The following is a 115,001-nucleotide window of genomic DNA, read 5'->3' as shown; positions in this document are numbered from 1 at the left end:
GTCGGATTTCCAGCCGTCGTAAACATCCTGATACGCCATGTTGATCTCCTCCGTGAATCCTCTTGCAATGTGTTAGGCACCGTCGTTTCAGTGAACAAGCCGCTCAAATGACGGCGCGTCAGTTTATCGCGATTGATTTGCAGATTTTGTAGACTTCTTCTGCAAATTTTTGCAAATCCTTTAGGTAAATCGGTGATTTTGATACCAGAATGGCGTGTTTGCAAATGTGCAAACTTCAGCCGACCCACACCGATAGCGCCAACAGAATCAACCTTATTCCCCGATAGACACCAAAAGGCGCGTGCGTAACTTTCCCTCGTCCCAACTAGCCATAATGGGCCACCGGGGTCCCGGCAATCGCGGCCATGTTCAGCAATCCTCGTGCTGTGATTGAAGGTGTTACGATATGTGCTTTGTTGCCCATCCCCATTAGGATCGGGCCGACTTCAAGACCATCAGCCTTCATTTTTAGGATATTTCGCACACCGCTGGCTGCATCAGCATGCGCGAAAATCAGAACGTTTGCGGCCCCTTCCAAACGAGAATTGGGAAAGATGCGGTCCCGCAATTCAGGATCCAAAGCCAAATCAAGGTTCATTTCACCTTCGTAAACAAAGTCGCGCGGTGCGGCATCTAGAATTTTTATTGCTTCCCGAAGACGCTTTCCCGAGCCTTCAGTCTGGTTTCCGAATTGCGATTGCGAGCAGAACGCGATCTTGGGTTTGATGCCAAATCGACGGACGTGTCTGGCGGCACCGATTGTGATTTCGGCTAGTTCTTCTGGGCTTGGCAGCTGTCGCACATGTGTGTCGGCAATGAACAAGGGGCCATCCTCAAGGATCATTAACGAAAGTGCGCCGTGTGGATACAGGTTTGCATTACCCAGCACTTGTTCGACGTAGTTCAGATGCCAGCGGTATTCTCCGAAAGTTCCACAGATCAAACTGTCAGCTTCGCCACGATGAACCATGATTGCTCCAATGGCCGTGTTGTTCGTTCGCAGGATCGCTTTTGCCAAGTCAGGAGTCACGCCCCGACGCTGCATAATTTGGTGATAGGAACTCCAATAGTCGTAGTATCGCGGGTCGTCATGAGGGTTTACGATTTGAAAGTCCTGACCTGGCCGCACCGTTAACCCAAGTCGTTCGCAACGCGCATCTATCACGTCCGGTCGCCCAATGAGGATTGGTGTTTCGGTAGTTTCCTCCAAAATGGCTTGAGCAGCACGCAGAACCCGTTCGTCTTCACCTTCGGCAAATACGATCCGGCGCGACGCAACAGCTGCTGCTTCAAATACCGGACGCATTAGAAAGGCAGACTTGAACACACTTTGGTTCAATCGCTCTTTATAGGCTTCGATATCTGCAATAGGGCGTTTTGCGACACCGCTGTCCATCGCGGCTTGGGCAACCGATGAAGAAACCACCCCCACCAGACGCGGATCAAACGGTTTTGGGATCAGGTAATCCGGGCCAAATGTCAGTTGCTCTCCTTTGTAGGCCGCCGCCGCCTCGGCGCTGGTTGTCGCGCGTGCCATTTCTGCAATTCCGTCGACGCAAGCAATTTGCATTGCGTCGTTGATTTCGGTTGCGCCTACATCCAAAGCTCCGCGGAAAATGAAAGGAAAACAAAGAACGTTGTTGACTTGATTGGGAAAATCGCTTCGGCCCGTGGCGATTATGGCATCAGGCGCGACTTCCCGAGCAGTCTTTGGCAGGATTTCCGGCGTTGGGTTTGCCAAGGCAAAAATGATGGGCTGGTTTGCCATCTTCTTAACCATGTCGGGCTTCAGAACATTCGGACCACTCAGACCAAGGAAAAGGTCTGCACTGTCAATCACATCGTCCAAAGAGCGTAAATCCGAATCCTGGGCAAATTGATCCTTGTGCGGGTTCATGTCTTCGGTCCGGCCATTGTAGACCAATCCGTGAATGTCACACAGCCAGATATTCTCTCGCTTGACGCCGAGTTTTACCAACATGTTCAGGCAGGCAATACCCGCAGCACCTCCGCCGGTTGAAACGACCTTAATGTCCTCGAACGCCTTGCCTGCAACGTGCAAAGCGTTTTTGGCTGCGGCCCCGACCACAATGGCGGTGCCGTGTTGATCGTCGTGAAAGACAGGAATGTTCATTCTTTCCCGACAAAGTTTTTCAACTATAAAGCAATCCGGCGCTTTTATGTCTTCGAGATTGATGGCTCCGAATGTCGGTTCCAACGCGCATACGATATCGGCTAATTTCTCAGGGTCGTGCTGGTCCACTTCGATGTCGAAACAGTCGATTCCGGCGAACTTTTTGAACAGGACCGCTTTGCCCTCCATTACAGGTTTTGATGCCAATGCACCGATGTCGCCCAGACCCAGAACCGCAGTCCCGTTCGACACCACAGCGACAAGGTTACCGCGAGCCGTGTATTTTTCCGCATTTGTTGCGTCAGCCTTTATTTCCAAACTGGCCTCAGCGACACCGGGCGAGTATGCACGGGCCAGGTCACGGCCGTTGGCCATTGGTTTCGTGGCCTTGATCTCAAGCTTGCCGGGTTTTGGAAAAGCATGATATTCAAGCGCGGCCTGCCGCAGGCTGGGTGTTTCAGACATCGGCGATTCAGCTCCCTAAGAAATTTGATTTAAGGCTAAATTATTTGTGTTGGCTTGGCTACGCTCGGTCGTTTTGCAACACTTTTGTAACGCTTGATTTCTGCTGGTTGAAAAATGTCGTCAAATTCTTACATTTCGCCAACTTCGAATAAATAACATCGTCGAGCACCGAAAGACCTCTATGAGCTATAAAGACGAATTTACGGTCAAGCCGGCGATTTCGGCTGGTCCAATGCCATTTGTTCCCGCTCGAATCGTGGCTTTTGCAGTATTGTTGTTTGTAATTGTTTTTTTGACGGCCATTAGCATTTGGCCACATCAGGCTTCGACCTTGAATCAGGAAGGCGGATTGATCGAGACCGCCTCTGCGGCTGCACTTTTAGCGGCTGGGTTTGCGGCGCTTTGGAGATATCCCGGATTGGGCCGTCTTTACATAGGGCTGGTTTGCCTTCTGTTGGCTGAACGCGAATTGGAAGCGGACATTTACGCTCATGACAGTCTGGCTTTCTGGGCACTTAGTGGATTGGACAATCTACTTGATTTAACCATTATCCGTCTGGCGTTAGCCGTGATCGTGATCGGCGGTCTGTTCTGGCACGGGTTGCCGAACGCATGGCGCGCATTCAAGCAAAAAGCTCCTTTTCTGATTATCTTTGTATTGGCGGGCTCAGCGGCGGTCGTCGCACAGCTTATCGAAGAAATGTCAGGTATGTTGAGCGCGGGCCTGTCAGAAACCATGCTTGTTCGCCTTTTTGTTCTGGAAGAAACGCTTGAGATGTTCTTTTCAATTGGCATTTTGGCCGCCGTTCTGATCGGATGGCCAAAAACCGAAATTGACGAGACATCATATGACATCGCGCCAGAACCACAGTCAGACTAAAGCGGAAATACGCCTTCCAACGCAGGAATTGCGAGACGACATTCCCTTTTTCACCAAGGTTTTGGGCATGCGGATGGATATGATCTATCCGGCTGATGATCCGCGGGTTGCGGTGTTTTCCGGGCACGGGCTGCGCGTGCGAATTGAAAAGGATGCCCCAGAGCCACCTGGCACCCTGCGTATTCTCACCGATCGTCCGGATGAATTTGCCGATGGCCAACGCGCTTTGGTCGCGCCTAATGGCACAAGGGTGGAAATTGAAGAACTCGATCCACCCATGGTTATGCCGGAAACAGTGCATTCCTTTGTCGTGCGACGACTTAAGGATCAGGCTCCCTGGATAATTGGGCGGGCAGGCATGCACTATCGTGACCTTGTTCCAGATAGGCTGGGCGGGTCTATCATTGCCAGCCACATTCGCATTCCAGATGGCGGACCGGTGCCTGACATGGTTCATTTCCACAAAGTCGGGTTTCAGCTGATCTTTTGCATCAACGGATGGGTTGATGTTGTGTATGAGGATCAAGGCAACAAGCTGCGGTTGACAACGGGCGACTGTTTTATCCAACCACCCGAGATCCGCCATCGTGTTCTTGAGGCCTCAGACAATGTGCAGGTCATCGAAATCGGTGTGCCTGCTGAACATGTCACTGAAATCGATCATGAGATGAGATTGCCAACGCCGCACTTCCGGCCTGAACGGGAGTGGCAGGGGCAGCGGTTTGTGTATAATCAAGCCAAAGACGCCGTCTGGCAGCAATTTCGTTTGCCGGGGTATATATGCCGCGATACGACAATTGCAGAGAACACCAAAGGCGTTGCGGGGGTTCAGGTTGTTCGCAGGGGTCAAGGCGATCCAGTTTGGACCAGCCACGACACCGACATTCATTTCACATTTGTCATGAACGGAGAGGTGACGCTCAAGGGTGAGGGGCGGGACCCTTTCAGGCTGGAACAGGGTGATGCCTTTGTCATACCACCGGGGATGTTCACGAAGCTTGACGAACCCACGGATGATGTTGAACTGCTTGAGGTGACTTTGCCGGGAACGTTTGAAACCACGTTAAAATAGCTGCAAATCTGGTAGGAATGTAGCTGTCTGGGCCTTAACTCCTCCAATTCTTTCTACTAGGTTGAAATTTTCTGACCATATGATCAAAAAATGGGGAATCGTCATGTCGCTTAAAGAAGCTGCCTTGTCTGTCCGCGAAAAGGCCTATGCGCCATATTCGAATTTCAAGGTTGGCGCGGCTTTGCGGTCGACCTCTGGTGAAATTTTTTCAGGCTGCAATGTTGAAAACGTGGCCTATCCAGAAGGCACTTGCGCAGAGGCAGGCGCAATTGCTGCAATGGTCGCAGCCGGTGAGCAAAAGCTGGCCGAAGTTTACGTGGTCGCCTCAAGCCCTCAACCGGTACCGCCTTGCGGGGGATGCAGACAAAAGCTGGCCGAGTTTGGTAACCGGGATGTCAAAGTGACTCTGGCAACTGTCGAAGGCGATGAGTTTGAAACTACGATCGGCCAGCTTTTACCGGGAGCATTCGACGCTTCGCATATGGAGGATAGCTGACGCAATGGACGCGCGTTCGATCATCGCAAAGCTGCGTCGTGAAGAAGTACCCAGCAGCGAGGAACTTTATTGGTTTGCGCAAGGGCTGGCTGATGGCAGCGTCAGCGATGCGCAAGCCGGGGCATTTGCAATGGCAGTTTGCATGGGTGGGTTGGGGTCTAAAGGGCGTGCCGATCTGACCATTGCGATGCGCGACAGCGGCGATGTTCTAAGCTGGGACGTGGATGGCCCTGTAATCGACAAACATTCGACCGGTGGAGTTGGTGATTGTGTCAGCCTTTTACTAGCTCCGGCTTTGGCCGAATGCGGTGCATATGTTCCGATGATCTCGGGCAGGGGTTTGGGTCACACAGGCGGTACGCTTGATAAGCTGGAAGCAATCCCCGGTGTAAGCACCCAAATTGGACAGGATCGACTGCAGCAAGTGTTGCGTGACACTGGCGCGGCAATTGTAGGTGCAACTGGCCAAATAGCCCCAGCAGATAGGCGATTGTACGCAGTGCGCGATGTAACTGCCACGGTTGAGAGCCTGGATTTAATCACGGCATCCATTTTGTCAAAAAAACTAGCGGTCAGCCCTGACGCTCTTGTACTGGATGTCAAGGCAGGCAGCGGCGCTTTTATGAAAACCGTTGAGGCCGCCCGCGATCTCGCCAAAGCGTTGACCGAGACTGCCAATGCCGCGGGATGTCGAACCAGCGCTGTTATAACAGATATGTCGCAGCCTCTTGCTCCAGCTTTGGGTAACGCGCTGGAAGTGGCCGAAGTTATGAAAGTTCTCACTAGCGGCAATATTTCACCTTTGGTTGAGATTTCAGCCGAACTTGGCGGCGTACTGCTAGTGGATGCAGGCCTGTGTGACACATTGGAAGAAGGTCGCACACGAATTGCCAAAATCATACGCGACGGTAAGGCCGCTGAGCGATTTGGCCGCATGATGGCTGCGGTGGGTGGCCCTGTCCAGTTTGTCGACAACTGGGCCCGCTTTTTACCCGAAGCGAATGTGATCCAAGAGGTTTCTGCGCCTTGTGGTGGATACATTGCGGCGTTTGACGGCGAAGCTCTGGGTCTCACCGTTGTTTCGTTGGGCGGAGGACGTCAGGTTGAAAGTGATATCATAGACCCAGCAGTTGGGATATCGGGACTGCTTCGACTCGGATGCCGGGTGGCCAAGGGCGAACCCATTGCCGTCGTCCACGCCGCCCGCGAGGATGTAGCCCGTCGGGCAGAAGCAGGTATTTTAGCTTCCGTTACAATATCTGACACTCCTGTTGAGGTACCCGATCTTGTCCATGAAAGGATTACTGCATGACACGTGCATTCCTTTTGGTCATGGACTCGGTTGGGATTGGTGGCGCAGAGGATGCCGACGTTTTTTTTAACGGTGAAATCCCAGACGCAGGCGCCAACACCGTAGCCCATATTGCCCAGGCTTGCGCGGACGGTCACGCCGAAGACGGACGCTCTGGTCCGCTCTTCCTTCCCAATCTTGACGGGTTGGGGCTGGGCGCGGCTGTGCGATTGGCCTCAAACGCGTCCACGCCGGGGTTGAACGGTAAACCTATCGGAAAATGGGGATGCGCGCGCGAGCATTCTCGGGGCAAGGACACGCCTTCTGGTCACTGGGAACTTGCGGGGTTGCCGGTGCCGTGGGATTGGCATTACTTCCCTGACACCGTCCCGGCATTTCCTGCTGATCTAAGCCAAGCGGCCGCGTCGGCGGCCGGTGCGGACGGTATCTTGGGCAATTGCCATGCCTCAGGTACGGCAATCATTGCCGAACTGGGGGCCGAACACATGCAGTCGGGACGGCCGATCTGTTATACATCAGCAGACAGTGTTTTTCAGATTGCTGCGCATGAAGAGACATTTGGACTAGATCGGTTGCTGGAGATGTGTCGTACGCTTGCTCCACGCCTGCACGAAATGAAAGTCGGACGTGTTATCGCACGTCCCTTTGTCGGAACTCCCGATTTGGGGTTTACGCGCACCACGAACCGGAAGGATTTCGCGATATTGCCTCCTGCGCCTGTTCTTACAAACTGGGTGCAGGATGCGGGACGGCACGTCTACGCATTAGGTAAGATTGGCGATATCTTTTCGATGCAAGGGATTGATGAGCTTTACAAAGGTTCAGACGCTGAATTGATGCAGCATTTGTCCAAGCTGACAGATGAAGCTGCGGAAGGGAGCCTGACTTTTGCAAACTTTGTTGAGTTTGACAGCTTATATGGTCACCGCCGCGATATCAGCGGATATGCACGTGCGTTGGAGTGGTTTGATCGCGAAATTGGATTGATCCTAAACAAGCTTTACCCAAATGACCTGTTGCTGTTGACTGCGGACCATGGCAATGACCCAAGCTGGACTGGCACCGACCATACCCGGGAACAGGTACCTGTATTGATAGCCGGGCAGGGGGGCGGCGAGATCGGGCAGGTAAATTTTGCTGACATCGCAGCCAGTGTCGCGCACCATCTGAACATCCCGGCACAGGGTCCGGGTAGGACTTTTTTATGAATGTAGCCGAGCTGCCCAAAATTGAATTGCACCTGCATCACGAGGGTGCGGCCCCGCCGGCGTTCATACGTCAGCTTGCCCATGAAAAACGTGTCGACTTGAGTGGGATATTCAAGTCAAACGGATCGTACGACTTTCGCGATTTTTCCCATTTCCTCAACGTTTACGAGGCGGCGTGCCAAGTCCTTAATTCGCCTGAGGATTTTCGCCGTCTTACTTTGGCTATATTAGAGGAAAGCGCTGAAAACGGAGTGATTTACTCGGAAACTTTCCTAAGCCCGGATTTCTGTGGCGGCGGCGACTTGTCCGCGTGGAAAGATTATTTAAGCGCCATTCAGGACGCGGCAGAAGAGGCGGAGCGTAAGTTTGAAATTACTTTGCGCGGCGTGGTGACCTGCGTTCGCCATTTCGGGCCAGAGCAATCAAAGCGCAGCGCGAATTGCGCAGCCGAAACTGCCGGAGATTGGATTACTGGTTTCGGCATGGGCGGGAACGAGTCTGTTGGTGCACAAGCAGATTACAAGTGGGCCTTTGACTGTGCACGCGAAGCTGGCCTGCAATTGACAACACACGCTGGTGAGTTTGGCGGACCAGAAAGTGTTCGGGACGCGATCCGGCATCTGGGTGTTGAACGGATTGGCCACGGTGTTCGAGCTATTGAAGATCCGGACCTGGTGCACGAGTTGATTGATCGCGGAATCACGCTCGAAGTCTGTCCAGGCTCGAACGTGGTGCTTGGGCTGTATCCCGAGTTCGACTCGCACCCAATTGCGAAGTTGCGCGATGCCGGAGTAAAGGTAACCGTTTCAACAGACGACCCGCCGTTTTTTCACACCACAATGCGGCGTGAATATGAGATGTTGCACCAAACCTTTGGCTGGGACACTGAAGATTTCGCTGCGTTGAATAATACCGCATTGGAAGCGGCATTTTGCGATGATGCAACCCGCGAGAAAGTAAAAAAGAGACTGGAGAAACAATGAGCGACCATCTGACTGTCGTAAATCACCCGCTGGTACAGCACAAACTGACGCTCATGCGGGACAAAGGCACTTCGACAGCGGTTTTCCGGCAATTGCTGCGTGAGATAACTTTGCTACTGGCTTATGAAGTCACACGTGAGATGCAGCTGACCACACGCCACATCGAAACGCCGATGGAAGAGATGGATGCGCCTATTCTAGCGGGTAAAAAACTGGCTCTTGTATCGATATTGCGCGCCGGAAACGGTATGCTGGATGGGGTTCTGGAATTGATCCCATCTGCCCGCGTGGGTTTCGTCGGACTATATCGCGATGAAGAGACGCTGAAACCTGTTCAATATTATTTCAAGGCCCCGGAAGGTTTAAAGGACCGTTTAGTAATCGCCGTTGATCCGATGCTGGCGACTGGCAACAGCTCTGCCGCCGCCGTCGACCTGCTGAAGGAAGCAGGTGCGGTCGACATCCGCTTTTTATGCTTGCTTGCCGCTCCGGAAGGAGTCGAAAGGATGAAAGAGGCGCATCCGGACGTGAAGATCGTCACTGCAGCGGTTGATCGCGAATTAAACTCGAAGGGTTACATCATGCCAGGGCTTGGCGATGCTGGTGACCGTATGTTCGGTACCAAATAGCGCTGATCACTGACCGCAGATGTTCTGCAGTTGGATCCAATCACGATCCGGCAATACCTGTTCCAACTCTCTGCCAGCCATCGGGTCGGCTTCAATCAAGCCAAGCACAGATTCTCCGGTAACGTCACGTGCGTAGGCATATGGAGTGGAAGGCATGGCAGCCTGTGCGAACATCGCCAGAAGATCAGTATCTGAAACGTTTGGGATCGGTTCGGTCAGGACCTGCTCGGTATAACTGTCTATGATGTCGGATGTTAACTCGCCCGTGGTCAGCAGGCGGAACGCGGCAATAGGCCCAGTACGATCCAGCAATTCGTCCAGCGGATTCTGTGCTGCCGCTTGTGCGCGGGCTGCAAGGACGTATCCAGCAGCAACAGCGGGGTCTTCGTGGTCTTCAACCAAAGCGCGGTTTAAAACCACAGTTCCGCCAGGTAAGCTAAGGGCGTCGGGCACACCGGCAGGCACAATCACAATTTGTTTGACACCCGTCCTGTTCGCCAGTTTCTGCAACGATACCATCGCTTCCCTTGAGGTGCAGGCTTTTCCCGATACACGCTCGATCCTTTTCAGGACAGCAGCGGCTATTTCTTGGTGTTTGATTTCCGGAACAACTGAAACAACATGATTTTGCAAAGCGTGAGGCAACCACAAGAACAATACAGCCAAAACGGCGAACACAACCCCGCCAACCGAAGCCCAGCGCAGGCGGCCCGGATGAGGCCGGGACCGGTCGATCGCGCGTTGTAGTCGATCGATGGCTTCCAGCATCGTGGTCTCTGACTTTGGCAGTTCAAGCGTCTCGTCCGGATCGCCATCTGGGTTGAAAATTGCCGGGAAGGAGCCCGGATTTTGGCGAACCAAGGCAGCTAGTGACCAGTGTGTCAGTGCGCGGTCGTTAAAATCCGAGATTGTCAGCGTTGCCTCGCCGATCGAAACGACGACCTCGCGTCGTTGCTCTTCGGGTGAAGAGCGCCACAAACCCGTGGCTTCGATCCGCTGGAATTGTTTAAGGGCGGTCATGTTGAAATGCTGCTCGAATTATTTTTTTCAATTCTAGCATGTTGCAATCCCTCGGCGCAAACTTGTTGCGACCGGAATAGCCCATGGGCTGGAACAACTAAGCGCGCATTGGCCAGCTGTTTAGTCAAGAACCCGACGAAGAATATGCTCTTGCACAATAAGCCGCTGGAACAGAATGAATGATTGCTTCAAATCGACTCAGAATCGGAAAATGCGGGAAATCCATTCTAGGCTTTCGTTTCCAAAAGCGGCCCAAAGTATGGGTTGAGATCAATTTTGTTTGCTAAGAAAGGTGATATTGCGCCGATTTAGGCCGTATGCCGGCTCAAATGTGGCCAAAAGAAGTCTCGCTCTCCGTTTTCATGCTAGCACTGTTTGGTCGTTATGAAGGTGCCACTAAAGGGAGCCGGCACGTGTTAAAAGTAGTGAGTTTACCTGATTCTTCTGTTCAATCGGTCAGTATTCAGCGGGCGGTCAGCCAGCGCGCAGTTTCCGCGAGACGTGGCGGATTTGTGCATGGGACTAAGATAGCAACGCCAGAAGGCTGGAAGTCGGTGGAGCACATGGCGCCGGGAGATCTTGTCCGAACATTGAACGACGGTGTACGGGAAATACGCCGGATTTCTACAGATACGGTTGCAATTCCTTCAGGTGAAACAAGAGCCGAGTGTCTGCCGGTTCATGTGCCATCTCAGGCTGTCGGCAACAAGCGGCCGGTCTGGCTTCTGCCAGAACAAGGCGTGGCAATGAAACTTAAAAAGCTTGATTCTTCCATGAGTGGCCTGTCTATCGTTCCCGCCAGATTGCTTGGCGGCAAAGGCGAACTGCGATCGCATGCTCCCGCGACAATGTTTGAAGTCACAACTTTGTTTTTCGATCAAGCTGAAGTGATAATCATCGAAGGCGGTTTGCTGGCATATTGCACGGCCTGCCGATTTCGCCGGCAAGCTGCAGTGGGACAGCCAACCTACGAGGTTCTGGGTGATGACGCCGCCGCAGAATACATTGAAGCGATGGCAAGCAATGGCAATTTTTCGGCAATTACAGACCCCTCGGTCGCACCACCGAAGGTCATCCACAAAAATTCAGTTTCCCCTATGCGCCCGACGCTAGGGGTTCGACGTTCAGGTCGCCCGGGTCGCCCAAGTGCAACTGTTCTGGTCATGCGTGCAAGACAGCAGAATTGATGGAATGTTAAGGATGCAGGCAGGTGGCTTCACACGCCTGCATCAATTTGTCAGGCAGCCTTTGTTTCTGGGTTGAACCGACCGTAAAAGCTCTGACCGTTTTCAGCCATTTCACGCAGCAACGGTGGGCAAGCGAAACGTTCACCGAATTTTTCGGTCAACTGGTCGCAGCGCTCGGCCGCATATGGGGTGCCTATAATGTCCAGCCAGCTCAGCGGTCCACCCGACCATGGGGCAAAACCCCAGCCGAGGATAGCGCCAACATCCCCTTCACGGATATCTTCCAGAACGCCTTCTTCAAGAGCGCGGACAGCTTCGAGAACCTGAGCGAACATTAAACGTTCCTGCACTTCAATCAGGTCAGGCTGGTTGTCGGCATGCGGGTACTTCGCCTGCAATCCTTTCCAGTATTCAGTGCGTTTGCCCTTGTCGTCATAGTCAAAAAAGCCGGCATTTGCCTTTCGACCAAGACGGCCTTCTGCCTCCATCCAGAAAATTAGGTCATCGGCTGGGCTTTCTTGGTATGCGTCCCCCATTGCAGCCTTGGTAGCGCGCGCAATCTTGGCCCCCAGATCAATGGAAGTTTCGTCATTCAGTTGAATTGGACCAACTGGGAAGCCAAGTTGACGCGCGGCATTGTCGACCAATACCGGGCTGACCCCTTCGGTGATCATCCGCAACCCTTCGTTGATGTAAGGAATGATGCAGCGGTTCGCATAGAAGAAACGCGCATCGTTAACGACGATTGGGGTTTTGCGGATTTGTCGCACGTAATCCAATGCCTTGGCGACCGCCCGATCCCCTGTTTCCTTGCCTTTGATGATCTCAACAAGAAACATCTTTTCAACTGGCGAGAAGAAGTGGATGCCGATGAACTGGTCCGGTCGAACGGATGCCTTAGCCAGATCGGTGATCGGCAGAGTAGAGGTGTTCGAGGCAAAGATACAATCCTCTGGTATGATCGCTTCGACCTTCTTTGTCATTTCTGCTTTAACGCCCGGATCCTCGAACACGGCTTCAATGATCAGGTCGCAGCCCTTTAGTATATCCAGATCGTGTGTTGCAGTAATGCGGGCCAACATGCCTTCTTTTTTCTCAGCTGTGGTCTTGCCGCGTTTTATGCCCTTGTCCAGGTAGTCCTCGGTATAAGCTTTGCCCTTGTCGGCGGCTTCTTGGTCGCGATCGATCAGAACGACTTCCATCCCAGCCTGCGCCGAAACCAAAGCGATACCTGCACCCATCATTCCCGCACCCAGGACACCGATCTTCTTAACCGATTGGTCTGGAACGCCCACTGGACGTACAGCACCCTTCTCCAATGCTTCTTTGTTTAAAAAGAGCGAGCGGATCATTGCACCCGATGACGGATTCATCAGCACCGAGGTGAACCATCGTGCTTCGATCTTAAGTGCGGTGTCAAAATCAACCAGCGCTCCTTCATAGACCGCGCTCAGCAATGCCTTGGCTGCTGGGAATGCTCCTTGGGTTTTACCGTTCACCATTGCGGAAGCGCCGACGAAGTTCATAAAACCTGCAGGATGGTATGGCGCACCGCCGGGCATTTTATAGCCTTTTGCATCCCAAGGTTTTACCAAATCGGCATCCTTGGCGTTCAGCACCCACTCCTTTGCGGCTGCAACCGGATCTTCTGCGATGTCATCAACGTAACCTGCACCTTTTGCCTTTTTAACATCCAACATCTTGCCTTCCAGCAACAAGGGCGCCGCTGCAATGGGGCCTACTTTGCGGACCATTCGGGTTGTTCCACCCGCGCCGGGGAAAATGCCGACCATTATCTCGGGTAGCCCATATTTTGCCTTCGGGTTTTCAGCGGCAAAGATGCGGTGCGTAGATAAAGGCAGCTCCATTCCAATGCCAGCCGCCGTACCGGGCAGGGCAGTCGCGATCGGTTTGCCACCCTTCTTTGTCTTGGGATCCATGCCCGCCAATTCAATCTTACGCAGCAGGGCGTGCATTTGCATTGTGCCTTCAAACAGTCCTTTGGCTGGGTCGTCGCCTGCCTGTTCCTTCATAACGGCCAAAAGGTTCAGGTCCATCCCGCCAGCGAACGATCCTTCCTTGCCAGAAGTGATGACGACGCCCTTTACTTCGTCATCGGCCAACGCCTGGTCGATTAGGTCACTCAACTGCGCCAAGCCGTCAAACGACATCACATTCATAGTTTTCCCCGGCACATCCCAGGTGATCAGGGCGACGCCGTCGCCGTCTTTCGTCAGAGTGAAATCAGTCATTGTCATCTCCAATCTGGTCAGCCGTCAGCGGGCTGCCGTCTTTCCGCGTGAAAGAGAATCCGTTTTCGTCATCCTTCACCATCATATCTATGTCGCTGTAATAGCCGGTCTCGGTCGGGGTCCGCGTTCCGACCACAAGAAAGGTCGCGGGCACATCGGTCTTGTTCACAAGGTGGTGGCCGTTCGGTTCCCCTGCGGGCCAAGCAGCGCAGTCACCGGGTTGCATCTGGTGTTCACCATTATCGTCAACCAGTACGCAGGTGCCGCTGAGCATGATTGCGAATTCGTCCTGCTCCATGTGGTAGTGGCGCAGTGAGGACATACCCTGCGGCTCCAAACGCACGATGTTGGCACCGTACTGAGTCAGCCCGCCCGCATCACCGACGCGCTGCACGAAACGACCAGCAGTCGCCTCGGCCAACTTGCCGGGATAGGACGAGCCGCCCTTGAAAGGGATTCGAGAAAGGTCAAGCTTTGGCATCAGACGCGCTCAATAATAGTTGCGGCGCCCATACCCGACGCGATGCACAGAGTTGCCAGACCAGTTTCCTTGTCCTGACGCTCCAGCTCATCCAATAGCGTGCCGATGATCATCGCACCGGTTGCACCCAGCGGGTGGCCCATGGCAATTGAGCCACCGTTGACGTTGACCAACTCAGGATCAACATCGAACGCCTGCTGAAAGCGTAAAACGACCGAGGCAAAGGCCTCGTTGACTTCGAAAAGGTCCAGATCGCTGATCTGCATGCCGTTATCCGCAAGGATTTTCTCGGTCACCGGAACCGGGCCGGTCAGCATGATGGTCGGGTCGGTGCCGATTTTGGCAGTCGCCTTGATACGGGCCCGGGGCTTCAGACCATATTTTTCGCCAAATTCCTTGTTGCCTATCAGGACTGCAGCTGCGCCGTCGACAATGCCAGAGCTATTACCTGCATGGTGGATGTGGTTGATCTTTTCCAGATGCGGGTACTTCAACATAGCCACCTTATCAAAGCCCGGCATTTGCTCTCCCATCATTGCGAATGAGGGATTTAATGCGCCAAGGCTTTGCATATCGGTGCCAGGGCGCATGTATTCATCGCGGTCCAAAATGGTCAGACCGTTTTGATCCTTGATGGTAATCACCGACTTTTCGAAACGGTTCTCTTCCCAAGCCTTCGCCGCGCGTTTTTGTGACTCGACCGCCAAGGCATCGGCCTGATCACGATCAAAGCCGTACTCGGTGGCGATGATATCAGCCGATATTCCCTGCGGAACGAAATATGTTTCCATCGCCAGTGAGGGGTCAACAGCGATTGCGGCTCCATCGCTACCCATGGCGACGCGCCCCATCATTTCAACTCCACCGGCAATATAGGCCTCTCCGGCGCCACCTTTGACTTGGTTTGCCGCCAGGTTCACTGCTTCCATGCCCGAAGCACAAAACCGATTGATCGCCAGGCCAGGAATGGACTGGTCCAGATCTGATGCCAGAACCGCCGAACGCGCCAGGCAGCCGCCTTGTTCCATCACTTGTGTGACGTTACCCCAGATCACGTCCTCGACAGCGTGACCTCCTAAATTATTGCGCTCTTTCATAGCGTTAAGGGTTTGTGCGGACAGGCGCACCGAAGTTACTTCGTGCAGGCTGCCATCTTTCCGACCCTTGCCGCGTGGGGTACGCAGGGCGTCATATATATATGCTTCGGTCATGGGTGTCTCCTTAAGCGCGATCCGACGGGTTGCCGGGCATCAGGTCATAGGGGTGTTTCCAGCCGGGTTGCTCAGACAATCGAGTCAACCAAGCGTCGATATTTGGCCAGTCGGCGCGATCAAAGCCGAATGGTTCGGGGTAATACAGGTATCCGCAGCAACTAAGATCCGCGTTGGTTACGCCATCGCCAACGATCCAGTCGCGGCCATCGAGGTGGGAGTCCAAAATCTGATAAGCAGCCTTCAGACGCCCTTGATTGAAGGCGATCACATCCGGGTTACGGTGTTCTTCCGGTAGAAAATTTACCAAGAATCTAGTCATTCCTGCCATCGAGCTAAGTTTGTGGTTATCCCACAGCACCCAGCGAAGTACCTCGTAGCTCTCTTCGCGGGAAGCAACGCCGAATTTTCCTGATTTCTCGGTTACGTAAGCCTGTATGGCGCCGGATTGGCTGGTTCGAAAATCGCCATCAATGAGGAAAGGTGCCTCTCCCATCTCGTTTATACTGTCTCGGAATTCCTGCTTACGTGTTTCGCCGTTGAAAAAGTCGACAAATACCGGCTCCCACTCCAATCCGGACATTTCCAGCGCCAACGCTGCCTTGTAGGAGTTTCCGCTTTCTCCGAAACAGTGCAATTTGATGGTCATGCAATCGCCCCTCCCGTGGCGCTATTTGTCTTTTACTCCGCTCACCTGATGGCGAGCGAGCTTGAGGATCAACGCTTTCGCGATTCCAGTTCGGAATTGAAGATACGTAACCTGTGGGTCAGGTTGTCTTCATCAATCACGCTGTTGAAATTCTCGAAAAGAAACGAAAGGGCCTCGCCTTCGTCCAAACCCGCTTCGCGCGAAAAACTTTTTAGTTTGCGATACCCGTCTTCGGTCATCGCAACGGGAAAGCGTCTGGTAAGGCGAAAGCGTTTCGGCATTTGGTGCCCTTCGGTGAGCCGGGTCCGGGCACGTTTGCCGGGACCCGAGGTTGAGGTCAAAAGTTTGCTGCGTCCAGCGCCATCACCGTGTCTGCACCGGTCTGAATCCGCGCCAAATGCATTGCCGTAGCGGGCAATCTGCGAGCCATGTAATAGCGACCGGTACTGATCTTGGTCTCGTAGAAATTCTTATCTGACGCGCCAGCTTCCAGAGCATCTCCGGCGGCCTTGGCCATCTTTGCCCACATCAGGCCCAAACAGACATGGCCGAACATATGCATGAAATCATAGGAACCGGAAAGAGCGTTGTTCGGGTTCTTCATACCCTCTTGCATGAAATACATTCCAGCGGCCTGCAGGTCTTTCGACGCGGATTTCAGAGGTTCAATGAAGTCCTTGTCGTAAGCTTCGTCTTTGCCGCCGTTTTCTTTGCAAAAGTTCTTGACCATTTCGAAAAAGGCCATGACGTGCTTGCCACCATCCTGCGCCAGCTTTCGGCCGACAAGATCCAGCGCCTGAACACCGTTTGCGCCTTCGTAGATCATCGCGATGCGCGCATCGCGAGTGTATTGCGACATGCCCCATTCTTCGATGTAGCCGTGACCACCATAGACCTGCTGCGCCTTAACGGTCATGTCATAGCCTTCATCGGTTAGAAAGCCTTTGATCACCGGTGTCAGCAAAGAGATCAAGCCGTCCGCGTCCTTATCGCTTGAACGATGCGCTTTATCGATCATAGTGGCGCCCCAAAGAATGAATGCACGTGCGCCCTCGGTAAAGCTTTTCTGGTCCATCAAACTGCGGCGGATATCTGGGTGTACGATCAGCGGATCGGCGGGACCGTCGGGGTTTTTTGGACCTGTCACGTCTCGACCCTGCAGGCGATCCTTGGCGTATTCCAGCGCGTTCTGAAACGCGGCCTCGGCCTGAGACAGACCCTGCATACCAACGCCCAGTCGTGCCTCGTTCATCATTGTGAACATGGCGCGCATGCCTTTGTGCTCGTCGCCCAGCAGCCAGCCGGTCGCTTCGTCATAGTTCATGACACAGGTCGAATTGCCGTGGATGCCCATCTTTTCTTCGATTTTGCCGACCGAAACACCGTTCCGCTCACCCAGCGAGCCGTCCTCGTTTACGACGAACTTGGGCACGATGAACAGAGACACGCCCTTGATGCCCTCGGGGCCACCGGGAATCTTGGCCAATACTAAGTGTATTATGTTGTCGGCCATGTCGTGATCACCCGCCGAGATGAAAATCTTCTGACCGGAAATCTTGTATGAACCGTCATCTTGCTGCTCTGCCTTGGTTCGCATCAGGCCCAGATCGGTGCCGCAATGGGGTTCGGTAAGGTTCATGGTGCCTGTCCATTCACAGCTGACCATGCTGGGCAAGTACTTGTCTTTTTGCGCATCGGACCCGTGCGCCAAAATTGCCGAAGCCGCGCCGTGGGTCAGGCCTTGGTACATCACGAACGCCTGGTTTGCGCCAGAAAACATCTCGCCCACTGCGGTGCCTATGACATAAGGCATATTCTGCCCGCCATATTCCTCTGGCATGTCAAGGCCAGTCCAGCCACCTTCCTTCATTTGCTCAAATGCATCCTTAAAGCCGGTGGGGGTGTAGACGATGCCATTTTCTAAACGACAGCCTTCGGTGTCACCCACCGTGTTCAGCGGGTGAAGAACGTTTGAGGCTACTTTTCCAGCCTCCTCCAGAACTGCGGCGGTAAAATCTGCCTCCAACTCGTCATAGCCCGGAATGTCAGATTCCGAAACTTTGAGAACATCATGCAGAATGAACTGAGTGTCCTTTGTCGGCGCGTTATATACGGGCATTTGAAGCTCCCTTAATTCAGATGTTCGGGTGGCAGGCTGGCGAGAGGATCACTCGGCCGCCTTCTTTTCCTGTTTCATCGAGGCGATAACTTTTTCGCCCCACCGCAACTGCTCTTTCAGATCGTCGATGGCCTGAGTCAGTTCTTCGCGTCGTAATTCCATGTCTGCCAGTCGCTCGCATGCTATTTCATAGGTGCGGGACATCTGGGTCAGTTGCTGATCACCTACGTGATACAAGTCCAGAAGCTGGCGAATTTCTTCTAGGCTGAAGCCAAAACGCTTGCCGCGCAGGATCAATTTCAGCCGTGCGTGGTCGCGTTTGGTGAACAGACGTTTTTGGCCTTCACGGATTGGAAATAAAAGTTCCTTGGCCTCGTAGAACCGTAAGGTGCGTGGCGTGACGTCGTATGTCGCGCACATTTCTCGGATTGTCATCAGTTCTTCGGTCATTTTTCAAACTCTCATCACTGGCGTCTGTGTCTGAATTGCGCAGTCGATGGAGAACATACAACACTTAGATGACGTTTACGTAATGCAAACGCTACGTCACTTTTGAGTTGACGTAACATCAGGTCACGTCAACCCGCGTTTTGGGTAAGATTATTCCTCTGTGTAGAGGTCGGCATTGGCGTGGGACCGATGTCAAGACCAGGCGCTTTAGAAGTGTTCGGGCGTTTCAGCGTATCGAGTTTGCGGTCTGGTCGCGTAATTCCTGCAACGCGTCCATTGCCTCGTCCAATTGTTGCCGTTGCTTTCTCAGCTCTTCCATCTGACGATCAGCCATTTCAACAAAGGTTGCCATTTGCGCTTCGTTCCCTTGATCTTCATAGATCAGTAACCACTGGCGAATTTCTTCCAGCTGAAAGCCAAATTTCCGACCGCGCATGATCAGTTTCATGCGTGCACATTCTCGTGGCCCGTAGAACCGTGATCGCCCTTCGCGATCCGGTTGCAGCAGTTCAATATACTCGTAGTAACGCAGGGTGCGTGGAGTCACTTCGAACTCTGCACACATTTCTTTGAATGACAAACGGTCGTCGGACATCCCTGGTCTCCTCCGCAGCAAACCTAGGGCGTCGTGGCTTCAAGCGCAACAGGTGGGCTTGCCCTTTGCCGGACCTGCGGCTCATAAAGGGCGTGCACAGTACGGGACGCAACACTATGGTCAATAAGACAGAATTAGCGCGCCAATTTATCGAGGCCATTCCCCATGCCAAAGCGCTGGGCCTAGATTTAACCCATATCGGCGAAGGCGAGGCTGAGATTTCCATGCCTTATAATGAACAATTGATCGGAGACCCGCGAACAGGTGTCATTCATGGCGGGGCAGTTTCGACCATGCTGGATACATGTTGCGGTGCAGCAGTCATGAGCCACCCATCGACCCCGGGTGGCACGGCTACGATTGACTTGCGCATTGACTACATGCGCGCGGCGACGCCGGGGCAGAGCATTCGGACGCGTGCAACTTGCTATCACATTACCCGCAACGTTGCTTTTGTGCGGGCAACCGCAACCGACGATGACGCTGACCGACCTGTTGCTACCGCATCGGGCGCCTTTACCGTGGAGGGTCGGTGAATGGCGCGTCCTCGTCCCGAACCCATTCAAGTGGTCAAACAACGCCGTGATGCCGCGTTAACGGCGCTGGTCGAAGGCGTGCCGTATATTCGTTTCCTCAACATCGGTTTTGACCGGCGCGGGGACGAACTGACCGGCATTTTGAATTACGATGAGAAGTTGATCGGAAATCCGTTTTTGCCTGCCTTGCATGGCGGCGTTACAGCGGCATTTCTCGAGGTGACAGCTGTAATCACCCTGAGCTGGGAAAACATGTTTCCCAAAATCGAAACTGGTGAAATCGACGCTAATGACATTGTGACTGATGAGAGGATCCGGTTTCCCAAAACAATTGATTTCACAGTTGATTACTTACGTTCGGGCTTACCGCGCGATGCGTATGCGCGGGCCTTTATCAATCGGTCTGGGCGCAGATATGCATCGGTCCGGGTCGAGGCGTGGCAGGACAACCATGCCAAGTTGTTTGCGCAGGGAACAGGACATTTCCTGATGCCGCAGGACCCAGAGACCCAGCCCCGGTGATGGAGGACGCAGCAGCGCCTATTACGCATCGGCGGGTGTTAAAGATCGCGGCGCCGATTGTTCTGTCCAACGCCACGGTTCCAATACTAGGGGCGGTTGACACAGGCGTGGTGGGACAGATGGGGCAGGCCGCGCCGATCGGAGCCGTGGGTATGGGCGCAGTAATCCTGGCGTCGATATACTGGATATTCGGTTTTTTGCGCATGGGCACGACGGGTCTGGCCGCGCAAGCCAGAGGCGCGGGTGATACTGCGGAAACCGGAGCCTTGCTGATGCGCGGCCTTCTGTTGGGTGGAGTTGCAGGTTTTTTCTTTATCATCATTCAGGTTTGGGTGTTTTTGGGCGCGTTTGCCTTATCTCCGGCCAGCCCAGAGGTGGAGATACTGACCCGTGATTACTTGCAGATACGAATCTGGGGGGCGCCGGCAACTATCGCGCTGTATGCAATTACCGGATGGTTGATCGCCATTGAGCGGACTCGGGGCGTGTTCTTACTGCAAGTCTGGATGAATGGTCTGAACATTCTTTTGGACCTTTGGTTCGTCCTTGGATTGGGTTGGGGTGTTGAAGGGGTCGCAGTTGCCACCCTGATTGCGGAATGGACAGGGCTGGCCCTCGGGCTTTGGCTTTGCGGTGACGCTTTCGGCGGTAACCAATGGCGAGATTGGCCGCGTATATTTGACGCCTCACGCCTGCGCCGCATGATGCAAGTCAATGGAGACATAATGGTGCGATCGGTGTTGTTGACCGGTGCATTCACTACGTTTTTGTTCGTTGGGTCTGATCTGGGAGACGTGAATCTCGCCGCAAATCAAGTTCTGCTTCAATTTCTTGAAATCACAGCGTTTGCATTGGACGGCTTCGCTTTTTCTGCTGAGGCGTTGGTTGGTGGAGCGGTTGGCGCAGGTGATCGCGCACGCGTCCGACAGGCGTCAATGATGGCTTCTCAGTGGGGTTTGGGTGGCGCGGTTGTCTTGGGGCTGGTGTTCTTTCTGGCCGGGCCTGCCCTGATCGATCTTATGGCGACATCTCCAGAAGTACGTGAAACGGGTCGCGAATTTCTGTTTTGGGCGGCCCTTGCACCGATCATCGGTGTGGCCAGTTGGATGTTCGATGGCATTTACATCGGCGCGACTTGGACGCGCGAGATGCGAAACGCTATGATCCAATCGGTTTCCGTTTATGTGATTGCCTTGGCGATCTTGGTTCCGGCATTTGGAAACCATGGCCTTTGGGCGGCACTTATGGTTCTGAACATTGTGCGCGGTGTTACATTGGGCTGGCGCTATCCGCGGCTTGAGGCGCAGATCGGCTAAAGCAGAGCCAGCAAGTTTTCAGGAGGGCGTCCGATGACTGCTGTATCTCCGGAAATTCCTACTGGGCGTTCGATCAAGATTGGGTTGTCAACCATGGCTCGGATCAGCTCTGCATCCGTCGTAGTTTTAGCTAGCCCGACCTCTTTAAACAGTCTTTCACCGGTGCGGACCATTCTGATGACAGGTAGGTCGAGTTTTTCTTGAACATCTCGCAACTCGTCTTCGGTCGGCGTATCTTCGAGATATTTACGAATGTTGAGGACTGCGCCTTTCTCCTCCAACAATGCCAATCCGATGCGTGACTTAGAGCAGCGCGGGTTGTGCCAATATTCGATCAAAGCCAATCCTTTCTTTTTGTTCCAACCGCATACTCCACGTTTTCAAAGCCGTCACGTTCCAACAACTTATCCAGGCCGATCGCAATTTCTGCAGCCAGTGAAATTCCGCCGAATACCATCGCAGTGTAGAACTGCACAGCCGACGCGCCCGCACATATTTTGTCGTAGGCTTGTTGTGCAGTGCTGATGCCGCCGACGCCGATCAGAGGGATATTCCCCTCAGTCAGTTCACTTAGTCTAGCCAGGACGCGGGTGGATTTTTCGAACAAAGGTGCGCCTGACAGGCCGCCGGCCTGATGTTTGTGTGCACTTTGCAACCCGTCTCGCGACAGGGTGGTGTTGGTGGCGATCACTGCGTCTACACCGGTTTCCTGGGCAACGTCCGCGATGTCTTGCAGCTCGTTATCGGTAAGGTCTGGTGCAATTTTCAGAAATATCGGCAAGGCGCGAGGCAGTTCGTCACGCGTTTCTATTACGTTATTCAGCAAGGCGCTGAGTGCGGCTTTGCCTTGCAGGTCGCGCAGTTTCTCTGTGTTAGGCGAAGACACGTTTACTGTAGCGAAATCAAGATGTTTTGCGCAATGCAACAGCACTTTGGAAAAGTCTGCGGGCCTGTCATCGCTATCCTTGTTTGCGCCTAGGTTCAAACCGATCACGGCATCTGACGGACGGTTGGCCAAACGCTGCGATATGATCTCCATCCCCTCGTTGTTGAAGCCAAATCGATTGATGGCCGCCGCATCCTCGGTCAACCGGAAAAGACGCGGTTTGGGGTTGCCTGGTTGGGGGCGGGGAGTGGCTGCCCCGACCTCGATAAATCCGAATCCCACGCGCGAAAGTGGGCCTAATGCCTCGGCATTTTTGTCAAATCCGGCGGCCAGACCCACTGGGTTGGGAAGGTCCAAGCCCGCAACCCGTGTGCAAAGGCGCGGAGACGTAACCGGGCCGGGCACAGGCGCCAGTCCGGATTTTAACGCCTTGATGGATAGCCCATGGGCCGTTTCCGGATCCAACAAATGCAGCGCGGAAAGCCCAAGTTTCTCGGTCAGTTTCATCCGAACGAAGTTCCACTCTGACTGGGCGCGCAGCGGATCAACCGCGAAGTATCCACGGCAGCTTGCCTGTGCACTACCGCTTTTTGATAGTCTGGGTCAGTTACCATCTGCAGAAAGACGTGTGCTGTAGGGTAACGGGCAATGAAAACCTCATCCCAAGACTCGTTGCCTGGGCCTATTAACGTTGTCTGAAAAGTTCCTCGCCACAGGATTGTCGCCCCCAATCGCGCGATAATCGGAGCGGTTTCTAAACCATAGCGATGATATGCCTCGGCCCCGGTCAGCCTCGCATCAGCAAGCGTATGACCTTTGGGATAAACTGCATTGGCCCGAAAACGAACAAGGTTCAGCATCTCGATTGGATGATCGCGATCGAGTGCTTTGAATGCTTCGAATTGTTTGCGCTCAGGATCAACGAAACCCGTCATTTCATTTCCTCTGGAAACACATGCGCCTGGCCTTCAAGTGGCAGGGGACGCGACCATATCACATCGGTCATTCGAATCTGGCGGTATAGATGCGGAAACAGCGCCCCGCCACGTGACGGTTCCCACTTCAGATCGCTGCCCATGGAATCTGGATCGCAGGCTAACAGCGTTAATCCCTCGACCCCCGAGAAATGCTTAGCTGCGGTTTCAGCGGCCTGCTCGGCGGTCGAGAAATGGACATATCCGTCCGAGACATCAATCGGTGCGCCGTCGGTCGCTCCATCCGCCTGCAGCTTTGCCCATTCTTCAGCCCTAAAAATCTTGTAAATAAGCATGGCCCTGTGATGCCCGGGTCAAAGCGCGGAATCAAGACGGATTTCCCCCTTTGACTCTTTACCGCTGACGTCGCACGATCTTGGCAATCAATAACAGGGAGTTTCTCAATGCTTACCAGATTTCTGGCTACAGCCGCAGTTTTCGGTCTAACCGCAGGGGTGGCGGCAGCAGATTATAAACTGACGATTCTGCACACCAATGACTTTCATGCTCGTTTCGAGCCGATCAACAAATATGACAGTGGCTGCGGAGAGGAAGACAACGCCGAGGGCAAATGCTTTGGCGGCTCGGCACGTTTGGTGACTGCGGTGAAAGAAGCGCGCGATCGTGCCGACAACTCTATTCTTGTGGATGGCGGCGACCAATTTCAAGGTTCGTTGTTCTACACATATTACAAGGGAAAGGTTGCAGCCGAGTTCATGAACAAACTTGGTTACGACGCGATGACGGTTGGCAATCACGAATTCGACGACGGGCCCGAAGTTCTTCGCGGGTTCATCGATTCAGTAGATTTTCCAGTATTGATGTCGAACGCGGACATTAAGGATGAAGAGCTGCTAACGGACAAAATAAAGAAATCGACCGTTATTGAAATTGGCGGTGAAAAGATTGGTTTGGTTGGCCTTACCCCCGAAGATACGCACGATCTGGCCTCGCCCGGTCCGAATATCACTTTTTCTGATCCTGTGCCCGCCGTTCAAGCCGAAGTCGAAAAACTGACTGCTGAGGGCGTAAATAAGATCATCGTTCTAAGTCATTCCGGCTACGGAGTTGACCAGCGCGTCGCGCAAGAGACGACTGGTGTCGATGTGATTGTGGGCGGACATTCGAACACTTACCTGTCTAACGTATCCGATAAGGCTGTTGGCCCTTACCCCACCGTTGTGAACGGTGTTCAAATTGTCCAAGCCTACGCATACGGCAAGTTCCTGGGCGAGCTTAATGTGACCTTCGACGACGATGGAAACGTCATCGAAGCAAGCGGTGAGCCTCTGATCATGGACAACACCGTGACAGAGGATCAGGCGGCGCTAGACCGAATTGCAGAGCTGGCAAAACCGCTGGAGGAAATCCGAAACAAGGTTGTGGCAAATTCGGCGGCCGCCATTGAAGGTGACCGTGCGATCTGTCGCGTTCAGGAATGCGAGATGGGCAACCTAGTGGCAGACGCGATGTTGGCACGCGTGGCCGATCAGGGCGTGCAACTGGCGATCGCCAACTCAGGTGGTTTGCGGGCGTCGATCGATCCGGGCGACGTGACTATGGGTGAGGTGCTGACTGTGCTGCCATTCCAAAACACTCTTTCGACGTTTGAAATAAGTGGTCAGGGCGTAATCGACGCACTTGAAAACGGTGTTAGCCAAGTCGAAGAAGTCAAAGGCCGCTTCCCTCAGGTCGCTGGAATGACTTTTACTTGGGATCCCGCAGTTGCCCCAAACGAAGGCCGAATTGTCGAGGTATTGGTGGCCAAAGGAGATGGCTTTGAGCCGATTGACCCGGAGGCGACTTATCTGGTTGTCACGAATAATTACGTTCGCAATGGCGGCGACGGCTACAAAATGTTCGAGGGCGACGACAAAAACGCCTATGATTTTGGCCCCGACCTTGCCGACGTAACAGCTGAATACCTAGCCGAAAACGCGCCATATCAGCCTTATTTGGATGGACGTATAAAACAGAAGTAAGTTGGCTCAACCTTTTAAGGCCGCCTGTCACGGGCGGCCTTTTTTCATTTCAATTCAAATCGTATTCTGGCCAGAGTGAACGGTCCAAATCATCCAGCATGGGCTTCAAGTGATCTTCGACTTTGCGCCAACCACCAATGGACCGGGTCGTAATTGCTCTGCGAACCTGATCGGCGCTGGCCGTTCGAACCTGTTTAGTGTTTTCTTCTGGGTGGATCATGCGTTCGGTCCAGCCTATTCCGCAAAAGGCAGCCACTTTACGGCTGTAAGCTTCGGGATTGCCAACGAGGTTTTCGTAGGAAATCGCCATGATGCGTTCACCGAAAATCCGATCCCAATGATTCATATATTGGCGATACAAGTTGGCCGAATGCGCAATCGCCCCTAGGTTCGAGGAATATCTCATGCCGAGTGCCGGAAATCGTCGTGTCCATTTGGACAGCCCAACGTCACGGGGATCGCGTAAGATATTGATAAATTTGGCGTTTGGAAAGGCGGCCGCCAAGAAACCAAGAAGTTGATAGTTGTGTGGCATCTTGTCGATGAACGCAGTTGCGCCATCTGGTAGTGGCGGCATCAAGTTGCAGTAATCCCGCGCAAAAGCTTTCGCGTCCTGTTCATTAAAGGACTTTTGATCATCAATAAAAGGTCGGGACAAATCCCCAGCCAGAGACAGCTCGCCGCAGCCGAAAACTTCATTTACTACGCTTAGCATCATTTCCATCAGCGTAGTACCCGAGCGAGGTTGCCCGACTACAAATACGGGCATCGGGGTCGAAGTTTCATCCGATTCAGGGAGCGTATTGTCGATTGGGAATAGGTTGCGAATGCGGTTCAGCTGATCTTCTTCTGCGGCGGGGTCGTAGGGGTTTACCTGATGCTGAGCGGTATTGGCGCGCGCGAACTGGGGCATTGCCGCAGCCAGACTATCCATACGGGATATCAAATGGGCCTTGGCGAACTCCAAGTCTACATCGGTGTGTGGCTGCGCGGCGATGGCCGTTTCAACATTGTTCAGCAGTTCTTGCGCTTCGTCTCGATCGGCCATCGTCGCCAATTGATGCAGGGTCTTTGCATGCTGGCTATCTGACTGCAAAACATCGTGGAGCATTTTCGTGCTGCCGTGGATATCGCCCGAATGACGCAGATCGATTGCCATTTGACAGGCGATTTCGGTATTGTCGGGGGCAAGCTTGTATGCGCGAGCATAATCAGCAGAACTTTGTGCTAAAAAACCGACGCGTCCGTAAGCGCGACCCCGGTTCAGGTATAACACCGGGTTTTCAGGTTCAGCAGTCAAACGCTGAGTCGTATAGTCGATGATCTGCCGACTATTGGTTCCTTTCATGCCGATCTCGTCAATGACCCTGGTTAGCTCGCTATTGTTTGGGAATTGCCTGAGCTTCTTTTCCGCGTAAGTCAGCGCTTGCGGAATTTGACCCGTCTGCATCAAGGCGTTTGCCAGATTTTCAGCGAATTGTGCGTCTTCAGGCTTAATTCGCGCGGCTTCGACGAAATGCGGAATCGACTGTCGATAACGTTCCATTTGTGTCAGGGCAAATCCCGCTATTGCGTGGTAATCCACATCATTAGGAAATTTCTTTGCACCAAGCTGCGCCTTTTTCACCGCCTGTGGAAATTTCCCGGACTTAAGATCACTTAACGCTTTGCTCTTTAGGGATTTCGCTGTTTGTTGTGCCATAGGGCGCATTTTCCGCGTACGTGCTGACAAGAATGGTTATCAAATCATTAACATGTGTGGAAGATTTGCAATAACACTTCCGAACGATGCGATGGCTCAGCTGTTCGCCGCACGTCCGGCCAACGATTTGCCGCATGTTCCCAATTTCAATGTGTGTCCAACGAACTTGGTGCACGTGGTGCGTTCATCGGACGGCGCGCGTCGTCTGGATGCGCTACGATGGGGGTTTCTGCCGCATTGGTACAAAACAGAAACTGCTGGGCCATTGTTGATCAATGCCCGGGCTGAGACCTTGGCCGACAAACCCGCCTTTCGCGCTGCTTGCCGCGAAAGGCGATGCCTGGTTGTTGCGACGGGTTTTTACGAATGGACTAAATCCGAGGATGGTCAAAGGTTACCATGGTACATCCACCGCCACGACAGCGGGGCCATCGCTTTTGCCGGCGTTTGGCAGGATTGGGGGCCTGAAACCGCACGGCAGAGAACCTGTGCGATCGTTACGACCGCGGCGAACAAAAAACTCGGCAATATTCACCACCGGATGCCTTTGATACTAGAGCCCGAGGATTGGGCGCTCTGGTTGGGGGAGGCCGGGAAAGGAGCTGCAAAACTTATGTGTCCGGGTGCAGAGGAAATTCTGGAATTCCATCGTGTCGGACGCGCAGTAAATTCCAACCGTGCTTCGGGACCGGGATTGATAGAACCTGTCCAAGGTGACTAACTGCAACTTTCCTTCTCGTCCTTGGCCGGATAGAGGATTGATATGGCCTTGAAGTTTTCTGACCTGTCGCAACTCTATATGCATTCATTCGATGCCGTCATCGACGTGCGCAGCCCTGCGGAATTTGCCGAAGACCACCTGCCAGAGGCTATCAATCTTCCGGTTCTTGATAACGAAGAACGGGCCGCGGTAGGAACGATCTATGTGCAGCAAAACCCGTTTCTGGCGCGCAAGGTCGGTGCAGCGATGGTCTTCCGTAACGCGGCAGCTCACATCGAAAATAGCCTCAGTCATCACGCAGGTGGATGGAAACCACTTGTTTATTGCTGGCGGGGCGGGCAACGTTCCGGTTCATTTTCATGGATGTTGCAGCAGATTGGATGGCGCGCCGAAGTCATTGAAGGTGGCTATCGAAGCTACCGACGCCTTGTAAATAAGTACCTATACCAAGACCCATTACCCCTTAGGATCGTGGCATTGGACGGAAATACAGGGACCGCCAAAACAGAACTCCTGCAATTGTTACAGACGCTTGGAATACAAGTTCTGGACCTCGAAGGGCTGGCCAACCATCGCGGATCTCTATTGGGTGAAAGACCGGGTGGGCAACCAACCCAAAAGGCCTTTGAATCTGCTCTGGCTAAGAAATTGTGTGAAATGGACAAAAATCGACCTGTCGTGGTCGAGGCAGAATCTTCTAAAATTGGCAATTTGTTGTTGCCCCCAACATTTTGGACCGCATTGTGCAACGCACCGCGTATTTTGGTTTCGGCCCCTATTGAGTTGCGCACTACTTATCTGGTCAAAACCTACGATGATATACTTTCGGACCATGAGCGCCTGCGAGATCGGTTGTCGCCATTGCGCTTCCATCGTGGTCATTCGGTTGTAGACAGTTGGCTTGCAATGATCGAGTCCAATGACAAACACGCTTTGACCCGCGCTTTGATGGAGCAGCATTATGACTTGGCATATGCCAAGTCACGCCGCTGTCAGCGTGCGGAAATAATTGCAAAGATCGAATTGGCCACACTGGATAACAATGGGCTAGCCACGGCTGCAAGCCGGGTTCAAGAAGTTCTTGTTCAACTCTGAAGCCGCAGGCCGGGGGCGCTGTTAAGGTGCCCGATAATCGCGGCCGTAAACCCAGCCCGCAGCAACTGGTCCAACAATGCTTCTGCCTCAACAGCCTTTACCGCAGCTAGCAATCCGCCTGCGGTTTGCGGATCGAACAAGATATCCGCATTACTACCTCCGGGCAGCTCGGGCGCGATCAACCTGTTTTCTGGAAATATTGTCGACCTTATGCCTTGTTCACTGAGTTCAGCGGCACCGGCCATAAACGGCACGGATTCAAGGATTATCGTGGCGCCACAGCTAGCGGCAGCGCAAATTCCCTGCAGGTGCCCAGCCAGGCCAAACCCGGTTACATCGGTCATAGCACTTGCTTGGGTCAGAATGGCAGACGCGGCACCCTGTGGTTGCGCCATCAATCCGTAGGCTTCCTCCATCCAGGTACCTTTGGCCTTACCCGCCATTTCAGCAGCCATCAGAACACCACTTCCCAACGGTTTGGTCAGGATCAAAACGTCATTGGGTTGTGCCCCAGATAAGGTAATCGGCTTTTTGTCGCACAGTCCGGTTAGGGTGAATCCGATTGTCATCTCGTCACCCAATGAGCTGTGACCGCCCACAATTTCTGCCCCTGCGTTACGAATAACGTCGGTAGCAGTTTCCATAATCTCGGACATTGTGCGGCGCTGCAGATCAGGCGACATTCGCGGAAGGATAATCGTTGCAGTCGCAGCCTGTGGTGCGGCCCCCATAGCCCATATGTCACCCAGAGCATGGACAGCAGCTATACGCGTCATCAGGACGGGATCAAGAACGAAGCCGCGCAGATGATCCGAGGTCATGACTTGGTGAACCCCTCCTGTCGTCAGTAACGCTGCATCGTCGCCGGGCAGGGGTGTTATGTCCTCTCGTTTAGGCGGTGGCAGGTTCCGAAGTGAGGTCCGCAAAGCATTTCGCCCAACCTTGGCGCCGCAACCGCCGCACATAGGTTTGTCACCCAACGCCTCACGTAGACCGGCAGCGCGTTGCCTTGGAAGGGCCAAAGCCTTCATTTGGGGTAAATCTCGGAACCGGTTCATAAAACTCTGATCGATGTGGTTTTTCCAAACCCACATCAACGGACCACTAAAAGACGTGCCAAACCGTTCGCCCAGCGCTGACTTGCCGCCAAGTGAAATCAACTTGAGGTAGTCTCTTTGCGGTCTATAACAACGCATTCGTCCTGAACCAAGAGCCGCCCGTAAGTTGTTATATAGAACCGGAGCCTCTCGTACCGCGTAAACGCCAGCCTTGGGGCGAGGGTTATGCGCTAAATGGGCACAATCGCCAGCCGCGAAAATCGCGGTGTTACTCGATTGAAGGTGCGCGTCGACGCGGATGTATCCGCTATCCAGCGCTAGTCCAGTTCGGGCCAACCAATCATAAGGTCGAGCACCTGCGGCTCCAGTGACAAAATCAGCTGGGATGCTTCGGCCATCCACGAACTTAATTCCTTGCTTTGTAACCTCTGCGATCTTCGCGTTTTCGACGACTTCAATCCCAAGCCCTTTCATGTTTTGAAGGATAGTCGCAGTGGTTTTAGGGGCAGTAGAATTCAGCACGCTTGCATGATCTATCAATGTGACGCGCGACTCTCGTCCTTTGGCGCTCAGCGCATGGGCCATGGCCATGGCCAGCTCGACCCCGGCAACGCCACCGCCAATAACGGCGACGGAAGCGGGGCCATCACCTCCCAAATACTTACCCCAATTTGCGGCAATTTGGCCAAGCGGTTTGGCCGGAACAGCGTAATCGGCGAAACCGGGTAATTCCGGCATTTCCGAAGTTATCCCGACATTTACCGAAGCCACATCAAATGCTATCGGCGGCCGGTCTGGAACGTGAACCAGTCGCTCATCGGTGTCTATGCCGTCCACAGCCCCTAACACAACGCGAGCACCGGCAAATCTGGCCAGTTGAATTAGGTCTATATCCAGCTCGGCCCTATCGTAATGGCCGGCTACGAACCCAGGCAGCATCCCTGAATAAGGTGCAGTCGGACCAGGATTTATTACTGTTACCCGAACACCGGGCAACGGGTTCATACCCCACTTTCGCAGAAACAAGGCGTGAGTATGGCCTCCGCCAATCAAGACCAAATCACGGGTCAAAGGCAGCGGAGGAGTGTGCATTGGAGTTACTTCGCGCTGTGCTCGGGCACGTCTTCGACCTGTTCAACCGCATGAGTTGCCCACAGTTCATCCTCGCCCGCATCCGGCAGATCGACGGGCTTTTCATGCCTGTGTATATGCCACTTGGCAATAAACAGGGCCGTGATCGGAGCCGTAAGGAACAAAAACAGGGTAATAAGCAACTCGTGTAAAGACAGCTGTCCTTCGATCAAACCTGAGTGAAAAATAGATGCAAGCAATACGCCGCCGACGCCCAGAGTTGTCGCCTTGGTTGGCGCGTGCAGACGGGACATTGGGTCTTTCAGTTTTATCATTCCAAACGACCCGACAAAGCCAAAGATACCTGAAACGATTAAGAAAAATGAGATGAGGATTTCGAACAGGAGCTGCATCATAGCCTCACTCGATAATGTTGCCGCGCAGCATAAACCGCGCGTAGGCCACTGTAGAAACGAAACCAAGCATTGCGATTATCATGGCAGCCTCGAAAAATATTTCTGTGCCCAACCTGAGTCCATAAAGGATTATCAAGGCGATCGTATTGATTACCATAGTGTCGAGCGCCAGAACGCGGGTGCCAACACCCTCGGCGCTGATGATCCGCCAAAGGCACAAAATGATCGCCGCGCCAAAACAAGAAAAAGCAAAGTAAGTCGCATAGGTGATCATTCGAAAATCTCCTTTAGGCGGCGTTCGTAGCGTTGTTTGATTTGATCACGAACCGCATTCGGGTCGGGGCTATCAAGACAATGAACCAAAAGGTTGTGACCTTGTGCCGACAGGTCGCAACTGACAGTGCCGGGCGTCATTGTAATTGTTCCAGCCAGTACAGTGATTGCCTCGGGCGTTCGCAATTCCAACGGGATAGACACCCAGTTAGGTTGTCGGTCAGCATTGCGTTTGAAAAGTATGATGCGGGCAACAGTGATGTTGGCAATGACAATATCCCAAAGAACGACCAGCATGTACTCTACCACCATCGGCCAGTTACGCAGTTTCGGTCTGTCCGGCCAATAGGGTTGCGTAATGAATGGAATAATAATTCCGAGGATCAAACCAAAAACCAGCGAGTTCAGCGAAGGTTTGTTCGCCAAAAGGATCCAAACCAACGTCAAAAGAAATGTCAGGTGAGGGTGGGGGAATATACGGCGGAGCAGTTTCATCACTGTTCTCCTCCCAATACAGCCGAAATGTAGTTTTCGGGCGTGAACAATTGCTCAGCCGTGTTGCTGGCGTATTGAAGCGCAGGACCCGCAAAAAGGGTCAACAGGACAAGCCCTATAACTAGTCCAAAAACGGCTGAAAAAGTCAAACCGGGCATAGGTTCGGGTGCAGGCGGATGCGGAATTTCTTCCTGATTTTCTGGGTCGGCCTCAGTGTTGTGTTGGGCGTCATGGCTTTTCCAGAAAATCAATGACCCGGCTCTGGCGAGGCCCACAATCGTCACGAAGGATCCGATTAGGATCACGGCCCATACAGCATGGGTGTTGGAAGCATCGCGCGTGGCATCAAGCACCAGCAACTTGCCAATGAAACCGGACAATGGCGGCATTCCGGCCATAGCGATGGCGCCCACAAAAAACAGCGCCGCAATCAACCCGCCTTGCGGCATTGGTGCCACGGGTCTGATCGCACCGGTCTGGCGTTGCATCACCAAATCGGCGACAAGGAACAACAAGGCGGTCGCCAGTGTCGAGTGGAAGACGTAATAAAGCGCCGCAGCGGTTGCGGCCTCATTAAACAGCGATATGGCGATCAAAAGGGTTCCCATCGACGCGATGGCACAAAAAGCAACCATGCGTGCAATATGCTGTGATCCAAGTATACCGATTGTGCCGACGGCCAGCGTCAACAACGCTGCTGGCACCAACCATTCTCCAGCTAACCCCTCCGAAACAGGGAGCTCTGGCCCAAACACGAGAGTATACACCCGAAGGATAGAATATGCGCCGACTTTGGTCATAATCGCAAAAAGAGCCGCGACTGGTAAGGGCGCGTTTGCATAGCTGGAAGGAAGCCAGAAATGCAGTGGCAGAACAGCGGCCTTGATACAGAACACCAACAGTAACAGGACTGCACCAACCCGCAAAAGCGCGGTATCTTCAGGCGGAATTTCAGCTACGCGCACCGCAAGGTCCGCCATGTTCAGGGTTCCCGTCACTGCGTATATCGTGCCCAGAGCAAACAGAAACAGGGTCGAACCCAACAGGTTATAAGCTACATATTGCACTCCCGCCTTTAGTCGGATCGCGCCGCCGCCATGTGTCATCAACCCGTAAGATGCGATCAGAAGCACTTCGAAAAAGACAAATAGGTTGAATGCGTCTCCGGTCAGGAAAGCACCGCATACGCCCATCAGCTGAAACTGGAACAGCGAGTGGAAGTGTTTTCCCCTATCATCCCAACCCGACGCTATTGCATATAAGACGATCGGCAGGGCCAGCAGTGCTGTCAGCAGGACCATCATGGCGGACATACGGTCCAATACTAAGACAATACCAAAAGGTGCGGGCCAATTTCCCAGCTCGTAGACTTGAATTACATCGCCACTTGCCTGGGCCGTGATGGTCAACGCGATTCCCAGCAGTCCCACAACCCCAGCTACGGAAAATATACGTTGGAGATCAAGGTGGTAGCGCAGGACCATAATTATAAATGGGGCCAGGATCGCGGGGAGGACGATCGGCGCAACGATCCAGTGGTTCATGCGTCATCTCCCGGCGCATCCACAACGTCCTGCGCCGTCATGTCGATGTGGTCATCTTTTGATGACAAATAGGCACTTAACGCGATCATCACGATAACGGCCGTCATTCCAAAGGATATCACGATTGCTGTAAGCACAAGCGCCTGGGGCAGTGGATCGGTGTACGGGACATCTTTGTACTTGTTTAAAACCGCTGGCGCATTGAGTGCCAGCCTGCCGGTAGCGAACAGGAATACGTTGACAGCATACGTAATGAGGGAGAGGCCTAGAATAACCGGAAAAGTCCTGCGACGAAGGATCAGGAAAATACCAGCGGCAGTCATGACGCCAACGGCAGAGGCTACAAGCGCTTCCATCAGGCCTGCTCCTTTTCATTTTCATCTTCCGGCGGATCATCCCGCAGCGGGTTGATATCCATCGGAAATTCTTGGGCCATGCCCGGTTGCCACGCAAATCGGGACAGGCTGTCCAGCGCCAACATAACGGCACCAAGAACTGCCAGGAAAACACCGGTATCGAACAAGATTGCGGTGGCCCATTCGAACTCTTCAAGAGGTGGCCAGTGGATATAACCAAAGTCGCTGGTCAGGAACGGACGTTCATTGAACCATGCCCCCAGACCGGTGGCAGCAGCAATGAGAACACCCCAACCGATAGTTCCGTGATAATAGAACCTTTGGCGCTCTATAGCCCAGGTATAGCCGCTGGCCATGTATTGCATCAGGAATGCGATCGCCACGATCAGGCCGGCGATAAAACCTCCGCCGGGCTGATTGTGGCCGCGGAAAAAGATGTAGGCACCTACCATCAAGGCAATCGGCATCATTACCCTGGTTGCAACAACCATCATCAGCGGGTGTGAGTCCCCGGATTGCGGCCAATGCGGTTTGCGGTTCAAAAGGTAGGCGCGCACGTTGGTGCTCAGAACAGCTTCGGTGAGCGCAAAAATGATGAGGGCGGCGATACCCAGTACGATGATTTCGCCAAATGTATCAAAACCCCGGAAATCTACCAAAATCACGTTAACCACATTGGTGCCCCCGCCGCCTTTGTAAGAGTTCGACAAATGGAACTCCGAAATTGTCGGAAAGGCGAAATCGCGCATCATCAGGGCATAGATCAACCCACCCGCGCCAATTCCGGCCACTACTGAGATTACGGCATCTCGCCAACGGCGCGGCGCCGTACTGTCCCATGGTGTTTCGGTAGGTAGAAAGTTCAGCGACAGCAACAGCAGGATCATCGTGACAACTTCGACCGAGATCTGGGTCAGCGCCAAATCTGGTGCCGAAAGATAGTTAAACGCCATTGACACGATTAGACCGACAACACCGATAAGAACCAGCGATAGCAGCCGGTTGCGGTGGAACCACATAATCGCCAGCGTTGCACCAACAAGGCAAATCCAACCAATAATTGGAATGGTTTGCGCAGGCAGAGGAACACGCGTCTCAACTCCGATCGTTCCACTGGAATATGCGTAAATTCCAAGCCCAACAGTAAAGATCACAAAGATGACCGCGTAGCGGCTTAAAACACCATTGTGCAGTTCGTCTGTGATCCATCGGCTTAGCTTTGTCAGCGCGAGTATGACCGCGTCAAAGATGGTCTTGGCTTCTGGGCGGGGTAGTACGTTCCACAGATGGTCTGCTCGGCGGTAGAGCGACAACAGGAAAAGACCGCCAAGAACCGCGACAATCGACATGTAAAGTGCCGGGGTAAAACCATGCCAAAGCTTCAGCGAGTAATAAGGTAGTTTTTCTCCGCCAATAACCGCACTGGAGACAACTGCAACCAGAGGTCCGACAATGGCGTTGGAGTACAGTCCGATGAGAACAACCAGAACCACAAGAAACGCAGGCGCTAGCCATAATCCGGCCGGAGGGTCATGAGGGTGATGCGGATAATCGTCCCTTTCTGGTCCCAAGAAAACATGACCGACGAACCGGAATGAGTACGCAGCGGAAAACAAGGCGGCTAAAAGGGCAAGCCCTGGCACAAGGTAGTGAGAGTTCAGCCACGTTGTGTGGACCGTTTCCTCAAGCATCATTTCTTTTGAAAGGAAGCCGTTCAATGGCGGCAAACCCGCCATGGAAAGTGCCGCGATTGTTCCGATTGTAAACGTGATTGGCATAAGGTGGCGCAATCCACCCAAACGTTTAATATCGCGCGTTCCGGTTTCGTGATCGACTATCCCGGCGGTCATAAAAAGTGCAGCCTTGAAGGTCGCGTGGTTTATTATGTGAAACACGGCTGCTACAGCTGCAAATTTGGTGCCGAAACCCAGCAGCATTGTGACCAGCCCCAAATGCGAAACGGTCGAGAACGCCAACAGCGCCTTCAAGTCATCCTTGAACAGTGCAATGACCGCCCCGATCAGCATAGTTACCAGACCTGTTGTCGCAACGATGTAAAACCAAGCATCGGTCCCAGCCAGTACTGGCCACATCCTCGCCATCAAAAACAGGCCAGCCTTCACCATAGTGGCAGAGTGCAGATAGGCCGAAACGGGGGTTGGCGCGGCCATGGCGTGCGGAAGCCAAAAATGAAACGGAAACTGTGCCGATTTGGTAAAACAACCTAAAAGGATAAGGATCAGTGCCGGAAGGTAATAGGGCGAGGACTGAACGAGTTCTTTGTTCTGCAAAATAACGCTGAGGTCGTAAGAGCCCACAATGTTACCTAGTATCAACATACCAGCAATCATCGCGAGACCACCTGAACCTGTGACGGCCAATGCCATCCGAGCACCCTGTCGACCCTCGGGCAGGTGCTTCCAATATCCGATCAGCAGGAATGAACTTAGCGATGTAAGCTCCCAGAAAATAAGCAGAAGAAGGATGTTATCGGAAAGAACGATCCCGACCATAGCACCCTGGAAAAGCAGCAGATAAGTGTAGAACTGCCCCATCGGGTCTTCGCGCGACAGGTAAAACCGCGCATACAAAATAATCAGCAGCCCGATACCAAGTATCAACAAAGCAAACAGGAAACCTAAACCGTCCAGCATGAAGTTTGCGTTGAGACCCAGCCCCGGTATCCAGTCGAACCGGGCCGTGACAATTTCACCCCGCATAACGCTTGGAATGTGGATCAAAAGTCCCATTAAGGCCAAAAAAGTCGTCAAGCCTGCTGCGGAGGCTGCCGCGTTGCGTCCCGCGCGGATCAGCAAAGCGGGAAAGACAGCTCCAAGAAATGGAAGGGCCGCGATAAGGAATAGGGACAATTGCGATACTCCGGTCTGAGCGGTCAGTCTGGTCCAAATTAGTACGGATAATTTTATGACTGTCCAGATATTGCAAATTTTTCATTGCGTTCTAAGGCAAGGCTTCAGTGCAGCGTACAAGGAAATTTTTCTGACGGGAACTTGATGCGTCTGACGCAAATCTCTGACGGCAAATGGAAACGCGATATGGTAGAGTTCGTTTTGTCGAGACAGGAGGTTATTGCGTGAAGCAATTGACAAAACGGACGCGACGATGGGTTATTCTGGGAACCGGTGCGGCAATTGCCGGTGGCATTGCAATTCGCGAATACCGTCTTACCCCGCAAGATTATCCGGGAGAACAACTCGCGGTCGCGGACGCCCACGAACGGGCCGTATCCGGTGACATTTTGTTGTTAGACATTCGGACACCAAAGGAGTGGCGGTCGACCGGAATCGGCGAGGGCGCGTATCCGCTAGATATGCGGCGCGAAGATTTTTCCCAAGTACTGACCGATCTTTTGGAGGGTGATCAAAACAAACCTGTAGCACTAATTTGTGCACGCGGGGTTCGCTCTGCACGACTCAGCAACGAACTGACCGAAGCTGGTTTCGTCAGGATTATCGACGTGCCCGAGGGCATGTTGGGGTCTGCTGCCGGGCCAGGATGGGTCCGCGCTGGATTGCCGGTCAAAAATTACGAGGAAAATGTTTGATGGCAGTAAAACCATTTTTGGTGGCTTGTATTGCTTTGTCGGCACATTCTGCGAATGCCGCGTGCGACGCAGAAAAAGGGATGTGTGAGACCGCAAATGGCGGGTATCAGATCGAACTGCCAGACGCGGAAAGTCCGCCGTTATTAGTTTTTTTGCACGGATATGGAGGAACAGGCACTGGAACGATGAAAAATCGGGGCATGGTCGAACCCCTCTTAGAAAGGGGCTATGCGGTGATGGCTCCGGAAGGTGCAATGCGCAATGGACGGCAGAGCTGGAATTTTTTTCCCGGTTGGGAAGGGCGCGACGAAACAGCATTTTTAACCGAAGTGGTTCAGGATGCCGCTGACCGTTTCGGAATAGACACCACTCGGGTCTTGTTGGGCGGATTTTCTGCGGGTGGGTTCATGGTCAATTACCTGGCTTGCCATGCACCCGGAACGTTTTCGGCCTATGTTCCCGTCTCAGGCGGGTTTTGGCGTCCGCATCCCGAAGAGTGCAATGGTCCTGTGCGATTGTTTCACACCCATGGTTGGACCGACAACGTAGTTCCATTAGAGGGGCGCATATTGGGCGGAGGCCGCTTCCATCAGGGTGATATTTTTGTGGGCCTGGAAATCTGGCGCGAGGCCAACGAATGCGCGGATACAAAGCCAAGCGGGTTTGGAACAACTGACCAGTTCATGCTCCGAAAATGGAATGGTTGCGCCGATGGTGCCGCGTTAGAGTTTGCTCTTTTCCCCGGCGGTCATAATGTACCTCAGGGATGGGCCGACATGGTGTTGGATTGGTACGAAGATTTACCCGGAAGCTGATTATTCAGCCGGGTTTAACGTTTGTTTTCCTTCGATTAGGCGCTTGAGTTCGTTTCTGTGCTGACGGGCAGATCGCGTAATAGCGGGCTCTTTGAAATCTTCGCGTGTTCCTACCATGTGGCGGGCGGCGCCCACGGAAACACCGCTGAACGCAGATAGCGGAATGGCCATCGCCAAGCTTATCGCAATTGGCGCCAACCAAACCGACACAAGGCCGGCCACGATTCCTGCGGCTAAGAACAAACCGCTGATTGTCTCCAATGCATGGCAGAACGCGAGAGTCCGCAGGCTGTAAGAACCGCCGTCGCGGATCTGCGGTGACCAACCACGCTGAATGCCCAAAACTGTCCGAAAAACAGCGATCATTTGCTGCACCATAAGGATCGGGGCGTAAAGGATTGACAGTACGACTTCGGAAGCGAAAGAAACGGCAAATCGTACCCCACTGCCGAATTCGGTGTATCGCACCCCGCTTAATGGCAAAGCGAGGACACCGAGGATTTTGGGCGCAAGAAGCATGCCGTACATCACGAGAATGATCAGAACGTGGCGTGTTTCAGACATCTCGGGCCATTGGGGAAATAATGGGTTGTCAGGACTGAAGTAATGAAGAACTGACGCATCCTTGCCTTGACCGATAACGGCCCACATGACCAACAGAGCGAACCAGAGCGGGGACATCAGGTAGCCAACGGCTCCGTGGAACATATGGAAGCGTGACACCACGCGAAACCCGGTCGAGCCCAGCAGCTTTAGGTGCTGCAGATTGCCCTGGCACCAACGACGATCACGCATTGCATGGTCGATAAGGGTAGGGGGCGTTTCTTCATATGAGCCGCGAATACGCGGTAGAAACCGAACGCCCCAACCTGCGCGCCGCAGCAATCCAGCCTCGACAAAATCGTGGCTCATAATCAGCTTTTCCTGGCCATTGATCGATCTTATCTTTGGCAGGCCGGCGCAATTCGCGAACGCCTTTGTTCGTATGATCGCATTGTGGCCCCAATAATTGCCTTCTTGTCCGCACCAACGGGCCAAACCTTCAGCAAATGCTATGCCGTAGACCCCGTTGGCAAATTGCTGCATGCGAGCAAAGACTGATTGCGCTCCGATCAGCTGTGGATAGCTCTGGATCAGACCAGCGCCGGTGTCTCGAGCCAATGAGTCAGTCAAGCGCATAATGGCGCGACCAGTCATCAGGCTGTCCGCATCCAAAACCAGCATTGCATCCCAATCTGCACCCCAACGGCTTACCCAGTCGCCAATGTTGCCAACCTTGCGGTCGGTGTTTTGTTCGCGCCGACGGTAATAAAGTTCTAGCCCAGGCGCCAATCTCGTGCGCAGTGCTTCGATACTAGCCTGTTCCTGTGCCGCGATTTCGGGGTCTCGGGTGTCCGACAGAATAAACATCGCAAAGTGATGCTGCCCGCTGCGTTCGCGCAACTCTTCCAACATGGTTCGGGCATTGCCCAGGACAAACCAAGGAACCTCATTATAAATCGGCATTAAAAGAGCTACGCGCAGCGGTTCAGGGCGGCCTTCGCGTTTAGTTATTTCCAGTCGCGACAAGGAAATCATGCCGAGCAAAACCGTGCATACGGTGAAGGAAATCCAAAAGAAGTTGAACGATATCAATGCAAGCAAGATGCCTTCGATCAGGTTTATCCCTTCGGCAGCGAACCAATCGGACATTACCCACAAAAGGGCCAGGGTCGCCGCCATTGCTGGCGAAAAGGCGAGAGCCCGCCAAAACCCTATCAATTGATTATTTGGTGCGTAAGGAACGTGAGAATCCCGAAAATCAGCGCCGAAATTCTGCGCTGGCATCGCCAGAGGTGCTTCTGGCGGCATTATCTGCAAATCGCGATTCATGCAGTCCATCTGTACAGCCAGACTTCGGATGCAGGCTGTTTGCCGACCAGTAGCTGCGCACGTAATTCTACGTGGTCCCGATCGCCAGGTTCGAACGAGAATGCAAGCCGAACACCGCCTGTGTCTGGGTTGCGTTGCAGTACCCCGTCAGAGGTTTTGGCATGGGGTGAGTTGGCAAAGATCGAGACCGCACTGAGGTCTTCAAACAGGTCGCTGGCCTCAAAATCGATTACGGCAAGACGCCCGTCGCCAAAGGTGTTTTCACCCATCGCCGTGTTGATGACTCGGGGCATTGCGGTGCGCTGAGGTTCTTGCCCCCAGACCAGCATGTAGGAAAGATCGACCTGTGATCCGGCTGCATAGGGCTGGGCAGGGCGCCAATAGGCTACGATGTTGTCATAAATCTCTTGATCCGCAGGGATTTCAACCAATGTTACGGAACCCTTGCCCCAATCACCTTTGGGTTCCACCCACAAGCTGGGTCGCTTGTGATACAGCGCCTCTAGGTCGGCATAGTCCGAAAATTTCCTTTTTCTTTGCAATAGACCGAACCCCAGCGGGTTTTGATCTACGAACGAAGAAATCTGCAGGCGCGCCGGATTGGCCAAAGGCCTCCAAATCACTTCCCCAGCACCATTCCGGATAAGCAGGCCGTCACTGTCGTGTACTGCGGGGCGAAAATCGTCGAACAGGCTGTGATTGGTCTGATCGAACAGGAACATAGATGTGCCTGGGGCGATTCCAACATGGGGCAGTTCCTCGCGTGGGAAAAGTGTCGCCTCGACATCCATAACACAATCAGAACCAGCGGAGACTTTGAAACGATATGCTCCGGTTACGCTTGGACTATCCAATAGTGCGTGGACAACCATCTCTCGCTGCCCGGGTTCGGGACGCTCCAGCCAGAAACGAATGAATTCAGGAAATTCCTCGCCGTCTGGATCTCCTGTTTTCAGGGCTAAACCCCGAGCCGACAGGCCATAGACTTCGTTCAAGCCAATGGCTCGGAAATAGCTAGCGCCCTGAAATACACAGAATTCATCGGTCTTGCCGGGGCGGTGCATTTCCGTGCGCAGGCGTAGGCCGGAGAATCCCAGGGTGTCATCGACAGGCAATTGCGGCACATCTTTGGACTTGTCGAACATGTCCAAATCGAATGCAACCGGGGAAGCCATGCCGCGTTCTACAGTCAAGACCTTTACGGTGCGTGGGAAGTAGAGGCCCGGTGTGAAGAAATCGACGTTAAACGGGGTCTCTGTCTCGTACCAAAGCGCGCGATCAAGGCGAAACCGGATTGAACGGTATTGTTGATAAGTCAGATCCTGCCACTCTTGCGGGACCATCTCGCGTTCGGCATAAGGGCGACTAGCCAGATCACGAGCCAATGCAATGACATCTCTTCGGTCAAAGGGCACTTCGCCTCCTGTGGCGAACGCTGACGGAGCCATGGCCAGAGCAGTACTAGAAGCCAGAAATGCGCGACGTGTGAAATTCATTTTTTCGATTTCCATGGGTGTGATTTGAACCACGCGGCCAGATAGGCCACGCCGATGATCATGGCAAAGCCAATCAAGTTGGCGGCGAATACGCTGGCAACATCCCGCCCAGTCTGATCCAAGCCGACGCCTATAAGTCGAGCTGCAGCCATGGAAAACACAAAGACGGCGAGAGATTGCTGCCCGACCTTGGAGATCACGGCCATAAGCCATTGCCAGATGCGCGCACCTGCACTGTGCCCAGTGGCGATCAGGCGGTGCCCATGTTCACCTGCAGCAACCCAACCCAGATAGGCCAATGAAAGGAAATGGATATAGCGGAACAAGCCAAAGTCTGTCTTGTTGCGTAATTCTTTAGTTAGCGGCCAAACATCGCGAATGCTATCCGCCACACCAGGGGCGATGCCGTCGATCCACATAAAGACTTTCCAGGAACCGAATGGCATCGACAAGATCAGAAATGCCACCGATGCCCAAATCAGCGTCTTCGAGACCGGAGGTGCGGGTATCCAACCTCGCATAAAGGCAAAACCGGTGAAGAACAGCAACTGCCAGCCGAACGGGTTGAAAAACCATTGGCGATCCGACCAAGGCTCAGCGGGTAAAGCAAGAACACCAAATTGCGCCACCAACCATACTGTGGCGGAAGTTAAGGCTACGGCCCAAAAACCAATTCGATAAAGCCCCATGAACAAAGGCATCATGGCAAGGACGACCAGGTACATTGGCAAAATGTCAAAATAGTTCGGGACATATGTCAGAGTGAACAATCCAACCATCTGGGGCATCGGGTCATTAAAAAAATGCTGCAGGTTTAGCGATGACACATAAAACTTTTCAAACAGTCCGGATTGATCCAGTGCAGCCATAGACATGGCAACAAAGAAAAACAGACAGATGTGAGCCCAGTAAACCTGCCAGATGCGAAACGCGACGCGCGCGGTGCCCAGCAACCACCCTTTGCGCATGAACGCTCCGCCAAATGCAATAGCCGAGGCCATGCCCGAACAGAAAACAAATATTTCAGTCGCATCGGAATAACCAAATCGGGCAGGAATCCATCTGGCCCAAGGGTCGTTAGGAATATGTGCGATCAGGATAATGAACATCGCGATTCCACGATAAAAATCCAGCCTTGGATCGCGCGTTCTAGCAGGGGTCGCGGCCGAAACCGAAACCTGCGCGAAATCAGAAGCGGGCGAAACGGTCGCCATACGTTTTCTGTCCTTCTTAGTCTACTTTGTCATTCTGCCGGGACGCTTTGGACGTCGCCGTTATTGCGGGCGGCTTCAATCAATTCGCGACGTGCAAGTGCATAATTGTCCTCGCCGCCTGCTCGTTTCATACGTCGGTCATCTAAAATTCGTTCTGCGTCGTCCAGACGTCCTGCACGCAGGCCGGAATCGATTGTAATCCGTTCAAAAATGTCACGTTGCGCGTGGCTCCCACCAGCCCGTTGCATTGATCCGCGTACGGCACTCAGGTATTCGAAGGCCGCTCCGTACTGCCCGTCGCCAAATGCTTCAAGCCCCTTGGCGGCACCTACGCCCGGATCAGCCATTCGGCCGGTAACGTCATCTTCTGCCGTGCTTGCGTCTTTGTGGATGCGGTGCAAAATTTTGGCTGTCGCGTCCTCTCGGTTGTCGCCGGTCAGAGCTAACAGGTAATGCAAGTCCGCAAATATCAGGCAGCCATCTTCTGTTCTTGTGGCACTCAGGTCGGCCAACTCCTCCCAGCGGTTTCCGACGTTCACACCCTCAAGCTCTAGGCGCGAAAGCAGTGAAGTGGCGTTAGAGATGTCGCGATAGTCATCTGTCTTGTCCTGGCGAATCTGTTGATCATAAAGATCAATCACCTCATCGACCTGTCCCAAGTCTAAGTGCATCAAGGCTTTGTGCCACCAGACGTGATAGCGAAAGTTGTTGCAGTGGGCCCATGCATCTTCACGTCCAGCCAGCCAATTTAGTCCCAAAGCCGCGTTGCCGGTCATGTCATGGACATGCGCCACCGCATGCAACCCCCAGGCGTCGTCCGACACCATCCATAAGGCTTGGCGTCCAGCAATTTCGGCTTTTTCGTAAGCCCCTGTTTCTTCCAGAGCAAAGGCATGGCAGCCCAGCAGATAACCGCGCCCTGCATGATCGGGCGCATAAGCGGGCATAACCCGTTCAATCGACCGTCTCATTCCGTGCGAGTCGCCCAGAACAAAGCGGATCGCGTGGCTGAGCTTCATGGCCAGCGTATCTTCGCGGTGGTTGCGCAGGATTGCTTCGAACTTTTGGACGGCTTGCACATGTTGCCCGTCTAAACACAGTTTCAAGGCTTCCATGTAAAGTTGTTCGCGCTCAGTAACAGGTTGACGTTCCGCTGCGCATTGGGCCGCCGACAACGCTTCGACCGCAACGGGCAGCATTTCGCGGCGGCCAAGCAGAACCATGAATAACCCTTTAACCGCGTGACCCAGTGCAAAATCCGGCTCAAGCTCGAGAACCTTGCCCAAATGCTGAGGTGTGACCGCAGCATGGGCCATGAACCCAAGAAGAACGCCATTCCACGCGTCGACACTCGCCGGCTGCGTCAAGGTGTTCATCTGTCCGAAAACGTCTTGCTTCATGCTTGGGTCCAATCCGATTGAGGTATCTGACACATTTCGATTTATCAGAGTGTGCAGCGGCGTCGTAACAGTATCGACCCTGCTCTCGAATTGGTGAAAGTTCGTGTATGGAAAAAGCGAATAAAACCGCCGATTCAACGACATGTTTCAGCAACTTGCTGCCGAATTAGGCAGAGTGTTTCAATCCTCAAAGGGGTTTTGAGCACTCAAAACAGCATCTGTATCGGCCCCACAAACGGGTGGGGCGCTGCGATAGGTGACAGGTGTCCGCGAAAAGTTAAGCGGATTTCCAATCAGGTTCACGGAACCTGGTTCGGCCTGCATCTTGATCTGCATTTGCCGTGCGGAGACCTGTTCTGTCGCAAAGACTTGATCAATAGATTGAACCGGTCCTACTGGCACCTTCAGTGCTTCCAGACCATAAATAACAGCGTCTGTATCTCGGCCTCGGACAGCAGTGCGCAGCACTGCGTTCAATTCCTCGCGGTGTTCCAGTCTGGACGGGTTGGTTGCGAACCGCGGGTCTACCGCAAGGTCTGGCCTTTCCAAAAACTGGCAAAACCTTTGAAACTGGCTGTCATTCCCTACCGCCAAAATAACATGACCGTCTGCGGTTTCGTAAACGTCGTAAGGCACAATGTTTGGGTGCCCGTTGCCGCGCCGTTGTGGTACATCGCCGGAGGTCAGATAATTTACCCCTTCATTGATCAACCAAGCAACTTGCGTGTCAACCAGAGCCAAATCTATTTGTTGGCCCTCGCCGGTAAGATCGCGGTGGCGCAAAGCGGCGAGAATTCCGACACATGCGTACATGCCGCACATTACGTCGGCAATCCCGACACCTACCTTCATCGGCGCACCGCTAGGGTCCCCGGTCAAGGACATGACACCGCCATAACCTTGTGCCATCAGATCGTAGCCGGGTTTTGAAGCGTTTGGACCAGTCTGCCCATATCCAGAGATTGAGCAATAGACGAGGCCGGGAAACTCTTGCGAAATAGTCTTGTAGTCTAAACCATATTTGGCCAAACCGCCCGGTTTGAAGTTTTCAATCAAAATGTCCGCGTGTGAAGCCAAGCGCCGAATTTGCGCCTGCCCCTCTGGTGTAGCAATATCCAATGCCACCGACTTTTTATTGCGGTTCGATGACATAAAGTAAGCGCTCAGGTCCGAGCGGTTGCCTGCGGCATCCTCGACATAAGGCGGCCCCCACTGACGTGTATCATCGCCCCCAGTCGCAGGGTTTTCAATTTTTATGACGCTGGCACCCAAATCTCCCAGCAATTGTGTGCAAGTAGGTCCAGCCAATATGCGAGACAGGTCCAGAACCTTAACACCTTTCAATGGGCCTTCAGATGCGGCCATCGTAACCTCCGCGGTCGATTTCAGCTGCAATCACGCTGAATTTGTCGGCTTTTATCGCTTCATCTAAGGCGGCGCGAAGTTCCGTGCGATTGCGGACGGTGTGTCCGTAGCCGCCAAATGCCCGGCCAATGGCAGCAAAGTCATGACGGTCGAAGTCCACTCCGCGATTACCCATTTGCCGTTGACGTTGCTTCAACTCGATCAAGGCTAGGCTGGCGTCAACAAAGACCAGGAATATTGGGTTCCCGCCAAGTTCGGCTGCGGTCGATAATTCTCCTGCAATCATCAGGAAACCGGCGTCACCGGAAAAGCTGATCACAGGGCGATCGGGTTCCGCTAGTTTCAGACCAATCGCCATCGGTAGAGCGCATCCCATTGTGCACAGCGCGGTGGACTGAATTAGGCCGCGCTCTTCGGCACATCGCCACATCTGGCTTAGTAATATTCGATGCGCACCGCTGTCGGCAGCGGCAAGTGTTTCTGGGGGTAATGCGGCGCGGGTTTCGGCGATCACTGCACCCGGCCCCCATTCTTCATCGATTGGAAAGTCCTTTGAAAGAGCAAGTTTAGCGGCATCAGGCTCACCATTTGGCCAAGTTTCACGGGCCGAGGTTCCCTTGGCTATGGCCTCCAGGGTAAATCCGGTATCTGCGACCAGGTTTAAACCAGCTTGATGCATGTAGTGGTCATTGGCTACGGCCGATATATCGATGACCCGTTTGTCCTCTGGGTCCCAAATCTCGCGCCAGCCGGGACGCATTTCGATAGGGTCATAGCCGATACACAGGACAAGATCAGCCTGTTCCACCAGGGGCACCAGATGTTTGTCGGCCAATGGCGACAAGCCCGCGCCGCCAAGGCACAGGGGGTGATCCTCGGGCACAATTCCTTTGGCTTTATAGGTCGTTACGAACGGGATGCCGAAATGTTCCAAAAACGCCTGAACGACACAGCGGGAGCCGTCATACATTACGTCCAGCCCAATTATAGCGATTGGTCGTTCTGCTTCTGACACCCACCGGCGGGCCTTTTCAAGGCACTCGCCTTTCGGTGAGACTGCAGCCGCTTTAGCCAAACGGCGGCGTTTAACATTTTTCACGCGGGTATCGGCAACTGAGATTGGCACATCAATATGGACGGGACCGGGACGAGGTTGATTGGCCAGGGAAACGGCCTTGTCCGTGATTACGTCGGCGCCACGGGCTGTCAAAAGAAACGTACCCTTGGTGATGGATTGGAATACCTGGCCGTGGTCCATCACTTGATGTGTGTAGGTCAGCGCTTCGTCAGCGTCGACACAACCTGTCAACACGATCATAGGCACCCTGTCCTGCATGGCGTTGGCAACGACATTGACCCCATTCATGGCTCCGGGACCTAAAGTTGCTACCAGAATGGCGGGTGCGCCATCTCGATGGTGTACTGCTTCTGCCATAAAGCCGGCTGCATTTTCGTGTTTGGCAAGATGAAAAGCGATACCAGCCTTTTCTAACGCATCCACAAGCGTCAGAACTTCTCCGCCGGGCATACCGAATGCGTGACGACATCCAGCTTCGTAAAGTCTTTGTGCCAAAAGATCCGCAGCGCGGGGCTGAAGGTCCTGCATTGGTCGTGCTCCGATCTATTCACTTCCGAGCAGATTGCGGAGCCCGGCACCGGAAGCAAGTGCATTCACGTCAGTGTGACTATTTGACTGCGATTTCCGCCACCGAAAGAAACTTTGCATCCAGTTCGGCAGCGATTTCCCCTAATGCTGCACCGCCTTCATCTGCGTAAGGTGAAAAAACAAAACTGGGAGTTTTGTATGACAGCGTCGCAGTACCATCGCCGTTTTCGGTGACATAAAACCTGATCGGGGCTTCGATCATAGCAGCGGTCGAAGTGGCGAGAATACGCACCGCATAATCGTTGTTAAATGCGCCTATCACCCGATTGCCCGGTATAGTAATGCCTCGCGCTGCTGCGGCCTTGGTCGGGCCTGCTTGGGTTACTACAATCAATCCTGTTTCTTTAATTGCAGCGACAGTGTCTTTGACCAGAGTGTCGTAGGTTTTGCTGGATGTGTGCGAATACCAACCTTGACGCGGCTGGATATCGCCCGCCCATGCCTTTGCCGCTAAAACAATCAACGTAGCCCACAGAAGTCGCTTCATCGCATGATACCCAACTGGATTTGCACAACGCTTTGATGCCAGATTTTGAACTTGCGTGCAGTCACGTTCTTGTGTGGCAAACGAAGGTCGCTATCAAGTCGCCGTACGTTTGGCCAGCAAGTATACATCCATGATCCAGCCATGGTCTGCGCGTGCCTTTGCCCGGGTTGACATAATTTCTTGACATTTTTCAGCCAACGGACCGTTGATCAGAATTTCCTCTTTCATACCGACATAGGCCCCCCACCAGATATCAAAGTCATCCATCTTCAGGGATTGAAACGAACACTCGCCATCCAGCATAACCGCCATTTTTTTTGTTGCGCTGGGCCAACCTTCTTCGCGGATACGCCTTCCTGTGGTCACCACGAACGGTTCACCGATTTCGTTGATTGGTATCGCATGGGCGGCAGTTAGCGCCTGAAGGGCGGTGATACCGGGCACCACTCGCGTTTTGGGTCGTGGATCAAGGCGCGCAGCGATCCGCAACGCACTATCGTAAAGCGACGGGTCTCCCCATATTAACAGCGCTATGTTGCGTGCATCTGGATGCAATTCAATCGCAGCCTTCCAGCGTTCAGCGATTGCATTGTGCCATTCATCCACGCCGCGTAAATATCCGTCACCCGCTTGCCGTTTCGGTATATCGAAATAAGCAATGAGCGGCGCCTTGTCTGTCGCCCGAGAAATGATTTCTTCGCGTAGACCGGCCAAATCCGACTTGTTTTCACCCTTTCTGGGGATAAGGATCAGATCGGCCCTCCGTATTGCTTGGATACCTTGAATAGTCACGTGATCAGGGTTTCCGGTACCGATACCGATGAGGGTCAGATCATACATTCCCAGGCTCCGCCAGTGGGCCATACAGGATCAAAGCTGGGGCAGTTCCGACCTCGGATTTGAGCCGTTTCGACAGTTCGCCGATCGTCGTGCGGCAAAGCGATTGCTCTGGGGTCGAGACAGCTTCGGCTATCAAAGCGGGTGTATCCAAGGGCAGACCGTGGCCATGCAAAGTTTGGACCAAAAGAGGAAAAGTACGCTTTCCCATAAACACCACAGTAGTAGCGAAAGGGTCAGCAAGGGCAGGCAGGTTAAGATCCTCTGGCAATTTGCCGCTGACATCATGCCCGGTAACAAACTGAACCCTCCGTGCCGTCAAACGACGGGTCAAAGGAATACCAGCCGCTGCGGCTGCAGCCACGGCCGATGGGATGCCTGGAATTACCTCGTATTCAATGCCGGCCTCCTGCAAAGCGACCAACTCTTCCTCCAGCCGTCCGAACAATCCGCCATCGCCCGACTTCAGGCGTACAACGCGGGCACCGGTTTTTGCATAATCGACCAAAAGGCGGCTGACATGGTTTTGTTTGGGCGAGGGGCGTCCTGCCCGTTTGCCGACACCGACCAAATCGGCGTCCTCGTGGGCATGAGCAAGGATCGGACCGCTGCTTAGGTCGTCGAATAAAACCGCGTTTGCATTTTGCATCCTGTCAACGGCTTTAAGTGTAAGCAGTTCCGGATCGCCGGGACCCGATCCGACAAAGGAAACAAAACCGCTCATCCAGATGCCTCTGCGATCAAATGAAAAAATGTTCCGGTCACGTTTCCTCGCACTGAACCCGTCTGTGGTCCCTCCGCCCCTTCGGCATCAAAGACCTTTGCCAGAGGGGCGTCAGGTTGTTCGACGATGGAAGAGTAATGGAACTCATGCCCGCGTAGTGCGGTTCCTGCAGAAAATCCGGGCATTTGTTCCAGCAACTCGGCCCGCCTATAACCAAGGTTGAATTTGCGTTTTTCATATGAGGTAACCAGTCCCAAGAGCCCAACCATGGGGTGGAGCTGGCCTTCCTTATCGATCAGACCGCGACCGAGCGCCATATAGCCTCCGCACTCCCCGTGCACAGGTTTCGTTTTTGCGTGCGCGCGCAAGCCGGTTTTAAATGTTTCCGCGGCTGCAATTCTGTCAGCGTGAAGTTCAGGATACCCCCCAGGAAGCCAAACCAGATCGCTATCCTTGGCCGGAGCCTCGTCAGCCAGCGGTGAAAACGGAAGAATTTCAGCACCTGCTGCGCGCCACCCCTCCACCAAATGTGGATAAGCAAAGGAAAATGCCGCATCTTGCGCTAATGCGATACGTTGCGCGGGCGGGCGCGGCAGCGCCGAAGACGTTTGCCGATATGGGCCTGAGGAAGCCGCGCGCTTGATTGCCTCAAGATCCACATGTTCACGTAGAAACGCCGCGTATCCAACGATGGCTTTTTCAAGATCTGGATGCTCTATGGCTTGTATCAAGCCCAGATGCCGTTCTGGAAGGGTCAGGTCGCCACGGCGCGGTAATACACCCAGAACTGGCATGCCTGCGCGCTCCATGCCCAGACGTGTCAAACGTTCGTGACGAGGGCTTGCACAACGGTTCAGGATAACCCCAGCAAAGGGTAGTTCGGGGTTGTACATCCGAAATCCCAACGCAGTTGCAGCCGCAGATTGGGCCTGACCAACGACGTCTAAAACCAAAACCACAGGCCAACCCATGCGTTGCGCCGTCTCAGCGCTGGTGCCGTGACCCGATTCACCTGTTTTTGCCACCCCATCAAATAGGCCCATCGAGCCTTCGGCCACTACAATATCTGCGCCGGTTGCTTGGGCCGCAATCGCCCCGATCAAGGACGGCCCCATTGCCCAACTGTCCAAGTTGAACGAAGCTCTTCCCGCCGCCGCACGATGAAAAGCAGGGTCGATGTAGTCCGGCCCACTTTTGAATGGCTGCACGACCATCCCGTCTTCTGCAAGTGCCCGCAAAAGGCCCAACATGACCGTTGTTTTCCCCGTGCCAGAGGACGGGGCAGATATCAGGACACCCGGGGGGTTAGTCATCTCCGTGGCTCCAACTGGACCATGGACTATCTGCGCTTTGCGGACGGTATCGACGGTCATAAGTTTTGGAATACAGGCAACTTTCGTCAAATCCTTCGCCTGCGAGAGCGGGTCCGACCATGATCAGAGCCGTGCGAGAAATGCTCTCGTCCACGGCGTCTTTTAGGGACGCTAATGTAGCGCGAATTATTCGTTCATCCGGCCAACTGGCACGATAGACAACTGCAACCGGGCAATCCGCGCCGTAGGTCGGAGTCAAATCCGCGATAACCTTGTCCAAATTCCCGATCGACAGATGGATTGCCAGCGTAGCCCCAGTGCGGGCGAAGTTGCTAAGTGTTTCTCCCTCGGGCATAGACGAAGCTCGCCCCGGCGTTCGGGTCAGTACAACCGATTGTGCCAGACCAGGCAGCGTAAGTTCGGTGCCGAGAGAGGCAGCGGCTGCAGCGAATGAAGGTACGCCGGGCGTGACGCTGACAGGAATACCCATTTCCTTTAGCCGCCGTATCTGTTCACCCATCGCGGACCAAACCGATAAATCCCCAGAGTGCAGCCTCGCAATATCATGTCCATTTGAATGTGCGTTCGCGATTTCGGCCATGATCTGATCCAAGTCCATCGGCGCAGTGTTCACGATTTTTGCATCTTCGGGGCAATGTGCCAAAATCCCTTCTGGCACCAGAGATCCAGCATAGAGACATACGGGGCATGACGCGATGATATCGCGCCCACGCAGAGTTAATAGATCGGCAGCGCCTGGTCCGGCGCCAATGAAATGAACGGTCATGTTTGTCCTCCGATGGCGATGGCGCAAGTGGCGAGCCGATCATTCGAAATATGTCTTGGGGAAACCAGACGCGCGTCGCCGCCTGCCGCGGCCAAAGCGGACGCCTCGGCAACGCTGCCGGTTCCGTAAGTCGCTTGGCTCTGGGGCGAGCAGGTTAGAGTGCGTTGTTCGGCGAGTTCTGCGGCCCGGATGTAACACAGGGGCAGGCCAGTTAACCGCACAAATTCAGTCAGTGCCTTATGGCCTTTTTTGTTCGCGACGGTTGCCAGCGCATCGATGGTGCGCCCACGCGCCGCCAATTCGTATGCGGCGCGCAGGCTGTCCGCTGTTGCGGCTGTGGAAAACCCAAGCCCTGCGACAATCATAAAGTAACGCTCCATTGCACGATTGGATGGGTGGGTTTCCAGCCACGCCGAGTTCCCAAGGCTGAAGCATGGGCCAATTCGATTCGCAGGAGATCTCCTCCCAACGCTTCGTGATAGTTTGCCAACGTTGCTTCGCTTTCAAGTGTAACTGCGTTCGCCACCAGCCTGGTTCCCGGTCGAAGGTTCGCGCTAAGCCAATCGATCAATTGATCGCTAAGTCCACCGCCAATAAAAACAGCATCAGGCAATCTAAGTTCCGACAGCACGTTGGGTGCAGCACCATGCACAACTTGCAGGCGGTCTTGACCCAGCGCGTCTGCGTTACGTCTGATGCGTTCAGCGCGATCAGCGCGTGGCTCAATCGAGGTAGCTGTAAGAGTGGGATCGCACATTAGCCATTCAATGCTGATTGACCCAGTTCCACCGCCGATGTCCCAAAGATGTTCGCCCCGCTGGGGGGCTAAGGCGGATAGGGTCAGTGCCCGAACAGGGCGCTTTGTAATCTGACCGTCAGATTCAAATATTTCGTCAGGCTTGCCAGAGGCTTTGGGAAAGGAACTGCCTTGACCCCTAACTTCTAATCCAACGCAAACCGGGTGCTCAAATGAGCCCAATAGAGCTTCGGTCAATGAAACGCTCTGCGCGCGTTCTCGCGAACCTCCGAGAGCTTCCATCACATGTAACTTACTGTCTGTGAAACCCGTTTCTGATAGGTAGGTTGCAAGCTCTGCAACTGCCGGTCCGTCGCGCAGCAGCAAAATGGTACGTAACCCCGAGGACAAATGCGGTCTCAAACGGGTCAAAGGGGCCGCGTGCAATCCAAAAGTAAGTGTGCCCTCCAGCGGCCAACCCAGCCGCGCGGCTGCCAGCGAAAAGGTCGATTGACCAGGCAACGCGACCCATTCCGCCGGGTCGATTTCGTGGGCAATGACAGATCCTGCGCCAAACCAAAAAGGATCACCTGAGGCGAGCACCACTGTGTTTCGACCTTTCAGTGCTTTCAGAACCGGAAGTCCATCGGAAAAAGGCACCGGCCATTCGATCCGCTCGGCTCCGGTTTCCGGGACCAAAGCCAGGTGCCGGGGCGGACCCATGATCACTTCGGCACGCTTCAGAACTTGACGGCTTGAACGGGGCAGGCCATCCAGTCCATCCTCTCCCAGTCCCAAAACGGTCAACCACGGAGTCTCAGACATGCCAAACCTCCTTATCCTTGGGGGCACGACCGAGGCTAACGCGCTGGCCAAAGAAATCGCGTATCAAGGTATCACTGCAACGTATTCCTATGCCGGTCGAGTCACCGAGCCGCATCCGCAACCTTTGCCTGTGCGCGTTGGGGGCTTTGGCGGAATGATGGCGCTGGAGCAATACCTCAGAGACCATTCTGTCAGCCATGTCATTGACGCGACCCATCCATTTGCCGCCCGAATGAGCAGTAACGCGATCGCGGCTTGCCACAGAGCAGAGGTTCCGCTGGCAGCGCTTACTCGACCTGCCTGGTCCCCACAGCCCGGGGATCGCTGGCAGCGCGTGCCCGACTTTGCTGGCGCGGTTGCTGCGCTGCAAGGACCAGCCAAGCGAATCTTTCTGGCTGTGGGGCGTATGCACCTTGAGGAATTTGCCGCGCTGCCTCAACATCACTATCTTCTTCGAGTCGTTGATGATGCTGAGAGCTTGCCGTTGCCGCGGCGCAAAGTGGTCGTTTCGCGCGGGCCTTTCACCGTCGAAAATGACAGGGCTTTGATTGAGTCTCACCAAAGCGATTTGGTGGTTTCCAAGAATGCGGGTGGTTCCGGAGCACGTGCCAAGCTGGACGCCGCACGTGCACTGGGTATTCCGGTGCTGATGATAGATCGTCCGATCCTGCCAAAGCGAACCGAGTTTTCGAGTGTCCCGCAAGTTTTGGAATGGCTGGCTCATTCTGGGGTGAACCTCGGTGTGTAAGCAATTGGTTTTAAATTTCTTTCGATAATTCGCGTGCGTGATGAGCCAACGATAACCACCGTTTGCATATCAGCCATTTCTGGCGTGGCGTCAGCCAGTGTCGAGAATTTGATTGTCTCGTCGCGTCGGGACACCGCCCGAGCGAAGATTATCACACGTTCTGGTTCACATTCTTCGCGTAGTATTCCCAAGGTTCTTTCAAATCCTTCGGGGCGTGATTTTGATCGTGGGTTGTAAAATCCCATGGCAAAATCTCCCTGCGCTGCAAGGCGCAGGCGTTTTTCGATCAGGGACCAGGGTTTAAGGTTGTCGCTCAGATTTATCGCGCAGAAGTCGTGGCCCAGCGGCGCACCGGCCCGTGCCGATGCGGCTAGCATCGCCGTAATTCCCGGCAGGACGTCAATTTGAATGTTTCGCCATTCATTTGGGCCGTTTTCTAACGCCTCGAACACGGCTGCTGCCATGGCGAAAACGCCTGGGTCGCCCGAGGACACCACAACCACCCGTTTGCCCTCTGCTGCCATTTTCAGGGCGTGGTTTGATCGGTCGATCTCAACGCGGTTGTCGCTGGCATGCAGGGTAAGGCCGGGTCGTTCAGCTATCCGAGCAACGTACGGGATGTAACCCACTACGTCAGTGGCTTCAGCCAATGATTGCGTAACTTCTGGTGTCACCAAAGCTTTGTCACCAGGTCCCAACCCCGCGATCTTGACCCATCCACTCATGGCCTGCGACCTTGACCGTGCACGATGATGATCGAAAAGTAAGGTGTGATACCTTCACAATTTTCCGACAGTTTGCAAACCCGCTGATTAGGCATCTGCGCGTATTCGACGATCCACGCGCGATCATAGAGCCCCGCGGATTGCAATGATCGTTTCACCTTGTCGATATTGCGCCCTATCTTCATCACAACCAGCGCATCGGTTTGCGCCATGCGTTCGGTAAGAACCTCTTCGGGCAACGTACCGACAAGCACAGTCAGTATGTCGTCACCCCAAGTGATAGGGTCGCCGGTCGCCGTCCAAGCGCCGGACATTCCGGTAATTGCTGGAACGATCTCGACTTTAGAATACTCCCGTAACCTACTGTAAAGGTGCATGAAAGAACCATAGAAAAATGGATCTCCTTCGCAAAGCACGACGACATCGTCCCCTCGATCAGTTATTGACTTTAGATGCGCTGCGCAGCTTTCGTAGAACGCAGACAGCAATTCGTTGTAGCGAGGGTCTTGGATCGGGATTTCCGTTGTGACCGGATATTCCATGGGGAATTCGACGGCATCTCTTGGGATAATACCATTCACAATGTTGCGGGCCTGACCGCTGCGACCGGGTTTGCGAAAAAACGCGACGTGCCGGGAATTGCGCAGCAAGCGATCGGCGCGGACGCTAATAAGGTCCGGGTCGCCGGGACCTAAGCCCACGCCATATATAGTGCCAGCGCTCATTCCGCGCGGCTCGCTATGGCGTTGATCGCCGCAACGGTTATTGCACTGCCACCAAGTCGGCCTTTGACAATACAAGAAGGCACAGGTTGCGCCTCCCACAATGCATCCTTAGACTCCACCGCTCCAACAAATCCAACTGGGCAGCCGATAATTGCGGCAGGCCTTGGGCAATCAGGGTCTTCAAGCATATTGAGCAGATGGAACAGTGCCGTCGGTGCGTTTCCAATGGCGACCAAAGCGCCATCAAGATGCGGGCGCCAAAGCTCCAATGCTGCAGCTGAGCGGGTGTTGCTCATATCTGCGGCCATAGGGCGGACACGCTCGTCATGCAGAGTGCAAATCACTTCGTTATTGGCAGGTAAGCGGAACCGCGTGACGCCTTCAGAAACCATCCGTGCATCGCACAAGATTGGCGCCCCGTTTTCCAATGCCGTTCGGGCGGTGACAACAAACCCGGGAGAGAAACGCACGAATTCCTCAAGCCCGACCATTCCTGCCGCGTGAATCATGCGGACAGCAACCTGCTCTTCATTTGCATCGAAACCGGCAAGGTCGGCTTCGGACCGGATGGTTGCAAAGCTTTGTTTGTAGATCGCTGCGCCGTCGGTTTCATATTCATAGGGCATCACGTCAGGTCCATAGTCATAAGCGTTTCGGATGTCAGTCCGCGTTGGCAGGGCTCATCCCCTGCACGGCCCCGTTTTACAAGATCAAATCGTCCAGAATTGCCGACCAAAACTATGTCTGCTGGTTTCTTTCGAGCACATCCTTTGGCGCATCCAGAAACATGAAGGCTGCCGGAGACGCGGGGCGCAAGGGCTCGGGCGATTGTACGCGTTTCCATTTCCGCCTGTGGACAATGAGGGGCACCGGGGCAGGCGTCGGCGGTGACAAGTGGATCGCTTTCGTGAGTGACAAATGCCGATGCCTGTTTCACTGATCCGCCTTCCAAAATAAACATTCGCCACGGGGTGACTCGAATAGCAGTGGCACCAGATGCCTCGATCAGCTCCGAGAGCTTGCTGGCAGGAAGCTGGCCGAAAGCGGCACCGTAAACTGGTCCGATTTCACTCGATCCGGGTTGGATCATAGGCCCAATCGGAACTACTTCCTTGCCTTGCCATTTCAGCGGTAGATCGCGTTCAGCAATCAGCTGAGCCATACGACGCAAGCTAGGTGTAAAGGATTGGGCGAACCAACGCGCCAAATGGATCACCTGATCAACGGCCTCATCTTCAGTAATCGAGCACCCGGTCTCGGCACCGTCAGCACGCAAAACCAGCCCGTCCAAACCTCTCTCCAATCGGATATCGGCGGAATCTGCCGCAAGTAATCTGGTTTGGCCGACATCGACTGCAAGTCCAAATTTTGCGGGCAGTTCAGGAAGTTCCGCCAGTCTTCTCATCAACTCTTCAGCAAGCGTCGTCGTCTGGTCTCCGTCTCGATACAGCGGTGAAACAAGAATATTGCGCCGGACCTCAATGCCGGGTTCGGCATCCAAAAGGTTTAATTCGGCCAGCTCTGTAAGTAATTTTTTGTGGTTTGCCTGTGCTACTCCGCGAAGCTGAAGGTTTGCACGATTGGTCAGGTCAATTGTGCCATTTCCGAACCGATCTGCAAGCTCGCAAAGCGCAATAGCCTGTCTTACATCCAAACGCGCCAGCCGAGGTCGCACTCTCACTATTAAACCATCTCCCGACATCATTGGTCGGTGCGCGCTGGGGCACCAGCCCTTTATCAGCGGCGGGCTCATCCGAGACCCTCCAAGTCAGCCCGGATAGAGTTTCGGCGCGTATCCCATAGACCAGCTTCCAACAACGCGCGGAAACGATCCTGCATTGCCAGATGCGCCTGTGGGTTAGCTTCTTTCAAAAAAGCCTCGACCTTTTCATTCCCCAACGTCGCATCGTGATAAAGGTCGAACAAATGCGGCGCGACCGTCCCTGAAAGATGCGCGAAAGACGCCATGTGATCCAACGTTGCAGCAATTTCCGCCGCGCCCCGGAATCCATGTCTTTGCATGCCGGCGATCCAACTGGGATTGGCGGCGCGGGCGTGGACAACGCGGCTGATCTCTTCGGGCAAAGTGCGCGCTCGTGGGTTTTCCGGGTTGGTGTTGTCCAGGTGGTAGAGTTGAGCGCTGCCGCCTGTAAGCTTTTTAGCAGCGGCAAAACCAGCCTCATGAGTGGCGTAGTCATTGGCAAGCAAAAGGTCGGTCTCGGTCAAATCCTGCAGGTGTACGAAACTATCTGCATTAGCGACTAATTGCGAGATACCTTCCCTGTCCTGCGCGATATGCTCGCCTTCAAACGCGAATGAGCTGGCGTCCAACCAAGCCTCACCAGCCTGTCCGAGCGCCTCATCCGTATAAGTTTCAGACAGGTGGGTCATGTCCAAGCCATAGCTACCCGGGGCGGGTCCATAGACCCGGGCAGCAGGTTCTTTCCCTGCGTAAGGGTTCCAATCAGGCGCTTCATCCCTACTTGAAAGGGCTTTCACGGCTTGACCAAAAAGAGCCGAAAGGGTCGGGAATACGTCTCGAAACAGGCCGGAAATACGTAAAGTGACGTCCAGCCGCGGGCGCTCAAGATCGGTGATTGGCAAAACTTCAATACCGGAGACCCGTTCGGACCCCTTGTCCCAGATTGGTCTTACACCTAGCAAATGAAGTGCCATGGCGAATTCCTCTCCGGCGGTACGCATAGTGGCGGAGCCCCACAAATCAACGATAAGACCCTTGGGATAATCGCCTTCTTCTTGCAGGTGTCGCCGCACCAGTTCCTCAGCCAGTTTTACACCTTGCGCATAAGCCGCGCGCGTGGGAACCGAGCGCGGATCGGTCGTGTAAAGATTGCGTCCTGTGGGTAAAACATCGGAACGGCCACGATACGGAGAGCCGGATGGACCGGCTTCTATCCGTTTGCCCGTAAGTGCATCCAACAGAGCCACTCGTTCTGCTTCAGCAGAAGGAGCGGGGTCAAAAATTCCCGTAACATCAGTGGCGCGGCCATAGATATGCAATCCGTCGCCAAACTGACTTTCCTTGATGTCACAGACAAAACGGTCGATTCGGGTAATCGCTTCGGCGGCGCACATTGTTTGATCCAACCCCAGATCGCTCTCCAGCCCTATGGCTTGGGCCTCGTCGCGGATATCGGTCTGCAATCGGTCTCGGCGTTTGGGGTCAAGGCCGTCGGCGTTTGAAAACTCGTCTAACAGAGTTTCCAACCTCACCATCCGGTCTGGAGTGCTGCTTTGCTTCATAGGCGGCGGTATGTGACCCAAAGTGACTGCACCGATTCGGCGTTTGGCCTGAGCAGCCTCACCGGGGTCGTTGACGATGAAAGGGTATATTACCGGTAGGTCACGGATTAGCGCTTCGGGCCAACATTCTGCAGAAAGTGCCACCGACTTGCCGGGAAGCCACTCCAGCGTGCCATGTGCACCTATGTGAATCAGCGCATCGGCATTCAACCCACGCCGCAACCAAAGATAAAAGGCGACATATCCGTGCCGCGGTGTCCGGGAAAGATCGTGATATTCGTTATCCCGCAACTCTGGCGTTCCGCGCTCGGGTTGAAGCGCAACAACCGCTTTGCCACGTTGCAAAGCAGTAAAATGAAACGCACCATTAAAATATGCGGAGTCGTCTTCAGGTTTGCCCCAAACAGCTTCGAGGTCACCGCGTAGTTGATCGGGAAGGTCACTCAATGCCTCCTGATATTTTGTAAGGGGCCAAGAAATCCGGGCGTTCGGCAATGCATCTGCGATTTGTTCTGCTGGTCCGGTCACATAACCGGCTGTCTTTAAATCTGACAGCATCACCTCGGCCGACGCCAATGCATCCAAGCCGACGGCATGAGCCATTTGCCAATCCTTGCCGGGGTAAGTGGATAGCACTAAAACGGGAACTTGCTCTGGTTTTGGTTTTTCGTTCAGCTTCAGCCAGCCGAAAACGCGGTCGACGATTGCTTCGATCCGTTCCGGTTCTGGCCGGTGCGCGAAGCGCGAATACTCCAAACTGGCGTCGCGTTTGCCTGGTTCTTTGAACGAGGCAATACCTGCCGAAATTCGTCCGTCTACCTCGGGCAGTACCACGTGCATGGCGAGGTCAGCAGGCGAAAGACCGCGTTCAGCTTCGGCCCAGGCCTTTCGGCGCGAAGTAGCGAGCGCAACTTGAAAAACTGGTACGTTGGCGGCGTCCAAAGGTGAGGTGCCCGAGGCGCCTCTGCCCGAAAATGACGTGGCATTTATTATGGCTGCCGGTTTTAGCGCCGAAACCGTATCACGCAGCCAATCGGCAGATGACGGCGCCTTTAATGACGGAGCGAATAAACCCAACGCTTCGAAACCGCGTGAACGCAAGCTGCGGATCAAGGCAGTCACAGGCGCTGTATCGGCTGACGTCAGATAAGCGCGGTAGAATGTCACCAGAATTCGTCTCGGGTTTTCTGAAAACGCGTTGTCGGTCGAGATTACCCCTCGATCCGGGCACCATGCTCCACATTCAGGGATGGTTTTTGCGCCCATGACCGGCCCGGCATACAGGCCCGCTGCCAGCGCCATTTGCGCCAACGCTGCCTGCGCCGCAACTTCGCCGCCGGTATCACATAAATTCGTCAACCTGCGCAGTGTGGAAATAGGCAGTGTTGAATAGCCGTCCAGTCGGGTATCTTCGCGCCCGTCTGCTGGTAATACTGCCAGCGCCAGACCCTTGGCCTGTGCCAGCGCCAAAACTTGTTGTAGGCCATACGGCCAGTAAGGAACGCCCCCTATCAATCGGACAAGTATGCCCTTGGCGCCCTCCAGCGTCTGTTCGATATAGGTGTCGACGGAAAGCGGGTGTTTCAATGCCGTTAAATTTGCCAGTCGCAGTGTCGGCATCCGACCATCAGGTCCGCCGCCACGATGCCAACCCGCCGCGAAAGCTCCCAGGTCGCTGTCAGAAAAAGATAAAACAACCAAATCTGCCGGGCTTTGGCCAAGATCGGTTGGGGTCTCTGTTTCTTCAAGCCCGTGGCTTTCGCGGAAGACGACGTGCATTTTTTACTCGGCTGGCTCGGCAACACCTACAAGAATGTTGCGAATTTCTGCTTCCTTGATGTCGTCATGTTCTCCGATAACCACCAAACGGGATCGGCGATCTTCGTCAGGTTTCCACGGGCGGTCAAATTGGTGACGCACGCGCGATCCGACTGCCTGAACCAACAAACGCATAGGTTTGCCGGTGACGGCCGCATAACCTTTGACGCGAAGGATATTCAACTCATTGGCCAGATGTTCTATCCTTGCGACCAGATCTACTGGATCGCTCTGTTCAGGAAGATCGACGATAATGCTTTCAAAATCATCGTGTTCGTGATCATCGTGACCGTCATGATGCGATGGACGGGCATCCATATCATCTTCGGCTGCGGCTTCGAGACCAAGGACCACGCGCACATCTACTGCACCTTCGGCAACCTCGACAACAGGCAGGGAGCGCGGGGCTTCGGCTGCGATGATCGCGCGCGCCTTGGCTACGCCTTCGGGACCGGCCAGATCAGGTTTGGTTAGCAGGATAATGTCGGCGCACGAAATCTGATCCTCAAACACCTCGGACAGTGGCGTTTCATGGTCAATCGAGTCGTCTGCCATGCGCTGGGCATCCACGGCTTCGACATTTGGCGCAAACCGACCTGCAGCAACTGCTTCGGCATCCGCCAATGCAATTACCCCGTCAACGGTAATTTTTGACCGGATATCCGGCCAGTCAAACGCCTTTAGCAATGGCTTGGGCAATGCCAGCCCAGAGGTTTCAATCAGGATATGATCGGGGCGCGGCTCGAGCGCCATCAGCGCTTCGATAGTCGGGATGAAGTCATCGGCCACAGTGCAGCAAATACAGCCATTGGCCAGTTCCATAATGTTTTCGGCTGGACAATCCGGAATGGCGCATGATTTCAGAATGTCACCGTCGACACCCACATCGCCAAACTCGTTCACCACAACAGCCAGACGCTTACCCTGAGGGTTCTGCATCAGATGGCGGACCAGTGTGGTCTTGCCTGAACCCAAAAAGCCAGTGATCACAGTAACGGGAAGTTTTTCTAGGTTGCTCATTCGTCAGGCTCCAATCGGTGGAATGCGGGCCGCACAGTTTTTGCGGAAATGTTCAGGACGTTCACGCCATTTGACCAAGCCGTCACCTGTGGCGAGGTACTTGGTGGCGCCATCGACAATCGTCTCAATATGATCAATTTCGTTCAGGTTCTCATAGACAAAGGTCCAACGTGTCGGTCCACCACGCAGGACGATGGAACACCCCTGATTACAATTTGAAAGGCACTCGACCGCCTTTAGTGTTACGCCAGAAGGCAAGTCGGCCTGCTTTAAAGCCCGATGGAGCACTGTTCCGGGGCGTTGGGTGTCATCCTCGATGGGAAGCCCGCGCCGACAAGTCGTGCAAACCAGCAGTTCGACTGGTGCGGTTTCTGTCACTTCTCTCATCCCCCTTCTGCGGTACGTGGGGGACGGGGTCTCATGCGGGCCACGCTGTTCGCAATGGTCCCGACACCGGAACACCCCGTCCGGTCTGGATTTCGGGCGCTGGCAGGTCTCCCGGCTTACGGATGTCAGAGGAGGCCTCTGGCAGGTGTCCCGCCTTCCCGGCCATTCGGGCCAGTGGCATTGGGCACCCTCTCCGGTCACGGTCGCGGGGGCGGCTGCGTTTGACGGTTTAACCCGCTGACGCATTCCCTTTTCATCTGCTGTTGCAGACACCAACGGATCGGACATGCGGCACCTGCAGGCGCCTTGTCAAGCGAGTCGCTTCACTGGATTGCATTGGGGGGTTAAAAACGACCTGCCAGCGTCGGTGGGCGGCACGACGTGCGCCACTGTCTCGTGCTGGCATGTCCGCAAGAGTGCGAGCATGGAGTGACGCTTTATGAAAGTTGGTTTCATCGGTCTTGGAAATGTGGGCGGAAAACTCTCGGGGTCGCTGCTGCGCAACGGCATCGATCTGACCGTGCATGACCTGAATTCGGATCTTGTCAGCGACTTCGTTGCCAAAGGAGCCAAGGCTGCAAAAGATCCGGCACAGATGATGCGTGATTGCGACGCAGTGATTACTTGCTTGCCGTCACCTGCAGCATCAGACGCGGTAATGCAAATAATGTTGCCTGAGGTCGGAAACGGTAAAATTTGGATGGAGATGTCCACAACCGACGAGGCCGAGGTCAAACGGCTTGGGGCCCTGGTTATCGACCGAGGAGGATCTGCCGTCGACTGTCCGGTTTCTGGCGGATGCCACCGAGCAGCCACGGGTAACATTTCTATCTTTGCAGGTTGCGACCGAGGTACTTTCGATCTGATTTTGCCCTTCCTAACGACAATGGGTAGACGTGTGCTGCACACTGGAGAGCTGGGGTCGGCCTCTGTATTGAAAGTTCTTACCAACTACCTCGCTACGGCGAACCTGATAACATGCGCCGAGGCATTGGTTACTGCGAAAGCTGCTGGGATGGACCTGAACACGACCTATGAGGCAATCAAGATTTCGTCGGGCACATCTTTTGTTCATGAAACCGAAAGTCAGGTCATTTTGAACGGTTCGCGTGATATCTCGTTCACGATGGATTTGGTCAAAAAAGACATTGGCCTGTTTCAGGACGTTGCCGATCGCGCGGGCGTTCCGCTTGAGATAAACCCGCTGATGATAAAAATTTTCGAAGACGGAATAGCGCGTTACGGCGACAGGGAATTATCACCCAATATCATACGACGACTGGAGGAAGCGACTGGATTGGACATCCGAGCACCCGGTTTTCCCGCCGAGATGGAAGACGATGAACCAGAAGAGCCGGGTTACGAGGTGATCCCAGCCAACCGAGGAGCAGCTGGGTAACCAACCACGAGCGATCTTAAGCAAGGTCGGGGGCATGGGCCAATTCGGATCACTGCGCTAATTCCGCCAACCACCATCCAGATTGGACAAAAACCAAGCTGTAATTTAAACACAAAATCAATAATCCGTGGGTGGTACAGGCAAGAGAGCAAAGAATGACGGATGAAACATTTCTCATCGTGACAACGATGAAGAATGAAGGGCCTTTCATGATCGATTGGGTGGCATACAACCGATCGATAGGCTTTGATGATATTCTGATCTTTACGAACGACTGCGACGATGGAACTGATGCGATTGCCGAGCGGATGCAGGAATTGGGTTGGGCCCATCACGAACGTAATCCGGTCGGTCCCAAGGAGAAACCGCAGACTGTTGCTTTTTCAAAGGCCAGAAGTCACTCCAGTTATCTTGCTTCGGATTGGATTCTAAGTCTGGACGTGGACGAATATATCAATGTTCGCGTGCCCGGAGGCGACATTCGCAGTTTTGTCGCGGCTAGCGGCGATGCAGATGCGATCTCGATGTGCTGGCGCATGTTTGGTCAAGGCGGTCAAAACGACTTTGTAAATCACCCGGTGCCCGAGACTTTTTTCCGCGCGGCACCCGAAGACAAATACCCGCATCAAAGGGCGAAAGGCTTTAAAACGCTTTTCCGAAATAATGGGAAGTTCAATAGGTTTCGCGCCCATCGCCCCCGGATCGACGCGAAACACGCGATTGATCCCGACGCTCCTTATCAAGGTGTTCTTTGGCGCGACTCCGGTGGCAATCTGTTTCCTGCTGATCAGGTCAAGTGGCGTGCATGGCGTGGCTTCAGCCACGATTATGCACGTATTCATCACTATGCAGTTCGCAGTACCGATAGCTTTCTGGTTAAGCGTGATCGTGGCCGCACAAACCACATAAGCCAAGACCAGGGTTTGGAATACTGGAAAATGATGAACCACAACCATGTGGAGGACCGTTCTATCCTTGGCCATATGCCAAAAATGCACAAAATACGCGCGGAAATCATGAACGATGCCCGACTGGCTGAATTACATGATGATGCTTGCGCTTGGCATTTGTCTAAGGCCAAGAACCTCAGGGCCAGGTCGGATTGGGCTGATTTTGTTAATGTTTTGCAAAACACTGAGGTGGAAGCCAAGCCCGTGGCGAATCCGGTAACCGCGACCGTGCGACGGGGCAAGCGCGCCAAACAGCGAGAGCGAAAAGATGGTCTTCGACGCGAACTGTTGGAGCTTATGCCAAAAGGCAAACTGAGCATCGAGATAGGCGTTTGGAAGGGCGAGTTTTCGCAGATTTTGCTGGAAGGTCTGCGGCCGTCCAAGTTGTTCCTCATCGATCCTTGGGGTGTTCAGGAAGACCCCGAAGATGGTGTTTCGCTGGCTGGCGCACGCAGCAAGAAGGACATGGATCGTATTTATGAGTCTGTGAAGAACAAATATAAGGATGAGATCGCGCGCGGCAAAATTGCTGTTATTCGGGATTTTTCTGTCCCTGCGATGGACCAGTTCAAAGATGGCAGCATCGGCTTCGCCTACGTAGATGGGGATCACTCCTACGAAGGTGTAAAAGCGGACCTAAAAGCAATTTTGCCTAAGATGCAGACTGGGGGTGTCATCATGTTGGATGACTACCACCGTAAAGGATGGTGGAAAGATGGGGTTATGCGCGCCTTTCACGAGTTTTTGGGCGAAAACGCCGCCAATTTACGCATCAAAGCGATAAAGGGTGCGCAGGTTGCCGTTCAGAAGATCTGAATTTTGATCGACCTGACCTGCGATCGGAATTGTTCGGATGCAGCTTCGTTTGGTCGCAGAAGACTTGTCCTGCCAGATTGCGATCCATACACCGGATGCCGTCCTGGTCGCCGGCTTTGCAAAAATATCCACTGTTGTTTCCGCCTCAACCGGGCTGTTACGCGTTAATCGGATTTCTGGCGGCGTAACATCCAACGAATTAAACTTCGAGATTCAGTGTGACCTCATAATGAACTAGATGGTGGCCAACACGGTGGGTGTTTCTTGGCCGGACTCGTTCGCGCCGTTTGAGATCGCTCAAGCATGTTTCAACCAGTCGCGTCCTTCGCGAGAAAAAATTTAAACACGATCCAAAACAGCAAGCCCCAGACCGTGCAAGAGCGGGCCTGCTCCAAATTACCTTTTGGCAGCCTAGCGAGTCCCCGTATCTGGTGTGGTCAAAATTAACGTTTTCAGGCGTCGCTGTCCCGAAAGATCCGATTTGGTCGGAGGCTCAATTTAAGCCATTTTAACATTTGCGGATGCGGGCGCCAGGCATACAAAAGTAGCAAATGCAACTGCTTTCGCCATTACAACGGCGCTAAAGAAATTGCACAAAAAGGAATTTATCATTTTTGGACCCAGTTAGAGTTTACTTCCCAAGACGCATACCGGCGTGGCCAGATCGTGATAACTAAATTTTTTCAATCACAGGTTGCAGGTATGAAGATAAACTTTGATTTTCAGAATATGTTTATCCGTCAGGACGAATGGAGTAACAAGATTTCCCGAGATTACTTGCTGCGGATCACTTTCGCCGTAAAAAATTCGAAATCTTCCCATGTTTGACCTGAATTGCGTCCAATCGCTGGGTAAAGTCCAATTCGATCAGATGGAATTGCAGGACTGGCAAAACTTATTTGCAGTTATGACTGCTCGACATCTTTTGTAGGCTTGTTTCAGAGTGAATTTTCAGGATTGATGGGGCCACAAAAACCCATAGAGCTGCGATATGAGGCTAAATAAGTGGCCGCTTATGTATTCCTATCGATTTGCACACCTAGTTTGCAGATCGGCATCCTGTCGAATTGGAAGCCGCGAGATTGGTAGGCTCAGTACAAGGATCGTTGGGAACAATTCCGTATGGCCGCGTCGAAACTGCGACCGAGTTGTCTAAGGCTCCAACTCTGTCGTGACTTTTTGCCGAAAATATGGCGGTAAAAAGGCTCCGGGGAAACGCATGGGAACAATTGTCCTGCACCCTTGGGTTTAACTTCAATCGTATAAACAATCTAAAATAGTTTCTTGCCACAGCGGCGTTGGGCTACGATAGTTTGATCATTGATTGATCAAAAGTTGAGTGATTTTATGGATATACCTGATTGGATGGCCGGTGTTGCTGCGGTGGCTATGGTAATTATTTCTGCTTTGGCCCTGTATTTGAAACACGGGAGAAGACCCCCGCGAGGAACATTAGGCGGTGGTGGAGACGGCGGGAACGCTTCCGTCGGACGAGACGGTACCGCTGTTGGAAGGAACGGAGGTCGAAGTGGTGGCAGCGGTTACGGAGGCAAAGGCGGTAATGCTTTCGTGACCGGATCCGGAACATCAGTCGGTGGAGACGGTGGTGATGCTGGTGTCCCGTGGCGACCTGCACTTGGTGCTAGCTCTCCTTTGGGGCGACTTGGAATGGACAGTTCGTCATATGCTTTGTTGCCCAAGGACGAACTTGGTTTGATCTCAGCTGGCCGTGGCGGAGTAGGGGGCTGCCAATACTCCGAAGTGAAAACAAATAACGGAACCATGTCGTTAATCCAGTTAACGCGCCTGGTTCAACTTTGGTCCCCTGACACCATCGATATTGTGGATCATAAAACCCCAAAAGATGGTCAGGAGTTCTGGGACATCTTACGCCAAGTGGATGTTAATTTGGCAGAAAGAGCTGAAAAGCATGTTATGTCCAGTAAGGATGCAAAAGCTAAAGGTCTACCGCCGCCGAACCCATATGAATGATGGGTTTCGGTTCAGACTGACAACCGCATTGCACCAATCGCCTTGCCTGCTTAGGACGATTGGTGCTTATTTGGCGTTCGGCTTAATCAGTTTGTTGAGCTTTTTTGTCGACGCCGAGCCGTCATACTTGCCCACGGTCTCTTTGAACCAGGTATGGTGTTGAAGAGACAACAATGATCCAAGGTTCAACAATGCCGCAAGTTGTGGCGGCGTCCCGTGCATTTCAAACGGGAAGGCAGTGCCAGCATGACGCTGGGAATGACATCAATGGACTTTGATCTGTAGGACATTTTACTTAATAGAAACAAACGCTGATCCCGCGTTCTCGCTTACGGATGGTCCGCCAAGTTGCAGCTTTTGGTGTTGCGATGCGGCATTTGTTGTACCAATAGACCAGAGCAGACAACGATCGGCTGTAAACAGGCAGTTGTTAAAATGAACAGAAAAGACGAAAATTCAGATATTATAAATAATTATGGTGATTTTCGCCTTTCGGTCGCTCCTATGATGGATGGGGCAGAATAACTATAGTAATCAAATAGTTATGGGCAATTACGTGCAGTCAGTGTGCAGTGTGTGCAGGGCGGGCCATCAGAATAGGATTTCGATATTGTTGCCGTTGACTTCGATGTAAACGGCTACTTCGTCGTGTGCATCGGCCAGAACGCGCATCAGACGTGTGCGCCATTTCTCACAATCAGATTTGCGAGGCCGACCCATCTTGACGGGTTGGGGTTCATCAGCGGCCATTGTTGATGCGGGTGTTTGTTCGTATTCGATCTGATTCAGCTCTTTGTTCATTTTTGCACGCAGCTTCAGCACGTCGGCCTTATGCTCGAAGAACACGCGAGGGACGCATACGAAGCTGGTGAGTTGGTCTGTGTGGCCTTCATTGGCGTCTATGTCGCTGACCCGAAAAGCGGTTTGGCGTGGTCTACGCACAAACGCAGATGTGCAGAACGTAAAAATGCACACCGTTGCGTTCCAGCCCAAATACTCCTACTTCAGCCCGCGATGATGAACCCAACTACCACCGAAAGAAACACATATGAACGCTCAAGATATGCTTGCGAGCCAACGATCCATCAATCGGTTTGGCGAAATTTCACATACCTTTGGCCCGTCGCGACAAGCAATTTTTTCTGGTTGCCCGATATGTAACGGGGTTTTGAGAGCAATCGCAAAACGATACATTCACGTCGGTATGAAATAATGAGTGGTGATACAATGAAGTCGTTGCTTTTGGCGGGAGTTAGCATTGCTATGACGGCTGTTTCTACGCCATCATTGGCCCAAGAGAAACAACTAACACCTGACGTTTTCAAACGGGCTTTTGTCAAAATCATCGACGAGGCTTCGGACGGGTGCTGGACAAATATCAAAGAAGCTAAAAGATACGCTGAAGACCAATTTGAGTTGGCTGGGTTCCCTGTTGACCGTGAAATGAACGAAATAACTGACCTAAATGAAGCTGAAATCGTAATTTGGCTTACTGGAAAGCGTAGGGATAATGGCATTTGCTTTGGCTCATACTCAGCCTCTGTGAACACTCCTCTACATTTCGAGGAAATAGATAAGTACTACATTGCCCGTGTCGGTGCCGGCGCATCAGCTGATTATCTCAACAACGAGAATGCAAACACCGCTGTGTTGAACGCTATCAAAGAATTTGCGGAAAGTTGGCCAAACCTGCCCCCCAGCCAATAAAAGTTTGCAAATTATCACAAACGAAGAGCGTAACTTTTCCCTACTTTCGAGGTATTGGCCTGCTGACTATTGGAGCAGCGGAAAATTAAAAACACTGCTATCTTACTGCATCGGTATAACTGCATTGTTGGTCATACCTACTAACGCATTTCCTGTGGTTTGTAAGGATACTGAGAACGCTGAGACTACTTACACGTTTGCCGAAGATTTCATTTCTGGCATAACGCGGACTTATCTTGGTGTAAATCGATTGGGGCTAGTTATGGGAAAGGTTTGATTGATGAAACGGACAATAGCGGGGGTCATATTTTTGGTTGTGACCGCTGCATATGCGTCTGATCAAGAAGTAACTTGCACTTATTTTACTAGTTCAGGTCAGAAAGAAACGTTCATATTTGGCGATGGTTGGGCGGTTCATCAGGGCCGCGGCGTTGAAACTGGAAAACCCGTGCAGCGCGATTACCAATGCTGGCACAGCCCACCTCCGTTTTCGTGCTGGGACTACTCAGATGCACCCAGATACAAAGTATTGTCTCGGGAAGAAGACAAAGTTGTTGGCGTTTACGGTAACATTGAATCGGATTTATATCCGCCTTTGGTGGTTTACTACGACGTAAAATGTGACGATTAGAGAATGTGAATGGGGATGTTATGAAAGATGGTCGCTACCAAATATTCAATGATGGCGATGACGTTGTGGTTAAGGATGAGAACGAGACCAAAAAGATACTTGCGGCTAAATCTGACTTCAAGCTGCGTGTTGAGACTACGAAGGCAAAACTCCAACCCAATCACGGCGCAATCCTTGAAGCGGCTGCTTTATCACAAATGGAATTGGATCGACGCGCAGCGGAACAACAAGAGAAAATAGCACAACGCACAACGTATTGGTCAGCCTGCGTTGCTATTGTCTCGGTCATAATCGGTGCGGTTCTTGGAGCCTTGTTGTCCTAATCAGCAACTACCTACCACCTGCCTATCCGAAAGAACGACATATGCGGAAATTCAGACAAAATATCAGCGCCGACCGTTGCTGAAGTCGCTTCTCGATTGAAGGTATACAATTTATCAAAGCGGTCCTGACGCACAGCCCGCTGAAATGGCAGTCTTGGCTTGTGACGTTCAATCCTTTGCGGCCGTTTCGGTGTTGATCCAATGATGATGTTGGCGCGTATCACCTAAGTTATTCGACGTTTTACACTCCAAATTCCCTGACTAAGTCCCGCCATTGCGCGGGACTTTTTTTGTGCGCCATCAAATCGAACTTTGGCGTCGCAGTTGGCAGAAAATCACAAGCGTAGACCGAGCCAATTTCCTATTTCGCAGCTAGTGGGGTGCTGAGTTTAGAAAACGGTTTAACGAGCGACTTGACGATGGATAAGACGAAGACTTGTAAAGTGTGCGGAGAGGATAAGCCCGCGAACGCTGAGCATTGGTACTTAGCTAAGAAAACTGGTCTGCCAGATGGCCGCGTTTGCAAACCGTGCAGGATTAGCAAGGCGACGAATTGGAACAAAGACAACCCACATCGCAGAAAAGAAATCTCGCACAAATATGACACAAGCGAACGTGGCAAAGAACTTGGTAGAAAAAACGCTAAGGCTTACTATTGGCGTAACCCTGAAAAATGTCGGGAAAAGGCGTTAGAACGCTCCGTGGTGTCATACAGAGAAAAGTATGGCGTTTGTCCCGAATACACTCGCAAGCACATTGAACGCTCGGCAGCTTATCATAAAGCCAATCCCGAGTGGGCGGCAGAACGCCAACAGGCGTATCGCAAAAGACATCCTGACCGAATTGCCGCAAGAGCGGAGCGTGATCGGGAAAAAAACAACGCCAGAATGCGCGCGTATAAAAAAGCAAATCCCGAAATCCGTGCCGCTGAGAACGCGGTACGTCGCGCCGCGAAAATGGATCGAACGCCGAACTGGCTAACCAAAGAGCAGAGAGCTGAAATGCGTCTCGCTTATGCGATGCGAACAAATTTAGAATACGAAACTGGAGAGCAGCATCACGTTGACCACATCGTTCCGCTTCAAGGCGAGAATATTTCAGGTCTACACGTACCTTGGAACCTGCGGGTAATATCTGCTTTTGAGAACGTATCCAAAGGTAACAAGTTCGAAACCGAGTGGGATGACCAAGATTGAGTGAACGCTATAGGGATCGGTAGTATGCGGGGCTTTTTTAAAGCCCGCCACGACCGTTGCGGGGTATCGTGGCGGGCTGGGTCAGCAGGGAGGCAATAGTATGGGAATAAACCCTGCTGACTTTGCTATGTTAAGGTCTTACTAATTCAATGCACGGATGATGGTGGGAAAGACGTTGTGAGAAAAACAGACGGTCAATTTTTTGCGGGTTGGCTTCGTGCCGAAGCATCTGCCGCACAAGGTCGATCCGATGCCGCCACAGGGTTTCGTAAACAGTATCCAGAACGCCTTCAGCCGCAGACCAAATCGCAGTCTGGATCACGGGTTCGCCCGCTTTCAAAATCAGAACGCCAATTTCTTCAGCGTTCACCCAAAGCGCGATGCCGAGTGCAAAAGAAGCCTTGCGTTTAATTTACACTTCCTACCCTTTGAACACACGACGTCCGGTACAAAATGGGCAGTAGCCGAGTTTTCGGTTCGGGTTTGCTAAATTGCTTGGCGAATTCTCCCATTCGTGGCGTTGATTTTCTGGACATACCCACCAGCGATATGTGGAAGAGCCGCTTTTGACGTCATCAGGAGTAACTTTGCCGTTTTTGGTTGGATGCCACATCCGAGCGATTTCGGGGTGGGTGGACGCCAACGGCGGATTTCGCTCTTCACGACAATGTGGGCAGAAGTTGTCCGGGAGATGGTGTTGCAATTTGTCGGGTGTTTGCTGCCATTCGTGGTCAGGGTTTTGCGAGCATAGCCACCAGCGTTTTATCCCTGAGCCAGCCTTTGTATTTTCTGGCGTAGCTTCACCATTTCTCTTTGGGTGCCAAACCGCGGCCATATCGGGGCGGGTCACCGCCATACAGTTTTCCGGAGTTGCTTTCCTTCCACTACAGCAAGGGCATTTCGCGTTGTAGTAGTCTCTCATCCCTATTGACGCCTCCCATTCGTGACCCTTATCGCACTGCCACCATACTTTATGACCAGAACGTGCGGTGAAGTTCGATGGAGTGAGAGGTCTGTTTCGTTTTGGATGCCATTCTGCGGCAAGCGTTGGATTCAGGCTCGCCAACGATTTCTCAGGGAGTGGCGACGGGAATAAGTCTAGATACTTGCGATACAAGTCATCGTTCAAAAAGTCAGAATGCGAGAGGTAGCGATCTTCTGCTATCTTCTCTAGTCCAACACGCAAAACCAATTCGTTCATAGTTTCCTTGCTAAGGAGCGAACCGCCAGGAACGATAATATCTTCATCTGACAATGCAGGCAGTGGCGCTTCCCTTACTCTGAACAGTTTTATGCCGCGAGCCTGAATAATCGTCTGCTTCTTCTTGTCTTTTTCCTCCTTGTCGCGGTGCCAGTAATCACCATCGTACTCTATCGCAACTGATAAACTGGGTAGGTAGACATCAACTTCGACACCGTCGATTTTATGACGCCATTCAACGTCGCCTACTAATGCATGTAACTCTGTCAGAATTCGAATTTCGTTTTTCGAGTACTGGATGCGGTTGCTGCACTTCGGACAGACAGTTCCTTGCATTGTCCTCGTGGCAATATCTGTCTTCCATTCGTGACCATTCTCACAGCGCCACCAGACCACCTTGTTTGATTTAGGCGTTACGTCTGTTGGGTTAAGTTTGTTCTTTGTAGGATGCCACTCGGCGGCAACGTCTGGATGGTTGGTCGCGAGGTTTCGCTCGGCACTGGCTCGTCTGCCCGAACAAAATGAACAACCCGTACCAACTCCGTCGTTTGGATTGGTTCGAGAATAAATTGCTGCTTGCCACTCATGACCATTTTGACAACGCCACCAAACTACATCATTGCTCCCCGACACATAGAAACTCGGCGGTTTCTCATTCTTGTCGTGATGCCATTCTTTACAAACGGTCGGGTTCTCCGTTTGGAGATTCTGATGCTCAGTAGCCTTTCGATAAGAGTCACCGCGAATTTCCTTGGAACACTCAGGGCATCCATATACCCGCATAGCCCTGTTGCTTGGGCTTTCGCGCCAAGTATGCCCCTCAGAGCATTTCCAACGAACTTTCTTGTTTGAAGTAGCCAGAACCTTTTCGGGTTGTTCTTTGTTTTCCGGATGCCACTCTCTCGCCATTTCGGGATGCAAAAACGCAAAGTTATTGTCACCACATACTTTTCTGTTTGTGCAATAAGGACAGCCGCGAAGAATGGTATTTTGCGATGAGTTTCTGTTACTGATGGGAGCCTGCCAATCGTGTCCTTTCTCGCATCGCCACCAAACTTTCGCGGAACTACGCGGGGTATAGTCCCTTGGCTTTTTTTTGTTTTTTTCGTTGTTCCACTCTTTGCACAGCGAAGGGTTTGCGACTTCCAAGTTGTTTTCAGCCGTTGCCAACTTACCCGAGCAATACGGACAACCATTACCCAGTCTTGTCCTATTGGATATTGGCGCAGACCATTCGTGTCCATTTTGGCAACGCCACCAAACTTTTTTCGAAGTTCCCTTGGTAAAGTCTTCAGGCGTCTTCGAGCCGTTCTCAGTGCGATGAAACTCTGCAGCTAACTCGGGAAAGTCGGACAAAAGCTGTTTGTCGCTCGGTAATTTTGGAAAGAGTTCAAGTTGCCGTTTCATAGCCATTCAGTCTTTGAAATCAATTGCGGAAAGTATTCGCATTTTGTGTGTAGGAACGGACATCCGTGCGAGCAAAATATCTAGATCACCCAGAGGCGTTGCCACAGTCAAAAAGACCTTCATTACCAACCCTTTTCACTCACAAGACTAATCAGCTTGAAGTCGAAATAGTCATATATCCGAGCGTTACTTGCGAAACGACGTCAATAATATGCGAATTTCTGACAATCTTCCTGGATGAGCAACGGATGGGCAGATCAGAATAAGTAATTGGCCGGCTTTCAAAAGCATCGGAGATCAAAGAATGCGAAATGAACGCAAGTTCAGCCACCGGTAGTGCAAACCACATCGGAGAGTGGGGAAATTTGGCTGGATTAGGGGGTCTGACGCGTGATCGTTTTCACCAATCACTCACGTTGGTCTCGTGTCCCCCCGCCGTAAAGCTCTAAAAAGAGCCATATTACCCCCCCCTGCGCGTCGGCAGGCGCGAGTCGATGTGAATTATAACTAATTAAATTTATTTGACAATAAAATCTCATTATCTGATAAAATTTGATATCAGTTCTGGAACGGTACGACCCCTTAGAACGGTAGATATAAGATTTTTTCATATCGGCATTTTTGAGGTTTGTTATTGAATCATTGGACCCCGCGCGGTGCGGCCCCCTCGAACTCGGTTTGGTCATACCCTCCCCACGCTTGAACGAACGCGGTCGCTTGGTCGTGCAGCAAATGTATATACATTTCACATCATCGAACCAAATCGATGCGATCACGTGAAATGTGGATGATGACGCATCGTGTGTGGTTCCTGAATGAGAGTTTCAACTGGTACCTAGTCATAAACCAAAACGAATGTGGATATGGTGTTGGCGATCAGATGTCGTGGTCGGTGTGTGTGGCTGTGGCTAGGATAACTAGGACGTTTCGCCTGACCTGATCACCATCACGCTAGGACGTGTCGCGCAGCAAACCTCTAAGTCTTGTCCTATATTGCTGGTGCTGCTGATGTGGTTCACTGGAACAGGTTCACAGACGTTTTTAGGTCTGTTCTCTACTGTTCTTTATTTCTCTTAACCGTATCCCTTTATTCTACTACTACTACTACTTATTAAGAACCAAGAACCAGTAGAGTATAAGAGCATAAGAACAAAAGAAAAAATGTGGTTCACAATCACCAACTCATTGTGAACCATTAGTGATCCGTGAACCGAAATTGTGTGTTTGGAAGCGTTACAACAAAACCATACGTTAATTTCGTACCGTCCATTAACTCTACAGCCGCATTATAATCAGCCATCGGTACTTTAATTTCGCTGGTATTTATCCACGGCTTGATAATTTGGTCCGCGTTGTAACGTTCTATAATTGACGGGCCGTCTGTAGACATAGGCTGCTTGCTATATAACTGCGTCAATCTACGGTCACCAGATAGCAGACGAACGCGCGGCTTAACTTTCTGATAGCCCAAATTTGTCAGCGCCGAACTGATTGCGCGGAAATTGGGCCGCATATGCATTCTGTCTTCCATCATCAACCAAAGAATGTCCGCGTTAATCCAGCCGTTCAAAAAACCGGGGTGACCTTCTTCAACCAAATCTAAAATCATTGCCTCATAGCTGCCCATTGATGCCTCAACAGCTTCTTCATTGCTGGATGTCTTCGGCGCACGCGTTGCGCCAATCAGCGGATGGTTGGCATCGGTGATGCGGTACGTTTTGAGATAGCCAAGGATGGATGCCATCCCCCCATTGTTTGCCCACGTCCAGAGATTGCGGAAATACTCCGCATCCATACCGTGCGCTTCGATGTCGTAGGCTGTTTGTTGCGCGGTGAAGAACACGGCAAACCGACGGTCATTCACAGATTTCAAAATGGCGTCTTTGTAATTCGTGCAGAACATAAAGACGGCCAGCACATCCATCGTGATTTTGTTTTCGTTCATATTGCGGATTTCAACGCGGTCGCCTGTGATGTACTTTTTCAGGCGGTCCAAGATTTCGCGGCGGTCGGACATATGGATTTCTTCAACGCATATCAGCAGATTTTCTGCCAGATAGCCGTTGTACTTTTCGTGCATATCTTCGGGGTTGACCCAATGCGTCAGGTTCTGGCCAACGCAATATTCCATCACTTTCATAATGAACGACTTGCCGTTGCCTTCGGTGCCTTGCAGGACGGGTGACCACATCAGCTTGCGGCCCGTGTTCTGAACGACAGCGGCCATCCACGACAGCAGAATTTCGCGGTCGCGTCGGTTGGGCAGTAGCTTTTCCAGATGGGTCAGGAACGGTTCGGGCGGTTTGTTGTCGAATGGTATGTTGGGCATCTTGAGCGTGTTCACGGCTGTGCTGCCGTCCGCACGCGTCACGATTGCGCCGAAGTCGTATTCAGGTCGAAAGCAGGTAAATTCGGCTTGCGGAAATCTCATTACACGGTTTTCAGTGAATGCCTTCCAAGCGTCGGTTGTGGTCGCCTGACCATCGCGCGACATCTGAAACACCGCCCCGCCATAAGTCGCTTTGAACTGCTTTTGGTCCAACAGACCATAGTGGGGCGAAAAGATTTTGTTGCGCTTTACGACGTAAACACAACCCGCGAACCATTGGTCACGCATGACGTCAATGTTGGTAAAGTCGCCCGCGATTTGGACCGATTGCATCTGTTGTCGGATGCGTTTTAGCTCGGCCTTCAACGTTTGCTTGCCGATGCCGAAAGTACCTGACAGGCGGTCCAGATTTGCATCCACATCCAGCGGCGACATCGTGACCAATGGGAACAGGTGTTCACGCACGTGGTCAGCCAATGGGCTTTGATAGTCATCGTCCTCTACAGATGGCAGGGCAGGGGCTGCACTGGCTGAATTGTGCTGGCCTTTGGCGTGGTCAAATCTCCGCTTCACCAAGCTGCCTTCTAGGTCGGCTGGTAACGTGCCGCCCATAGCCGTGCGCAGCCGCTTCACAAGCGAGCCGAAACCGCTGGTCATATTGTTGGGCCACATTTCCCGATGCCACGTGCGTTCGGTCGTGTGCGGGTCATAGGCTGGGGATTTCTTCGACCACGCTTCAAACAGCGGCCAACCTAATTCAACGCCAATCGCGTTGTAGAGCGGAATTCCGACGCGGATTTTCCAGCCGTCCCAATCCACGGATTCATCATTGGGCATCAGTTCCATTATGCGCGCGCAAATCTCTGGATCGGCGTGCAGTCCCATTGATGACGTTTCGGGATTGCCGCCTGTCTCGTATTCGGATTTCGCAGGCACCATTCCGACCAGTGAAGCGACGCCCAAAGTCGCATCCAAGATGCGATCCATTCCCGCTTGGTCGATAACTGGCAAGCCGTCTATCGGGGGCAGGTCGTTCGGCGCGTAACCTTCCCAATTGTAGAAGGAACCAGACGGGTGTTGGCCCAATGCTGCGGCCTGTGATGGGTTGCCACTGGACCGCACGCCAAGCACTTCAATCAGATGTCCGCCCGTCAAAGGTATCTGGCGGAATTTAATCGGATCGCCGTGGACGCGGAAAAGCCACAGGGCCTTCGGCGCTCGGCCTATCCTAATCGGCCCTTCAACGCCCGCCTGAATAAGCGCAGGTCGAATTAGGTCCATTGCGGCTTGGTCTGTAATATCGACATCAAAACCCGCCAGATTGATGCCCATTTTAAGGCCAAGTGATGCCCCTGCCAGATCGTGACCGATGACTTCAGCATCGGTGATGTCGGTGCTATTCCAAGCCCGACGGCGCATCCAATAACCGCCTGTAGACGTTGTAATAAATTTACCTGGTGTCTTGCCGAAGGCGTTTGGTTCCAGTTCCAAAGGTGGATTTACCGATCCGTCTTGATTGCGTGTTTCGGGCTTCAACGCAGCGCCGACGGGAATGAGCGGGACAAGATCACCCAAATGGTAACCGCGATTTATTGCGGTTGTCAGATGTCCCCGCGTCGATATATCTTTAGGCATCATATGTGACCTTACTTTGGTAGGTGGGTTACTGATTGGGCCGACCGCTTCGTTTGGTCGGCCCGCTTCGTTTCACCGACTAAGCTGATTGAACAACTTTTCTTCGACGTCGCCCGATAGCTTTACGGACACGAAACCGTCGTGGCGTTCGCGGGCTAAGCGGACATAAAGACGGTTCAACAAGCGGGCCAGATTAGCCGCGCTTGCAAAGTCGCCCGTGTCGTCAGAGTGCGCCATAAAATAAACGGCATCGGCCACAAGGGTTTTGGCTTTGTCGGGTTCCAAAAGCAGGGTCACGACGCACCGCCTAACAGGTCTTTGTTGGTCACCTTGCGGCGCTTGTACGCGGCGTTCTCTACACGCTCGGCTTTGATCATCGCGGCGATGTCATCAGCGTGATAGCAAATCAGGCTTCCCCACTTGTAGTGCGGGGGCATTTTCCCACGGGCGCGGTTGGCTTGGGTTGTGGTGGTTTCCTCGCCCTTGAGTTCGGAAACTTCACTCTCGGTAATCAGACCGTGTTCAAGCAACATCGCCTTGACGGTCTCGGAGTATCGGGGGCGGGGCGTCGATGCAATCAAGTCTGACAATTGCGCCTGCAACAACGGCGTCAATGTCAGAAAGGTCTCTTGGTATTCACTCATATTCGGCACCTGTGATTCGTTAAGGTGCCTTCCAATAGAAACACATTTCGTGATGAGTCACGGAACCAGTAACTCGTTCCAAAATTATTTTCGGTTAAGCCTCATACGAACCGCGTCGGGTGAAACTATCCGCCCTGTCATCTGTTCAAGATTTTGTACAGCACGTTTCGCTGCCTCGCGCTTGGACATTTTACGTCCGTCACGTTCGGCCTGTGATAGCATCGCGCGAGCGTTTTCGACAGCAAGCGTGACGTTTGGGTCAGGCGCACCCTTGGCCGCATTAACGGCCTTGCGCTGGGCAATGAGGCTACCCACGGCAACCATACCTGCAGGTATTTCCATATCGTCGGATGTCAGGAAATCGGCGCTTGCATCTACTAACGCCTGCAATTCCGTTTCACGTCCTGTGTAACGGTTAACCACTTCTTGCGGCAAATCCAGATAACGGCCCGTCAGTCCGTATACACGGACGGCGTTGGGGTCACTCATCATCAAAGCCCGAACAGGTGGCTTCGTAAACGAGGCCTTCGGGGGATTTTTCAGGAAACATAGAGTTTGCCACTGGAATCATAAGAATTCGACGCGGTTCAATTACTAAAACTTCAAGGCTTTCAAATCTTCCCCAAATATACTTACAAACTTTAAGGTTGTTTTGGCTTTGGTGTTCAAAGGGTGTGTAAAACGATGTGCAATCCGCAGAGAACGTTCCTGCGGTCCCAACTGTAATGAGTGCCTTTCCGTCTTGTTCAATTAATTTGATATGCGGACCTTCGCAGGTAACCCCCGCTGACGCATTGCCAGCCACCAGAGCGGCAACCACTATTGCTGAAATTCTCATAATTGCTTGCCCTCCAAAGCGGCGTGAACATCTTGGGCGTTCAGGTTCGTGTAGCGTTTCAGATGTTTCCAATCTTTATGCCCAGAAACAACGGCAACCAACGGCGTAGACAATCCCGCCCTGAACAGTTCGGTAATCCCCAAATGTCGCAGGTCGTGAAAGTGCAGGTCTTCAATGCCCAGCTTGTTTACGGCCCGTGTAAAGGCGGTGCTGGCGCTGGCGGCTGAATAGGGGAACAAGCGGCCTTCTGTGCGCCCCTCTGCCTGCCTACGGGCAATGTCGTATGCAACTCCGACAAGTGGAACTTCTTGGTCGTTACGCAGTTTGCGTCTTGGGTCTTTCCTCTGACGGATGATTACGGAACGTTCGTTCCAAGAAATATCTTCAATTCGAATACGGCATATTTCGCCCAAACGCATTGCACTTGAAGCCGCAAAACGAATGATTTCTGCCATTGGGATTTTCTGGCGGGGGTTGTTCTCGAAATAGTCGCACAGGGCTTTGATTTCGGCCTCAGTAGGTATGCGGTCACGTTCAACGCTACGTGTGTCTATGCGCTCGGCGCTCAGACTCTGACGGGCGTTTTTGGCAAGGTCGATATTGATGTCCAGATTTTTGACGTGCCTTGCCCACTTCAAGACAGATGACAGGTTCGACAAGTCGGCAGCAAGCGTTGCGCCCGTTACGCCATCGGATTTGCGGCTTTCTACGTAATCGCGCAACGTGACTGCGTTCAGGCTGGCGATAGTGGTATTACCAATGCGGTTTTTCATTCGGGTAAGGTTGGAGTGGACAGTTCGGCCCACGTTTACCTGTTCAAGATACGCGGTAATGACATCGCCCAAAGTCATATCTTTCGGGACACTGATTGTGCCAGTGGAACCACCGCCAGCTATGGCCCTTTCAATATCCACGGCCCAAGCGTTTGCATCGGCCTTGCGGTCGAATGTTCGGTTGCGGTAAACGCCTTGTTTACGAACTTGGGCGCGATATTTCCCAGAGGGTAAACGTGTGATAGTGGCCACGGTGTGCAATTCCTGTGCGATTAAAATCAAACCGTGTGTAAGGAATTTACAAGCCGTGTGCAATATGTGTGCAAAAACAGATGAAATCGGGTGATTTAGTGAATAATAAACCATTGAATTATAACGCTAAATTATCTGTAGCACCTATGATTGATTGGACAGACCGTCACTGTCGTTACTTTCATCGTCTGCTTAGCTCACAGACTTTGCTTTATACCGAAATGGTTACGGCTCCGGCGCTGGTGCGCGGAGGAGCGTTGCATTTGCTCGACCATAGCCCCCAAGAACATCCAGTTGCACTGCAATTGGGGGGATCCGATCCGCAGGAGCTTGCTCAGGCCGCGATACTTGGGGAGCAAGCCGGTTTTGACGAGGTCAACCTGAACTGTGGTTGCCCGTCCGACAGGGTTCAATCCGGCACTTTTGGCGCCGTTTTGATGAGAGAGCCCGGTCGCGTCGCGGACTGTGTCAGCGCCATGCGAGAAGTGGTCGATGTCGATGTCACTGTTAAGTGTAGGATCGGAGTGGACGAACAAGACCCGACCGAAGTCCTCCCCGATTTCTTAGAGCAAATCAGAGCCAGCGGTTGCCGCCGTGTCATAATTCATGCACGCAAAGCTTGGTTGCAAGGATTAAGCCCCAAGGAAAACAGGGATATTCCGCCGCTGGATTACGCCTTGGTTTACCAGATGAAGGCTGCCTTTCCGGACCTGCATATCTCGGTCAATGGTGGCATCACTTCGCTTACTCAGGCCCGGGCAATGCTGGACGCTGGTTTGGACGGGGTCATGATCGGACGCGCCGCCTATCACCACCCAGCCGAAATTCTGGCTGATGCGGATAGGCTGATTTTTCAAACAGGGCAAACCGTTGATCCTTTTGAGGTGGTAAGAAAAATGGTGCCATATGTAGAGAGACACCTTGCCAGCGGTGGGCGTTTGCACCAGATCACCCGGCATATGTTAGGTCTGTTTGCAGGTCGTCCCGGAGCGCGCAGCTGGCGCAGGATGCTGTCCGAAGGCGCAGTGCGGAAAGACGCCGGGCCCATGATAATGCTGCAGGCGCTGGAAAGCGTTTTGTCCGCTGCGCAAGAGGACGCGGCGGTTTAATGCGAACCTTAGCCAGGGTGAGGGAATAATGCCCGAGACTATGTTGCTGGCCCAGATGCTGGGCCTTTTGCTTGTGATTGGCGCTTTTGCAGGGGTTCTGGCAGGTTTGCTGGGTGTGGGCGGTGGAATTGTTCTGGTTCCAGCGTTTTTTTACGCATTTCAAACCTTGGGTTACGGCGGCCCACAGCTGATGCAACTATGTTTGGCGACATCGTTGGCAACGATTGTGGTCACGTCCGTTCGGTCCGTACTGAGTCACAATAAAAAAGGCGCGGTAGACTGGGATATTCTACGTGGTTGGGGTCCGGGAATCGCACTCGGCGCGCTTTTGGGCGTGTTGGTTGCGTCATCGTTGCGAACTGAGGTTTTGCAAGCCCTTTTTGGCGTTCTTGGAATGGTCATCGGTCTATATCTGGGGTTGGGCAGGTCCGAGTGGCGGTTGGGCGACGCGATGCCTATTGGGGTGCGCCGCATTCTGTTGTCTCCTTCTGTCGGATTTTTATCGGTGTTGATGGGCATCGGTGGCGGCAGCTTTGGCGTGCCATTGATGAGCCTTTACAACACGCCCATTCACCGCGCAGTTGCAACCGCCGCGGGCTTTGGTGTGATAATTGCGGTACCTTCAGTTCTGGGTTTTTTGTTTTTTGAAATCGCGCCAGAACATCGTCCGCCTTTTACCTTCGGAGCCGTTAATCTGATCGCTTTTGGGATTGTCATCGCGATGACTATGATAACAGCACCCTGGGGCGTAAAACTCGCTCACGCAATGAATCCTAAACCTTTGAAACGCGTCTTTGCGGTATTCTTGACGCTTGTGGCATTGAACATGTTGCGAAAGGCACTGGGTTGGTAGGCTCATTCGAGGAGAGGGGTTGGATTACTTTCCCACACGATCCGGCGTTGGAACGCTGGGTAACGCACGTCCTTCCTGCAGCACGCGCAGCAGTAACAGATCCGGCTCATGCGCAATGGCATGAGTGCGAGGGAACCTGGTTCGTCGGCGTCGACGTTTTGGAGAATGATGCGATGGGCAGAGTAGGGGGTTCCCAGCCTTTGACCGGGCAGGCGGTTGATTTCGTGACGCAGCTTTACGGCGGCATCGACCTGCACAAAGGTCAGGTCTCGGTTATTTATCCGGGGTACCCACGTCCAAGACGGGATGAGAGCGAGGCCGCTGCGCGGTATCGCGCAAAACGGGATGCGGCCCACGTGGACGGCTTGAAACCGACAGGCCCTGATCGCAGACGAATTATTGATGAACCTCACGCGTGGGTGATGGGTATTCCGCTTAGCGATGTCTCTGCAAGTGCGTCGCCGATGGTCGTCTGGGAGGGCAGCCACAAAATTCTGGGCGATGCGTTTCGAACGGCTCTGACAGGGGTGCCAAATGATGCGTTGGCCCAAACAGATGTGACCGATATATATCAGGCAACCCGGCGGGAGGTTTTCGACCGCTGTTCGCGCGTCGAGTTGCCTGCAAGCCCCGGCGAGGCTTATGTCATTCATCGCCACTGCCTGCATGGTGTTGCCCCTTGGGGGGAAAGCGCTCGAGCGGGGCCGGACGGCCGGATGATCGCCTATTTCCGCCCAGAATTGCCCGGCGGAGTGGCGCAATGGCTCGAATTCCCGTAACCTCCTGCCATTGCTCTGTTTTGGAGGATAGTTTCAATGATTACGGTCCAAACGAATTCTGACGGTACACTGATCGAAGTGGAATTGTCCGGTGAAGTTACCAGCGCGGATTACACAAACACTCTGGTTCCGGCAATTGAAGCCGCACTTGCCGATCACGACTCCGTTCGGTTATTGGCAATCGTGACGCCAGAATTCAAAGGCTACGATTTGGGTGCAGCGTGGTCTGACACCAAGCTGGGTCTCAGTCACTGGCGCGGGTTTGACCGTATTGGTGTGGTGGCCGACCAAGGATGGGTGCAAACCAGTATTCGTTTGGCTGCACCGATCTTGCCTTGTCCAGTACAGGTTTTTTCGATGGAGGAACTTGAGGCCGCACGTCGATGGATGCGTGAGTCTCTCGGTTCTATTCATGTGACCGACCTAAGTGGACCATGCGTTCAGATCAGCTTGCTAGGAAAGTTGGACCCGGATGAATACAAGCAGGCGCAATCGGATCTGGACGCGCTGCTGAGCGGCAAAGAGGGGTTTCGTTTGCTGATCGATTTGCGCGAATTTGACGGCTGGCAAGGTTTAACGGCGTTGGCCGCCCATTTCCGCTTGGCAGCAGGGCATATCGGAATGCTGGATCGCGCGGCGATTGTCGGGGATAAGGCGTGGCAAAAGTTGGCGCAACGGACAGCAAGTCATCTTCTTGGCACTCGTACGCAATATTTCCCGTCAGCTGAAATTGAAAGCGCAAAAACCTGGCTAGCCGCAGGATAACCGCACCGTAGAATGTATGATGGAAAGACTATGCGCATGGCAGTACGAGATGAGCTGGACAAACTTTTCGAAGATTACCTGATTGCTTACCGTCAAGCCGACGCTGACGGCTGTGCTGCCGTGTATTCAGTTGAGGCTCAACTCTTTTCGCCATTTGGTTCTGCGACGGGTCGCAAAGCTATCGCCGAACTTCACCGGGATTGGTTCACCGAAGGCACGGAAAATAAATCTCTCACCGTCTTGGATTCCGGTCAATCGGGAAACTTGGCTTGGTGCCTTGCTAGTTTTTCGGAAGGCGAAGCTGCTGAAAATGGTGTTTCCCTAAACGTGCTTGAAAGGCAGGCCAACGGGACTTGGCTGATCCAAATGAGTATTCTGAATGAAAGCTAGTCGCGGTGCATCCGAGCAGAGCGACCGCCACGACGTTTGGCCAACCTGGGTTTTCGGTTTGGCAGGTCCTGCATGATTTCAGCGCGTTCAGAACTTTCCATTTTAGACCAGCGCGTGATTTCCTCGATGGTACGATAGCAACCGGTGCAAATGCGTTCAGTTGGATGCACAACACAAATTTGGATACAGGGGCTTTCCACCTCATTCCTTCTCCAAACCATATTTGTCATCAATGTCATCCGATCCGTCAAAGAAAGCGCAACCTGTCCAGCGCCCCTTGCAAGATATAACCTGCCGCGACGTGGTCGATAACCTGTCCGCGACGTTTTCGTGTCGTATCCGCCTCGAGCAGTGCTTTTTCTGCCGCAACAGTACTAAGTCTTTCATCCCAAAACCCGATTGGCAAATCGGTCAAACGAGAAAGATTTCGGGCAAAAGCGCGGGTTGACTGACAGCGGGGTCCTTCTGATCCGTCCATATTTTTGGGAAGCCCCAGAACTATTCCGCCAATCTCCCGATCTGTTGCAATTTCGATAAGACGAGCTGAGTCGAGTGAGAATTTTTTGCGCCGCACCGTCTCTAGCGGGCTGGCCACTGTGCGCATGCGATCGGAAACTGCGACCCCGATGGTTTTTTCGCCAAGATCCAAACCTATCAATGCCTTCATCTGAGGTAGAGCGTCGGCAAAGTCCTGAAATTCTTCGCAGATCATTGGTCTAGACCAGCGCGTTGCGAAGCGATTTGAATCACTTCCAATGCGGCGTCGTTGCCAGAAAACACAAGCAACGCTTCATCCCGAATGTTCTTTGCGCGCTCGGTGTCGCCAAGAACGCCCAAGGCTGAGATCAGGCGGGCCCATTCCTCGGGTGTTCCACCTTCGGTGGCCAAACGGTCAGACAGCTGGTTGACCATGCCTTGAATCATTTCTTGACGTTCTTCAGGCGTAAGGTCCGCCGCAGCTTGCATGTCTTCTTGCGAGGGACCCGGCATTGCCGGAGCAGAACTTAGGTTCGGTGCGTTGAACACCCCGGCGCGGAAAGCAAGGTCGTCGATCTGACTTCGAATGGCGCTGGCCCAGGGAGCGCCCGGAGGAGCACTGCGAAGCGTATCCGCCCAAACACGATAGGCAAGGTCCGGTCGCCCGGTCTGAGCCAGCATCTGCCCCCAGTAATATCGCGCCGGACCTTGCTCGGGATCACGCTCAAGTGCCTGCTGCAACGCTTCCTCGGCTTGTGGTGAGACATAGCCTCCGGCAGCAAGGATCATCATTTCGGCCAGATCGGCATAGGCTTCGGCAGAAGCTCCACCGTCAGAAAGTTCGATGACCCTGGTCTGAGCTTCATATCCAGCCTTGAAGTTTCCGGCGTTTGTTTCGTGCTGTGCCAGCAAAGTGTGGCCTTGTATGTCGTCTGGTCGCCCTGCCACTGTCTCCCGCAGCTGGGCAAGCAGCGCGGCGTAGTTTTCATCGAGTGTCGGTGCAGCGACCGGAGTCGCCATGCTTTCAGCGTCAGCTTGGCTAGGACGGTTTGTGCGCAAATCCTGGGCCATCGCCAATCTTGCGGACAGTGGCATGTCAGGAAACCCAGCAGCCCCCATATGCCGGTAAATCACCAAGGCACCACCGACCAGCGATAAGACCAACAAAATGACAGCAATGACTGAAACTGTTCGTGGCGGCCCTTTCGCGTCTTCTGTAGTGCGTGCCTGCGCGTCGGCCGCCAATATCCTACGGGAAATTTCGGTCCGCACACGATCTGCGTCAGCCTCTGCAATCACACCTCGGGAAAGGTCACGGTCCACACTGGCCAACTGTTCGCGATACACCCTCAGATCATACGCCGCGGTTGACTCCTCTGCCCGGCGGTTACGCACAAGAGGGGCAATCAAAAACCCAGCGATAAGCAATGCTATCAGCGAAGTGATAATCCAGAATGTCATTGTCCCTCCGGAGTGGCTCATCAGACTTAGACCCCCGGGCCGGACGAAAAAAGGGGCAAAAAGCCGCGAAGCGCGATCATGTCGCAATAATGCGATATTGTGACGTTGCACGGCACAGGTAAAATGACGGTACGCGGCATATCTGCGCCCAATCACCGAAGACCGGACGGATTCGCTTATGAAACACTATTCAGCCTTTGCTGTAGCGCGTGAGGCGCTGCGATATCACACGGGATGGGAACGGGCGTGGCGTTCGCCCGAGCCGAAAAAGCGATATGATGTCATTATTGTCGGTGCTGGGGGTCACGGGCTGGCGACAGCATATTACCTGGGCAAGAACTACGGCATTCAAAATGTCGCTGTGATCGAAAAAGGCTGGTTGGGTGGCGGCAATACGGGCCGAAACACAACCATTATTCGATCGAATTATCTGCAGGATCCATCGGCGGCGCTTTATGAAAAGGCTCGAAGCCTCTACGAGGATCTGAGCCAAGAGCTGAACTATAACGTTATGTTCAGTCCGCGCGGGGTGATGATGCTGGCGCAGACTCAGCACGAAATACGCGGGTACCAGCGTACTGCCCATGCGAATGCCTTACAGGGCGTCAAGACCGAGTGGATCGGGCCGGAGCGTGTGAAAGAACTGGTGCCGATCATCAATATCGACGGCCCTCGATACCCAGTGTTGGGCGCGCTTTGGCAGGAACGTGGCGGTACTGCGCGCCATGATGCCGTTGCGTGGGGCTATGCACGTGCGTGTTCGGCGATGGGGATGGACATCATACAGCAGTGCGAAGTCACTGATGTCAGGTCGGAAAACGGCCGCGTTGTGGGTGTCGACACCACCAAAGGTGCCATCGATTGCGATAAGCTGGGGATTGTGGTTGCTGGCCATTCGGGACAATTGGCCGAAATGGCAGGTTTCCGGTTGCCGCTGGAAGCTATTGCTCTTCAGGCGCTGGTTTCAGAACCGATAAAGCCGTGCATGGATGTGGTCGTAATGGCCAATACCGTTCACGGATACATGTCTCAGTCAGACAAGGGTGAGATGGTGATCGGTGGTGGAACCGACGGCTTCAACAACTATACCCAGCGCGGCTCGTTCCATCATATCGAGGAAACTGTGCGTGCACTTGTCGAAACTTTTCCGATGATTTCGCGACTGAAGATGCTGCGTCAATGGGGCGGGATCGTCGATATGACTGGCGACCGTTCACCCATCTTGTCAAAAACCCCGCTGGGTGGTTGCTTTATAAACTGTGGTTGGGGCACTGGCGGTTTCAAGGCTATACCCGGCTCGGGCTGGGGAATGGCGCAGTTGATGGCAACCGGTCATTCGCCTTTGACAGAAGCCTTTACGCTGGACCGCTTCAAAGAAGGCCGTTTTATCGACGAAAGCGTTGCAGCAGGGGTGGCGCATTGATGAGACGTTTTGATCGCGGAACCCCAGAACGAGCATTCGATGAAGGCCATTGCGTGTTTTTGAGTGGAATGTCAGCCGGATTTGGCTGCAACCGGCTGCTGAAAGGATGAAACAATGCTAGTCCTTACTTGCCCTTATTGCGGTGTCGAAGCCGAAGAAACCGAGCTGTCCGCAGGTGGAGAGGCGCATCTGAAACGCTATGGCCCGGGTTCGTCAGATGACGAATTCCACGATTACCTGTTCATGCGTGAAAATCCCAAAGGCGTACATTTTGAACGCTGGCGCCACTCAAACGGATGTGGCAAGTGGTTTCACGCTGCACGTTGTACGCAAACGCTCGAAGTTTTTGGTACTTATTCTGCGCAAACCACCGAGCCTCCGAAAGAAGTCAAAAATGCCATCTCGGCCAAACGCCCAGGGTGGTCTTGGAGGGGACACTCCTGATGCTGCTTGTTCTTGAAAAAACTTCTTCCCAAAGCGTCTACGCATTAACCTGCGAAAGGTCCGCAGCATGAGTTCCCGTCTGGCAAAACAAGGTCGTTTGATTGACCGTTCCAAACCGGTCACGTTTTCCTTCAACGGCAATTCAATGCAGGGGTACGAGGGAGATACGCTTGCTTCGGCCCTGCTCGCGAACGATCAGATGATGGTTGGCCGTTCTTTCAAGTACCATCGTCCTCGCGGAGTTGTTGCCAGCGGTGCAGAGGAACCCAACGCTCTGGTCGGTTTGGGGCAGGGCAATAGGTTCGAGCCGAACCAGCGCGCCACAACCACAGAACTTTTCAATGGCCTGACCGCGATCTCGCAGAACCATTGGCCGAGTCTGGAATTCGACATCGGTTCGGTTAACACTGCGCTGGCCCGATTTTTGCCAGCCGGGTTCTACTATAAGATGTTCATTCATCCTAAACCGTTCTGGAAACACATCTACGAGCCGTTCATCCGCCAATCTGCGGGTCTGGGCAAAGCCCCAGACAAGGACTCTCGAGATGCGGACACTTACGAGCACTTTTACAGTTTTGCCGACGTTTTAGTGATCGGTGGTGGTATCGCAGGATTGCAGTCGGCAAAAGCCGCAGCACTGTCCGGGGCCAAGGTCATGCTGATCGAGCAGACCGCGCATTGGGGCGGGCGTACTTTGGTCGATGGTGGAACCGTTGGCGGGAAACCTGTGGATAAGTTCGTGGAGCAATTGGTTTCTGAGCTAGAAACAATGGATAACGTGACCATGCGCACACGCTGCATGGGGGCCGGAGTATACGACCACGGTTACGTATTGGGCTACGAGCGTTTGAGTGACCACAGACCCGGGACACAGGGTCCGCGCCATCGTTTGTGGCGTATACGGGCGAAACAGGTCGTCACCGCTACAGGTGCAATCGAGCGACCGTTGTCGTTTGCCGGGAATGATGTGCCGGGAGTCATGCTGGCATCCGCGATGCGCGATTATGTTGTGAACTGGGGAGTGACTCCAGGACAGCGGGTCGTGATCGCGACCAACAACGATGATGCATACCGAACAGCAATTGCCCTGAAACAGGTCGGTGTGAACGTAATCCGTGTCGTTGATACGCGTGCAACGGCGGGTCCAATGGCTGAGGAAGTCCGTCAGCTTGGGGTACGTGTCGATCCGGGTAAAGCTATTGCCAAGGTCAAAGGTGGCAAGCGCGTCAAGAATGTCCAGCTATGTAACCAGGACGGTATCGGTGGTGCTCGTGAAGAGATCGAGTGCGATGCAGTTGCGATGTCGGGTGGCTGGTCACCGGTTGTCCACCTGTGGTCCCATTGTGGAGGTAAGCTGATCTGGGATGACGCGAACGCGTATTTCCGCCCCGATCCCAAAAGACCACCCTTAGGGGCAAATGGCGACGGGTTCGTTGTTGCCGCGGGGTCGTCGAATGGGCATTTGTCGCTGGGCGAAGTGATTGCCGACGCACATGCTGCCGGAAAGGCGGCTGCCAAGGCTGCTGGCTTTAAGCCTAAAAACACCAGAGCTCCATCAGGTGAAGCGGCCGAAGAGGCACCGATGGAGGCAATCTGGTTGATGCCTGCGAATGCCGAGGTGCAGCTGCGTATGAAATCCTGGCTGGATTTTCAGAACGACGTCAAAGTGTCGGATGTTCAACTGGCAGCGCGCGAGGGATATGAAAGCGTTGAGCACACCAAGCGCTATACAACGTTGGGCATGGCCACCGATCAGGGCAAACTAAGCAATATTAATGGCTTAGCTATACTTGCTGACTCATTAGACTCCGATATTCCAAAGGTTGGAACGACAACATTTCGTCCGCCTTACACCCCGATTTCCTTAGGCGCTATTGGTGGCGAAGCGCGGGGCGAGGTTTTTCAGCCTATCCGCCGTACACCGATGCACGATTGGCATGACGCGAACGGTGCAGACTGGGAACCGGTTGGCCAATGGCGACGCCCCTATGCCTATGTCCGTCCCGGGGAATCTGTGCATGACGCAGTGAATCGAGAGGTTAAAAATACTCGCGATAATCTTGGCATTCTAGACGCTTCGACTCTGGGCAAATTGATCGTCAAAGGCCCAGACGCCGGCAAATTTCTGGACATGTTGTACACGAACATGATGTCCACGCTTAAAGTGGGTAAATGCCGCTATGGTCTGATGTGCTCGGAAAACGGGTTTTTGATAGATGATGGCGTTGTCGCTCGTATCGACGAGGACACATGGCTTTGCCACACGACGACAGGCGGGGCTGAGCGAATACACGCGCATATGGAAGAATGGCTTCAGACCGAATGGTGGGATTGGAAAGTCTATGTCGCCAATGTGACCGAACAGTATGCACAGGTTGCGGTTGTCGGTCCGAATGCCCGCAAGGTGCTTGAGAAGTTGGGTGGTATGGACGTATCGAAAGATGCCCTGCCGTTCATGGAATGGCGAGATGGCAAAATAGGTGACTTCGATTGCCGCGCCTATCGCATCTCGTTCTCCGGTGAACTCAGTTATGAAATTGCGGTACCTGCCAGCCAGGGACAAGCGTTTTGGGATGCATTGTTTGCGGCGGGGCAGAAGTTTGGTGTGATGCCTTATGGCACAGAATGTTTGCATATTCTGCGCGCCGAAAAAGGCTTCATAATGATAGGAGACGAAACAGACGGAACCGTGATCCCACAAGATCTTGGCCTGCACTGGGCGCTTTCAAAAAAGAAAGAGGATTACCTGGGCAAACGTGCCCATTCGCGTAGCCATATGACGGATCCTGATCGCTGGAAACTGGTGGGGCTTGAGACTGTGGATGGTTCTGTTATCCCCGATGGCGCATACGCAGTGGGCGAGGGCGTAAACGCCAACGGTCAACGGAACATGATCGGACGCGTAACCTCAACTTATTTCTCGGCTAATCTGGGCAAGGGTATCGCAATGGGGTTAGTCAAGAACGGACCGGACCGGATGGGCGAGATCATCGAATTTCCCGGCACTGACGACAAAATCTACAAGGTCAAAATCGTTGATCCGGTCTTCTTCGACAAAGATGGAGAGAAGCAGAATGTCTGAACCCATCAGCGCATTGAACCATGCCAGCTATGACGGCATTGCCAAGGTTGAGGAAAGCGGCCTGCAGGGGATGATTACCGTGCGTGGAAATCTGTCCGACAAAGTGTTAGCCAAGGCGGTCAAGGATGCGACCGGCCAAAAAGTGCCCGGACAGCGCGAAGCATTTGTCGAAGGCGACACAGGTGTCTGTTGGATGTCGCCCGACGAACTGCTGGTACTGGTGCCTTATGCCGAATTGAATGCAAAGTTGGCAGCAATGACAGACGCGCTGAGTGGCGTTCATGCTCTGGCAGTCAACGTCTCAGATGCGCGGGCTGTGTTTCGTGTATCCGGCAATTCGGCGCGCGAAGTTCTGGCCAAACTGGCACCGGTAGATTTGTCGCCCGAGGCCTTCCAACCGGGTCAAATCCGGCGTTCACGCTTGGCGCAGGTGGCGGCGGCTTTCTGGATGGACGACACCGATACGTTCCGAGTTGTCTGTTTTCGATCCGCTGCAGAATATGTTTTTGAGCTGTTGAAGGTCGCGGCGCAGCCCGGCAGCGAGGTTGGGGTTTACTGACCCAGCATTCTCATCATTTGTCCGGCTCAATTGGTCTAAAAAAGTTGTCTTTTTGTCGTCCAGAAGTCTCGTCAAAAAATCCAATTTTACCAAGTGGGATGTGGTCGTTATCGGTCGATACACTTGTTTCACGTTTTTAGAAGGCGCAGCGCTTCTTGGGCGGCTTCATCAAGGTGGCGGACGCATGGATTTGTAATCTCCGCCCTTGACCTCGGCCACTTGCCAAAGCATTTAACCCTTGGGAACCGAAACTTATATTTAACAGGGGGCCGAGATGGCTTTTGAACTTCCTGATCTTCCTTATGCACATGACGCGCTTGCAGCCAAAGGTATGTCCGCGGAAACGCTGGAGTATCACCACGACCTGCACCACAAGGCATATGTGGACAATGGCAACAAATTGATCGCTGAAACTGAATGGGACGGCAAGTCTTTGGAGGATATCATTGTCGGCACTTATGATGCAGATGCCGTCGCGCAAAACGGAATCTTTAACAACATTAGTCAGCTCTGGAACCACAACCAATTCTGGGAAATGATGGGCCCTGGCGGTAATGCGATGCCGGGTGAGCTGGAAGCGGCATTGGTGGAAAACTTTGGCTCGGTTGACGAATTCAAGTCACAGTTCAGTGCGGCTGGCGCTGGTCAGTTCGGTTCAGGCTGGGCGTGGCTGGTCAAGAACGCAGACGGCTCGCTGGCGGTGACTAAGACAGAAAATGGCGTGAACCCATTGTGCTTTGGTCAGACAGCACTGCTGGGTTGTGATGTGTGGGAGCATTCGTATTACATCGATTTCCGCAACAAGCGCCCGGCTTACCTGTCGAACTTCCTCGACAATCTGGTGAACTGGGAAAACGTCGCGTCGCGGATGTGATCGTTTGAACCGACGATTTTGGAAAGGCCTGCTGGCGCGAAAGCAAGCGGGCCTTTTTTTTACTTACAATTTCTTTCTTGAGCCTTCGCTACGGCTGCATGCGCGCAAATGGTACGTGCGACGACGCGGTTGGGTCGAATGTCTATGTTCTGACGCTTGAACGGTATGGGCTTTCAGGTCTTGTCCAATGTCGAGGTCAAATTGGATGATGCCAGAGTTTGGCTGGCGCGGTTGGAGGATCAACGCGCGATCCCGCGCGGGTTACGAAAATGCCGAAGGTTGCACGACTTACCGGCAACATTGGCGCAAGTTATCGATGACGCGCCTGTCATCATGATGGCCCATTAGCCCGAGATGCCCAAGCAGGTTGCCTTGACGGTCTCTGGTCACACCCATGGCGGGCAGATTCGGTTTGCGGGTTGGGCGCCGTTTGTCCCGTCCCAGTGCCGCAACCGTTACGTCTATGGCCATGTGCATGAGGATGGGCGTGACCTGATTGTCTCGGGCGGGATCGGGTGCTCCATCTTGCCGGTGCGATTCGGAGTTTCGCCTGAGATCACGGTGATCGAATTGTCCACCTGACGGGTGGAAACCTGCCGACACGTCAACTTTCATGTTGAGACCTATTGCACCGCCTCCCGCAGTACCTAGCTATAATAGGCGGAGGGAGAGAACCGCCAAATCGTTGAAAAACAACACTGTGCTGCGTGAAAGACACCATTCACGCGACCAGATGGGCTGTGCCCGCTGGATGAGGGATGAGCAAATAAATCGATACAGGAGGTCACTATGGCTGCACTTGAACAGGGAACTTGGGTCATTATCGCGGATGGGGAAAAGGCGCTGGTGATGGAGAATATCACCGACGCGCAGGACCCTAATCTGGTTGTTGTCTCCGTCGAGGAGCCCGATACGCCTCAACCCAGACCTACGGATCGTGCCGGTCGTAGGTATGACGCGGGGCCGAACCAAAAGTCGGCCGTAGAGGAGCCCGACTGGAAAACCCATGCGAAATCACTGTTTGTGCAAGATTTGGCAAATTTACTGAACCGAAAGGGTTTAAAGGGCGCGTATAAACGATTGGTTTTAGTTGCAAGTCCGCATGTACTGGGGCTTCTACGTCGTCGGCTTCACAGTAAAGTCTTGACTAAAGTTGTCGCCGAAGTCGACAAGACCATGACCAATCACCCCTTACGCAAAGTAGAAGCTTTGTTGAGCAATCGGTTGAAATCGTCTGTTCCGTGAACGGGAAAGATAAGGGCGGTTACACACTGCCCATCTATTACGTCAGTCTAAAACCTGTCGCAGGGCAGACATCGCGTCGTTAGGACTGTCGACCCAGGTAATAAAATCCAACAGTGATGCATCAGCGAAATTCCGATCGATGACTTGCTGCAGAAGAGTGCGCAATGCATCCCAGTAACCGTCTATGTTCAAGACCAGTATGGGCTTGTCGTGCAAACCCAACTGTCGCCAGGTCAGGGCCTCGAACAACTCGTCCAAAGACCCCGCTCCTCCGGGAAGCACGACGACGGCATCAGCGTTCATGATCATGACTTTCTTACGTTCATGCATCGTCTCGGTTACGATGAAACGCGTTAGGTCTGTCTTGCCGACTTCGCGTTGTAAAAGGTGAACAGGGATCACACCAAAGGTTTCTCCGCCGGTTGATTGCGCAGCGCGCGCAACTTCGCCCATTAAGCCCACGTCACCTGCGCCGTAAACCAATCTCCAACCTTCCTTGGCCAACAACTGTCCAAATTGGTTGGCAGCTTGTGAATAGGCCGGATTAGTGCCATTGCGTGACCCGCAATACACACAAACAGATTTCTGAGGCATGGAATGACTTCTCCGGGCTTGTGTCAGAGGTTTTGACCCCTGATAGCGACATTGATAGATTGGCTCAACCGTCCGATCGAATGCCCGACACTCGGGGTATTTGTGTGGCGGGGTGAAAGGAAAAGAATGAACGCCGAATCGGGAAGCGGAAGCTCTAAAACATTTATTTGGGGGCTGGTTGCGGGGCTCGTCGCTGTTTTGGTGGCAGGGGGGCTTTATCTATCGGGGATTTTCAACAGGACACCAACACAGTCACCGACAGAAACCGACGTTGCTGTTGAGCAACCGTCGGAAGAGTTGCAAACAGATGAGCCTGCGGCGTCGACAGAGGATATTCAGGCCGAAGCTCTGGAACAAAATGTCGGCACGGACCAATCGGCGGATATTTCCGAACCCGCCGTTGAATCTGAGTCTGAAGACCCCGCAACTGATGAAATCGCCTCTGCCGCTCCGGTTCTGGATCAGATTTTTGTCGAACCAGACGGGAATTCTTTGCTTTCAGGAACAGCAGATCCGGGTTCCGAAGTCGACGTCGTGCTGGATGGCGAAACTGTTCACAGCTTTACCGTGGACGAAACTGGTCAGTTCGCCGAATTTCTGTCAATTCCTTTTGATGATGATGCGAGAGGGTTGGTATTGGAAACTCAAAATGAGGATGAGCCTGTTCGTTCTGATGACTATCTGATCGCCGCTCTGCCTGAGCCTGGGCCTGAGCTGACGGATAATGCTCCCCAGGAAACCGAGGACCCCGAAACCGCCGGATTGGAGGCTTCTGACGCAGAAAGCCCTGACCCAAAAATCGAAGAATTAGAAGAGCCGCAGACAGAGTCTTCGGAGACAGCAACCTCTGTTGCTGAAACCGAAACCGACGAAGAACCTGCGGCTATCACCCCAACCACGAACCCCGACAAGCCGAGCCAACAGGTGGCTATCCTGAGGTCTGGCGAAGATGGCGTCGAACTGGTTCAGCCGCCTGCAGCAAGCGAAACACCGCCGGATCAAGTTGAACTCGACACAATTGGGTATTCAGACGAAGGCGAGGTTGAGCTGACAGGCCGCGTTCAGGATGATTCCTCGGTGCGTCTGTATTTGGACAACAATCTCGTGGCAGATTTGGATCCTTCGAACGACGGTCAGTGGCGCGGAGAAATCGAAGGTGTGGATCCCGGTGTCTATACATTGCGCGTAGACGAGGTTTCACCCGAAGGCGACGTGGTTAGCCGGATCGAGACACCTTTCCAACGTGAACCCATCGAAACGTTGAAGGCTGCCGAGGCAGCGGCCAACCCCAACTCGTCGACGGCAGCTCCGATCAGGTCCGTCACAGTTCAAAAAGGCGACACCTTGTGGGCTATTTCGCGCGAGCGTTATGGCGATGGAGTGTTGTATGTCAGGCTGTTCGATGCCAATCGCGAGTCAATCCGCGACCCAGACCTGATTTATCCCGGGCAAATCTTCACGATCCCCGAATAGAACGCTGCCTCTGGCCCAGTGCGGGCCAGGGCCAATCTCAGACCGATGTTAAGGTACGTGATGAGACGAAAGCCCGCGAATCCGCCTATTGAGACGCGAGACCAGGACGAGCGCAAGTCGGGATGGCGCACCATCCGCAAAGTTGCACCATATCTATGGCCTGATGATGAGCCGTGGGTAAAGCGGCGTGTCGTAATGGCATTGTTGATGCTTGTCTTGGCTAAGCTGATCGCTGTCTACACCCCGATTTTATATAAAGGCGCAGTTGATGGGTTAGCTGGCGAAGGTGTGCCCCCGCTGGCGTTGGGAGCGGTGGGATTGACCGTTGCCTATGGCGTAGCTCGAATGATGACCGTTGGATTCCAGCAATTGCGGGACGCACTGTTCGCACCGGTAGGGCAAAGGGCACTGCGAGCGCTGGCGCTAGAAACATTTCGGCACATCCACCAATTGTCGATGCGCTATCACGTGACCCGGCGCACTGGTGGCCTAAGCCGCATTATCGAAAGGGGCGTGAAAGGCGTAGAATTCCTGCTGCGGTTTTTACTCTTTTCCATTGGACCGCTGATTTTGGAACTTTTGATGGTAGCGGTCATCCTAATGTGGTTGTTCGACGTCTGGTATCTGGTCGTAGTCGCAGCGACAATCGCACTGTACATCTGGTTCACATTTGCGGTGACCGAATGGCGCGTAAAACTGCGTCGCGAAATGAACGATCAGGATACTGAAGCCAATCAACGAGCGATCGATAGCCTGTTGAACTTTGAAACTGTCAAGTATTTCAATGCGGAAACGCGCGAAGCTGAACGTTACGATGTGTCGATGAAGGCGTATGCTCAGGCCGCGCTAAAAACGGCTTATTCGCTGGCGTTTCTAAATTTTGGTCAATCCATGCTGATCACTGCGGGATTGATCGGTGTCATGGTTCTGGCGGCGATTGGAGTACAAAACGGGACGCTAACCGTGGGGGATTTCGTCATGGTCAATGCGTACATGATCCAAATTACGGTCCCGCTGAATTTCCTTGGCACGGTTTACCGCGAAATCCGTCAGTCATTGGTGGATATGGGGCAAATGTTCGATTTGCTCGAACAGCCATCTGAGGTAACCGACAAGCCCGGTGCGCCTGATCTTGAGGTTGCAGGAGGGCAAGTCACCCTCGACAATGTTCGTTTCGGATATGATCCGGATCGAGAGATCTTGCGTGGTGTGTCGCTGACAGTACCGGCCGGAAAAACCGTGGCTATTGTGGGTGCGACCGGTTCCGGAAAGTCCACAATTGGGCGTTTGTTGTTCCGGTTTTATGACGTGACCGGCGGCGCGTTGAAGATTGATGGGCAAGACGTGCGCGACGTTACTCAAGCCAGCCTGCATTCAGCCATAGGCGTGGTTCCCCAAGACACGGTCCTGTTCAATGATACAATCCGTTACAATATCGCTTACGGTCGGGATGGGGCCAGCCAAGCGGATGTTGAGGCCGCTGCCAGAGCAGCCCAAATACACGAATTTATCGAAGGTTTGCCCCAAGGTTATGAAACCAAAGTGGGAGAACGCGGGTTGAAGTTGTCAGGGGGCGAAAAACAGCGGGTCGGCATTGCACGAACGCTGTTGAAGAACCCTCCGATCCTGCTGCTGGATGAAGCGACATCAGCTTTGGACACAGATACGGAACAGGATATCAAGGATGCGCTTGCTCGTGCTGGCGAAGGGCGGACTGTGATAACGATCGCGCACCGTCTAAGTACAATTGCCGAGGCCGACCAGATTGTCGTCTTGGAAAAAGGCGAAATCATAGAGCAAGGCACCCATGATGCATTGCTTTTGCAAGAGGGGCGCTATGCGCAGCTTTGGAACCGACAGCAATCGGATGCCCAGGCTGCGTGATCACTGTAAATTCGCAGGTTAAGCCTTACACGGCTATGCAAGAATCCAAACAAAACGCTGTCGCAATAGACTATTCAGCGGCCTTCAATGGTGTTGAAGGAGGATGGTCTGGATTGTCTTTATCTGTTCTTTGCGACTCGAAAATTACGTCGGCGTTGTCAGTCCAGACGACTTCGGTGGATTGCATCTGGCGCGCCGTGCGGCCAATTTTCATATCTTGCGCAATTTGACTGGACCGGCCCCCGGTCAGACCGGCCAATGCCTTGGCCAGCCAGACCGAGTAGGTGACAACCCAAACCCGAAGCGCAAGAAACGATGGCGTTACGATCAGAGTCAGCACGGTTGCCGTGCCCAGGCCGAAAACAACTGCTGTCGCAAGCTGCTTCCACCAAAGCGCAGTGGGGCTGTCGATTGAATATCCACCATTGATAAAGTCCAGAGACAAACCGAACATCATTGGCGTGAGGCCCGCCATAGTTGTCAAGGTTGTTAGCAAAACGGGTCGAATTCGCGCCTCGGCCGTTCGTACAATAGCCTCGATTCTGGGCATTTGGCGGCTGTATTCCTGATAAGTGTCAATCAGAACAATGTTGTTGTTCACCACAATCCCTGCAAGCGCCACAATACCTGTCCCGGTCATGATGATCGAAAAGGGCTGTTGCATCCACATCATTCCGATCAGCACACCGGTTGTGGAAAGCACGACGGCCAAAAGAACAAGAACAGAGTTGTAGAACGAATTGAATTGCGCCAGCAGAATTACGAACATTAGCCCCAACGCACCAGCAAACGCGTTGACCAGAAAGGCGCCCGATTCTTCTTGATCTTCCTGGTCTCCGGTCCATTCCCAACTTACCGTGTTGGTAAAGGGATCGGTGTTTAACCATTCGGTCAGAACCGCGATACGTTCATTCGGGTTGATCAGACCAAACTTGGCATCTCCGCTTTCAATGGCATTTTGCAGGTCATCGACACTTTCGGCGCCTGTTAGCTGCACAAGCTCAAAAGCCTTGCCTTCTGAGCTGGTCAAAACCGTTCCGGAAGGTTCTGCCCCTTCGGCGACCTCTTTCATTACGGCCAAACGTTGTTCCGCCCCATCTGAACCTTCGATGAACACTTTGCTCAAACCGGGTTCGACATCCGCTTTTACGTCATAGTAACGTTCCTGATTGACCCGGTCGATTACCGCGAGTTTGGCCACTGGCTTACGCGTGACAAAGTTCGAAAGAGGCACCAACCCATCCTGGGTTCGCACTTTTAGAGTATCCAAAGTTGATAACACTCGGTCTTCCTCGGGCAGGCGGACCCTTATTTCGATTTCCTCATCCGTGCTGTCAGGGCGCATTTCGCCCAACAGGATGCCGCGTGTCACCAATTGTACCATTGCACCAACGGTCGCAACATCGGCGCCAAAACGCCCGGCCTTGGCGACATCGACGTCGATTTGCCAGTCGATTCCGGGAAGCGGTAGGGTGTCTTCGACTTTGATCAGGCCGGGCATTGAATCAAACACCGAGCGTGCGTTTGACGCGGCTGTGGTCAGATCTTCCCAGCTGTCGCCTTTGATACGCAGATGTACCGGTTTGGCCGACGCGGGTCCCTGTTCTAAGGCCAAAATTTCGACCACGATACCCGGTAACTTGGCAAGTTCGGAACTCAACTCTTCCAGCACGAAATCGCCATCGAATTCAGGCGCAATAACCTGCCGTTCCAAACGTCCTCCAGCGACAGGTTCCGATACGGTGGGCCGATCCTCCCATGGTATGATCTCGAACTGAACTCGCCCTACCGTATCAGCCGGGGCTTGGGCACCGCCATTGTTTTGATCCAAACCGCCTTCGCCAGCAAAGGAAAAGACATTAATAACTGCGGGATGGGCGCTGATGACCTCTTCTGCCGCCAATACCATCGCGTCTTTTTCAGCCAGAGACAGGTTTCCCCGAGCGCGCACATACGCAGTGGCTTGTTCCGGTTCGTTTTCGACGAAAAACTCAACTCCGCGAGAGTTCTGTGGGAAAAGTACAAAAGCAATGTAGAAAACCATTGTGAACACCGCAGCTATAGCGACGATCGGCATTACCGGATTTCCAACCAGAAATTTGACGAAATAACCAAAAGGGGTGTGTTCTTTTGATGTTTGAACCTTCTCGTCGACCTTACGTTCAATTCGCGCCGCGCTGAGCGTAACCGAACCTGCAAAAGCTCCAAACAAAAATAGAACCGCTCCAACAATAGAGCCGCCGGGCAACAAATAGCTGGGGTTCAGCATCTGCATCGCGCCAAGGAAAATCAAATAAAGTGAAGGCGGGACCAATGCTGCGCGTACCCACCATCGAGTACGTGCCCTTAACCATTTCGACATACGGTCGAAAGTGCGGCTAAGGCGTCCGGAAACGCCGCCCATGACCGGAAGATAGATAAGCGCGACGATTAACGACGCCGAAAGTACGAAAATAAGCGTAACGGGCAACATCCCCATGAACTCGCCAGGAACACCGGGCCAAAACAGCATGGGAAGAAAGGCACAAAGTGTAGTGGCCGTTGACGACACGATCGGCCAAAACATCCGTTGAGCGGCCTGAACGTAGGCGTGCATGGGGCCAACGCCTTCTTTGATGCGTTTGTCAGCGTATTCGACAACAACGATGGCGCCATCTACCAACATTCCGACTGCCAGAATGAGACCGAACATCACGATATTGGAAATGCTGACACCCATTACGGCAAGAAATGCAAAACAAAGGAGGAATGATGTCGGAATGGCAAATCCAACCAAAAGCGCGGCACGCGTTCCTAATGACGCAAGCACTACGATCATCACCAAAGCGATCGCAGTCAGAACAGATCCTTCCAGCTGACTGACCATTGATCCAACGATACGGCTCTGGTCGTTAGAAGTTCCGGCATCGACGGCCGCCTGCAATTCAGGTGGCCATTTAGTCTGGGCTGCCTCAATAGTCTGTTTCACCTGTTCAACTGTGTCGATCAGGTTGAATCCCTTGCGTTTGACCACTTGCAAGGCCACGGTGGCTTCGCCATTGAAGCGGGCAGTACCCGAGCGGTCTTCGAAGGTGTAATTGATTTCGGCCAACTCACCCAGAGTTACGACGCGGTCGCCGTTAACTTTGACGGGCAGTTCGTACACATCCCGTGCGGTTTTGAACGAGGACGGAATTTTAACCGAGAATGTGCCTTGCGCCGTTTCTACTTCGCCTGCCGCAATCAATTGGTTGTTGTTGCGCACGACGTCGATCAATTCGGCCGCTGTAACGTTATAGGATTCGAGTCGAAGTGGATCGATGATTACTTCCAGCAACTCGTCGCGATTACCCGCTATTCCAGCTTCAAGCACAGAATCCAATGCTTCAAGTTCATCCTGCAAGTCTTTGGCAATGCGGGCCATTGTGCGTTCAGGTACAGCGCCCGTCAAGTTCACGATGACTATCGGGAATTCCGAAAAGTTGATTTCGAACAGTGAATATTGTTCAGCGCCATCGGGAAACTCGGCCTGTGCGCTGTTCATTGCATCACGCACATCGGCGGTTATGGCTGTCTTGTCCCAGCCGAAGTCAAATTCCAGCCCGATGCCGGCATAGCCTTCAGCAGCGGTGGCGGTCATTTCCTTTAGGCCATCCAAATCCGCCAGTTCGGTTTCCATTGGTTTGACCAAAAGGTTTTCGGAATCCTCCGCCGAGATTCCAGGGAACGACACTGAAACGAACAGGGCGGGGATTTCGATGTCCGGCTCGCCTTCTTTCGGCAAGCTGACATAGGCGAACCCCCCCACAACAAGTGAGATCGCAATGAACGCCAGAACCATTCTGGCGCGGCCAGCGGCCCAACTGACGATACCCGTCATTGCGATTCTTCCATGTAAGTCGGCGCCACGGCCACACCGCTTGTCACAAATTCCTGCCCTACAACAATCACATCAGTTGTTTCTGGAAGGCCACCGATCCATACGCCTTCGGACGTGTCGCGCAGCAACTCGATCGGCATGAAATCGACGATGTTTCCCGCCCCGACTGTACGCACACCCAACTGGCCGTCATTGTTGAGTGTAAGAGCAGATTGCGGTAGCAAGTGAGCTTTGACGCCTTCCGCTGCAATCTGAATTTCTGCGGTTTGGCCGTCTCGAATCAACAGTTCGGGGTTGGGTACGGTTACTTCCACCTCAAATGTGCGAGTTGTTTCGTCTGCCGAACGACTTAAGAAAGTTACACGACCTTCAACCTGAAGCCCTGTAACCAGTTTGGCCGAGGCCAAGGACCCTACAATAATGCGATTCACTTCGGTTTCCGGAACAAAACCGACCAGTTTTATCGGATCAAGCTGTATAACAGTCGCGCACAGTGATCCGGGTTGCATCAAACTCCCTAGTTCTGCGGTATCGCTTTCCAGCAAACCTTTGAACGGAGCCTCGATGGTAAGCCTGTCCATTTCGCGACGGGCTGCGGCGACTTCAGCTACGGCTGCCTCGATACCCGCTTGAGTGGCTTCCAATCCTGCTTCAGCAGATTTCACGCCGGCTTCGGCGCTGCTCATAGCGGCCTCGCTGGAAATTCGGCGTGTTTCTGATCCAAATCCACTTTCAGATAGTCGGCTGGCTGCTTTCAGATTGATTTCGGCTTCGGCGACCAGAGCGTGAGCTTCTTCCAAACGAGCCTCAGCCTCGGGTATTCGGCTTTCTGCTTCAAGTTTTCCTGCCATCGCTTCGGCCAGACCCGCAGGACGTGTGCCGGGGTCAAGTTCGCAAAGAAGATCACCCGCTTCGACAAATGCGCCTTTGCGCATCGGTTCGGAGACCACTGTCGACGTAGTTTCTGCCAAAACTTCAACCTGACGGTTCGCTTTTGTTTGTCCCCGCAAGAGCACGGCACTGCCTATCTCGCGTGCGGTCGATCGGAGTGCGACGACTCCAACAGCGTTTTCGGCGACGACAGAACCCTGTTCAACGGAATCTTCGGCCGATGCGGATTGATCTTCGCCACGACCAGCGAACGCAAACAGTTCATCCCGTTGAAAAACCAGGAAATACAATGCGACGGTGACCAAAACCGCGTTGATCAGGGAAATCAACCGCATACAAAGCCTCTCTACCAATACCTTGGCCAAACTGAACCTTGGCGCACATGCTTTGAAATGGGGCCGAACCCCATGCATGTCCATACTGAACTGAATAGTTCGGTTCACTTTTTTAGGCAAGAGGCGCCAGTATATCACAGAATGTGTGAATTCGGGCACTTGGCTTGGCCGTGGCGGCGGGGTATGACATGGCGCCAGAAAGCTGAATACAACGCCCGGAGGCAGGATGAGCGACGCCGATAGTTTTATTGATGAAGTCACCGAAGAGGTACGACGCGACCGCATGTACCTGCTTCTGCGTCGTTGGGGATGGATCGGGGTAGTTGCTGTAGTCGCGATCGTTGGCGGCGCAGCGTTCAACGAATACCGCAAGGCCCGCGAAACCGGCCAAGCCAAGGCACTGGGCGACGCAATCCTTTCCGCGCTGGCCGAGAACGGGTCGACCGAGCGCGCTGAACGTCTAAGCCAGATTGATGCTGAATCAGCTGGCGGGGACGCGGTTCTGAACATGCTTTCATCCGCATCACAATTCGAGGCGGGTTCCGAAGCTGAGGCTGTCGAAAAGTTAAATGCTATCGCGGTTCAGGGCGATCTGCCGGAGATTTATCGCGCTATCGCCAGTTTCAAAGCGTTGTTACTGCAAACTGATTCTTTGCCGGCCGCTGATCGGCGTCAGCAATTTGAGGCCCTGGCAGCACCTGGTGCACCTTTGCGGCTGCTGGCCGAAGAGCAGCTCGCTCTTATCGAGATTTCAGAGGGAGAGATACAGGCCGCGATTGAACGCCTGCAGGCTCTTCGCCAGGACGCAGAGGCCAGCTTTGACCTTCAACAACGTGCTGGTCAGCTGATTGTGGCACTCGGCGGTGAGCCGGAACCACTTGTGGCGCAGCAAGGTTGATTCTTCGGGTCGGCAAAACGGGATGTGACAGGCTGGTGCAAGAGATCATGGCAGCAAAATATATTTCTCATTTTGGACTAGTGGTTTCTGCGCTGACCCTAATGACTCTCAGCGCCTGTCAGGAGCCTGAGGTTATTTTACCTGGCGAGCGTGAAGACATTCGTCCTGCGATAGACAATGAAACAGTTGAGACGCGGGGATCAAAACCGATCAGTTTGCCCGGGCAGTCTGCGAATGCCAGCTGGCCGCAAAGCCCAGGTACAGCTGCATTTCGGACAACAAATGCCGCTCTTCGCGCTACGCCTCAGCGGATTTGGTCAACCTCGATCGGAGCGGGCGACGCGCGCAAACAGCGCATAACTGCTGATCCGGTTGTTGCTGGGGGATTGATTTACACGCTCGATGCAGCGGCAACAGTTTCAGCTGTTACTCCTCAGGGGGCAGTCGCGTGGAGCACTAATGTTATCCCTGCCACCGAAAAAGAAATTGATGCGACCGGCGGTGGCATAGCATATGCGAACGGGGTTCTATACGTCTCGTCCGGATTTGGTCGGCTGACGGCTTTGGATGCCAAAACTGGAGTTCAGCGTTGGCAAAAGCGTTTGAATGCTACAGGCAGTGGTGCGCCATTGGTTAGCGACGGGCTGCTGTATCTTGTTGCTGGTGACGATACTGGTTGGGCAGTCAACACCAAGGATGGGCGCATTGCTTGGCAGGTTCAAGGCACTCCAAGTGTTGGCAACGTGCTTGGGGCTCCAGCTCCGGTTGTGACCTCGGACTTAGCGGTTTTCGCATTTGGGTCCGGCGATGTCGCGGCGACCTTTCGCAAAGGAGGTATCCGGCGCTGGAACGCTTCTGTTGCCGGTGGACGTCGCGGGCGCGCTGCTGCGCGTGTCGTAGACGTAACCGGAGGTCCCATGGTCTCAGGCGGCACGATCTATATCGGAAACCATTCTGGTCGCACTGTCGCCTTTGATGCCGCCACGGGTGAGCGCCGCTGGACCGCGCCTGAAGGCGCAGTTGATACGGTCTGGCCTGCAGGTAACAGCGTCTTTCTGATCAGCGATCGCAGTCAGTTGGTCCGCCTGGATGCTTCTGACGGATCGATAGTCTGGGCCCAAGACCTGCCAGGTTTTGTCAAGGACAGGCCAGGGCGTCGGGGACCAATCTTTGCCCATTACGGCCCAATTGTTGCCGGAGGCCGAGTTGTTGTCGCCTCAAATGACGGATTCTTGCGCTTTTTTAGCCCGGTCGATGGGTCGCGGGTGCACCAAGTCGAGGTTCCGAACGGCGCGACTACCGCCCCTGTCGTAGCAGGGCAAACGCTATACGTCGTTTCGACCAAGGGCGAACTGCACGCTTTCCGTTGACGGAAAGATGCGCTAAAGGGCGCTTCTTGAGTTTTGAAAGTTGAGTATCATGTCGCTGACCCTCGCAATTGTGGGGCGCCCCAATGTGGGTAAATCCACTCTGTTCAATCGCCTTGTCGGCAAACGATTGGCCTTGGTTGACGATCAACCGGGGGTAACGCGGGACCTGCGTGAAGGCGAAGGTCGGCTGGGCGATCTTCGATTTACTGTGATCGACACCGCAGGTCTTGAGGACGCGACGGACGACAGTTTGCAAGGGCGGATGCGTCGCCTGACTGAACGCGCAGTTGATATGGCAGACGTTTGCCTGTTCATGATCGATGCGCGAACCGGCCTTACTCCAACTGATGAGATGTTTGCTGAAATCCTGCGAAAACGGGCAAAACATGTGATCTTAGCAGCCAATAAGGCTGAGGGTTCCGCGGCGGAAGCTGGTGTGCTTGAAGCTTATAATTTGGGCCTCGGCGAGCCTGTACGGATGTCGGGCGAACATGGCGAAGGGATGACGGACCTATATGCGCAGCTAATGCCATTGGCCGACGCAGCAGAAGCGCAACAAACAAACGATGCGCCAGCGACCGACATAGAATTGAATGAAGAGGGCGAGGGCGAAGAGCCCATTATATCTGATGCGAAACCGCTTCAGGTGGCGGTTGTAGGGCGTCCCAATGCTGGAAAATCCACTCTGATCAACAAGATAATTGGCGAAGATCGTCTGTTGACCGGTCCCGAGGCCGGCATTACCCGAGATGCAATTAGCCTGAGGGTCGATTGGGCCGGGCCTGACGGTGACAGCACTCCAATGCGGATATTTGATACCGCTGGCATGCGCAAAAAGGCCAAGGTTCAGGAAAAACTTGAAAAGCTATCAGTCTCTGACGGCCTGAGAGCAGTGAAATTTGCCGAAGTCGTCGTAGTGCTATTGGATGCAGCCATTCCATTTGAACAGCAGGATCTGCGGATCGCTGATCTTGCCGAGCGGGAAGGCCGCGCCGTGGTTGTCGCTGTCAACAAATGGGATATTGAAGACGAAAAGCAGCAAAAACTGCGCGACTTGAAAGAATCGTTTGAACGACTGCTTCCCCAGTTGCGAGGCGCACCGCTGATTACGGTTTCAGCCAAAACAGGACGGGGGTTAGAGCGTCTTCGCGTAGCTATCTTAAAGGCACACGAAGTTTGGAACCGCCGAGTGCCAACCGCCGCCTTGAACCGTTGGTTGACGGCTATGTTGGAACAACACCCGCCTCCAGCGCCTCAAGGTCGCAGAATCAAACTGCGCTATATGACCCAGGCCAAGACGCGCCCGCCAGGATTTGTCGTTATGTGCTCGCATCCTGACAAAATGCCGGACAGCTATTCGCGTTATCTGATTAACGGCCTGCGCGAGGACTTTGACATGCCGGGGACCCCAATTCGCCTGACATTACGCGGGCAAGGTGACAAGAACCCCTACAAAGGGCGCCGAAAAAAGAACGCTGGTGCATTGGCTAAACATCTTAAGGGCAGGGCATAACCCTGCCCAATTCTTACATTTTCAAGTTGAAGGCGTGACAGCCCAGCTGCGGCGCATTAGCATTTGATTGCGAGAATTTGTTCTCGTACCATGATTTGCGGGAATTCCGCCTTAGCTTTGAATTAGATTTCGGCCGGGCATCGTGGGAGCGGTCTTGATGGATTTGAGGGAATACACGCGGCAATACGCGGTGCAGGACAACCGGTTGGCCGCGCTAAGCTATTTCGGGACTTTTGCGGTTTATTTCGCGTCGCTGGCTTTGGCGATTGTTTATGTCGAAAAATGGTATGTCATGGTCCCGGCCGGTGTAGTTTTTGCGTTTTCTGCCGTTCGACTTTATGTACTGCAGCACGACTGCGGCCACCATTCGTTGTTTGAAACGAGACAGCAGAATGAATGGGCGGGCCATGGCCTTTCACCTTTCACCTTTGCACCGTTTGAGGTGATGAAACAGAACCATAACCTGCATCATGCTGGCATTGGCAATCTCGATCACCGGGAGACTGGTGAAATCCACACAATGACCCTGCGGGAATGGAACGCGGCCGACTGGAAAACACGTTTGTTTTATCGTCTGTATAGAAACCCGTTCATTCTGGTTCCTGCTGGCGCGTTGTTTACTTATTTCATCCGCTATCGTTGGCCCAAGAATACCATGCGTTTTGGCGCTAAAGGCGTGCTTTTGCACAACGTTTCTATCGTTGTCTTCCTTGGGCTTTTATACCTTGTTTCAGGTACCACGGGGATCTTAGTCTGGCTGGTATTTTCGTTTCTGGGCGGTATGTTGGGCGTCTTTCTTGTTTATCTTCAGCATAATTTTGAAGACACTTATTGGGATCGGCGACCGGATTTGGATCCGCAATTGGCTGCCTTGCAAGGGTCATCAGCGTTGGATTTTGGCTGGTGGTTCGACAATGCCGTCGCGTGTATCACCCTACACGACATTCACCATTTCAATGCGCGCATTCCATCTTATCGGTTACGAGCTTGCCACTACAACCTACCGCCAGAATTTACGCCCCGCCGGATCAAGTTCCCCGAGGCCGTTGCTGCCTTGAACCTAAAACTATGGGATGAAGAAACGAACAGGTTGGTCCCATTCCCGGGGAAAATATCGGGTTCGCAAGTTATACAAAATGGTTGAGAATACGTTGGGCTTTGCTTAGGTAGTGCGCTCTTGTTAAAATGTATATTTAAAGTATATACATAAATCTGCAGGGAGAGAAAGAAAGGACCTCAAATGACCGCTGTTACCGAAGTGCGAGGCGTAGGACCCGCTCTGGCGCAAGCTCTGAGCGCGAATGGCTTCAAAACTGCCGAAGACTTGGCAAAGGCCAAGCCTGAAGACTTGCTGAAAGTCCCACGCATCGGTGCTTCGCGCGCTCCGATACTGATAGCTGCCGCAAAACAGGCCGCTGCGTCAAAACCCGCAGCTAAGGCTCCTGCCCGCCGTGCGCCGGCTCGCAAAACGACGACCCGGAAACCGTCGACGCGACCGACAGCTGCACGCTCGACTGCCGCCGCTAAAAAGGCGGAATCTGAGCGCAAAGCGGCCGAGGAACGCGCGGCTGCAGAGTTGGCGGCAGCAGAGGCTAAGGCCAAGAAAAAGGCCAAAGCAAAAGCCAAGGCAGAAAAAGCCGCAAAAAAGAAGTCTGAGATGGAAGCCGCCTTTAAAAAGGCCAAGGAAAAGGTCAAGAAAAAGTCCAAAAAGGACAAGAAATCAAAAAAGGATGAAAAGAAAAAGTCTGACAAAAAATCAGACAAAAAGTCCGGCAAGAAAAAAGCGAAGAAGTAGTTCTTCTCCGCGTTTTTACTCCAAAACCAGCGCGTCGCAAATGCGCTGGTTTTCTATGACAGCGAACCGTTATTCAAAAGCGTCAGCTTACCGCCGAGATAGGGCGCAAGGACGTCAGGAAGGGTGACGGTGCCGTCTGAGTTTTGACCGTTTTCCAAAACGGCAATCAAGCAACGACCGACCGCGAGGCCCGATCCATTTAGTGTATGGACGTATTCTGGCTTACCGCCTCCCTCGGGACGGAAGCGAGCATTCATGCGACGTGCTTGAAAATCTCCGGTGGTCGAAACCGAACTGATCTCGCGATAGGTACCCTGGCCGGGCAGCCAAGCTTCGATATCAAAGGTGCGGCGTGCACCAAATCCCATATCCCCAGTGCACAAAACGACCGTACGGTACGGAATACCCAATTGTTCCAGAATGCCTTCGGCACAGCGCAACATGCGCTTTTGTTCGTCATCCGATTTCTCGGGATGTGTGATAGAGACCATTTCGACCTTTTCGAACTGGTGCTGTCGCAACATTCCGGCGGTGTCCTTTCCAGCGCTGCCTGCCTCGGAACGAAAACAGACCGTATGAGCCGTCATGCGAATGGGCAAGTCGCGTTCCTCAAGAATGTCGCCTGAAACAGAGTATGTCAGGGTGACCTCTGACGTAGGGATCAACCACCAGCCGTTGGTCGTCTGATAGCTGTCTTCACCAAATTTCGGTAATTTGTCAGTGCCGTACATGGCCTCATCGCGAACCAGCACCGGCGTTTGCATTTCGGTAAGGCCGTTTTTGTCAATGTGCGTGTCCAGCATGAATTGGGCCAACGCGCGATGGACGCGTGCCACGCCTTTGGACAGGTTTACAAACCGGCTGCCGCTGGTTTTGGCAGCTGTTTCAAAGTCCATTGCCGCTGCAACTGAAGGGATTTCATAGTGCTCTTTGGGTGTGAAATCGAATGTACGCGGGGTGCCCCAGCGGTTGACCTCGACATTGTCATCTTCGTCCGCACCTTCCGGCACGTCATCAGCAGGCAAGTTGGCGATGCGCGCCAGTTGATCGACCAGCAATGCGTCGAGATCCTTGGCCTCGGTTTGCATCTGGGCAACTTCGGCCTTTTTCTCCGCGACCAACGTGCGCAGGCGTTCGAATTCGGCTTCATCACCTCGGCCTTTGGCAGCGCCAACCTCTTTACTGGCTTTGTTCTGATCGGCCTGAGCAGTTTCTGCTGCCAGTATCTTAGCCCGCCGACTTTCATCGAGCCGCAGTAGGTCTGACGACATAGGCGCATCCCCGCGGCGCGCTAAAGCGGTGTCGAATGCGGCTGGGTTTTCGCGAATTGCCCGGATGTCGTGCATTGGTTAGATCCTTGATGCGTGAATCACTGCTGCTGCTTATGCACCAAATGGTGGGCAGGGTGTAGCACCGTCACGGCAATTCTTGCTTACTTCTCAGCTTCCTCGCGGCCCTTGTGGACCAGGTGACCGTCCCACTCGTCTGTTGGAATCTTCGGTTCTTGCGGATCTGCAATATAGGATGGTGTCATGATCTGAACATTATTTTCATTGAAAACGGCTACGATATTGCGATGCAGGTCCGATTTGATTTTCGGAATAATACTGCCACGAGTAGTGTACCCGTTTATCTGATAGTTGATCGCGTAGTCGGCCAAAGCTGTCCATAACACAAACGGTTCCGGTTTGGCCTTGATCCCCTTGGTACGGTTTGCGGCTTCGACCAACATGGCTTCGACTTTTTCAGGCTGCTCTTCATAACCTATCCCGACAGTTGTGTGGAGCAAAAGGCCGTTACCGTCCGTCTTTTTCGAGAAATTGACGACATCTGAATTCATTAGCTGCGCATTGGGAATCGAAATCAGTTCATTCTTGATCGATTTCAGATGGGTTTCCATCAACTTGATCTGCACAACGTCGCCAATGTGATCTCCTATTTGAATTCGGTCTCCTATCGATGTTGAGCGGCGATAAATAACGAATAACCCGGCAAGCATATTTGAAACGACCGAGTTTGCGCCCAACGAAAGCATCGCGCCAACCAAGATCGTCAATCCCTGAAAAGCGGCAGAGTCCGAGCCGGGAATATAGGGAACAGCAAAAACTAACGCGATTAAAATCACCACAACTCGGGTGATGTTAAAAGTCGGATTTATCCAATGTTTTTCAAAGTCACCTAGGTCAAAAGTCCCGGCTTCGACTGTGTCAAAGAACACGCGCAAGCCTCTGATAATATACAATGTTACCCAAGTGATAAGTGCCAACATGATCAGGTTGGGAACATAGCTGATGATACCTTTTACGATTTGCAGAACCGGTTCTGTCAGATAGGTCAGCAAAAGCTGTGCAAAGTACCTGGTTTCAGCGAAGGCCAGCAGAATGAACGACAGGTAGTAATAGAATCCGAAAAAGAAAATCGCCAGTAAAACGAAGTTCAGACCATATCGGATCAGTGCGGCCATTGCTTCGGCCTGTACCGTTTCGGCTGTCGCTGTTTCGACGTCTTTTAAATAGCGTCGAACAAAACGTAGGGTGCGTCGTTTAATCCGACGGTGGAGCCATAGGATTGCCACTACGAATAAGGCAAAACCGATCGTCCATCCAATAGCTTCGATAGCGCCAGATACGCGCGCCTTTTCAGTTCTGTTGGCGCGATACGCCTCAATAGATTCTTTGATAGCATTGCCGTGTAATATGCTGAGAACACTGAGTTCCATCTGGTCCAGGTCTGAGTCGGCGTCGGTCACGATCGACACATTGACGCCATCCACTAGGATCCAGATGCCGAGCTCGGTTTCGTCGTAAGTAATATTTACCGTTGCTGCATCAGAGGCTTCGGCTACTTCTATGATTTTTTGCTGAACGCCCTCTGCGCGTTCGGACGCTGGTAGGGCGCTTGATCCGCGTAGTTGAAAAAGGATTTCCCCATCAATAATGACCGGAGCCATAAAATCGTTCAGCTCGGTCGCTTCGGCTTCGTCGGTTACCACGGGTGTTTCCTGCGCCGAAACCGGTGCGCACAGCCATAAAACCAAAGCGATCAAAGTCAGGAAATTTGATAGTAAAACGAAAGGTTTGATCGACTTTGGCATTGGTCCCCCCATGCAAAGACTATACCTAAGTTCGCGGACGTGCCTAGGACATATCTGCAACGGTTTGCGGTATCCTGTGGTATTGTGGGGTGGTCTTGTTAAAACGCTATGCCGCCTTTGCTTGCAAACAGCCCATTCAAAGCATAGGTTCCCGCCAAATTTGCGGAGAGGGTTCCGCATCGTCTGAACAAAGGAATATCCCATGGAAGGTGGCGCAATCGCCCAGTTTCTCCCGCTGATCCTGATTTTCGGCATAATGTACTTTCTGCTGATCCGGCCGCAGCAGAAGAAAATCAAGGAGCACAAGGCGATGGTTGATGCCTTGCGTCGTGGAGATCAGATCGTGACCCAAGGAGGTTTGATCGGCAAGGTCGCCAAGGTCAAAGATGATGGAGAGCTTGAGGTCGAGATTGCCGAGGGTGTAAAGGTGCGCGTGGTCCAATCAACTGTAGCGCAGGTGCTGAACAAGACAGAACCGGCAAAATAACTTCGCGCGATAAATCCTTAAAAAGGCAGGGTAATGCTGCAAATTGATACCTGGAAGCGGGTTCTGATCTGGCTGGTTTGTGTAATCGGCTTGATATTGGCCTTGCCAAATGCGTTTTACACCCGCGTCGAACAATCAAACGACGCAAAGACAGCGATCGACCTTGGCGTCGATACGCCTGAGATGCAGGCCGAAGCTGCGCTATGGCCGAATTGGATGCCTTCATCGCTGGTCAATCTGGGCTTGGATTTGCGCGGCGGTGCGCATTTGCTTGCCGAAGTCCAGGTGGGTGATGTTTACGAATCCCGAATGGATTCAATGTGGCCCGACATTAGGGATGCTCTGCGCGAGGAGCGCGCAACCGTGGGAACGATCCGCAAACAACCATCTGCCCCGGACGAGATTCGCGTACGTATCAGCCAGCCCGATGGAATGCCACGCGCTCTGGAAGTCGTGCGCGGACTTGCTCGGCAAGTTCAGACGCTTACGGGGGTTGGCGCGACCGATATTGAAGCCCGCGCCGAGGGCGACATTGTCGTCGTGCAGCTGTCCGAAGCTGAACGACTTGCTTCGGATGACCGAACCGTGCGTCAATCGCTTGAGATTGTGCGCCGCCGGATCGATGAGGTCGGAACACGTGAACCGACCATCCAACGCCAAGGGGCTGATCGAATTCTTATCCAAGTGCCGGGCATTGGCAGCGCGGGTGAGCTAAAGGAGATCATCGGAACCACCGCGCAGTTGACGTTCAACCCGGTGGTGGGACCCGCAAACAGTCTGGAAGATACTGTAAGTCCCGGGGAAAAGGTCGTTCCATCGTTGGACGAGGAGGGACGTTTTTACGTAATCGATGCTGCACCTGTCGTTACCGGCGAAGAACTTGTAGACGCGCAACCGTCATTCGACCAAAACGGCCGACCCGCGGTAAGCTTCCGCTTCAATACGTCCGGAGCACGCAAGTTCGGCGACTATACTCTAGAAAACATCGGTGCCCCCTTTGCAATCGTACTGGATGAAGAGGTGATTTCAGCCCCGGTGATCCAAAGCCATATTCCGGGCGGCTCGGGTATCATCACCGGAAACTTTACGGTCGAGGAAAGCACAAACTTGGCAGTTCTGTTACGGGCAGGCGCTTTGCCAGCCGGATTAGAGTTTCTTGAAGAGCGCACAATTGGCCCCGAACTGGGGCAGGACAGCATAGATGCGGGCAAGGTGGCCACCGTTGTGGCATTTGTTGCCGTTCTGGTTTTCATGGCGCTTAGCTATGGCTTATTCGGTATCTTTGCCAACATAGCGTTGATCATCAACGTCGGCTTGCTCTTTGGTTTATTGTCTCTGATAGGGGCGACACTGACCCTTCCCGGTATTGCAGGTATCGTTTTGACGGTTGGTATGGCGGTGGATGCAAATGTCCTCATCTTTGAACGCATCCGAGAAGAGTTGAAGTCCGCCAAAGGTCCAGCACGTGCCATCGAGTTGGGTTATGAAAAGGCTTTGTCTGCAATTCTGGACGCGAACGTAACGACTTTTATCACGGCTGTGATCCTGTTTGCGATGGGCAGTGGTCCGGTGCGTGGGTTCTCAATAACTCTTGGATTGGGCATTCTGACTTCGGTCTTTACGGCGATATTTGTAACCCGCCTGATGATCGTAATGTGGTTCGAACGGCGCCGTCCGAAAATGATCGAGGTTTGACATGAGACTGAAACTCGTACCCCAAAATACCTCGTTCGATTTCTTTAGCCGCTGGAAAATCTGGCTGGGCATATCGGGCCTGATGATGGTCATTGCGTTTACATCTTTCCTTCTACAGGGGCTGAATTTTGGTATCGATTTCCGGGGCGGCACAACCATCCGGACGCAAAGCGCCGAGGAAGTTAATGTCGGCGTTTACCGCGAGGCAATTGCTCCGTTGGAACTTGGCGACGTAACGATTACTGAAATTTTCGACCCGACTTTTGGGCCGGATGAAAATGTGGCCATGATCCGGATTCAGGCGCAAGCGGATGCGGAGGCGGTTTCAGCAGCCATTGTAACTGCGGTTGAAGAGGCGCTGAGGGGGGCAGTGCCGGACGTACAATTCGTATCTGTTGAATCCGTCGGCCCCAAGGTATCAGGCGAATTGATCCAAACAGCCGTCATTGCCGTGGCATTGGCTATCGCGGCGGTGCTTGTTTACATCTGGCTACGCTTTGAATGGCAATTTGCGCTGGGCGCGGTTGCAGCCTTGGTGCATGACGTGATCTTGACCATCGGTATCTTTTCCGAACTGCAGATACGTTTCGACCTCGCAATTATCGCCGCGCTGCTGACCATTGTTGGATACTCGCTCAACGATACCGTGGTCGTGTTCGACCGTGTTCGTGAAAACCTGCGAAAATACAAAAAGAAGGACCTCAAAGAGGTTCTGAACATCTCGATAAACGAAACGCTGAGTCGGACGGTTATGACGTCGGTAACTACGCTGCTGGCTTTGATTTCGCTGTACGTATTGGGTGGTGATGTGATCCGTGGGTTTGTTTTTGCGATGATCTGGGGCGTGATTGTGGGCACCTATTCGTCGGTATTCGTCGCTTCGACCATCTTGTTGTGGCTGGGCGTTAAGCGCGACTGGTCCAAACCGTCGAACACGGCAGGCAACCAGTTCGCGAATGTCGACGCCTGACTTTCTCGGCCAGTCCCCCGGTGGGCTGGCTATTCTACTAATTGCAGCATTTATGGCCGGCATTGTGCGGGGGTTTTCTGGCTTTGGCACGGCGCTTGTCTTTTTACCCCTCGCGGCCCCGCTTCTCGGTCCGTTTGGCGCGTTGCTTGCTTTAACGATTATGGACGTCTTTGGCCCTTTACCCAATCTTCGCCGCGCGTGGAAAGTTGTCGATAAGGGTGATTTGGCGCGGCTGCTGCTCGGCTGCGCAGCGGTGTTGCCGTTAGGGCTTTGGCTGCTGACTAGGGTCGAACCCGAAGTATTTCGCTATGCCGTATGTTTTCTGTCGCTATCTATGTTGGTGATCCTGACGCTTGGTCTGCGGTTCACAGGTCGGGTTGGGCGTACAATGGTGGCGGCTATTGGTGGCGCTGCAGGTTTGTTGGGCGGTGTGGCTGGATTGCCGGGTCCGGCCGTGATTTTGTTCTATATGTCCCGTCCTTTACCAGTTGAAGTAATACGCGCGACCATCCTGCTGTTTCTATTCGGGTTCGATTTCCTTCTTTTCGGATATTTGTCCGGTATGGGCCGCGTCTCCTCGCATGTCTTTTTGTTAGGGTTGGTTTTGGCAGTCCCGAACCTGTTGGGGAATTGGTTAGGCGGCAGGATGTTCAATCCGGAAAAAGAAAAGCTTTATAGAATGGCAGCGTACGTAGTCATTGCGTTTACCG

At 53.3% G+C, this 115,001-nt stretch carries 109 protein-coding genes and 1 riboswitch (2 of these 110 cut by a window edge); of the genes, 49 read left to right on the top strand and 60 right to left on the bottom strand.

The features are described 5' to 3' along the window. Together prpE and GOV45_RS01110 are read right to left on the bottom strand one after the other, a co-directional pair. Positions 1-39, bottom strand: partial view of a propionate-CoA ligase PrpE gene (gene prpE / locus GOV45_RS01115; protein WP_170473082.1) — the start only. 1,851 nt of this gene lie to the left of the window's left edge; only the first 39 of its 1,890 coding nucleotides appear in the window; it begins with the start codon at positions 37-39; its stop codon lies off the left edge, out of view. A gap of 286 nt (positions 40-325) precedes the next feature. After that, the gene (locus GOV45_RS01110) at positions 326-2,599 is read right to left on the bottom strand and encodes an NADP-dependent malic enzyme (protein ID WP_170473079.1); all 2,274 of its coding nucleotides are present in this window, start codon (positions 2,597-2,599) and stop codon (positions 326-328) included. Positions 2,600-2,780: 181 nt separating this feature from the next. Here GOV45_RS01110 and GOV45_RS01105 point away from each other — a divergent pair, with 181 nt between their 5' ends. The 7 genes from GOV45_RS01105 to upp all read left to right on the top strand — a co-directional run bounded on the left by GOV45_RS01105 (position 2,781) and on the right by upp (position 9,179). Beyond that, positions 2,781-3,479, top strand: coding sequence for a hypothetical protein (locus GOV45_RS01105; RefSeq protein ID WP_170473076.1), 699 nt, complete (start codon positions 2,781-2,783; stop codon positions 3,477-3,479). Continuing rightward, positions 3,448-4,551, top strand: a complete 1,104-nt coding sequence (locus GOV45_RS01100) for a cupin domain-containing protein (protein WP_170473073.1) — start codon at positions 3,448-3,450, stop codon at positions 4,549-4,551. The genes GOV45_RS01105 and GOV45_RS01100 overlap by 32 nt, the downstream gene beginning before the upstream one ends. A gap of 79 nt (positions 4,552-4,630) precedes the next feature. Beyond that, positions 4,631-5,047, top strand: coding sequence for a cytidine deaminase (locus GOV45_RS01095; protein WP_367648643.1), 417 nt, complete (start codon positions 4,631-4,633; stop codon positions 5,045-5,047). Positions 5,048-5,051: 4 nt separating this feature from the next. Continuing rightward, positions 5,052-6,359, top strand: coding sequence for a thymidine phosphorylase (locus tag GOV45_RS01090; RefSeq protein WP_170473068.1), 1,308 nt, complete (start codon positions 5,052-5,054; stop codon positions 6,357-6,359). After that, on the top strand, positions 6,356-7,567 hold the full coding sequence (locus GOV45_RS01085) for a phosphopentomutase (protein WP_170473065.1): 1,212 nt from the start codon (positions 6,356-6,358) through the stop codon (positions 7,565-7,567). The genes GOV45_RS01090 and GOV45_RS01085 overlap by 4 nt, the downstream gene beginning before the upstream one ends. Beyond that, positions 7,564-8,550, top strand: a complete 987-nt coding sequence (locus GOV45_RS01080; RefSeq protein WP_170473062.1) for an adenosine deaminase — start codon at positions 7,564-7,566, stop codon at positions 8,548-8,550. Before GOV45_RS01085 ends, GOV45_RS01080 begins: the two co-directional genes overlap by 4 nt. After that, positions 8,547-9,179 (top strand): uracil phosphoribosyltransferase, encoded by a 633-nt coding sequence (upp, locus tag GOV45_RS01075; RefSeq protein ID WP_170473060.1) that lies wholly within the window; start codon positions 8,547-8,549, stop codon positions 9,177-9,179. Before GOV45_RS01080 ends, upp begins: the two co-directional genes overlap by 4 nt. Positions 9,180-9,185: 6 nt before the next feature. On the opposite strand, the gene GOV45_RS01070 is transcribed toward upp, so the two are convergent. Beyond that, on the bottom strand, positions 9,186-10,199 hold the full coding sequence (locus GOV45_RS01070) for a hypothetical protein (RefSeq protein WP_170473057.1): 1,014 nt from the start codon (positions 10,197-10,199) through the stop codon (positions 9,186-9,188). A 425-nt stretch (positions 10,200-10,624) separates the two neighbouring features. Here GOV45_RS01070 and GOV45_RS01065 point away from each other — a divergent pair, with 425 nt between their 5' ends. Then, on the top strand, positions 10,625-11,386 hold the full coding sequence (locus GOV45_RS01065) for a Hint domain-containing protein (RefSeq protein ID WP_367648642.1): 762 nt from the start codon (positions 10,625-10,627) through the stop codon (positions 11,384-11,386). A gap of 50 nt (positions 11,387-11,436) precedes the next feature. Here the strand turns inward: GOV45_RS01065 and GOV45_RS01060 are convergent, their stop codons facing one another. The 8 genes from GOV45_RS01060 to GOV45_RS01025 all read right to left on the bottom strand — a co-directional run bounded on the left by GOV45_RS01060 (position 11,437) and on the right by GOV45_RS01025 (position 19,143). Further along, on the bottom strand, positions 11,437-13,638 hold the full coding sequence (locus GOV45_RS01060) for a 3-hydroxyacyl-CoA dehydrogenase NAD-binding domain-containing protein (RefSeq protein ID WP_170473050.1): 2,202 nt from the start codon (positions 13,636-13,638) through the stop codon (positions 11,437-11,439). Next, positions 13,631-14,119, bottom strand: coding sequence for a cupin domain-containing protein (locus GOV45_RS01055; protein ID WP_170473048.1), 489 nt, complete (start codon positions 14,117-14,119; stop codon positions 13,631-13,633). The genes GOV45_RS01060 and GOV45_RS01055 overlap by 8 nt, the downstream gene beginning before the upstream one ends. Then, complete coding sequence (locus GOV45_RS01050) at positions 14,119-15,330, bottom strand: acetyl-CoA C-acetyltransferase (RefSeq protein ID WP_170473045.1); 1,212 nt, start codon at positions 15,328-15,330, stop codon at positions 14,119-14,121. The genes GOV45_RS01055 and GOV45_RS01050 overlap by 1 nt, the downstream gene beginning before the upstream one ends. Positions 15,331-15,340: 10 nt before the next feature. Beyond that, positions 15,341-15,979 carry a glutathione S-transferase family protein gene (locus GOV45_RS01045; RefSeq protein ID WP_170473042.1) on the bottom strand — a complete coding sequence of 213 codons (639 nt, stop codon included), beginning with the start codon at positions 15,977-15,979 and terminating at the stop codon, positions 15,341-15,343. A gap of 68 nt (positions 15,980-16,047) precedes the next feature. Beyond that, positions 16,048-16,260 carry a hypothetical protein gene (locus GOV45_RS01040; protein WP_170473039.1) on the bottom strand — a complete coding sequence of 71 codons (213 nt, stop codon included), beginning with the start codon at positions 16,258-16,260 and terminating at the stop codon, positions 16,048-16,050. Positions 16,261-16,316: 56 nt separating this feature from the next. Beyond that, positions 16,317-18,098, bottom strand: coding sequence for an acyl-CoA dehydrogenase C-terminal domain-containing protein (locus GOV45_RS01035; RefSeq protein WP_170473037.1), 1,782 nt, complete (start codon positions 18,096-18,098; stop codon positions 16,317-16,319). A 48-nt stretch (positions 18,099-18,146) separates the two neighbouring features. Then, on the bottom strand, positions 18,147-18,548 hold the full coding sequence (locus tag GOV45_RS01030) for a MerR family transcriptional regulator (RefSeq protein WP_170473035.1): 402 nt from the start codon (positions 18,546-18,548) through the stop codon (positions 18,147-18,149). Between the two features lie 226 nt (positions 18,549-18,774). Further along, on the bottom strand, positions 18,775-19,143 hold the full coding sequence (locus GOV45_RS01025) for a MerR family transcriptional regulator (RefSeq protein ID WP_170473033.1): 369 nt from the start codon (positions 19,141-19,143) through the stop codon (positions 18,775-18,777). Between the two features lie 116 nt (positions 19,144-19,259). Here GOV45_RS01025 and GOV45_RS01020 point away from each other — a divergent pair, with 116 nt between their 5' ends. The 3 genes from GOV45_RS01020 to GOV45_RS01010 are packed head-to-tail and all read left to right on the top strand — an operon-like array spanning position 19,260 to position 21,517. After that, positions 19,260-19,679: a PaaI family thioesterase gene (locus tag GOV45_RS01020; protein WP_170473031.1), complete on the top strand. Its 420-nt coding sequence runs from the start codon at positions 19,260-19,262 to the stop codon at positions 19,677-19,679. Then, entirely contained in the window at positions 19,680-20,201 is a 522-nt protein-coding gene (locus GOV45_RS01015) for a PaaI family thioesterase (RefSeq protein ID WP_170473029.1), read from the top strand. Next, a complete protein-coding gene (locus GOV45_RS01010; RefSeq protein WP_170473027.1) occupies positions 20,201-21,517 on the top strand; it encodes an MATE family efflux transporter in 1,317 nt (438 codons plus the stop codon). The genes GOV45_RS01015 and GOV45_RS01010 overlap by 1 nt, the downstream gene beginning before the upstream one ends. On the opposite strand, the gene arsC is transcribed toward GOV45_RS01010, so the two are convergent. Genes arsC through GOV45_RS00990 form a run of 4 tightly spaced genes read right to left on the bottom strand, consistent with a single transcriptional unit; the run spans position 21,514 to position 23,673 of the window. Next, a complete protein-coding gene (gene arsC, locus GOV45_RS01005; RefSeq protein ID WP_170475315.1) occupies positions 21,514-21,855 on the bottom strand; it encodes an arsenate reductase (glutaredoxin) in 342 nt (113 codons plus the stop codon). The genes GOV45_RS01010 and arsC overlap by 4 nt on opposite strands. Continuing rightward, positions 21,852-22,910, bottom strand: a complete 1,059-nt coding sequence (locus tag GOV45_RS01000) for a quinone-dependent dihydroorotate dehydrogenase (RefSeq protein WP_170473025.1) — start codon at positions 22,908-22,910, stop codon at positions 21,852-21,854. Before GOV45_RS01000 ends, arsC begins: the two co-directional genes overlap by 4 nt. Then, positions 22,907-23,338, bottom strand: coding sequence for a DUF1330 domain-containing protein (locus tag GOV45_RS00995; RefSeq protein WP_170473023.1), 432 nt, complete (start codon positions 23,336-23,338; stop codon positions 22,907-22,909). Before GOV45_RS00995 ends, GOV45_RS01000 begins: the two co-directional genes overlap by 4 nt. Then, positions 23,335-23,673 (bottom strand): DUF952 domain-containing protein, encoded by a 339-nt coding sequence (locus tag GOV45_RS00990; RefSeq protein ID WP_170473020.1) that lies wholly within the window; start codon positions 23,671-23,673, stop codon positions 23,335-23,337. Before GOV45_RS00990 ends, GOV45_RS00995 begins: the two co-directional genes overlap by 4 nt. Positions 23,674-23,781: 108 nt before the next feature. Here GOV45_RS00990 and GOV45_RS00985 point away from each other — a divergent pair, with 108 nt between their 5' ends. Then, on the top strand, positions 23,782-25,359 hold the full coding sequence (locus GOV45_RS00985) for a bifunctional metallophosphatase/5'-nucleotidase (RefSeq protein WP_170473017.1): 1,578 nt from the start codon (positions 23,782-23,784) through the stop codon (positions 25,357-25,359). A 49-nt stretch (positions 25,360-25,408) separates the two neighbouring features. On the opposite strand, the gene GOV45_RS00980 is transcribed toward GOV45_RS00985, so the two are convergent. Further along, positions 25,409-27,061, bottom strand: a complete 1,653-nt coding sequence (locus GOV45_RS00980; RefSeq protein ID WP_170473014.1) for a tetratricopeptide repeat-containing sulfotransferase family protein — start codon at positions 27,059-27,061, stop codon at positions 25,409-25,411. Positions 27,062-27,113: 52 nt separating this feature from the next. On the opposite strand from GOV45_RS00980, the gene GOV45_RS00975 reads away from it, so the two are divergent. Together GOV45_RS00975 and mnmH are read left to right on the top strand one after the other, a co-directional pair. Further along, on the top strand, positions 27,114-27,782 hold the full coding sequence (locus GOV45_RS00975) for an SOS response-associated peptidase (protein ID WP_170473011.1): 669 nt from the start codon (positions 27,114-27,116) through the stop codon (positions 27,780-27,782). Between the two features lie 42 nt (positions 27,783-27,824). After that, on the top strand, positions 27,825-28,877 hold the full coding sequence (gene mnmH, locus GOV45_RS00970) for a tRNA 2-selenouridine(34) synthase MnmH (protein ID WP_170473008.1): 1,053 nt from the start codon (positions 27,825-27,827) through the stop codon (positions 28,875-28,877). Here mnmH and selD read toward each other — a convergent pair. The 7 genes from selD to GOV45_RS00935 are packed head-to-tail and all read right to left on the bottom strand — an operon-like array spanning position 28,868 to position 36,960. Beyond that, positions 28,868-31,027 carry a selenide, water dikinase SelD gene (selD, locus tag GOV45_RS00965; RefSeq protein WP_170473006.1) on the bottom strand — a complete coding sequence of 720 codons (2,160 nt, stop codon included), beginning with the start codon at positions 31,025-31,027 and terminating at the stop codon, positions 28,868-28,870. The genes mnmH and selD overlap by 10 nt on opposite strands. A gap of 5 nt (positions 31,028-31,032) precedes the next feature. Beyond that, positions 31,033-31,419, bottom strand: coding sequence for a Na+/H+ antiporter subunit G (locus tag GOV45_RS00960; RefSeq protein ID WP_170473005.1), 387 nt, complete (start codon positions 31,417-31,419; stop codon positions 31,033-31,035). A gap of 7 nt (positions 31,420-31,426) precedes the next feature. Next, positions 31,427-31,696 (bottom strand): K+/H+ antiporter subunit F, encoded by a 270-nt coding sequence (locus GOV45_RS00955; RefSeq protein WP_170473003.1) that lies wholly within the window; start codon positions 31,694-31,696, stop codon positions 31,427-31,429. After that, positions 31,693-32,190, bottom strand: a complete 498-nt coding sequence (locus tag GOV45_RS00950) for a Na+/H+ antiporter subunit E (RefSeq protein WP_170473002.1) — start codon at positions 32,188-32,190, stop codon at positions 31,693-31,695. Before GOV45_RS00950 ends, GOV45_RS00955 begins: the two co-directional genes overlap by 4 nt. Next, positions 32,190-33,734: a monovalent cation/H+ antiporter subunit D gene (locus tag GOV45_RS00945; RefSeq protein WP_170473000.1), complete on the bottom strand. Its 1,545-nt coding sequence runs from the start codon at positions 33,732-33,734 to the stop codon at positions 32,190-32,192. The genes GOV45_RS00950 and GOV45_RS00945 overlap by 1 nt, the downstream gene beginning before the upstream one ends. Then, entirely contained in the window at positions 33,731-34,090 is a 360-nt protein-coding gene (locus tag GOV45_RS00940; protein ID WP_170472998.1) for a Na+/H+ antiporter subunit C, read from the bottom strand. Before GOV45_RS00940 ends, GOV45_RS00945 begins: the two co-directional genes overlap by 4 nt. Next, positions 34,090-36,960, bottom strand: a complete 2,871-nt coding sequence (locus GOV45_RS00935) for a monovalent cation/H+ antiporter subunit A (RefSeq protein ID WP_170472995.1) — start codon at positions 36,958-36,960, stop codon at positions 34,090-34,092. The genes GOV45_RS00940 and GOV45_RS00935 overlap by 1 nt, the downstream gene beginning before the upstream one ends. 224 nt (positions 36,961-37,184) lie before the next feature. Here GOV45_RS00935 and GOV45_RS00930 point away from each other — a divergent pair, with 224 nt between their 5' ends. Both GOV45_RS00930 and GOV45_RS00925 read left to right on the top strand, forming a co-directional pair. After that, on the top strand, positions 37,185-37,655 hold the full coding sequence (locus tag GOV45_RS00930) for a rhodanese-like domain-containing protein (protein WP_367648641.1): 471 nt from the start codon (positions 37,185-37,187) through the stop codon (positions 37,653-37,655). Continuing rightward, on the top strand, positions 37,655-38,470 hold the full coding sequence (locus tag GOV45_RS00925; RefSeq protein ID WP_170472990.1) for an alpha/beta hydrolase family esterase: 816 nt from the start codon (positions 37,655-37,657) through the stop codon (positions 38,468-38,470). The genes GOV45_RS00930 and GOV45_RS00925 overlap by 1 nt, the downstream gene beginning before the upstream one ends. On the opposite strand, the gene mdoH is transcribed toward GOV45_RS00925, so the two are convergent. From mdoH to cbiE, 13 genes are all read right to left on the bottom strand, one after another. After that, positions 38,471-40,342: a glucans biosynthesis glucosyltransferase MdoH gene (mdoH, locus tag GOV45_RS00920; RefSeq protein ID WP_170472987.1), complete on the bottom strand. Its 1,872-nt coding sequence runs from the start codon at positions 40,340-40,342 to the stop codon at positions 38,471-38,473. Continuing rightward, a complete protein-coding gene (locus GOV45_RS00915) occupies positions 40,339-41,838 on the bottom strand; it encodes a glucan biosynthesis protein (protein ID WP_170475313.1) in 1,500 nt (499 codons plus the stop codon). Before GOV45_RS00915 ends, mdoH begins: the two co-directional genes overlap by 4 nt. After that, a complete protein-coding gene (locus GOV45_RS00910) occupies positions 41,835-43,052 on the bottom strand; it encodes an OpgC family protein (RefSeq protein ID WP_170472984.1) in 1,218 nt (405 codons plus the stop codon). The genes GOV45_RS00915 and GOV45_RS00910 overlap by 4 nt, the downstream gene beginning before the upstream one ends. 29 nt (positions 43,053-43,081) lie before the next feature. Next, the gene (locus tag GOV45_RS00905) at positions 43,082-44,452 is read right to left on the bottom strand and encodes a tetratricopeptide repeat protein (RefSeq protein WP_170472982.1); all 1,371 of its coding nucleotides are present in this window, start codon (positions 44,450-44,452) and stop codon (positions 43,082-43,084) included. A gap of 180 nt (positions 44,453-44,632) precedes the next feature. Beyond that, the gene (locus tag GOV45_RS00900) at positions 44,633-45,817 is read right to left on the bottom strand and encodes a CaiB/BaiF CoA transferase family protein (RefSeq protein WP_170472980.1); all 1,185 of its coding nucleotides are present in this window, start codon (positions 45,815-45,817) and stop codon (positions 44,633-44,635) included. Then, entirely contained in the window at positions 45,804-47,423 is a 1,620-nt protein-coding gene (locus GOV45_RS00895) for a thiamine pyrophosphate-binding protein (RefSeq protein WP_170472977.1), read from the bottom strand. Before GOV45_RS00895 ends, GOV45_RS00900 begins: the two co-directional genes overlap by 14 nt. Before the next feature lie 79 nt (positions 47,424-47,502). Then, entirely contained in the window at positions 47,503-47,970 is a 468-nt protein-coding gene (locus GOV45_RS00890; protein ID WP_170472974.1) for a DUF302 domain-containing protein, read from the bottom strand. 93 nt (positions 47,971-48,063) lie between these two features. Continuing rightward, on the bottom strand, positions 48,064-48,810 hold the full coding sequence (cobF, locus tag GOV45_RS00885; protein ID WP_170472971.1) for a precorrin-6A synthase (deacetylating): 747 nt from the start codon (positions 48,808-48,810) through the stop codon (positions 48,064-48,066). Next, positions 48,803-49,531, bottom strand: coding sequence for a uroporphyrinogen-III C-methyltransferase (cobA, locus tag GOV45_RS00880; protein WP_170472969.1), 729 nt, complete (start codon positions 49,529-49,531; stop codon positions 48,803-48,805). Before cobA ends, cobF begins: the two co-directional genes overlap by 8 nt. Next, on the bottom strand, positions 49,528-50,844 hold the full coding sequence (locus GOV45_RS00875; RefSeq protein ID WP_170472965.1) for a cobyrinate a,c-diamide synthase: 1,317 nt from the start codon (positions 50,842-50,844) through the stop codon (positions 49,528-49,530). The genes cobA and GOV45_RS00875 overlap by 4 nt, the downstream gene beginning before the upstream one ends. Next, positions 50,837-51,631: a precorrin-4 C(11)-methyltransferase gene (gene cobM / locus GOV45_RS00870; protein WP_170472963.1), complete on the bottom strand. Its 795-nt coding sequence runs from the start codon at positions 51,629-51,631 to the stop codon at positions 50,837-50,839. The genes GOV45_RS00875 and cobM overlap by 8 nt, the downstream gene beginning before the upstream one ends. Further along, complete coding sequence (locus tag GOV45_RS00865) at positions 51,628-52,011, bottom strand: cobalamin biosynthesis protein (protein ID WP_437436502.1); 384 nt, start codon at positions 52,009-52,011, stop codon at positions 51,628-51,630. Before GOV45_RS00865 ends, cobM begins: the two co-directional genes overlap by 4 nt. Then, positions 51,993-53,192: a precorrin-6y C5,15-methyltransferase (decarboxylating) subunit CbiE gene (gene cbiE / locus GOV45_RS00860; RefSeq protein WP_170472961.1), complete on the bottom strand. Its 1,200-nt coding sequence runs from the start codon at positions 53,190-53,192 to the stop codon at positions 51,993-51,995. The genes GOV45_RS00865 and cbiE overlap by 19 nt, the downstream gene beginning before the upstream one ends. Here cbiE and GOV45_RS00855 point away from each other — a divergent pair. Further along, positions 53,191-53,940, top strand: a complete 750-nt coding sequence (locus GOV45_RS00855; RefSeq protein ID WP_170472959.1) for a cobalt-precorrin-6A reductase — start codon at positions 53,191-53,193, stop codon at positions 53,938-53,940. The genes cbiE and GOV45_RS00855 overlap by 2 nt on opposite strands. On the opposite strand, the gene cobJ is transcribed toward GOV45_RS00855, so the two are convergent. The 7 genes from cobJ to GOV45_RS00820 are packed head-to-tail and all read right to left on the bottom strand — an operon-like array spanning position 53,913 to position 61,879. Next, positions 53,913-54,665: a precorrin-3B C(17)-methyltransferase gene (cobJ, locus tag GOV45_RS00850; RefSeq protein ID WP_170472956.1), complete on the bottom strand. Its 753-nt coding sequence runs from the start codon at positions 54,663-54,665 to the stop codon at positions 53,913-53,915. The two genes, GOV45_RS00855 and cobJ, sit on opposite strands and share 28 nt — an antisense overlap. Further along, the gene (locus GOV45_RS00845; RefSeq protein WP_170472954.1) at positions 54,662-55,390 is read right to left on the bottom strand and encodes a precorrin-2 C(20)-methyltransferase; all 729 of its coding nucleotides are present in this window, start codon (positions 55,388-55,390) and stop codon (positions 54,662-54,664) included. The genes cobJ and GOV45_RS00845 overlap by 4 nt, the downstream gene beginning before the upstream one ends. Then, positions 55,387-56,016 (bottom strand): precorrin-8X methylmutase, encoded by a 630-nt coding sequence (locus GOV45_RS00840; RefSeq protein ID WP_170472950.1) that lies wholly within the window; start codon positions 56,014-56,016, stop codon positions 55,387-55,389. Before GOV45_RS00840 ends, GOV45_RS00845 begins: the two co-directional genes overlap by 4 nt. Then, positions 56,016-57,143 (bottom strand): precorrin-3B synthase, encoded by a 1,128-nt coding sequence (gene cobG / locus GOV45_RS00835; RefSeq protein WP_170472948.1) that lies wholly within the window; start codon positions 57,141-57,143, stop codon positions 56,016-56,018. The genes GOV45_RS00840 and cobG overlap by 1 nt, the downstream gene beginning before the upstream one ends. Beyond that, positions 57,140-60,433, bottom strand: a complete 3,294-nt coding sequence (gene cobN / locus GOV45_RS00830) for a cobaltochelatase subunit CobN (RefSeq protein WP_170472945.1) — start codon at positions 60,431-60,433, stop codon at positions 57,140-57,142. The genes cobG and cobN overlap by 4 nt, the downstream gene beginning before the upstream one ends. Before the next feature lie 3 nt (positions 60,434-60,436). Further along, positions 60,437-61,492 carry a cobalamin biosynthesis protein CobW gene (gene cobW / locus GOV45_RS00825; RefSeq protein WP_170472942.1) on the bottom strand — a complete coding sequence of 352 codons (1,056 nt, stop codon included), beginning with the start codon at positions 61,490-61,492 and terminating at the stop codon, positions 60,437-60,439. 3 nt (positions 61,493-61,495) lie between these two features. After that, on the bottom strand, positions 61,496-61,879 hold the full coding sequence (locus GOV45_RS00820) for a DUF1636 family protein (RefSeq protein WP_170472939.1): 384 nt from the start codon (positions 61,877-61,879) through the stop codon (positions 61,496-61,498). 84 nt (positions 61,880-61,963) lie between these two features. Next, positions 61,964-62,171: riboswitch (cobalamin riboswitch) on the bottom strand. A gap of 147 nt (positions 62,172-62,318) precedes the next feature. Here GOV45_RS00820 and GOV45_RS00815 point away from each other — a divergent pair. The 4 genes from GOV45_RS00815 to GOV45_RS00795 all read left to right on the top strand — a co-directional run bounded on the left by GOV45_RS00815 (position 62,319) and on the right by GOV45_RS00795 (position 67,036). After that, positions 62,319-63,278: an NAD(P)-dependent oxidoreductase gene (locus GOV45_RS00815; RefSeq protein WP_170472936.1), complete on the top strand. Its 960-nt coding sequence runs from the start codon at positions 62,319-62,321 to the stop codon at positions 63,276-63,278. 155 nt (positions 63,279-63,433) lie between these two features. Continuing rightward, positions 63,434-65,044, top strand: coding sequence for a glycosyltransferase family 2 protein (locus tag GOV45_RS23195; protein ID WP_254447874.1), 1,611 nt, complete (start codon positions 63,434-63,436; stop codon positions 65,042-65,044). Positions 65,045-65,081: 37 nt separating this feature from the next. Next, positions 65,082-65,282, top strand: coding sequence for a hypothetical protein (locus tag GOV45_RS00800; protein WP_170472934.1), 201 nt, complete (start codon positions 65,082-65,084; stop codon positions 65,280-65,282). A gap of 1,082 nt (positions 65,283-66,364) precedes the next feature. Beyond that, complete coding sequence (locus GOV45_RS00795; protein ID WP_170472931.1) at positions 66,365-67,036, top strand: hypothetical protein; 672 nt, start codon at positions 66,365-66,367, stop codon at positions 67,034-67,036. Between the two features lie 591 nt (positions 67,037-67,627). Here the strand turns inward: GOV45_RS00795 and GOV45_RS00790 are convergent. Then, entirely contained in the window at positions 67,628-67,978 is a 351-nt protein-coding gene (locus tag GOV45_RS00790) for a hypothetical protein (RefSeq protein WP_170472928.1), read from the bottom strand. A gap of 270 nt (positions 67,979-68,248) precedes the next feature. Between GOV45_RS00790 and GOV45_RS00785 the strand changes: the two genes are divergently transcribed. From GOV45_RS00785 to GOV45_RS00770, 4 genes are all read left to right on the top strand, one after another. Beyond that, positions 68,249-68,743 (top strand): hypothetical protein, encoded by a 495-nt coding sequence (locus tag GOV45_RS00785; RefSeq protein ID WP_170472925.1) that lies wholly within the window; start codon positions 68,249-68,251, stop codon positions 68,741-68,743. Between the two features lie 280 nt (positions 68,744-69,023). Then, positions 69,024-69,374, top strand: coding sequence for a hypothetical protein (locus tag GOV45_RS00780; RefSeq protein ID WP_170472922.1), 351 nt, complete (start codon positions 69,024-69,026; stop codon positions 69,372-69,374). A 20-nt stretch (positions 69,375-69,394) separates the two neighbouring features. Then, on the top strand, positions 69,395-69,697 hold the full coding sequence (locus GOV45_RS00775; RefSeq protein WP_170472920.1) for a hypothetical protein: 303 nt from the start codon (positions 69,395-69,397) through the stop codon (positions 69,695-69,697). Positions 69,698-70,398: 701 nt separating this feature from the next. Further along, positions 70,399-70,893, top strand: coding sequence for a hypothetical protein (locus tag GOV45_RS00770; RefSeq protein ID WP_170472918.1), 495 nt, complete (start codon positions 70,399-70,401; stop codon positions 70,891-70,893). A 130-nt stretch (positions 70,894-71,023) separates the two neighbouring features. Here GOV45_RS00770 and GOV45_RS00765 read toward each other — a convergent pair whose 3' ends face one another. The 8 genes from GOV45_RS00765 to GOV45_RS00730 form a co-directional block, all read right to left on the bottom strand. Then, positions 71,024-71,263 carry a hypothetical protein gene (locus GOV45_RS00765; RefSeq protein ID WP_170472915.1) on the bottom strand — a complete coding sequence of 80 codons (240 nt, stop codon included), beginning with the start codon at positions 71,261-71,263 and terminating at the stop codon, positions 71,024-71,026. Between the two features lie 51 nt (positions 71,264-71,314). Continuing rightward, complete coding sequence (locus tag GOV45_RS00760) at positions 71,315-73,501, bottom strand: zinc-ribbon domain-containing protein (RefSeq protein WP_170472913.1); 2,187 nt, start codon at positions 73,499-73,501, stop codon at positions 71,315-71,317. 1,195 nt (positions 73,502-74,696) lie between these two features. Beyond that, the gene (locus GOV45_RS00755) at positions 74,697-77,465 is read right to left on the bottom strand and encodes a DUF5906 domain-containing protein (protein ID WP_170472911.1); all 2,769 of its coding nucleotides are present in this window, start codon (positions 77,463-77,465) and stop codon (positions 74,697-74,699) included. Positions 77,466-77,537: 72 nt separating this feature from the next. Then, positions 77,538-77,762 carry a hypothetical protein gene (locus tag GOV45_RS00750; protein ID WP_170472908.1) on the bottom strand — a complete coding sequence of 75 codons (225 nt, stop codon included), beginning with the start codon at positions 77,760-77,762 and terminating at the stop codon, positions 77,538-77,540. Next, positions 77,759-78,109, bottom strand: a complete 351-nt coding sequence (locus tag GOV45_RS00745; RefSeq protein WP_170472907.1) for a hypothetical protein — start codon at positions 78,107-78,109, stop codon at positions 77,759-77,761. The genes GOV45_RS00750 and GOV45_RS00745 overlap by 4 nt, the downstream gene beginning before the upstream one ends. 84 nt (positions 78,110-78,193) lie before the next feature. Then, complete coding sequence (locus GOV45_RS00740) at positions 78,194-78,598, bottom strand: hypothetical protein (protein WP_170472905.1); 405 nt, start codon at positions 78,596-78,598, stop codon at positions 78,194-78,196. Beyond that, positions 78,591-78,947 carry a hypothetical protein gene (locus GOV45_RS00735; protein ID WP_170472903.1) on the bottom strand — a complete coding sequence of 119 codons (357 nt, stop codon included), beginning with the start codon at positions 78,945-78,947 and terminating at the stop codon, positions 78,591-78,593. Before GOV45_RS00735 ends, GOV45_RS00740 begins: the two co-directional genes overlap by 8 nt. Then, the gene (locus tag GOV45_RS00730) at positions 78,944-79,972 is read right to left on the bottom strand and encodes a tyrosine-type recombinase/integrase (RefSeq protein ID WP_170472900.1); all 1,029 of its coding nucleotides are present in this window, start codon (positions 79,970-79,972) and stop codon (positions 78,944-78,946) included. Before GOV45_RS00730 ends, GOV45_RS00735 begins: the two co-directional genes overlap by 4 nt. Positions 79,973-80,052: 80 nt before the next feature. Here GOV45_RS00730 and dusA point away from each other — a divergent pair, with 80 nt between their 5' ends. From dusA to GOV45_RS00705, 5 genes are read left to right on the top strand one after another with little or no spacing between them, the layout of a single operon-like run. Then, the gene (gene dusA, locus GOV45_RS00725) at positions 80,053-81,081 is read left to right on the top strand and encodes a tRNA dihydrouridine(20/20a) synthase DusA (RefSeq protein WP_170472898.1); all 1,029 of its coding nucleotides are present in this window, start codon (positions 80,053-80,055) and stop codon (positions 81,079-81,081) included. Between the two features lie 28 nt (positions 81,082-81,109). Further along, positions 81,110-81,934 (top strand): sulfite exporter TauE/SafE family protein, encoded by an 825-nt coding sequence (locus GOV45_RS00720; protein WP_170472897.1) that lies wholly within the window; start codon positions 81,110-81,112, stop codon positions 81,932-81,934. Next, positions 81,928-82,713 carry a hypothetical protein gene (locus GOV45_RS00715; protein ID WP_170472895.1) on the top strand — a complete coding sequence of 262 codons (786 nt, stop codon included), beginning with the start codon at positions 81,928-81,930 and terminating at the stop codon, positions 82,711-82,713. Before GOV45_RS00720 ends, GOV45_RS00715 begins: the two co-directional genes overlap by 7 nt. Before the next feature lie 36 nt (positions 82,714-82,749). After that, the gene (locus tag GOV45_RS00710) at positions 82,750-83,478 is read left to right on the top strand and encodes an STAS/SEC14 domain-containing protein (protein ID WP_170472892.1); all 729 of its coding nucleotides are present in this window, start codon (positions 82,750-82,752) and stop codon (positions 83,476-83,478) included. A gap of 36 nt (positions 83,479-83,514) precedes the next feature. Then, positions 83,515-83,868 carry a YybH family protein gene (locus tag GOV45_RS00705; protein ID WP_170472890.1) on the top strand — a complete coding sequence of 118 codons (354 nt, stop codon included), beginning with the start codon at positions 83,515-83,517 and terminating at the stop codon, positions 83,866-83,868. Here GOV45_RS00705 and GOV45_RS00700 read toward each other — a convergent pair. From GOV45_RS00700 to ccmI, 3 genes are read right to left on the bottom strand one after another with little or no spacing between them, the layout of a single operon-like run. Further along, the gene (locus tag GOV45_RS00700) at positions 83,865-84,098 is read right to left on the bottom strand and encodes a DUF1289 domain-containing protein (RefSeq protein WP_170475309.1); all 234 of its coding nucleotides are present in this window, start codon (positions 84,096-84,098) and stop codon (positions 83,865-83,867) included. The genes GOV45_RS00705 and GOV45_RS00700 overlap by 4 nt on opposite strands. 17 nt (positions 84,099-84,115) lie before the next feature. Beyond that, the gene (gene ruvX, locus GOV45_RS00695; protein WP_170472888.1) at positions 84,116-84,580 is read right to left on the bottom strand and encodes a Holliday junction resolvase RuvX; all 465 of its coding nucleotides are present in this window, start codon (positions 84,578-84,580) and stop codon (positions 84,116-84,118) included. Further along, the gene (gene ccmI / locus GOV45_RS00690; RefSeq protein ID WP_170475307.1) at positions 84,577-85,806 is read right to left on the bottom strand and encodes a c-type cytochrome biogenesis protein CcmI; all 1,230 of its coding nucleotides are present in this window, start codon (positions 85,804-85,806) and stop codon (positions 84,577-84,579) included. Before ccmI ends, ruvX begins: the two co-directional genes overlap by 4 nt. A 178-nt stretch (positions 85,807-85,984) precedes the next feature. On the opposite strand from ccmI, the gene GOV45_RS00685 reads away from it, so the two are divergent. From GOV45_RS00685 to GOV45_RS00650, 8 genes are all read left to right on the top strand, one after another. After that, positions 85,985-87,229 carry a sarcosine oxidase subunit beta family protein gene (locus GOV45_RS00685; RefSeq protein ID WP_170472886.1) on the top strand — a complete coding sequence of 415 codons (1,245 nt, stop codon included), beginning with the start codon at positions 85,985-85,987 and terminating at the stop codon, positions 87,227-87,229. Positions 87,230-87,343: 114 nt separating this feature from the next. Continuing rightward, positions 87,344-87,673 carry a sarcosine oxidase subunit delta gene (locus GOV45_RS00680; RefSeq protein ID WP_170472883.1) on the top strand — a complete coding sequence of 110 codons (330 nt, stop codon included), beginning with the start codon at positions 87,344-87,346 and terminating at the stop codon, positions 87,671-87,673. A gap of 67 nt (positions 87,674-87,740) precedes the next feature. Continuing rightward, positions 87,741-90,755, top strand: coding sequence for a sarcosine oxidase subunit alpha family protein (locus GOV45_RS00675; protein ID WP_170472880.1), 3,015 nt, complete (start codon positions 87,741-87,743; stop codon positions 90,753-90,755). After that, the gene (locus GOV45_RS00670) at positions 90,748-91,314 is read left to right on the top strand and encodes a sarcosine oxidase subunit gamma (protein ID WP_170472877.1); all 567 of its coding nucleotides are present in this window, start codon (positions 90,748-90,750) and stop codon (positions 91,312-91,314) included. The genes GOV45_RS00675 and GOV45_RS00670 overlap by 8 nt, the downstream gene beginning before the upstream one ends. Positions 91,315-91,588: 274 nt before the next feature. Then, entirely contained in the window at positions 91,589-92,188 is a 600-nt protein-coding gene (locus tag GOV45_RS00665) for a superoxide dismutase (protein ID WP_170472874.1), read from the top strand. A gap of 165 nt (positions 92,189-92,353) precedes the next feature. Continuing rightward, positions 92,354-92,536 carry a hypothetical protein gene (locus GOV45_RS00660; protein WP_170472871.1) on the top strand — a complete coding sequence of 61 codons (183 nt, stop codon included), beginning with the start codon at positions 92,354-92,356 and terminating at the stop codon, positions 92,534-92,536. Between the two features lie 6 nt (positions 92,537-92,542). Continuing rightward, positions 92,543-92,770, top strand: coding sequence for a metallophosphoesterase (locus GOV45_RS00655; protein WP_170472868.1), 228 nt, complete (start codon positions 92,543-92,545; stop codon positions 92,768-92,770). 207 nt (positions 92,771-92,977) lie between these two features. After that, positions 92,978-93,433 carry a baeRF12 domain-containing protein gene (locus tag GOV45_RS00650; RefSeq protein ID WP_170472865.1) on the top strand — a complete coding sequence of 152 codons (456 nt, stop codon included), beginning with the start codon at positions 92,978-92,980 and terminating at the stop codon, positions 93,431-93,433. 42 nt (positions 93,434-93,475) lie between these two features. On the opposite strand, the gene GOV45_RS00645 is transcribed toward GOV45_RS00650, so the two are convergent. Next, the gene (locus GOV45_RS00645; protein WP_170472862.1) at positions 93,476-94,027 is read right to left on the bottom strand and encodes a TIGR00730 family Rossman fold protein; all 552 of its coding nucleotides are present in this window, start codon (positions 94,025-94,027) and stop codon (positions 93,476-93,478) included. Between the two features lie 126 nt (positions 94,028-94,153). On the opposite strand from GOV45_RS00645, the gene GOV45_RS00640 reads away from it, so the two are divergent. Both GOV45_RS00640 and GOV45_RS00635 read left to right on the top strand, forming a co-directional pair. Further along, positions 94,154-95,500: a LysM peptidoglycan-binding domain-containing protein gene (locus tag GOV45_RS00640; protein ID WP_170472858.1), complete on the top strand. Its 1,347-nt coding sequence runs from the start codon at positions 94,154-94,156 to the stop codon at positions 95,498-95,500. 60 nt (positions 95,501-95,560) lie between these two features. Then, positions 95,561-97,384, top strand: coding sequence for an ABCB family ABC transporter ATP-binding protein/permease (locus GOV45_RS00635; RefSeq protein ID WP_170472855.1), 1,824 nt, complete (start codon positions 95,561-95,563; stop codon positions 97,382-97,384). 70 nt (positions 97,385-97,454) lie between these two features. Here the strand turns inward: GOV45_RS00635 and GOV45_RS00630 are convergent, their stop codons facing one another. Further along, complete coding sequence (locus GOV45_RS00630) at positions 97,455-101,243, bottom strand: efflux RND transporter permease subunit (protein ID WP_170472852.1); 3,789 nt, start codon at positions 101,241-101,243, stop codon at positions 97,455-97,457. Continuing rightward, positions 101,240-102,469 (bottom strand): efflux RND transporter periplasmic adaptor subunit, encoded by a 1,230-nt coding sequence (locus GOV45_RS00625; protein ID WP_170472849.1) that lies wholly within the window; start codon positions 102,467-102,469, stop codon positions 101,240-101,242. The genes GOV45_RS00630 and GOV45_RS00625 overlap by 4 nt, the downstream gene beginning before the upstream one ends. Positions 102,470-102,695: 226 nt before the next feature. On the opposite strand from GOV45_RS00625, the gene GOV45_RS00620 reads away from it, so the two are divergent. From GOV45_RS00620 to GOV45_RS00600, 5 genes are all read left to right on the top strand, one after another. Continuing rightward, complete coding sequence (locus tag GOV45_RS00620; RefSeq protein ID WP_170472847.1) at positions 102,696-103,367, top strand: hypothetical protein; 672 nt, start codon at positions 102,696-102,698, stop codon at positions 103,365-103,367. A gap of 47 nt (positions 103,368-103,414) precedes the next feature. Further along, positions 103,415-104,737, top strand: a complete 1,323-nt coding sequence (locus tag GOV45_RS00615; protein ID WP_170472844.1) for a PQQ-like beta-propeller repeat protein — start codon at positions 103,415-103,417, stop codon at positions 104,735-104,737. A gap of 49 nt (positions 104,738-104,786) precedes the next feature. Next, positions 104,787-106,250 (top strand): ribosome biogenesis GTPase Der, encoded by a 1,464-nt coding sequence (gene der, locus GOV45_RS00610; RefSeq protein WP_170472841.1) that lies wholly within the window; start codon positions 104,787-104,789, stop codon positions 106,248-106,250. A 157-nt stretch (positions 106,251-106,407) separates the two neighbouring features. Continuing rightward, the gene (locus tag GOV45_RS00605; RefSeq protein ID WP_170472839.1) at positions 106,408-107,394 is read left to right on the top strand and encodes a fatty acid desaturase; all 987 of its coding nucleotides are present in this window, start codon (positions 106,408-106,410) and stop codon (positions 107,392-107,394) included. Between the two features lie 96 nt (positions 107,395-107,490). Further along, positions 107,491-108,045 carry a helix-hairpin-helix domain-containing protein gene (locus GOV45_RS00600; protein WP_170472835.1) on the top strand — a complete coding sequence of 185 codons (555 nt, stop codon included), beginning with the start codon at positions 107,491-107,493 and terminating at the stop codon, positions 108,043-108,045. A 53-nt stretch (positions 108,046-108,098) separates the two neighbouring features. Here the strand turns inward: GOV45_RS00600 and serS are convergent, their stop codons facing one another. Together serS and GOV45_RS00590 are read right to left on the bottom strand one after the other, a co-directional pair. Further along, a complete protein-coding gene (serS, locus tag GOV45_RS00595) occupies positions 108,099-109,391 on the bottom strand; it encodes a serine--tRNA ligase (protein ID WP_170472833.1) in 1,293 nt (430 codons plus the stop codon). Positions 109,392-109,477: 86 nt separating this feature from the next. Next, positions 109,478-111,139, bottom strand: a complete 1,662-nt coding sequence (locus tag GOV45_RS00590; protein ID WP_254447872.1) for a mechanosensitive ion channel family protein — start codon at positions 111,137-111,139, stop codon at positions 109,478-109,480. Positions 111,140-111,341: 202 nt separating this feature from the next. Here GOV45_RS00590 and yajC point away from each other — a divergent pair, with 202 nt between their 5' ends. The 4 genes in view from yajC to GOV45_RS00570 are tightly spaced (at most 33 nt apart) and all read left to right on the top strand, a layout consistent with a single transcriptional unit that may run on beyond the window. After that, positions 111,342-111,626: a preprotein translocase subunit YajC gene (yajC, locus tag GOV45_RS00585; RefSeq protein WP_170472830.1), complete on the top strand. Its 285-nt coding sequence runs from the start codon at positions 111,342-111,344 to the stop codon at positions 111,624-111,626. Between the two features lie 33 nt (positions 111,627-111,659). Further along, on the top strand, positions 111,660-113,321 hold the full coding sequence (gene secD / locus GOV45_RS00580; RefSeq protein ID WP_170472827.1) for a protein translocase subunit SecD: 1,662 nt from the start codon (positions 111,660-111,662) through the stop codon (positions 113,319-113,321). A 1-nt stretch (position 113,322) separates the two neighbouring features. Beyond that, complete coding sequence (gene secF, locus GOV45_RS00575) at positions 113,323-114,291, top strand: protein translocase subunit SecF (protein WP_170472824.1); 969 nt, start codon at positions 113,323-113,325, stop codon at positions 114,289-114,291. Further along, positions 114,278-115,001: the 5' portion of a sulfite exporter TauE/SafE family protein gene (locus GOV45_RS00570; protein ID WP_170472821.1), read on the top strand. Its footprint extends 29 nt past the window's final position; only the first 724 of its 753 coding nucleotides appear in the window; its start codon is at positions 114,278-114,280; its stop codon lies off the right edge, out of view. The genes secF and GOV45_RS00570 overlap by 14 nt, the downstream gene beginning before the upstream one ends.

It is taken from the genome of Ruegeria arenilitoris (genome assembly GCF_013035425.1).
Lineage (GTDB): Bacteria > Pseudomonadota > Alphaproteobacteria > Rhodobacterales > Rhodobacteraceae > Ruegeria > Ruegeria arenilitoris_A.
This window is presented reverse-complemented; position numbering and strand designations above follow the sequence as displayed.

Coding starts and splice junctions, on each gene's coding strand:
- GOV45_RS01110 (WP_170473079.1), bottom strand. CDS start 2,599: ATGTCTGAAACACCCAGCCTGCGGCAGGCCGCGCTTGAATATCATGCT.
- GOV45_RS01105 (WP_170473076.1), top strand. CDS start 2,781: ATGAGCTATAAAGACGAATTTACGGTCAAGCCGGCGATTTCGGCTGGT.
- GOV45_RS01100 (WP_170473073.1), top strand. CDS start 3,448: ATGACATCGCGCCAGAACCACAGTCAGACTAAAGCGGAAATACGCCTT.
- GOV45_RS01095 (WP_367648643.1), top strand. CDS start 4,631: ATGATCAAAAAATGGGGAATCGTCATGTCGCTTAAAGAAGCTGCCTTG.
- GOV45_RS01090 (WP_170473068.1), top strand. CDS start 5,052: ATGGACGCGCGTTCGATCATCGCAAAGCTGCGTCGTGAAGAAGTACCC.
- GOV45_RS01085 (WP_170473065.1), top strand. CDS start 6,356: ATGACACGTGCATTCCTTTTGGTCATGGACTCGGTTGGGATTGGTGGC.
- GOV45_RS01080 (WP_170473062.1), top strand. CDS start 7,564: ATGAATGTAGCCGAGCTGCCCAAAATTGAATTGCACCTGCATCACGAG.
- upp (WP_170473060.1), top strand. CDS start 8,547: ATGAGCGACCATCTGACTGTCGTAAATCACCCGCTGGTACAGCACAAA.
- GOV45_RS01070 (WP_170473057.1), bottom strand. CDS start 10,199: ATGACCGCCCTTAAACAATTCCAGCGGATCGAAGCCACGGGTTTGTGG.
- GOV45_RS01060 (WP_170473050.1), bottom strand. CDS start 13,638: ATGACTGATTTCACTCTGACGAAAGACGGCGACGGCGTCGCCCTGATC.
- GOV45_RS01055 (WP_170473048.1), bottom strand. CDS start 14,119: ATGCCAAAGCTTGACCTTTCTCGAATCCCTTTCAAGGGCGGCTCGTCC.
- GOV45_RS01050 (WP_170473045.1), bottom strand. CDS start 15,330: ATGACCGAAGCATATATATATGACGCCCTGCGTACCCCACGCGGCAAG.
- GOV45_RS01045 (WP_170473042.1), bottom strand. CDS start 15,979: ATGACCATCAAATTGCACTGTTTCGGAGAAAGCGGAAACTCCTACAAG.
- GOV45_RS01040 (WP_170473039.1), bottom strand. CDS start 16,260: ATGCCGAAACGCTTTCGCCTTACCAGACGCTTTCCCGTTGCGATGACC.
- GOV45_RS01035 (WP_170473037.1), bottom strand. CDS start 18,098: ATGCCCGTATATAACGCGCCGACAAAGGACACTCAGTTCATTCTGCAT.
- GOV45_RS01030 (WP_170473035.1), bottom strand. CDS start 18,548: ATGACCGAAGAACTGATGACAATCCGAGAAATGTGCGCGACATACGAC.
- GOV45_RS01025 (WP_170473033.1), bottom strand. CDS start 19,143: ATGTCCGACGACCGTTTGTCATTCAAAGAAATGTGTGCAGAGTTCGAA.
- GOV45_RS01020 (WP_170473031.1), top strand. CDS start 19,260: ATGGTCAATAAGACAGAATTAGCGCGCCAATTTATCGAGGCCATTCCC.
- GOV45_RS01015 (WP_170473029.1), top strand. CDS start 19,680: ATGGCGCGTCCTCGTCCCGAACCCATTCAAGTGGTCAAACAACGCCGT.
- GOV45_RS01010 (WP_170473027.1), top strand. CDS start 20,201: ATGGAGGACGCAGCAGCGCCTATTACGCATCGGCGGGTGTTAAAGATC.
- GOV45_RS01000 (WP_170473025.1), bottom strand. CDS start 22,910: ATGAAACTGACCGAGAAACTTGGGCTTTCCGCGCTGCATTTGTTGGAT.
- GOV45_RS00995 (WP_170473023.1), bottom strand. CDS start 23,338: ATGACGGGTTTCGTTGATCCTGAGCGCAAACAATTCGAAGCATTCAAA.
- GOV45_RS00990 (WP_170473020.1), bottom strand. CDS start 23,673: ATGCTTATTTACAAGATTTTTAGGGCTGAAGAATGGGCAAAGCTGCAG.
- GOV45_RS00985 (WP_170473017.1), top strand. CDS start 23,782: ATGCTTACCAGATTTCTGGCTACAGCCGCAGTTTTCGGTCTAACCGCA.
- GOV45_RS00980 (WP_170473014.1), bottom strand. CDS start 27,061: ATGGCACAACAAACAGCGAAATCCCTAAAGAGCAAAGCGTTAAGTGAT.
- GOV45_RS00975 (WP_170473011.1), top strand. CDS start 27,114: ATGTGTGGAAGATTTGCAATAACACTTCCGAACGATGCGATGGCTCAG.
- mnmH (WP_170473008.1), top strand. CDS start 27,825: ATGGCCTTGAAGTTTTCTGACCTGTCGCAACTCTATATGCATTCATTC.
- selD (WP_170473006.1), bottom strand. CDS start 31,027: ATGCACACTCCTCCGCTGCCTTTGACCCGTGATTTGGTCTTGATTGGC.
- GOV45_RS00960 (WP_170473005.1), bottom strand. CDS start 31,419: ATGCAGCTCCTGTTCGAAATCCTCATCTCATTTTTCTTAATCGTTTCA.
- GOV45_RS00955 (WP_170473003.1), bottom strand. CDS start 31,696: ATGATCACCTATGCGACTTACTTTGCTTTTTCTTGTTTTGGCGCGGCG.
- GOV45_RS00950 (WP_170473002.1), bottom strand. CDS start 32,190: ATGAAACTGCTCCGCCGTATATTCCCCCACCCTCACCTGACATTTCTT.
- GOV45_RS00945 (WP_170473000.1), bottom strand. CDS start 33,734: ATGAACCACTGGATCGTTGCGCCGATCGTCCTCCCCGCGATCCTGGCC.
- GOV45_RS00940 (WP_170472998.1), bottom strand. CDS start 34,090: ATGGAAGCGCTTGTAGCCTCTGCCGTTGGCGTCATGACTGCCGCTGGT.
- GOV45_RS00925 (WP_170472990.1), top strand. CDS start 37,655: ATGGCAGTAAAACCATTTTTGGTGGCTTGTATTGCTTTGTCGGCACAT.
- mdoH (WP_170472987.1), bottom strand. CDS start 40,342: ATGAATCGCGATTTGCAGATAATGCCGCCAGAAGCACCTCTGGCGATG.
- GOV45_RS00915 (WP_170475313.1), bottom strand. CDS start 41,838: ATGAATTTCACACGTCGCGCATTTCTGGCTTCTAGTACTGCTCTGGCC.
- GOV45_RS00910 (WP_170472984.1), bottom strand. CDS start 43,052: ATGGCGACCGTTTCGCCCGCTTCTGATTTCGCGCAGGTTTCGGTTTCG.
- GOV45_RS00905 (WP_170472982.1), bottom strand. CDS start 44,452: ATGAAGCAAGACGTTTTCGGACAGATGAACACCTTGACGCAGCCGGCG.
- GOV45_RS00900 (WP_170472980.1), bottom strand. CDS start 45,817: ATGGCCGCATCTGAAGGCCCATTGAAAGGTGTTAAGGTTCTGGACCTG.
- GOV45_RS00895 (WP_170472977.1), bottom strand. CDS start 47,423: ATGCAGGACCTTCAGCCCCGCGCTGCGGATCTTTTGGCACAAAGACTT.
- GOV45_RS00890 (WP_170472974.1), bottom strand. CDS start 47,970: ATGAAGCGACTTCTGTGGGCTACGTTGATTGTTTTAGCGGCAAAGGCA.
- cobF (WP_170472971.1), bottom strand. CDS start 48,810: ATGTATGATCTGACCCTCATCGGTATCGGTACCGGAAACCCTGATCAC.
- cobA (WP_170472969.1), bottom strand. CDS start 49,531: ATGAGCGGTTTTGTTTCCTTTGTCGGATCGGGTCCCGGCGATCCGGAA.
- GOV45_RS00875 (WP_170472965.1), bottom strand. CDS start 50,844: ATGACTAACCCCCCGGGTGTCCTGATATCTGCCCCGTCCTCTGGCACG.
- cobM (WP_170472963.1), bottom strand. CDS start 51,631: ATGACCGTTCATTTCATTGGCGCCGGACCAGGCGCTGCCGATCTATTA.
- GOV45_RS00865 (WP_437436502.1), bottom strand. CDS start 52,011: ATGGAGCGTTACTTTATGATTGTCGCAGGGCTTGGGTTTTCCACAGCC.
- GOV45_RS00855 (WP_170472959.1), top strand. CDS start 53,191: ATGCCAAACCTCCTTATCCTTGGGGGCACGACCGAGGCTAACGCGCTG.
- cbiE (WP_170472961.1), bottom strand. CDS start 53,192: ATGTCTGAGACTCCGTGGTTGACCGTTTTGGGACTGGGAGAGGATGGA.
- cobJ (WP_170472956.1), bottom strand. CDS start 54,665: ATGAGTGGATGGGTCAAGATCGCGGGGTTGGGACCTGGTGACAAAGCT.
- GOV45_RS00845 (WP_170472954.1), bottom strand. CDS start 55,390: ATGAGCGCTGGCACTATATATGGCGTGGGCTTAGGTCCCGGCGACCCG.
- GOV45_RS00840 (WP_170472950.1), bottom strand. CDS start 56,016: ATGCCCTATGAATATGAAACCGACGGCGCAGCGATCTACAAACAAAGC.
- cobG (WP_170472948.1), bottom strand. CDS start 57,143: ATGAGCCCGCCGCTGATAAAGGGCTGGTGCCCCAGCGCGCACCGACCA.
- cobN (WP_170472945.1), bottom strand. CDS start 60,433: ATGCACGTCGTCTTCCGCGAAAGCCACGGGCTTGAAGAAACAGAGACC.
- cobW (WP_170472942.1), bottom strand. CDS start 61,492: ATGAGCAACCTAGAAAAACTTCCCGTTACTGTGATCACTGGCTTTTTG.
- GOV45_RS00820 (WP_170472939.1), bottom strand. CDS start 61,879: ATGAGAGAAGTGACAGAAACCGCACCAGTCGAACTGCTGGTTTGCACG.
- GOV45_RS00815 (WP_170472936.1), top strand. CDS start 62,319: ATGAAAGTTGGTTTCATCGGTCTTGGAAATGTGGGCGGAAAACTCTCG.
- GOV45_RS23195 (WP_254447874.1), top strand. CDS start 63,434: ATGACGGATGAAACATTTCTCATCGTGACAACGATGAAGAATGAAGGG.
- GOV45_RS00800 (WP_170472934.1), top strand. CDS start 65,082: ATGCAGCTTCGTTTGGTCGCAGAAGACTTGTCCTGCCAGATTGCGATC.
- GOV45_RS00785 (WP_170472925.1), top strand. CDS start 68,249: ATGAGTGGTGATACAATGAAGTCGTTGCTTTTGGCGGGAGTTAGCATT.
- GOV45_RS00780 (WP_170472922.1), top strand. CDS start 69,024: ATGAAACGGACAATAGCGGGGGTCATATTTTTGGTTGTGACCGCTGCA.
- GOV45_RS00775 (WP_170472920.1), top strand. CDS start 69,395: ATGAAAGATGGTCGCTACCAAATATTCAATGATGGCGATGACGTTGTG.
- GOV45_RS00760 (WP_170472913.1), bottom strand. CDS start 73,501: ATGAAACGGCAACTTGAACTCTTTCCAAAATTACCGAGCGACAAACAG.
- GOV45_RS00755 (WP_170472911.1), bottom strand. CDS start 77,465: ATGCCTAAAGATATATCGACGCGGGGACATCTGACAACCGCAATAAAT.
- GOV45_RS00745 (WP_170472907.1), bottom strand. CDS start 78,109: ATGAGTGAATACCAAGAGACCTTTCTGACATTGACGCCGTTGTTGCAG.
- GOV45_RS00740 (WP_170472905.1), bottom strand. CDS start 78,598: ATGAGTGACCCCAACGCCGTCCGTGTATACGGACTGACGGGCCGTTAT.
- GOV45_RS00735 (WP_170472903.1), bottom strand. CDS start 78,947: ATGAGAATTTCAGCAATAGTGGTTGCCGCTCTGGTGGCTGGCAATGCG.
- dusA (WP_170472898.1), top strand. CDS start 80,053: ATGAAATCGGGTGATTTAGTGAATAATAAACCATTGAATTATAACGCT.
- GOV45_RS00720 (WP_170472897.1), top strand. CDS start 81,110: ATGCCCGAGACTATGTTGCTGGCCCAGATGCTGGGCCTTTTGCTTGTG.
- GOV45_RS00710 (WP_170472892.1), top strand. CDS start 82,750: ATGATTACGGTCCAAACGAATTCTGACGGTACACTGATCGAAGTGGAA.
- GOV45_RS00705 (WP_170472890.1), top strand. CDS start 83,515: ATGGCAGTACGAGATGAGCTGGACAAACTTTTCGAAGATTACCTGATT.
- GOV45_RS00700 (WP_170475309.1), bottom strand. CDS start 84,098: ATGACAAATATGGTTTGGAGAAGGAATGAGGTGGAAAGCCCCTGTATC.
- ruvX (WP_170472888.1), bottom strand. CDS start 84,580: ATGATCTGCGAAGAATTTCAGGACTTTGCCGACGCTCTACCTCAGATG.
- ccmI (WP_170475307.1), bottom strand. CDS start 85,806: ATGACATTCTGGATTATCACTTCGCTGATAGCATTGCTTATCGCTGGG.
- GOV45_RS00685 (WP_170472886.1), top strand. CDS start 85,985: ATGAAACACTATTCAGCCTTTGCTGTAGCGCGTGAGGCGCTGCGATAT.
- GOV45_RS00680 (WP_170472883.1), top strand. CDS start 87,344: ATGCTAGTCCTTACTTGCCCTTATTGCGGTGTCGAAGCCGAAGAAACC.
- GOV45_RS00675 (WP_170472880.1), top strand. CDS start 87,741: ATGAGTTCCCGTCTGGCAAAACAAGGTCGTTTGATTGACCGTTCCAAA.
- GOV45_RS00670 (WP_170472877.1), top strand. CDS start 90,748: ATGTCTGAACCCATCAGCGCATTGAACCATGCCAGCTATGACGGCATT.
- GOV45_RS00665 (WP_170472874.1), top strand. CDS start 91,589: ATGGCTTTTGAACTTCCTGATCTTCCTTATGCACATGACGCGCTTGCA.
- GOV45_RS00660 (WP_170472871.1), top strand. CDS start 92,354: ATGGGCTTTCAGGTCTTGTCCAATGTCGAGGTCAAATTGGATGATGCC.
- GOV45_RS00655 (WP_170472868.1), top strand. CDS start 92,543: ATGCCCAAGCAGGTTGCCTTGACGGTCTCTGGTCACACCCATGGCGGG.
- GOV45_RS00650 (WP_170472865.1), top strand. CDS start 92,978: ATGGCTGCACTTGAACAGGGAACTTGGGTCATTATCGCGGATGGGGAA.
- GOV45_RS00645 (WP_170472862.1), bottom strand. CDS start 94,027: ATGCCTCAGAAATCTGTTTGTGTGTATTGCGGGTCACGCAATGGCACT.
- GOV45_RS00640 (WP_170472858.1), top strand. CDS start 94,154: ATGAACGCCGAATCGGGAAGCGGAAGCTCTAAAACATTTATTTGGGGG.
- GOV45_RS00635 (WP_170472855.1), top strand. CDS start 95,561: ATGAGACGAAAGCCCGCGAATCCGCCTATTGAGACGCGAGACCAGGAC.
- GOV45_RS00630 (WP_170472852.1), bottom strand. CDS start 101,243: ATGACGGGTATCGTCAGTTGGGCCGCTGGCCGCGCCAGAATGGTTCTG.
- GOV45_RS00625 (WP_170472849.1), bottom strand. CDS start 102,469: ATGCGGTTGATTTCCCTGATCAACGCGGTTTTGGTCACCGTCGCATTG.
- GOV45_RS00620 (WP_170472847.1), top strand. CDS start 102,696: ATGAGCGACGCCGATAGTTTTATTGATGAAGTCACCGAAGAGGTACGA.
- GOV45_RS00615 (WP_170472844.1), top strand. CDS start 103,415: ATGGCAGCAAAATATATTTCTCATTTTGGACTAGTGGTTTCTGCGCTG.
- der (WP_170472841.1), top strand. CDS start 104,787: ATGTCGCTGACCCTCGCAATTGTGGGGCGCCCCAATGTGGGTAAATCC.
- GOV45_RS00605 (WP_170472839.1), top strand. CDS start 106,408: ATGGATTTGAGGGAATACACGCGGCAATACGCGGTGCAGGACAACCGG.
- GOV45_RS00600 (WP_170472835.1), top strand. CDS start 107,491: ATGACCGCTGTTACCGAAGTGCGAGGCGTAGGACCCGCTCTGGCGCAA.
- serS (WP_170472833.1), bottom strand. CDS start 109,391: ATGCACGACATCCGGGCAATTCGCGAAAACCCAGCCGCATTCGACACC.
- GOV45_RS00590 (WP_254447872.1), bottom strand. CDS start 111,139: ATGCCAAAGTCGATCAAACCTTTCGTTTTACTATCAAATTTCCTGACT.
- yajC (WP_170472830.1), top strand. CDS start 111,342: ATGGAAGGTGGCGCAATCGCCCAGTTTCTCCCGCTGATCCTGATTTTC.
- secD (WP_170472827.1), top strand. CDS start 111,660: ATGCTGCAAATTGATACCTGGAAGCGGGTTCTGATCTGGCTGGTTTGT.
- secF (WP_170472824.1), top strand. CDS start 113,323: ATGAGACTGAAACTCGTACCCCAAAATACCTCGTTCGATTTCTTTAGC.